Source organism: Actinosynnema sp. NPDC049800, assembly GCF_040656635.1.
Classification (GTDB): Bacteria; Actinomycetota; Actinomycetes; order Mycobacteriales; family Pseudonocardiaceae; genus Actinosynnema.
Genome location: NZ_JBFAMT010000028.1, coordinates 1 through 105305 on the forward strand (window position 1 = coordinate 1; position 105305 = coordinate 105305).

General features: G+C 73.5%; 94 protein-coding genes, 1 tRNA gene and 3 pseudogenes. 46 read left to right on the plus strand and 52 right to left on the minus strand.

Annotated elements, in window-relative coordinates; translation table 11 throughout:
• Positions 1 to 164: 164 nt before the first annotated feature.
• Complete coding sequence (locus AB0I91_RS27035; RefSeq protein WP_498775456.1) at positions 165 to 578, minus strand: hypothetical protein; 414 nt, start codon at positions 576 to 578, stop codon at positions 165 to 167.
• Positions 579 to 809: 231 nt separating this feature from the next.
• On the opposite strand from AB0I91_RS27035, the gene AB0I91_RS27040 reads away from it, so the two are divergent.
• Complete coding sequence (locus AB0I91_RS27040; RefSeq protein WP_499639404.1) at positions 810 to 1307, plus strand: hypothetical protein; 498 nt, start codon at positions 810 to 812, stop codon at positions 1305 to 1307.
• Between the two features lie 10 nt (positions 1308 to 1317).
• Here AB0I91_RS27040 and AB0I91_RS27045 read toward each other — a convergent pair whose 3' ends face one another.
• The 4 genes and pseudogenes from AB0I91_RS27045 to AB0I91_RS27060 all read right to left on the minus strand — a co-directional run.
• Positions 1318 to 2901 carry a lipase family protein gene (locus AB0I91_RS27045; RefSeq protein WP_499639406.1) on the minus strand — a complete coding sequence of 528 codons (1584 nt, stop codon included), beginning with the start codon at positions 2899 to 2901 and terminating at the stop codon, positions 1318 to 1320.
• Between the two features lie 207 nt (positions 2902 to 3108).
• Positions 3109 to 3513 carry an STAS domain-containing protein gene (locus AB0I91_RS27050; RefSeq protein WP_499639408.1) on the minus strand — a complete coding sequence of 135 codons (405 nt, stop codon included), beginning with the start codon at positions 3511 to 3513 and terminating at the stop codon, positions 3109 to 3111.
• A gap of 224 nt (positions 3514 to 3737) precedes the next feature.
• Entirely contained in the window at positions 3738 to 3956 is a 219-nt protein-coding gene (locus AB0I91_RS27055; protein WP_498775448.1) for a hypothetical protein, read from the minus strand.
• Positions 3957 to 4052: 96 nt separating this feature from the next.
• A pseudogene (locus tag AB0I91_RS27060) lies at positions 4053 to 4220 on the minus strand (winged helix-turn-helix domain-containing protein); the annotation flags it as partial.
• Positions 4221 to 4312: 92 nt separating this feature from the next.
• On the opposite strand from AB0I91_RS27060, the gene AB0I91_RS27065 reads away from it, so the two are divergent.
• From AB0I91_RS27065 to AB0I91_RS27085, 5 genes are all read left to right on the plus strand, one after another.
• Positions 4313 to 5500, plus strand: a complete 1188-nt coding sequence (locus AB0I91_RS27065) for a PucR family transcriptional regulator (protein WP_498775446.1) — start codon at positions 4313 to 4315, stop codon at positions 5498 to 5500.
• Positions 5501 to 5736: 236 nt separating this feature from the next.
• Positions 5737 to 6858 carry a sensor histidine kinase gene (locus tag AB0I91_RS27070; RefSeq protein ID WP_498775444.1) on the plus strand — a complete coding sequence of 374 codons (1122 nt, stop codon included), beginning with the start codon at positions 5737 to 5739 and terminating at the stop codon, positions 6856 to 6858.
• Positions 6851 to 7960: a hypothetical protein gene (locus tag AB0I91_RS27075; protein ID WP_499639410.1), complete on the plus strand. Its 1110-nt coding sequence runs from the start codon at positions 6851 to 6853 to the stop codon at positions 7958 to 7960. Before AB0I91_RS27070 ends, AB0I91_RS27075 begins: the two co-directional genes overlap by 8 nt.
• The gene (locus tag AB0I91_RS27080) at positions 7942 to 8619 is read left to right on the plus strand and encodes a response regulator (RefSeq protein ID WP_499639412.1); all 678 of its coding nucleotides are present in this window, start codon (positions 7942 to 7944) and stop codon (positions 8617 to 8619) included. Before AB0I91_RS27075 ends, AB0I91_RS27080 begins: the two co-directional genes overlap by 19 nt.
• 432 nt (positions 8620 to 9051) lie before the next feature.
• On the plus strand, positions 9052 to 9729 hold the full coding sequence (locus AB0I91_RS27085) for a hypothetical protein (RefSeq protein WP_499639414.1): 678 nt from the start codon (positions 9052 to 9054) through the stop codon (positions 9727 to 9729).
• Between the two features lie 7 nt (positions 9730 to 9736).
• Here AB0I91_RS27085 and AB0I91_RS27090 read toward each other — a convergent pair whose 3' ends face one another.
• Entirely contained in the window at positions 9737 to 11758 is a 2022-nt protein-coding gene (locus AB0I91_RS27090) for an NACHT domain-containing protein (RefSeq protein ID WP_499612441.1), read from the minus strand.
• A gap of 114 nt (positions 11759 to 11872) precedes the next feature.
• Entirely contained in the window at positions 11873 to 12883 is a 1011-nt protein-coding gene (locus AB0I91_RS27095; protein ID WP_499612443.1) for a methyltransferase, read from the minus strand.
• 188 nt (positions 12884 to 13071) lie between these two features.
• Between AB0I91_RS27095 and AB0I91_RS27100 the strand changes: the two genes are divergently transcribed.
• Entirely contained in the window at positions 13072 to 14082 is a 1011-nt protein-coding gene (locus AB0I91_RS27100; protein ID WP_499639416.1) for an alpha/beta fold hydrolase, read from the plus strand.
• Positions 14083 to 14197: 115 nt separating this feature from the next.
• Positions 14198 to 15721: an MFS transporter gene (locus AB0I91_RS27105; RefSeq protein ID WP_498775430.1), complete on the plus strand. Its 1524-nt coding sequence runs from the start codon at positions 14198 to 14200 to the stop codon at positions 15719 to 15721.
• Positions 15722 to 15725: 4 nt separating this feature from the next.
• Here AB0I91_RS27105 and AB0I91_RS27110 read toward each other — a convergent pair whose 3' ends face one another.
• From AB0I91_RS27110 to AB0I91_RS27125, 4 genes are all read right to left on the minus strand, one after another.
• Positions 15726 to 16193, minus strand: coding sequence for a redoxin domain-containing protein (locus tag AB0I91_RS27110; protein ID WP_498775428.1), 468 nt, complete (start codon positions 16191 to 16193; stop codon positions 15726 to 15728).
• A 37-nt stretch (positions 16194 to 16230) separates the two neighbouring features.
• The gene (locus AB0I91_RS27115; RefSeq protein ID WP_498775426.1) at positions 16231 to 16830 is read right to left on the minus strand and encodes an RNA polymerase sigma factor; all 600 of its coding nucleotides are present in this window, start codon (positions 16828 to 16830) and stop codon (positions 16231 to 16233) included.
• A 45-nt stretch (positions 16831 to 16875) separates the two neighbouring features.
• The gene (locus AB0I91_RS27120; protein ID WP_499639418.1) at positions 16876 to 18522 is read right to left on the minus strand and encodes a vanadium-dependent haloperoxidase; all 1647 of its coding nucleotides are present in this window, start codon (positions 18520 to 18522) and stop codon (positions 16876 to 16878) included.
• Positions 18523 to 18824: 302 nt separating this feature from the next.
• Entirely contained in the window at positions 18825 to 19148 is a 324-nt protein-coding gene (locus AB0I91_RS27125; protein WP_499639420.1) for a TauD/TfdA dioxygenase family protein, read from the minus strand.
• Between the two features lie 1058 nt (positions 19149 to 20206).
• Between AB0I91_RS27125 and argJ the strand changes: the two genes are divergently transcribed.
• A complete protein-coding gene (argJ, locus tag AB0I91_RS27130; RefSeq protein ID WP_498775418.1) occupies positions 20207 to 21364 on the plus strand; it encodes a bifunctional glutamate N-acetyltransferase/amino-acid acetyltransferase ArgJ in 1158 nt (385 codons plus the stop codon).
• A gap of 11 nt (positions 21365 to 21375) precedes the next feature.
• On the opposite strand, the gene AB0I91_RS27135 is transcribed toward argJ, so the two are convergent.
• Entirely contained in the window at positions 21376 to 22377 is a 1002-nt protein-coding gene (locus tag AB0I91_RS27135; RefSeq protein ID WP_499639505.1) for a thioesterase domain-containing protein, read from the minus strand.
• A 25-nt stretch (positions 22378 to 22402) separates the two neighbouring features.
• Here AB0I91_RS27135 and AB0I91_RS27140 point away from each other — a divergent pair.
• From AB0I91_RS27140 to AB0I91_RS27155, 4 genes and pseudogenes are all read left to right on the plus strand, one after another.
• Positions 22403 to 22528: pseudogene (locus AB0I91_RS27140) on the plus strand (LysE family translocator); the annotation flags it as partial.
• Between the two features lie 56 nt (positions 22529 to 22584).
• Positions 22585 to 22935 carry a LysE family transporter gene (locus tag AB0I91_RS27145; RefSeq protein WP_499639422.1) on the plus strand — a complete coding sequence of 117 codons (351 nt, stop codon included), beginning with the start codon at positions 22585 to 22587 and terminating at the stop codon, positions 22933 to 22935.
• Positions 22936 to 23010: 75 nt separating this feature from the next.
• Positions 23011 to 23961 carry an S-methyl-5-thioribose-1-phosphate isomerase gene (gene mtnA, locus AB0I91_RS27150; protein ID WP_498775414.1) on the plus strand — a complete coding sequence of 317 codons (951 nt, stop codon included), beginning with the start codon at positions 23011 to 23013 and terminating at the stop codon, positions 23959 to 23961.
• Complete coding sequence (locus tag AB0I91_RS27155; protein WP_499612458.1) at positions 23942 to 25870, plus strand: bifunctional aldolase/short-chain dehydrogenase; 1929 nt, start codon at positions 23942 to 23944, stop codon at positions 25868 to 25870. The genes mtnA and AB0I91_RS27155 overlap by 20 nt, the downstream gene beginning before the upstream one ends.
• A 111-nt stretch (positions 25871 to 25981) precedes the next feature.
• Here AB0I91_RS27155 and AB0I91_RS27160 read toward each other — a convergent pair whose 3' ends face one another.
• Positions 25982 to 26449: a nuclear transport factor 2 family protein gene (locus tag AB0I91_RS27160; protein ID WP_498775410.1), complete on the minus strand. Its 468-nt coding sequence runs from the start codon at positions 26447 to 26449 to the stop codon at positions 25982 to 25984.
• The gene (locus tag AB0I91_RS27165) at positions 26446 to 27399 is read right to left on the minus strand and encodes a pyridoxamine 5'-phosphate oxidase family protein (protein ID WP_499639424.1); all 954 of its coding nucleotides are present in this window, start codon (positions 27397 to 27399) and stop codon (positions 26446 to 26448) included. The genes AB0I91_RS27160 and AB0I91_RS27165 overlap by 4 nt, the downstream gene beginning before the upstream one ends.
• 138 nt (positions 27400 to 27537) lie before the next feature.
• Between AB0I91_RS27165 and AB0I91_RS27170 the strand changes: the two genes are divergently transcribed.
• Positions 27538 to 28158 carry a CGNR zinc finger domain-containing protein gene (locus AB0I91_RS27170; protein ID WP_499639426.1) on the plus strand — a complete coding sequence of 207 codons (621 nt, stop codon included), beginning with the start codon at positions 27538 to 27540 and terminating at the stop codon, positions 28156 to 28158.
• Between the two features lie 29 nt (positions 28159 to 28187).
• Here the strand turns inward: AB0I91_RS27170 and AB0I91_RS27175 are convergent, their stop codons facing one another.
• On the minus strand, positions 28188 to 28484 hold the full coding sequence (locus tag AB0I91_RS27175) for an HPF/RaiA family ribosome-associated protein (protein ID WP_498775404.1): 297 nt from the start codon (positions 28482 to 28484) through the stop codon (positions 28188 to 28190).
• Between the two features lie 155 nt (positions 28485 to 28639).
• On the opposite strand from AB0I91_RS27175, the gene AB0I91_RS27180 reads away from it, so the two are divergent.
• Positions 28640 to 29218, plus strand: a complete 579-nt coding sequence (locus tag AB0I91_RS27180; protein ID WP_499612465.1) for an SMI1/KNR4 family protein — start codon at positions 28640 to 28642, stop codon at positions 29216 to 29218.
• Positions 29219 to 29278: 60 nt separating this feature from the next.
• On the opposite strand, the gene AB0I91_RS27185 is transcribed toward AB0I91_RS27180, so the two are convergent.
• Positions 29279 to 29836: a TetR/AcrR family transcriptional regulator gene (locus tag AB0I91_RS27185; protein WP_498775400.1), complete on the minus strand. Its 558-nt coding sequence runs from the start codon at positions 29834 to 29836 to the stop codon at positions 29279 to 29281.
• 151 nt (positions 29837 to 29987) lie between these two features.
• Between AB0I91_RS27185 and AB0I91_RS27190 the strand changes: the two genes are divergently transcribed.
• Positions 29988 to 30551, plus strand: coding sequence for a hypothetical protein (locus AB0I91_RS27190; RefSeq protein ID WP_499639428.1), 564 nt, complete (start codon positions 29988 to 29990; stop codon positions 30549 to 30551).
• Between the two features lie 24 nt (positions 30552 to 30575).
• Here the strand turns inward: AB0I91_RS27190 and AB0I91_RS27195 are convergent, their stop codons facing one another.
• Complete coding sequence (locus AB0I91_RS27195) at positions 30576 to 31481, minus strand: oxidoreductase (RefSeq protein WP_499612469.1); 906 nt, start codon at positions 31479 to 31481, stop codon at positions 30576 to 30578.
• Between the two features lie 95 nt (positions 31482 to 31576).
• Between AB0I91_RS27195 and AB0I91_RS27200 the strand changes: the two genes are divergently transcribed.
• Positions 31577 to 32215, plus strand: coding sequence for a DNA-binding response regulator (locus AB0I91_RS27200; protein ID WP_499612471.1), 639 nt, complete (start codon positions 31577 to 31579; stop codon positions 32213 to 32215).
• Between the two features lie 58 nt (positions 32216 to 32273).
• Here AB0I91_RS27200 and AB0I91_RS27205 read toward each other — a convergent pair whose 3' ends face one another.
• Positions 32274 to 34583 carry a hypothetical protein gene (locus AB0I91_RS27205; RefSeq protein WP_499639430.1) on the minus strand — a complete coding sequence of 770 codons (2310 nt, stop codon included), beginning with the start codon at positions 34581 to 34583 and terminating at the stop codon, positions 32274 to 32276.
• Positions 34584 to 34601: 18 nt separating this feature from the next.
• Positions 34602 to 34676: transfer RNA gene (locus AB0I91_RS27210), tRNA-Pro, on the minus strand.
• A gap of 363 nt (positions 34677 to 35039) precedes the next feature.
• On the opposite strand from AB0I91_RS27210, the gene AB0I91_RS27215 reads away from it, so the two are divergent.
• Together AB0I91_RS27215 and AB0I91_RS27220 are read left to right on the plus strand one after the other, a co-directional pair.
• The gene (locus AB0I91_RS27215; RefSeq protein ID WP_499639432.1) at positions 35040 to 35321 is read left to right on the plus strand and encodes a VOC family protein; all 282 of its coding nucleotides are present in this window, start codon (positions 35040 to 35042) and stop codon (positions 35319 to 35321) included.
• A 2561-nt stretch (positions 35322 to 37882) separates the two neighbouring features.
• Positions 37883 to 38224, plus strand: a complete 342-nt coding sequence (locus tag AB0I91_RS27220) for an NUDIX hydrolase (protein WP_499639434.1) — start codon at positions 37883 to 37885, stop codon at positions 38222 to 38224.
• Between the two features lie 55 nt (positions 38225 to 38279).
• Here the strand turns inward: AB0I91_RS27220 and AB0I91_RS27225 are convergent, their stop codons facing one another.
• On the minus strand, positions 38280 to 38636 hold the full coding sequence (locus AB0I91_RS27225) for a VOC family protein (protein ID WP_498775386.1): 357 nt from the start codon (positions 38634 to 38636) through the stop codon (positions 38280 to 38282).
• A 224-nt stretch (positions 38637 to 38860) separates the two neighbouring features.
• On the opposite strand from AB0I91_RS27225, the gene AB0I91_RS27230 reads away from it, so the two are divergent.
• Together AB0I91_RS27230 and AB0I91_RS27235 are read left to right on the plus strand one after the other, a co-directional pair.
• Entirely contained in the window at positions 38861 to 39727 is an 867-nt protein-coding gene (locus AB0I91_RS27230; RefSeq protein ID WP_498775384.1) for a hypothetical protein, read from the plus strand.
• A gap of 11 nt (positions 39728 to 39738) precedes the next feature.
• Positions 39739 to 40338: a DUF3558 family protein gene (locus AB0I91_RS27235; protein WP_499639436.1), complete on the plus strand. Its 600-nt coding sequence runs from the start codon at positions 39739 to 39741 to the stop codon at positions 40336 to 40338.
• Between the two features lie 39 nt (positions 40339 to 40377).
• Here the strand turns inward: AB0I91_RS27235 and AB0I91_RS27240 are convergent, their stop codons facing one another.
• A complete protein-coding gene (locus tag AB0I91_RS27240; RefSeq protein ID WP_499639438.1) occupies positions 40378 to 44880 on the minus strand; it encodes a trypsin-like peptidase domain-containing protein in 4503 nt (1500 codons plus the stop codon).
• Positions 44880 to 45191, minus strand: coding sequence for a trypco2 family protein (locus tag AB0I91_RS27245; protein ID WP_498775378.1), 312 nt, complete (start codon positions 45189 to 45191; stop codon positions 44880 to 44882). Before AB0I91_RS27245 ends, AB0I91_RS27240 begins: the two co-directional genes overlap by 1 nt.
• Positions 45192 to 45441: 250 nt before the next feature.
• On the opposite strand from AB0I91_RS27245, the gene sigJ reads away from it, so the two are divergent.
• The gene (gene sigJ, locus AB0I91_RS27250) at positions 45442 to 46338 is read left to right on the plus strand and encodes an RNA polymerase sigma factor SigJ (protein WP_499639440.1); all 897 of its coding nucleotides are present in this window, start codon (positions 45442 to 45444) and stop codon (positions 46336 to 46338) included.
• Positions 46339 to 46382: 44 nt separating this feature from the next.
• The gene (locus AB0I91_RS27255; RefSeq protein ID WP_498775374.1) at positions 46383 to 46946 is read left to right on the plus strand and encodes a DoxX family protein; all 564 of its coding nucleotides are present in this window, start codon (positions 46383 to 46385) and stop codon (positions 46944 to 46946) included.
• Between the two features lie 70 nt (positions 46947 to 47016).
• Here the strand turns inward: AB0I91_RS27255 and AB0I91_RS27260 are convergent, their stop codons facing one another.
• From AB0I91_RS27260 to AB0I91_RS27275, 4 genes are all read right to left on the minus strand, one after another.
• On the minus strand, positions 47017 to 47982 hold the full coding sequence (locus AB0I91_RS27260; protein ID WP_499612490.1) for a hypothetical protein: 966 nt from the start codon (positions 47980 to 47982) through the stop codon (positions 47017 to 47019).
• A gap of 115 nt (positions 47983 to 48097) precedes the next feature.
• Positions 48098 to 49144 (minus strand): polysaccharide pyruvyl transferase family protein, encoded by a 1047-nt coding sequence (locus AB0I91_RS27265; RefSeq protein WP_499639442.1) that lies wholly within the window; start codon positions 49142 to 49144, stop codon positions 48098 to 48100.
• A complete protein-coding gene (locus tag AB0I91_RS27270) occupies positions 49141 to 50241 on the minus strand; it encodes a hypothetical protein (RefSeq protein WP_498775368.1) in 1101 nt (366 codons plus the stop codon). Before AB0I91_RS27270 ends, AB0I91_RS27265 begins: the two co-directional genes overlap by 4 nt.
• 21 nt (positions 50242 to 50262) lie before the next feature.
• Entirely contained in the window at positions 50263 to 51366 is a 1104-nt protein-coding gene (locus AB0I91_RS27275) for an S-adenosylmethionine:tRNA ribosyltransferase-isomerase (protein ID WP_499639444.1), read from the minus strand.
• 329 nt (positions 51367 to 51695) lie between these two features.
• Between AB0I91_RS27275 and AB0I91_RS27280 the strand changes: the two genes are divergently transcribed.
• Both AB0I91_RS27280 and AB0I91_RS27285 read left to right on the plus strand, forming a co-directional pair.
• The gene (locus AB0I91_RS27280) at positions 51696 to 52577 is read left to right on the plus strand and encodes a glycosyltransferase family 2 protein (protein WP_499639446.1); all 882 of its coding nucleotides are present in this window, start codon (positions 51696 to 51698) and stop codon (positions 52575 to 52577) included.
• A 41-nt stretch (positions 52578 to 52618) separates the two neighbouring features.
• Positions 52619 to 53560, plus strand: coding sequence for a GHMP family kinase ATP-binding protein (locus tag AB0I91_RS27285; protein WP_499612497.1), 942 nt, complete (start codon positions 52619 to 52621; stop codon positions 53558 to 53560).
• Here the strand turns inward: AB0I91_RS27285 and AB0I91_RS27290 are convergent.
• Genes AB0I91_RS27290 through AB0I91_RS27305 form a run of 4 tightly spaced genes read right to left on the minus strand, consistent with a single transcriptional unit; the run spans position 53509 to position 57562 of the window.
• Positions 53509 to 55182, minus strand: coding sequence for a hypothetical protein (locus tag AB0I91_RS27290; RefSeq protein WP_499639448.1), 1674 nt, complete (start codon positions 55180 to 55182; stop codon positions 53509 to 53511). The two genes, AB0I91_RS27285 and AB0I91_RS27290, sit on opposite strands and share 52 nt — an antisense overlap.
• Positions 55179 to 55934, minus strand: a complete 756-nt coding sequence (locus AB0I91_RS27295; protein ID WP_499639450.1) for a GNAT family N-acetyltransferase — start codon at positions 55932 to 55934, stop codon at positions 55179 to 55181. The genes AB0I91_RS27290 and AB0I91_RS27295 overlap by 4 nt, the downstream gene beginning before the upstream one ends.
• A gap of 15 nt (positions 55935 to 55949) precedes the next feature.
• Positions 55950 to 56726, minus strand: a complete 777-nt coding sequence (locus AB0I91_RS27300; protein WP_499639452.1) for a glycosyltransferase family 2 protein — start codon at positions 56724 to 56726, stop codon at positions 55950 to 55952.
• Entirely contained in the window at positions 56723 to 57562 is an 840-nt protein-coding gene (locus tag AB0I91_RS27305; protein WP_499639454.1) for a class I SAM-dependent methyltransferase, read from the minus strand. Before AB0I91_RS27305 ends, AB0I91_RS27300 begins: the two co-directional genes overlap by 4 nt.
• Before the next feature lie 27 nt (positions 57563 to 57589).
• Here AB0I91_RS27305 and AB0I91_RS27310 point away from each other — a divergent pair, with 27 nt between their 5' ends.
• Positions 57590 to 59059: a N,N-dimethylformamidase beta subunit family domain-containing protein gene (locus AB0I91_RS27310; RefSeq protein WP_499639456.1), complete on the plus strand. Its 1470-nt coding sequence runs from the start codon at positions 57590 to 57592 to the stop codon at positions 59057 to 59059.
• On the opposite strand, the gene AB0I91_RS27315 is transcribed toward AB0I91_RS27310, so the two are convergent.
• Genes AB0I91_RS27315 through AB0I91_RS27325 form a run of 3 tightly spaced genes read right to left on the minus strand, consistent with a single transcriptional unit; the run spans position 59049 to position 62021 of the window.
• The gene (locus tag AB0I91_RS27315) at positions 59049 to 59765 is read right to left on the minus strand and encodes an HAD family hydrolase (protein WP_498775349.1); all 717 of its coding nucleotides are present in this window, start codon (positions 59763 to 59765) and stop codon (positions 59049 to 59051) included. The genes AB0I91_RS27310 and AB0I91_RS27315 overlap by 11 nt on opposite strands.
• An 11-nt stretch (positions 59766 to 59776) precedes the next feature.
• Positions 59777 to 60955: a glycine amidinotransferase gene (locus AB0I91_RS27320; RefSeq protein WP_498775347.1), complete on the minus strand. Its 1179-nt coding sequence runs from the start codon at positions 60953 to 60955 to the stop codon at positions 59777 to 59779.
• Positions 60956 to 60992: 37 nt separating this feature from the next.
• Complete coding sequence (locus AB0I91_RS27325; protein ID WP_498775344.1) at positions 60993 to 62021, minus strand: radical SAM protein; 1029 nt, start codon at positions 62019 to 62021, stop codon at positions 60993 to 60995.
• 650 nt (positions 62022 to 62671) lie between these two features.
• Between AB0I91_RS27325 and AB0I91_RS27330 the strand changes: the two genes are divergently transcribed.
• The 3 genes from AB0I91_RS27330 to AB0I91_RS27340 are packed head-to-tail and all read left to right on the plus strand — an operon-like array spanning position 62672 to position 65646.
• A complete protein-coding gene (locus tag AB0I91_RS27330) occupies positions 62672 to 64141 on the plus strand; it encodes a carbamoyltransferase family protein (protein WP_499639458.1) in 1470 nt (489 codons plus the stop codon).
• 5 nt (positions 64142 to 64146) lie between these two features.
• On the plus strand, positions 64147 to 64893 hold the full coding sequence (locus tag AB0I91_RS27335; RefSeq protein ID WP_499639460.1) for a DUF6071 family protein: 747 nt from the start codon (positions 64147 to 64149) through the stop codon (positions 64891 to 64893).
• Positions 64894 to 64911: 18 nt separating this feature from the next.
• Positions 64912 to 65646 (plus strand): DUF6071 family protein, encoded by a 735-nt coding sequence (locus AB0I91_RS27340; protein WP_499639462.1) that lies wholly within the window; start codon positions 64912 to 64914, stop codon positions 65644 to 65646.
• 43 nt (positions 65647 to 65689) lie between these two features.
• On the opposite strand, the gene AB0I91_RS27345 is transcribed toward AB0I91_RS27340, so the two are convergent.
• The 7 genes from AB0I91_RS27345 to AB0I91_RS27375 all read right to left on the minus strand — a co-directional run bounded on the left by AB0I91_RS27345 (position 65690) and on the right by AB0I91_RS27375 (position 77852).
• Positions 65690 to 67513 carry a LamG-like jellyroll fold domain-containing protein gene (locus AB0I91_RS27345; RefSeq protein ID WP_499639464.1) on the minus strand — a complete coding sequence of 608 codons (1824 nt, stop codon included), beginning with the start codon at positions 67511 to 67513 and terminating at the stop codon, positions 65690 to 65692.
• A gap of 216 nt (positions 67514 to 67729) precedes the next feature.
• On the minus strand, positions 67730 to 68170 hold the full coding sequence (locus AB0I91_RS27350; RefSeq protein WP_498775334.1) for a hypothetical protein: 441 nt from the start codon (positions 68168 to 68170) through the stop codon (positions 67730 to 67732).
• 59 nt (positions 68171 to 68229) lie between these two features.
• Entirely contained in the window at positions 68230 to 70035 is a 1806-nt protein-coding gene (locus AB0I91_RS27355) for a YehQ family protein (RefSeq protein ID WP_499639466.1), read from the minus strand.
• Positions 70032 to 71135, minus strand: coding sequence for a VWA domain-containing protein (locus AB0I91_RS27360; protein ID WP_499612516.1), 1104 nt, complete (start codon positions 71133 to 71135; stop codon positions 70032 to 70034). The genes AB0I91_RS27355 and AB0I91_RS27360 overlap by 4 nt, the downstream gene beginning before the upstream one ends.
• Positions 71132 to 73333 carry a DUF5682 family protein gene (locus AB0I91_RS27365; protein ID WP_499639468.1) on the minus strand — a complete coding sequence of 734 codons (2202 nt, stop codon included), beginning with the start codon at positions 73331 to 73333 and terminating at the stop codon, positions 71132 to 71134. Before AB0I91_RS27365 ends, AB0I91_RS27360 begins: the two co-directional genes overlap by 4 nt.
• Positions 73333 to 74403 (minus strand): ATP-binding protein, encoded by a 1071-nt coding sequence (locus AB0I91_RS27370; RefSeq protein WP_498775326.1) that lies wholly within the window; start codon positions 74401 to 74403, stop codon positions 73333 to 73335. The genes AB0I91_RS27365 and AB0I91_RS27370 overlap by 1 nt, the downstream gene beginning before the upstream one ends.
• On the minus strand, positions 74400 to 77852 hold the full coding sequence (locus tag AB0I91_RS27375) for a DUF4132 domain-containing protein (protein ID WP_499639470.1): 3453 nt from the start codon (positions 77850 to 77852) through the stop codon (positions 74400 to 74402). Before AB0I91_RS27375 ends, AB0I91_RS27370 begins: the two co-directional genes overlap by 4 nt.
• Before the next feature lie 308 nt (positions 77853 to 78160).
• On the opposite strand from AB0I91_RS27375, the gene AB0I91_RS27380 reads away from it, so the two are divergent.
• On the plus strand, positions 78161 to 79117 hold the full coding sequence (locus AB0I91_RS27380) for a zinc-binding dehydrogenase (RefSeq protein ID WP_499639472.1): 957 nt from the start codon (positions 78161 to 78163) through the stop codon (positions 79115 to 79117).
• A gap of 66 nt (positions 79118 to 79183) precedes the next feature.
• Here the strand turns inward: AB0I91_RS27380 and AB0I91_RS27385 are convergent, their stop codons facing one another.
• From AB0I91_RS27385 to AB0I91_RS27410, 6 genes are all read right to left on the minus strand, one after another.
• Entirely contained in the window at positions 79184 to 80002 is an 819-nt protein-coding gene (locus tag AB0I91_RS27385; RefSeq protein WP_499639474.1) for a lipase family protein, read from the minus strand.
• 208 nt (positions 80003 to 80210) lie between these two features.
• On the minus strand, positions 80211 to 81260 hold the full coding sequence (locus AB0I91_RS27390) for an ABC transporter permease (RefSeq protein ID WP_498775318.1): 1050 nt from the start codon (positions 81258 to 81260) through the stop codon (positions 80211 to 80213).
• Complete coding sequence (locus AB0I91_RS27395) at positions 81253 to 82758, minus strand: sugar ABC transporter ATP-binding protein (RefSeq protein ID WP_499639476.1); 1506 nt, start codon at positions 82756 to 82758, stop codon at positions 81253 to 81255. Before AB0I91_RS27395 ends, AB0I91_RS27390 begins: the two co-directional genes overlap by 8 nt.
• A 19-nt stretch (positions 82759 to 82777) precedes the next feature.
• The gene (locus AB0I91_RS27400) at positions 82778 to 83833 is read right to left on the minus strand and encodes a sugar ABC transporter substrate-binding protein (protein WP_499639478.1); all 1056 of its coding nucleotides are present in this window, start codon (positions 83831 to 83833) and stop codon (positions 82778 to 82780) included.
• Positions 83834 to 83876: 43 nt separating this feature from the next.
• The gene (locus tag AB0I91_RS27405) at positions 83877 to 84635 is read right to left on the minus strand and encodes an SDR family NAD(P)-dependent oxidoreductase (RefSeq protein ID WP_498775310.1); all 759 of its coding nucleotides are present in this window, start codon (positions 84633 to 84635) and stop codon (positions 83877 to 83879) included.
• Positions 84632 to 85939, minus strand: a complete 1308-nt coding sequence (locus tag AB0I91_RS27410) for an enolase C-terminal domain-like protein (protein WP_498775308.1) — start codon at positions 85937 to 85939, stop codon at positions 84632 to 84634. Before AB0I91_RS27410 ends, AB0I91_RS27405 begins: the two co-directional genes overlap by 4 nt.
• Before the next feature lie 306 nt (positions 85940 to 86245).
• Between AB0I91_RS27410 and AB0I91_RS27415 the strand changes: the two genes are divergently transcribed.
• Genes AB0I91_RS27415 through larE form a run of 9 tightly spaced genes read left to right on the plus strand, consistent with a single transcriptional unit; the run spans position 86246 to position 94146 of the window.
• Positions 86246 to 86950 (plus strand): FadR/GntR family transcriptional regulator, encoded by a 705-nt coding sequence (locus AB0I91_RS27415; protein WP_498775306.1) that lies wholly within the window; start codon positions 86246 to 86248, stop codon positions 86948 to 86950.
• Between the two features lie 57 nt (positions 86951 to 87007).
• Entirely contained in the window at positions 87008 to 87859 is an 852-nt protein-coding gene (locus tag AB0I91_RS27420) for a fumarylacetoacetate hydrolase family protein (protein WP_498775304.1), read from the plus strand.
• On the plus strand, positions 87859 to 88845 hold the full coding sequence (locus tag AB0I91_RS27425; protein ID WP_499639481.1) for an aldo/keto reductase: 987 nt from the start codon (positions 87859 to 87861) through the stop codon (positions 88843 to 88845). The genes AB0I91_RS27420 and AB0I91_RS27425 overlap by 1 nt, the downstream gene beginning before the upstream one ends.
• Positions 88842 to 89075, plus strand: a complete 234-nt coding sequence (locus AB0I91_RS27430) for a hypothetical protein (protein ID WP_498775300.1) — start codon at positions 88842 to 88844, stop codon at positions 89073 to 89075. Before AB0I91_RS27425 ends, AB0I91_RS27430 begins: the two co-directional genes overlap by 4 nt.
• Positions 89075 to 90358, plus strand: coding sequence for a nickel-dependent lactate racemase (gene larA / locus AB0I91_RS27435; RefSeq protein ID WP_499639483.1), 1284 nt, complete (start codon positions 89075 to 89077; stop codon positions 90356 to 90358). The genes AB0I91_RS27430 and larA overlap by 1 nt, the downstream gene beginning before the upstream one ends.
• Entirely contained in the window at positions 90355 to 91497 is a 1143-nt protein-coding gene (locus AB0I91_RS27440; protein WP_498775296.1) for a glycerate kinase, read from the plus strand. The genes larA and AB0I91_RS27440 overlap by 4 nt, the downstream gene beginning before the upstream one ends.
• Positions 91494 to 92177: a nickel pincer cofactor biosynthesis protein LarB gene (gene larB, locus AB0I91_RS27445; RefSeq protein ID WP_498775294.1), complete on the plus strand. Its 684-nt coding sequence runs from the start codon at positions 91494 to 91496 to the stop codon at positions 92175 to 92177. Before AB0I91_RS27440 ends, larB begins: the two co-directional genes overlap by 4 nt.
• The gene (gene larC, locus AB0I91_RS27450; protein WP_499639485.1) at positions 92174 to 93337 is read left to right on the plus strand and encodes a nickel pincer cofactor biosynthesis protein LarC; all 1164 of its coding nucleotides are present in this window, start codon (positions 92174 to 92176) and stop codon (positions 93335 to 93337) included. The genes larB and larC overlap by 4 nt, the downstream gene beginning before the upstream one ends.
• Complete coding sequence (larE, locus tag AB0I91_RS27455) at positions 93337 to 94146, plus strand: ATP-dependent sacrificial sulfur transferase LarE (protein ID WP_499639487.1); 810 nt, start codon at positions 93337 to 93339, stop codon at positions 94144 to 94146. Before larC ends, larE begins: the two co-directional genes overlap by 1 nt.
• Here larE and AB0I91_RS27460 read toward each other — a convergent pair.
• The 5 genes from AB0I91_RS27460 to AB0I91_RS27480 form a co-directional block, all read right to left on the minus strand.
• Complete coding sequence (locus tag AB0I91_RS27460) at positions 94133 to 95293, minus strand: acyl-CoA dehydrogenase family protein (protein WP_499639489.1); 1161 nt, start codon at positions 95291 to 95293, stop codon at positions 94133 to 94135. The two genes, larE and AB0I91_RS27460, sit on opposite strands and share 14 nt — an antisense overlap.
• Positions 95294 to 95477: 184 nt before the next feature.
• Positions 95478 to 95609, minus strand: a complete 132-nt coding sequence (locus tag AB0I91_RS27465; protein WP_498775284.1) for a hypothetical protein — start codon at positions 95607 to 95609, stop codon at positions 95478 to 95480.
• Positions 95610 to 95611: 2 nt separating this feature from the next.
• Positions 95612 to 96634 carry a TerC/Alx family metal homeostasis membrane protein gene (locus tag AB0I91_RS27470; RefSeq protein WP_499639491.1) on the minus strand — a complete coding sequence of 341 codons (1023 nt, stop codon included), beginning with the start codon at positions 96632 to 96634 and terminating at the stop codon, positions 95612 to 95614.
• Between the two features lie 416 nt (positions 96635 to 97050).
• A complete protein-coding gene (locus tag AB0I91_RS27475; RefSeq protein WP_499639493.1) occupies positions 97051 to 98373 on the minus strand; it encodes an extracellular catalytic domain type 1 short-chain-length polyhydroxyalkanoate depolymerase in 1323 nt (440 codons plus the stop codon).
• 226 nt (positions 98374 to 98599) lie between these two features.
• Positions 98600 to 98794, minus strand: coding sequence for a DUF1918 domain-containing protein (locus AB0I91_RS27480; RefSeq protein ID WP_498775278.1), 195 nt, complete (start codon positions 98792 to 98794; stop codon positions 98600 to 98602).
• A 194-nt stretch (positions 98795 to 98988) separates the two neighbouring features.
• Here AB0I91_RS27480 and AB0I91_RS27485 point away from each other — a divergent pair, with 194 nt between their 5' ends.
• The 7 genes from AB0I91_RS27485 (at position 98989) to AB0I91_RS27515 (ending at position 104557) form a co-directional block, all read left to right on the plus strand.
• Positions 98989 to 99993, plus strand: a complete 1005-nt coding sequence (locus AB0I91_RS27485) for a zinc-binding alcohol dehydrogenase family protein (protein WP_499612557.1) — start codon at positions 98989 to 98991, stop codon at positions 99991 to 99993.
• Between the two features lie 191 nt (positions 99994 to 100184).
• Positions 100185 to 100565: an STAS domain-containing protein gene (locus AB0I91_RS27490; protein ID WP_498775276.1), complete on the plus strand. Its 381-nt coding sequence runs from the start codon at positions 100185 to 100187 to the stop codon at positions 100563 to 100565.
• 152 nt (positions 100566 to 100717) lie between these two features.
• Entirely contained in the window at positions 100718 to 101821 is a 1104-nt protein-coding gene (locus tag AB0I91_RS27495) for a CapA family protein (RefSeq protein ID WP_499639495.1), read from the plus strand.
• A 152-nt stretch (positions 101822 to 101973) separates the two neighbouring features.
• Complete coding sequence (locus tag AB0I91_RS27500) at positions 101974 to 102393, plus strand: hypothetical protein (RefSeq protein ID WP_499639497.1); 420 nt, start codon at positions 101974 to 101976, stop codon at positions 102391 to 102393.
• The gene (locus AB0I91_RS27505) at positions 102390 to 102512 is read left to right on the plus strand and encodes a hypothetical protein (protein WP_499639499.1); all 123 of its coding nucleotides are present in this window, start codon (positions 102390 to 102392) and stop codon (positions 102510 to 102512) included. Before AB0I91_RS27500 ends, AB0I91_RS27505 begins: the two co-directional genes overlap by 4 nt.
• Positions 102513 to 102707: 195 nt before the next feature.
• Positions 102708 to 103361 carry an arsenate reductase ArsC gene (locus AB0I91_RS27510; protein WP_499639501.1) on the plus strand — a complete coding sequence of 218 codons (654 nt, stop codon included), beginning with the start codon at positions 102708 to 102710 and terminating at the stop codon, positions 103359 to 103361.
• Between the two features lie 251 nt (positions 103362 to 103612).
• Positions 103613 to 104557 (plus strand): NAD(P)-binding domain-containing protein, encoded by a 945-nt coding sequence (locus tag AB0I91_RS27515; protein WP_499639503.1) that lies wholly within the window; start codon positions 103613 to 103615, stop codon positions 104555 to 104557.
• Between the two features lie 70 nt (positions 104558 to 104627).
• Here the strand turns inward: AB0I91_RS27515 and AB0I91_RS27520 are convergent.
• A pseudogene (locus AB0I91_RS27520) lies at positions 104628 to 105305 on the minus strand (flavoprotein); the annotation flags it as partial.

The window sequence follows — 105305 nt, forward strand, 5'->3', positions numbered from 1 at the left end:
CATACCGCTGTTGTATGTGGCCCATTCGGCCGTGCCCCCGGGAGCCGCCTCAGGCCCGACTATCGCGAACACGGACTTGTGAAACAGGCGCTAGCAGCGGTGTTGCGATCACCCCTGGAATTCGCCCGGGAGAGGACGGGGCCGTCGACCCGGCGTGCTGCGGGCTAGGGCTGGTCGGGGCGGTAGCAGTCCTCGAAGCCGTCGGGCTTGGGCTGGTTGCCCGCGAACGCGGTCACGACGTCCTGCTGCTTGAGGTTCTCGGGGTAGCCGGGCCAGTCCGGCTCCTGCCCGTTGACGTGCAGCTCGTCCAGCCAGTAGCCGGACTGCCCGGACACCTTCGCGAACTCCAGGTCGCAGCCCTTGACGCGCACCGTGACCTCGATGGTCTTCTGCGACGACTTGACCGTCCGCTTGCCGATCTTCTTGGACTTCTTCTCGGACTCGCTGCGCGGCTCGCCGACCGAGGTGAAGCCGGCGGCCTTCAGCTCGTCGACGAACTTGTCCTCGTTGCTGGAGCAGCCGACCAGGGAGGCGCTCAAACCCAGCGCCAGCAGCAGGGACGCGACCTTCGTGTTCATGGCGCACAGCAAACCCGGCGCACCGAAACCTCCGCGTCCGCCCCACCCAACCGTTACCGCGCTGTGACGTGGAGGTGGATCACACCAGGAACCGGCCCGAGCGTCCGGTGGACTGCGCGAAACGCACCGTGGTCGCGTCGGGTCGACCGCAACCGCCGGCCTCCTCGGCACGTCCCAGTGACCGTGACAACGCTGCCGCCTGCCGGCCGATCGAACGCCAGAACCCACGACGTGCCGGGCGCGAACCGGGCCACGCGGTCGGGGGTGGTCCTCGTCGCGCTCCTCGCGCTGGTCACGGGGTGCTCGACCAGCGTGACCGGCGCCGGCGCCGGGGCGGTGACCACGACGGTCGGGGCGGGCTCGACCACCGCGTCGACACCGGAGCCGGCCGCCGAACCGACCGCCGAACCGACCGCCGAGCCCAGTCCCGCGTCGCTGCCGACGATCGACGAGGGCGCGCCCGCCGAGTACTGCGACGACCCGTTCCCCGGCGCGCTGGGCAAGCCCATGCTGGCCGTCGTCGTGGAGACACCGTCGGGCCGGCTGACGTGCGACCAGGCCGCCGCGGTGCTGTTCGACTACTACGCCCAGCGCCGCGACCCGACGCCGGGACTCGCGCCGCTGGTGATCGGCTCGATGACGTGCAACCAGGTCCCGGAGCCTGCGCTGCCGCAGGTCGTGTGCGCGGGCGAGGACGACCTCGTCTACTCGATGTGGCCGCAGACGTGACGCCGGGGCCTCAGAACCGCCCGAACAGCCACTGACCGGGCTTGTCCGGCGCCGGGTCCAGGCAGAACTCCCGGGTGGCGCGGATGATCTCGGCCGTCTCGACGGTGCCGCGGTGGTCGGCGTCGAGGCGGTCGAACAGGGACCCGGCGGCGGGGTCGGGCAGGCCGCACCGGGTCATCAGGGTCAGGAACTCGTCGCGCTCCACCACGCCCGAGCCGTTCGCGTCGACCAGCGCCAGCACGGCCGCCGCGAGCGGGCGGAGGGTCCGGTCGAACGCGGTGTGCGCGGCGCGGCCCGCCCAGGCGAGGAACTCGGCCTTGCTCACCCGGCCGTCGTCGTCGGTGTCGGACTCGGCGGCCAGCGCGCGCCACAGGCCCCGGTAGCCGAACCGGACGGCCATCGCGGCGGCCGAGCGGGGCGGGTGGCCGAACGACTGGACCAGGCGCAGCGCGAAGACCTCGTAGTCGTCGCGGCGCAGGTAGCCGTCGCCGGTCGCGTCCAGCAGGTCGAAGCGGACGGGCGGCGCGACCGGGGCCCTGCTGTGGCCGGTGACCGCGGCCGCCCAGTCCGTCGCGTCGGGGTGGGCGGCGGTGAGGATCGCGCCGTGGTCGGCCTCCGCGTACGTGGCCAGGTGGACAGTGCTGCCGGCGGTGGTGATGTCCTCGGCGAAGTCGTGGACCACGGCGGGCGGCACGATCTCGTCGAGCCCGGCCGCGGCGAGGAAGACCGGGCGGTCCAGCCGGGTCACCGGGACGCGGCACTCGTCGAGCACCCTGGCCACGTCGACGTGGCGGGTCAGGTCGGTCATGCCGGTCTCGTGGTTGGTGATCGCCCTGGTGGCGCGGAGCATCTCGACCAGGGACACGCGTTCGGCCAGGTCGACCAGCGTGATGCCGCGGTCGGTGAGGAAGTCGTCGGCGAAGCCGGGGTGGCGGGCGCGCAGGCCGGCCAGCACGATCGGCACGAACGCGCACACGGGCCCGGCCGCGTCGCTGGTGCGGGTGGCGATGACGCGGACCAGGTGCACGGGTGGCGCGAGCGCGACCGTGCCGAGGAAGTCCAGCTCCGGCGCGTACCGCGTCGCGACCAGGGCGGTGAACAGCGCGGCGTGCCCGCCCTGCGAGAATCCCGCGACGAGCCAGCGGCGGGCGAGCGGGTGGTCGAGCCGCCGGGCGGCGCGGACGATGTCGATCACGTCGTCGGCCACCGCCTCGCCGTTGAGGTACGGGTGCGGGCCGGGTGTGGCGAGGCCTTCGTAGTCGGTCGCGGTGACCGCGTAGCCGGCCGCGAGCCAGGCGGCGATGTGCGCGCGTTCCAGCCGGAGCAGGCCGGTGCGCGACGGCGCGGTGCGGTCGGACAGGCCGGTGGTGCCGTGCGCGTAGCTGACCACGGGCCAGCCGCCGGGGGGAGGCGCGCCCTCGGGGACGAACACCGACCCGGTGAGGAGGCGGCCCCGGCCGTCGTGCCCGACGCCTTGGTAGAACACGCGGTACGCGGCCTCGGCGTGCTCCGGGCGGAACCGGCGCGGGAGCGGGTCGGCGCGGATCAGCGCGCCGGGTCGTCTGCCGGGCGCGGTGCCGGTGGGTGCGTTCATGTCATCCGGACGGTAGCGCCTGCCGGCGCACCGATCGGGTGAACTCCTGCTCTGTCGAGCTGTGGGCTGCCCAGTGGTCGGCCGTGGGCCGGCGTCAGGTGGACGTGGTCGCGATTCCCGGCCGGGCGCCGGTGGGCAGTCGGGTGTCGGCCGGTGACCTGATCCGGTGGCCGGCACGGGCCGCGCCCGCACCAGCCAGAACGGGGACTACCGGTGCGCCGCCGGTCTCGACGTCGGCACGTCGGCCCGCAGCGCCGCGAGCGCGTCGGCCAGGGTGGGGTGGATGTCGACCGTCTGGCTCACGAGGGTGATCTCCAACGGGCGCAGTACGGTGCGCCGGTCGGTCGCCAGCACGAGCGGCACGCGCAGGCGTTGGGCGCGCACGACCGCGTCCACGACCAGTTGGATGCCCGCGGAGCCGAAGAAGTCGACCTCGGCGAGGTCGAGGACGAGGCCGGTGGGCCGGCTGTTCAGCTCGTCGGTGATGGCCGCGCGAACCGGCTGTTCGCAGGCCATGTCGATCTCACCGACGATCGCGACCACGGCGATGCCGTCGTGATCGGCTCTGCGGGTGGTCGTCACCGGGATGCTCTCGGCGCGGGTATCGGTCACGGGGCACTCCTCGGTTGGTACCAGAACCAACAACCGAGCTTCTGCTCAACCCGAATCGTCGCTCCGCGTTACGCGTGGTGGCGGCTGGACTCCACCCACGATACGACCCCACCCGGACAACCACAACCGCTCACCTGCGCCGACGTGCGCCGCGGTCGGCGCAGGCCCAGGTCACGCGGACCGCCCGGCACGCGAAGGTCATCGCTCGAACCGCGCGGCCGGGGTCAGGTGCGGGTCGAGATCATGGCGTCGATCCGGTACTGGGCCAGGCGGTGCAGCATCTCGGCGAGCGCCTCCGGCTGGATCCGGCCCTCCAGGTCGAGCCGCGCGTCGGTGACGGTCCGGGCCACGACCTCGCGGGACACCCGGCCGCCGAAGTGCGCGGCCAGCGTGACGGTGGTGACGCGGCAGAGCTGGTCCGGCTGGTGGGGGTCGTCGACCACGGGCTGCTCCTGTTCCGTCTCGGGGTTCGTCGCCCATCCTGCGGGAACCGGCTGGTGGATGACCTGACGAGTAGCTGACGAATGGTCACCTCGGGTGTCGGGGCCGAGGCGGTAGCCGGCGCCGCGGACGGTGAGGACGAGGGCGGGGTCGGTCTCCACCCTGCGGCGCGGTCGGCGGACGTGGACGTCGAGCAGCCGGGTGTCGCCGAAGTAGTAGTGGCCCCGGACGCGGTGCAGGAGCTGCTCGCTGGTGACGATCCTGCCGCACGTCGTGGGCGCGTGCGCCGGATCGCAAGTCGAACGCGAGGTCCACCCGTGCCGTCCCCAGGTCGACCGCGGTTGTCAGACTCCTCCGCATGGCACGAACCAGGCGGGCGGCACCCACGCCCGAGCACGGGGGCGACCCGTTGGCCGGGGTGGCGGAGAGGGCCAGCCGTGACGCGCACGGCGTGCCCGCCGACCTCCTCAAGGGGTACCTGGAGGAACTGGACGAGGTCAGCGCGACCAGGCGGCAGCTGCGGCCCGACCAGCTCCAGGTCCGCCGCGACGTCGGCGCCCGGGCGGCGGAGCGCGGCGTGACCCTGCACGGGGTGATCGACCTGCACCTGAGCGCCACCTGGCTGGCGTGGCGGTCGTTGTCCGGTGTGCGGCGGGCGACCGACGCCGACGCCGTCCGCGCGGCGGGCGAGGCGGTGTTCAAGGCCGCGGACGCGGCCGCCACGGCGATCGCGGAGGGCTACGAGGAAGCGCAGCGCTGGTCGGTGCGCCAGGAGGAGTCGTTCCGCCGGGAGTTCGTCGACGACCTGCTCGACGGGCGCAACCTCGGGCAGCTCGCGGAACGGGCGGAGCGGTTCGGGCTCCGGCTGGCCGGCAGCAACGTCGTGGCGGCGGTCCGCTCGGCGCGCCCGGTGGTCGACGGCGGCGAGGTGGCCCGCGCCGTGGAGACGTCGCTCGGACTGCGGCTGGATTCCCGCGGCGTGCTGGTCACCACCAAGGAGGGCCTGCTGGTCTGCGTCGCGCCCGGCACGATGCCCGACGTGCCGGGAGAGTTCGTGCGCCAGGTGGGCGAGGTCCTGGGACCGGACGCCGCCTGGCGGGTCGGCCTCGGCCGCGCCCACTCCGGTCCCGGCGGCGTGCTCCGCTCGTTCGAGCAGGCGACCCACGCCCTGGACATCGCCGAACGGCTGGACCTGCCCGGACACGTGCACAAGGCCGCCGACCTGCTGGTCTACCAGGTGCTGCTGCGCGACAGCGCCGCGTTGGCCGACCTCGTGTCGGTCGTCCTGCAACCCCTGCGCGGCGCGCGGGGCGGGGCCGGGCCGCTGCTGGACACGCTGTCGTCCTACTTCGCCAACGGCCAGGTGACGGCTGCCTGCGCGCGCGAGCTGCACCTCGGCGTCCGCACGGTGACGTACCGCCTCCAGCGCGTCGCGGAGCTCACCGGGTACACCGTGGACGACCCGACCCAGGCGCTGTCGCTCCAGGTCGCGGTGCTCGGCGCGAAGCTGCTCGACTGGCCGACTTCCGACGACCGGGCCCGGTGACGGCCGGGGAGCGGTAGGTCGGCGCGGACGCCGCCGATCGGCGGCGGACGACGCGGCCGGGTGGCGGAAGGTCGGGCCGCCGTCTGCCACATGGGGTGCACGGGGTCCGGAGTGGGACGCCCGGTCGCCGTTCAGCGGGCCGAAAGCCCTTACCTGGGTGTCCGATTCGGACCCGGGTGCCGGTAACGTCGCCCCGGCACGAGTACCGGGGGCGAGTGCGAGGCGAGGTGCGGGGCATGGCAGGGCAGGCCGAACTCCTGCTGCGCCGGTTCGGTCGTCGGCACGCGGCGGTGGTGCGGCTGGCGACGGTGCTGCCCATCGGCGCGATCGCGATGCTCCGGGTGACCCCGGAACACCTGCCGGCCACCGCGTCGGCCGTAGGCGTCGCCGTGGTGTGGACCTGCGGGTACGCCTGGTGGCTACAAAGGACCGACGGTGGCCTGCCGGTCGCGGTGGACGTGGTGGTGCTGCTCGGCGTGTGCCTGAGCATCTTCGCGACCGACGCCGTCGAGCGCACCAACGTCGGGTGGATCAGGCTCCTCGTCGCGTTCGCCTGCGTGACCTACCAGTGGCACACGTCGCCGCGCGCGGGAGCCGTCGCGGCGCTGGCGACCGGCGGAGGGCTGGCGGTCGCGGTCACCGCGGCCGGGTCGGCGGACAACGACCTGCTGATCTCGCAGGTGTGGACGCTGGTGGCGGCCGGGCTGTCCCGGGCCGCGTGGCAACTGGTCCGCCGCGCCGCCGAACAAGCCGACCGGGTGGCCGCCGACGCCGCCCGCGCGCGGCGCGACTCGTCGGTGGCGGCGGCCGTGCGGGCGGAAGAACGGGAGTTCGCGGCGGCGCTGCACGACACCGCCGCCGCGACGCTGCTGATGGTCGGCAGCGGGCAGGTGCGCCGGGACAGCGCCTGGCTGGCGCCGCAGGCCCGCCGCGACCTGGACCGGCTGCGCTCCGGCCGCGCCGACACCTCCCGGCACACCGACCTGGTGCGGTTGCTGGCCGTCGAGGTCGAGGCCGTGCACCTGGACGTCGACTTCGACGCGCCCGCCCGGCTGCCGCTGCCCGCCGACGTGGCGACGGTGTTCGCCGACGCGACCCGTGAGGCGCTCAACAACGTCCGCCGGCACTCGGGCACCTCGCAGGCCTCCATCCGGCTCGGCGGCGACCGACGGCGGTTGCGCCTCGACATCGCCGACGGCGGCAGGGGTTTCGCGCCCGACGCCGTCCCGGTGACCCGGCGCGGGCTGCGGGAGTCCGTGCACGGCAGGCTGAACCGCATCGGCGGCACGGCCACCGTCCTGTCCACCGTCGGCGCGGGCACCGTCGTCCGGTTGGAGTGGCGTGATAGTGGTGAGTGACCCCGTCGGCGGGCGCACGCGGGCCCGGCTCCTGTTCGGCTTGCGGGTCGCGACCCTGCTCGTGACCGCCGTCGTGGTCGGCGTGCTCGGCCTGGCGAACCTGGTGCGCCGCTGGGAATCCCACGACCTGCCGCTCGTGCAGCTGGCCGCGTTCGCCGCACTGGCCGCCGTGCTCGCGGGCGAAGCGGTGCTGCTCGCCCGGCGACGGCCGTGGGGCAGGCTGCGCCCGCTCGCCGTCGCCGTGGTGCTGGCCGCGTCCGCGCTGGCCGCCGTGACGCTGCCCGAGGAGCGCACCGCGAGCGCCGTCGACTGGGCGTTCGGCGCGGCCAACTGGGTCGGCCTGGTCGTGCTGCTGGACCGTCCGCTCCGGACGGTCGTGGCGTTCCTGGCGGCCCACGAGCTGATCGCCCTGTCGAACATGCTCCTGTTCTCCGACGTGGACAAGGGCGACCTGGCGCGGCTCGCCACGGGCTCGGTCACCGTGATCGGTTTCCCGCTGTGCCTGGCGGTGGTGGCCGCCGTGCTGCACCGGATCGCCGCGGACGCCGAGACCGCCGCCGCCGAGGTCGAACGGGTGCGCACCGCGGAGGCCGTCGCGGCGGAGTCCCACCGGCGCAGGCAGCAGCGGTTCGCCGAGCTGTCCGCCGGCGCGATCCCGCTGCTGGAGGGCCTCGCCGACGGCTCGCTGGACCCCGAGGACCCCGCGGTCCAGCGGCGCGGCGCGATCGAGGCCGCCCGGATGCGGCGGCTCGGCGCGGAGTCGGACGTGGTGACGAACCCGTTGCTGCACGAGCTGCGGCACTGCGCGGACGTGGCCGACCGCAAGGGCGTCGTGGTGGAGCTGGAAGCGCGCGGCCACTGGCCGACACCGCCCGTCGCGGTCCGGCGCGACCTGACCGACGCCGCGCTCACCGCGCTCGCCACGGCCGGCTCGTGGGCCCGCGTCACGGTGGTCGGCGACCAGGGGTTGGTGTCGGTCAACGTGGTCGCGGACAGCGGCGAGGTCGCGCCGGCGAGCCCGGCGACGTCCGACGTGCGGGTCGAGGTGCTCGGCAACGGTGCGACGGTGTGGGTGGAGGCGACGTGGCAGCCGACGGCGTGATCACGGCGGTGATCGTGGACGACCACGCGGCCATCACCGCGGGCGTGCGGTACTGGTGCGAGCAGGCCGCCCCGCCGATCCGCCTGGTCGACGCGGGCACCCGGCTCGCCGAGGTGTGGACCGGTCCGGGCGCCGACGCCGACGTGGTGATCTTCGACCTGGAGCTGGTGCCGGGCCGGCCGGACTTCGCCGAGCTGCGCAGGCTGGTGGACAACGGCCGCCGGGTCGTCGTCTACTCGCAGCACGCGGACACCGCCACCGCGCTCAAGTGCGTCGACCTCGGCGCGTTGGCGTACTTGACCAAGCGGGAAGGGCTGGACCACCTGATCCCGGCGATCAGGGCCACCGCGAACGGCCTCCCGTACACCGCGCCGTCGTTGTCGGGCGCGCTCGTCGCCGACGACGCCCCGGACCGGCCACGCCTGTCACCGCGCGAGGTCGAGGTGCTGCGGGCGTGGTTCACCTCGTCGTCCAAGGACCTCGTCGCCGCCAAGCTCAACATCACCGTGAAGACGGTCGACACGCACATCGCGCGCGTGCGGGTGAAGTACGCGAACGTCGGGCGGGCGGCCCGCACCAAGAGCGAACTGGTGAGCCGGGCGCTCGACGACGGGCTGGTGACGCTCGCGGAGCTCAACCGAACCGTTACCCCGTTGTAGGGCGTTCACCCGACACCGCGGGGTCCGGCGCCCGCGTACGGTCGTGACCCGGAGGTCGCCGGCGGATCTTCGCCTGCGCACCGCGCCTTCTGTGGGGTAGGCGCGGTCCGCGGTCGGGCCGCTGCGCTACCGGGAACATTTCGCCGGGAAAACGCGGGTGGTATTGCAGATGGGATACACGACGGCCTCGGTCGGGGAGGTCGGATGACGAACTCCGGTGCGCCACGGCAATTCCCTCCGGCCGGCCACCACCCGCAGGCGCCGCAGCAGGGGCAGTTCCCGCAACCCGGACCGCCTCCGCCGCAGTGGGGACCGGGGATGCCGGGGGGACCTGGGATGCCGGGCGGGCAGTGGGGGCCCGGGGGACCTGGCGGGCCGGGGCAGGGGATGCCTGGCGGGCCGGGAATGCCGGGGGGACCGGGCGGACCGGGGATGCCTGGTTGGCCGGGGGGACCGGGCGGGCCGGGGATGCCGGGCGGACCGCCGGCGCGGCGCGGCGGGAAGGGGCCGCTGATCGCGGTGCTGGTCATCCTCCTCGTGCTGGGCCTGGGCGTCGGCGGGTACTTCGTGTACGTCCGGCTCGACGGCGACACCGAGGCGAAGCCGGTCGTGGACACGTCCGAGGACCTGGAGAAGGCCCCGATCGGCTGCGCGATGCTCGACGAGGCGGAGGTGGCCCCGCACATCCCCGGCCGCATGGACTACAGCGCGGGCGGCGTCAACCCGGGCGCGGGGCCGGAGCACGACCAGGGTCAGTGCGGCTGGAACAACCAGGGCAGGCTCGCCAAGGACAACGTCCGCGGCGCCTTCGTGATCGTGACCAGCTACGTCTACCACGCCAACCACCAGCTGTCCGGCGTGGACAAGGCGAAGGAGCACATGGAGGACCGGGTCCGCAACGGCGTCGCGGTGCACGTGGAAGGCGCCGACGAGGCCGAGCTCGTGGCCCAGGAGAAGGTCAAGTGGTCGGCGGAGATCGTCGTCCGCTACCGCAACGTCGTCTACTCCGTCGCGTACTCCAACCAGACCGAAGGGGCGAACGTGAAGGCCGGCGCGACCACCCTGGCCGCCACCGCGATCGGCAAGGTGGTGAAGGCCGAGGAGGACTGACCGGGCCTCAGCCGGACGCGGCCAGGTGGTGCCGCAGGCGGGCGTGCCGGAACTGGTAGACGGCGCCGGTCTGCCGCAGCACGCCACGTCGGTGCGCGTCGTCGAGGAACCGCATCAACCGCCACGGCAACCGCCCGCGCAACGCCCACCAGGCCAGCGAGGCCGCGTACAGCACCGAGGCGTTGTTGACCACGCAGCCGAGGCCGGTGCCGAGGCCGAAGCTCAACGCCACGGCGACCACCGGGGCGCCGACGGACTTGCCCAGCACGACGACGGCGAACACCAGGGGCAGCTGGAACGCCACGGCCCAGGCGAGCAGCCACACGGCGGTCGACGCGACGTCACCCCGCAGGGACCTGCCCGGTCGGGGCACGCTGAACCGGTCCGGCGGGGCGGTCAGCCAGGCGCCGAGGCCCAGGGCCACGGCCGTCATCACGCCGAGCGCGAGGGGCCCCGTCCACAGGTCGCGGACGTCGCGGACCCCGTACACGGCCGCCGCCGGGAGCATGGCGGCGGTCGTGACCACCAGGCCGAGCGCCATCCTGGACGCGACGGCCTTGCCACGCCCGTGCAGGCGCAGGCCCGTCCGGTGCGGTGGGCGGTCCACCGACAGGGCGACGGCGACCAGGAGCGCGAGCCCCACCCCGGCCGTCGCGGTCGTGCCGGGGGAGCTGGGGTGCTTGTAGTTGATGAAGAAGACCGCCGCGCCGAGCACCACGGGTGCGAGGAGCAGGTGACGCCACGGCGCCCGCCGCCGCACCGTGCCGATCAGCCAGGTGAACGAGACGCCCAGCGCGAAGCCGACCGCGACGGGGGAGGTCTCGCCGGTCGTCGCCCAGAACAGCGCGCCGGTGACGACGGCCGCCAGCACGAGGCGCGGCCGGGGCAGGCGCCACCAGGCGATGTCGCCGGCCGCGTTCGCGGCGGCGTGGCGGGCCAGGAAGCCGAGCCAGCGGCGTGCCCGGTCGGCGGGGTAGTGCGCGGTGGGCGACGGCAGGGGCGCGAGCTTCGGCGGCGGTGTCGGCGGGTCGCCGTAGAGGGCGGTCACCAGCGAGTCGAGCAGGTGCCGTTCCAGGGCGGTGTGGTCGGCGAACCGCCGCCGGTCGACCAGTTCCGCGGGGTCGCGGTCGGGGCGGCCGTAGACGGCGCGCGCGAGGTTGATCGTCAACGGCGTGGACAGCGACCGCGCGAGCACCGGGTCCCGGTTCGCGCGCAGGTGGTCGAGCACCGGGGTCCAGCGGCGGACGACCTGCGGCAACGAGGCCGAGAGGAACTCGATCGCGTCGTCGGTGGCGACCGGTTCGAGCTCGACCACCGTCGCGGCGGGCAGCCCCACGCCGCCGGTGCGCACCGCGGCCTCGTACTCGTCACCGCGGCAGGTCAGGACCAGCGGCCGGCCGGGGCCGAACGCGTGGCGCACGCCCTCCAGCGCCGGCGCGAGCAGGTCCGGCGGCAGCTCGTCCAGCCCGTCGAGCAGGGGCAGCAGGCGCTGCTCGACCACCAGGCGGCGGGCCGCGTGACGCCCGTAGGCGCCGCGGTCGCGCAACGCCGGGTAGTCGGTCTCCAGCCGCCGGATGATCCAGTCCTCGAGGTGCTCGTTGTGCGGGTTCCACGAGGAGGGGGACAGCAGCACCGGCACGGGCTCGCCGGGCGCGCGGCGTTCGAGCAGGTCCAGGGCGAGCAGCAGCGTGGTCGCGGACTTGCCCGCGCCCGGCGCGCCGAGGACCACCAGCTGCCGGTCGGGGAGCGCGGTGAACAGCCGGGCCAGGTCGTCCAGGTCGCCGCCGGCGGTCGCCGGCGCGTCCGGGTAGGCGACCTGCCTGCGGGTGGGCGCCCAGCGCAGGCGCAACGGCTCCGGTCGGCGCAGCGAGCGGACCGCTGCTTCGGCTTCCCACTGCCGGCGCACCACGGCCGCCAGGAGGTCTGCGGCGTCGTCCAGGACGGGCCGCGCCCGGTGGGTGATCAGGTCGCCGTTGATCACACCGGCTTGGACGACGGTGTCCGCCTGCCCGCCGAATCCGTTGTGCACGACCCGTGGCCCGAATCGATCACGCCGAGGAACACCCATGTCGCCCCCTTGCCGCCCACCCCCTGTTCGGACGGTACCGGGACGATCACTAACTGTTAACAGCACGGCGTGAATTCACACTGACGGGGCTTCGAGCCGGAATTCGAGCAGGCACCGGTGATCGGTCAGGTCGGTCACGGTGTCGAGGACCAGGCCGTGCGCCGAGCCGAGCGCGCGGAACTCGTCGAGCCGCCGCTCGCGCCCGCCGAAGATCACCAGCATGTCCAGGTCGCTCGCGCTGCTCGCCCGCAGCCCGCCGACCCCTTCGACGACCAGCACGCGTCCGCCGGGGCGGGCGGCCTCGACGCACCGGCCCAGGATCCGGTCGGCGTGCTCGTCGTCCCAGTTGTGCAGGACGTCGAAGAGCACGTAGGCGTCCGCGCCTGCCGGGAGCGGGTCGAAGAAGCTGCCGGCCGTCACCTCGGCCCGCGCGTCGAGACCGTGGGCGTCGAACGTGCGGCGGGCCCGCGCGGCGGTCGGCGCGAGGTCGACCAGGTGGCCGCGCATCCCGGCGTGGGCGAGGAGGATCGCGGCGAGCAGGCCGCCCTCGCCGCCGCCGACGTCCACCACGGTGGCGAACCGGGACCAGTCGACACCGGCGACGATGCGGGGGATCTGGGCGCGGAACCGGTGCGTCATCTGGCGGTCGAACGTCGCGCGCAGGTGCGGGTGCTCGTCCAGGTCGCGGTAGAAGTCCTGCCCGTACCGGCGCGGGTAGGCCGCCCGGCCGGTGCGGACGCTGTGCGCGAGCTCGACGAACGCCAGTTCGGCCCGCCCTCCCGCGCTGTCCAGGTTCAGGAGGTCGGCGAGGCCGTTGCCGGCGTCGGCGCGCAGGTTCGCGCCGTACGCCGTCGTCCGGTAGCCGGTGGGGGTGCGTTCGACCACCCCGAGGGTCGCGAGGTGGGCGAGCAGGAGTTCGAGGGCGACCGGGTCGACGTCGAGCTCGACCGCGAGTCCGCCGGCCGGGGAACCGTCGCCGAGCAACCGGTCCGGCAACCCGAGGGTCACCGCGACCCGCAGCGCCATCGGGGTGGCCAGCCCGGCCAGGTCGCGGATCGCATTCACGTCGTTGTCGTGTTGTCCCACGAAAATCCACCCTCTCAGGACTGTCAAAGGAAAACCTTCTCCCCGACTTGCCGGAACGGCAAGATTTCGTGCCCGTCCGGGATCTCGCTGACGACACTGGCCGCACCACCGGCACGATCACGCGCCGCTCGTCCGCGACAGCGCGGGGGACCGGGCCGGTGAACGCCGTCGTCCGAGGACAGGAACACATGAACCCCACACCACGACCATCCCGCCGCCTGCCCAAACCGGTGACCGTCGCGCTGGCCCTCCTGGTCGCCGCCGCCACCGCCTGTTCCGCACCGCCCGCCCCCGAGGTTCCCGCGCACGCGCGGGCCACCCACGCCGACGCGCGGTTCACCGACACCTTCCGGCACGAGTTCGCCGACGTCGACGGCGTACGGATGCACTACGTGACCGGCGGCCGCGGCACGCCCGTGGTGCTGCTGCACGGCTGGCCGCAGACCTGGTTCGGCTGGTGGCCGATCATGCCCGCGCTCGCCGAGCACCACACCGTCTACGCGATCGACCTGCCCGGCCTCGGCGACAGCACCGGCGCACCGACCGGCTACGACAAGGCCACCCTCGCGCGGTACGCGCACGCCCTGGTCGCCGACCGGCTCGGGGTGCGGGACGCGAGCGTCGTCGGGCACGACCTCGGCGCGGCGGTGGCGTTCCAGTACGCCGCGCAGTTCCCCGCCGACACCGCGCGGCTCGGCTACCTCGACCTGCCGCTGCCCGGCCCCGCGATCGACGCGGCCGCGTACCGCTCGCTGAGCTGGCACATCGCCCTGCACGCCCAGCCGCGGGTGCCCGAGGCCGTGGTCGGCGACGACGTCCGCGAGTACCTGGCGCTGTTCTACCCCCAGGTCGCCTTCGGCGGAACGGCGTTCGGCGGCACGTCGGACCGGTCGCCGTTCACCGACGCCGAGGTCGCCGAGTACGCGCGGACCTACAGCCGGCCGCAGGCCCTCTCCGGTGGCTTCGACCTCTACCGCGCCCTCGACCAGGACGTCCGCGACGCGGTGGCCGCCGCGCCGGTGCGGGCGCCGACCCTGCTCATGACCGCTCAGGGGCAGCTCGACGCGATCAGGGCCACGGTGGCCCCGCGCGTGACCGACATCGTGCGGGCGGTCGACGTGCCGAACGCCGGGCACTGGCTGGTCGAGGAGAACCCGCGGTTCGTCACCGACGAACTGCTGCGCTTCCTCGCGGGGTGAGCCCGCCGCCGGTCCGCGGAGTTTTCTCCGACGACTTTCCGCCGCGATGTCGATCCGGGCCGCCGCCGTTCGACTCAAGGGTGACAGGACACGATCGACAGCCGGGGAGACGACGATGAGGGCAGGACGACGCGAGTGGTCGGGGCTGGCGGTGCTGGCGCTGCCGACGCTGCTGCTGTCGGTGGACATGAGCGTGCTGCACCTGGCGGTCCCGCACCTGGCCGCCGACCTGCGCCCGAGCAGCACCCAGCTGCTGTGGATCATCGACGTCTACGGCTTCATGATCGCCGGTTTCCTGGTCACGATGGGCACCCTGGGTGACCGGATCGGTCGGCGGAAGCTGCTGATGGCGGGCGGCGCCGCGTTCGGCGTGGCCTCGATCGTGGCGGCGTTCACCACCAGCCCGGAGCTGCTGATCGGCGCGCGGGCCGTGCTCGGGATCGCCGGCGCGACGCTGATGCCGTCCACGTTGGCGCTGATCAGCAACATGTTCCAGGACCCGGGTCAGCGGGGCACCGCGATCGCGGTGTGGATGAGCTGCTTCATGGGCGGCATGGTGATCGGGCCGGTCGTCGGCGGCGTGCTGCTGGAGCACTTCTGGTGGGGCTCGGTGTTCCTGATGGCCGTGCCGGTGATGGTCCTGCTGCTGGCCGCCGCGCCGAAGCTGCTGCCGGAGTACCGCGACACCGCCGCCGGGCGGCTCGACCTGCCGAGCGTGGTGCTGTCGCTCGGCGCGATCCTGCCGGTCGTCTACGCCCTCAAGGAGACGGCCAAGGCCGGCGTGTCGCCGGTCAACGCGGTCGTGCTCGCCGTCGGCGTGGCGGTCGGCGCGGTGTTCGTCCGCCGGCAGCGCGGCCTGGCCGACCCGGTGCTGGACCTGAGGCTCTTCCGGGTGCGGGCGTTCGCCGCGGCGGTGAGCATCATGCTGGTCGGCGCGCTCACCATGGGCGGGGTCTTCCTGCTGGTCAGCCAGTACCTGCAGATGGTCGCCGGGCTGACCGCGGTGCAGGCCGGGCTCTGGCTGGTGCCGCAGGCGGGCGCGGTGGTGGTCGGGTCGCTGATCGCGCCGCGGCTGGCGCGGCGGTTCCGGCCGGAGTTCGTGCTCGGTTTCGGGATGCTGGTCGCGGCGGGCGGGATCGTGCTGTTCACGCAGGCCACCGGCGCGGGCGGGGTGGCGTTCGTGGTGGCGGGCATGTCGATCGCGAGCTTCGGGATGGGGCCGCAGGGCGTGCTGTGCACCGAGATGGTGGTCGGCTCGGTGCCACCCCGGAAGGCCGGGGCCGCGTCGGCGATGTCGGAGACCAGCGGCGAGTTCGGCATCGCCATGGGGATCGCGGTGTTCGGCAGCGTCGGCACGGCCGTCTACCGCGACCAGGTCGCCGTGCCCGAGCAGGTGCCCGCCGAGGCCGCCGCCCTGGCGACCGACAGCATGGCCGGCGCGCTGCGGGCGGCGGGCGCCCTGCCCGAGCCGGCGGCCGACGCCGTGCTCGCCACCGCGCGGGACGCCTTCACGTCCGGGCTGCACACCGTCGCCGTCGTCGGCGCGTCGGTCGTCGTGGTGTTCGCGGTGGTCGGCATGATCGCGCTGCGCGGGACCGGCCGCGTCGAGGAGCCGGTCCCCGCCCTGGAGAGCAGCTGACCGCTCAGGCCGGGGCGCGCAGCGACGCGACGGCCGCCGCGATCCCCTTCTTGTCGTAGCTGTTCGTGGGCAGCGTGGCGCCGTGGGCGTGGCGGACGACGCCCTGGCGGTCGACGAGGACGCTGCCGGACTGCTGCAGCGACCCGAAGACCTTCCGGCCCAGGCCGACGACCTCGTGCGGGCTCTCGCGGCGGCCGGTGAGGACGGGGAACGGGATCCGGCGCTTCGCCTTCCACGCGGCCGCCGCCTCGCGGTCCTCCGGCACCGCGATGAGGACGCGGACGTCGTCGGCGGCCAGCTCGTCGGCGCGGTCGACGAGGTCGCGGACGTGCAGGTTGCAGACCGGGCACGACGTCGATCGCACGAAGAAGAGCAGCACCGCGTGCCGTCCCCGGTAGTCGGACAGGCTGACGGCCTGCCCCGCGGTGTCTTCCAGGGCCAGGTGCGGTGCGGGTGATCCGGCTTCGAGCACGGTGGGGTTCCTTTTCGGAGCGGGGTGGTCGGGAAGGTCAGATCCGGTCGGAGGACGAGGGCGGGACGGCCCCGCCACCCAGGCCGAGCCGGAGCGCGGTCCTGGCCCGGTGCAGGTGGGACTTCATCGCCGGGGTGCTCAGCCCGAGCGCCTCGGCGACCTCCCGCCCCGGCCGGCCCAGCACGTCGCGCATGACCAGCACGCGGCGCTGGACGTCGGGCAACGCCCGGATCGCCGCCGCCACGCGTTCGGCTTCCAGCCGCCTGAGCACTTCGTCCTCGGCGGAGGCCACCGGGACGTCGTCGGCCTCGTCGTAGCCGTCGAACAGCCGCCGGGCGCGGCGCAGGCACTCGTGCCGGACGACCCGGAACATCCAGGACGCGAGCGCCGCCGTGGCCCGCAGGGAGCCGATCTTGCGGTAGAGGACGATCAACGCCTCCTGCGCCGCGTCCTCGGCGTCCTGCGGCGACGCGCACAGGTGCCCGGCGAAGCGCAGCACGTGCGGATGGGCGCCGTGCACCACCGCGGCGAGCGACTCCAGGTCACCGCCCTGCGCGGCCTCGATGAGCTGCTCGCTCGCCCAACCGCGGTCGACCACGTCCACCCCCGCCGCACGTGTCCCTCTTGTCGTAACCATCGCCCATAAGAGACCCCGACACCGAGAAAGGATTCACCCCGTCGTTCAGACGATCGCGGTCGTGCCGTCGAAGCGGGTGTAGGTGAAGCCGTCGAACTCCTCGGTGAGGGTGCGGCGCAGGTCGGTGAGCACGTGGTCGGCGACCGCCTCGCCCAGGAGCAGCCCGGCGGTGGTGTCGGAGCGCCAGTGCACGCCGGCGAAGTTGCGGCCGTAGGCGGCGTTGAAGGCGAGTTTGTCCAGTTCTCCGCCGACCGTGAGCGCGGGCCCCCGGTAGCGGCGCAGCGACGTGCCGTCCGCGCTGGGCACGACCGGGTCGCGCAGGACGAAGGACTCGTCGTAGAACGCCTTGAGCACGGTCGCGCAGGCGCCCGCGACGGTGGCGTGCGCGGCGGTGTAGGCGGGGTGGGTGGGACATCCCCGCGGGTAGGCCATGGGCAGCAGCAGGGTGCCGTGCTCGGCCCGGACGCGGTCCGGCGCCTCGGCGTCGAGCAGTTGCGGGTGCAAGGGGTGCTCGATCCGGCCGAGGGCGTGGTTGTGGGCGTGGCCGGCGAACTCCTCGGGCCGGAGCCTGCGGTGCACGCACCACTTCTGGAACCACGCGGCCAGCTGCGCGGCCTGCACGACGCGCGCGACCAGGTCGAGGGGGTGGGACCAGTCGAAGGTGACGCCGGGCCGGGTCTCGGCGCGCAGGTAGGGGTTGTTGCGGTCCCAGGCGTCGGGGCCCTGGTCGATCAGCAGGAGGCTCGCCATCAGGTAGGGCTGCTGGGTGAAGTTCAGGCGGGAGTACTCGGCGAGGTCGCGGCCGTTGCGCGGGTAGCGGGCGGTGCCGTCGTAGGTGCTCTCGCGGGCCGGGTGGTGACCCCGGATGTTCCGCAGCCACTCGTCGTAGTCGGTGAGGTGGTCGTCGCGCGGCGCGGGCACGCGGTAGGTCTGCCTGATCGTCGCGGCGCCGAAGGGGACGTCGCGCAGGAGGAACTGCGAGACGTACGGCCCGTTCAGGGCGCCGGGCATCGGGCCGCGGAACACGGTCGCCGGTGTGACGCGCCCGTGGTCGGTCGGGCCCTCGTAGCCGGTGAGGCGGGACAGGTCGCGGCAGGCGGCGGCGATGAGCGGATCGGTGTCGTAGGCGGTGAACGGCACGTCGCGGCACAGCGCCTGCCAGTACAGCTCGACCAGCTCCGCGGCCGTCGTCGCCCCGGCGAACGGTGGTGGCGGCGGCACGGTCAGCTGGTGGGAGTCGGCGCCGACCAGGCCGTAGGTGAACGCGGCGTGCGGGTTGGTCAGCCCGACCGGCCCGTCCACGACGATCCCGTCCAGGTCGCCGGGTTCGTGGCCGGAGACCGCGCGCACCAGGCTCGCGTAGGCGGCCGGGTCCACACGTCCCAGCTCGTCGTGGGGCAGCCCTTTGCCGTAGTTGCCGATCAGATCGGGGTGGGCCGCTTCGTCACCATTGTCGTGGTGCTGGGCGGCGGGCAACGCACGTTGGCGCGCGGCCGCCTGCTCGCGGATCCGGTACGCCCGGTCCCGGCGCGCGTCCGGCGGCACGGGCTCGCCGCGGACCTCCGCGCGGGCGACGGCGCCGGGCAGGCCGGCGGTGAGCCCGGCCGCGCCCAGCCCGCCGAGGACGGCGCGACGGCTGACCGGGCGGTGCTCCGACGCGGTGTGGACCGGTTCGCCCGACGGCACTGCCACGACTGCCCGTCCTGTCCTCGGCTGCGGCTCTCGTCGGCCCGGGGTGTCGGTCGACCTCCCGGGCCCGGGAGCCAGCATCGCGCGAAGCGCCGGCGTCGCGGAACGGCGGAACCGACCGTCCACCCGAAGGTGCGACACCACCCGCCTGCCGCCCGGCATCCTGCGCCGTCACCCGGACGGTGGCCGGACAACCGTTCACCGACGACCGCTCACCGACGACCGCTCACCGGTGAAGCCGGGGCGTGAACGGCCGCCGACCGCCGGGCCGAGGGCGGCGGCTTCTGGATCTCCTCGACGGCCGGTCAGGACGCGTTCGGCAGGGTCACCTGGCCGCGGAACAGGAGGCGGACGCCGTCCGAGCTGATCGCGGTGCGCCCGTGCAGGGTGCGCTGGTTGTCGATCACCAGCAGGTCGCCCGGCTGCCAGCGGTGCTGGTAGAGGTAGCGCGGGGAGTGCAGGTGGTCCGACAGCTCCTTGAAGAACTTGTCCGACGCGGCCTCGTCCACGCCCGCCAGGCGCACCAGCCAGCCGCGCGGCACGTCCGGCGCGAACCGCAGCGCCAGGTTCAGCGACCGGACCCGGCCGTAGTCGCGGGTGGTGGCGATGCCGTACCAGTCGGCGGCCACCTGGGTCGGAGAAGTCCTTGGCGAACAACACGATCAGGTCGACCTGCTCGCCGACCAGCAGCCCGTCGGTGTGCAGCGGCAGCGGGCCGCGGCCGGTCACGACCTTGTCCTCGTCCCGCGACGCGTTGAGCTTGAGCAGGTCGGCCCGGTCCTCGCCGAACTTGTGGTCGACGGGGTAGGTCACCGTCCCCGAGTCGATGCCACCGGACAGCAACGTCGCGTAACCCGCGCCCGGCTGCCCGTCGGCGATCGCGCCGATCACACCGTCCAATTCGGACAGTTGAGCCTTGCCCGCCGTCAGCGGGTCGTCGCGGTGCGGTTCGCGGAACCGCTCCAGCAGGTCGTCCGACTGCTCGGTGGTGCGGCGCCAACCGGAGGCGGCGAGCGTCCGGCGCTCGCGCGTGGAGTGGCGCAGCCGTCGCACGCCGAGGACCAGCGTCGCCTCGGGGTCCGCGCCCACCGGCACGGGCGAGGTCCGGACGTCCAGGCCCAGCGCCGGCAGCACGAGCGCGGCCAGCAGCAGGTCGGTGAAGTAGGCGAACCCGCCCGGGCCCTCCGGGGCGTAGACCGCCTCCTCGTTGAACACCGACGTGGACGCCGGCACGGAGCCCTCGGCGACGCGGATCACGGTCCGCTGCCCGGGTTCCGCGGGCAACTCGCCGTCCGGCGCGGCGCCGTGCGGTCGTCCGGGTTGGCTCGCCTGGAAAAGCACCGGGACGCGGACGGCGGACCTGCCGCGATCCGCGGTGAACCCCTTGTCGCGCAAGCCGAAGCGCCGACGCCCCCCAGTGCCCCGCCGCGCGTCCCCCGACGTCCGCGCGCGGACGCCAGGGTCGCCCAGGGCCCGTCGCGGGGGCAATGCGCGGCCGGAAACCCTCCCGGATCATGGGAGTCGCGGCTGGCTCACCCGATCGAAGGACGTGCGCGCGATGGATAGTTATGCAACGCTGCGTCGGCCGTCTCGGTGCTCTGTCGCCAGAGCGCATGTTGACTATGCAGTGTAAGGTATGTCCATCCATTGGGCGGGGTGGCCGCACACGAGCAGATCTGAGGTGTCCATGACGGAGACGGCGGTGCCGCGGGGCTTTCGCGGGATCACGAAGAACATGGGGCTGAAGGACGTCGGCGACGACTTCGCCGCCGTGGTCTCGGAGGTGCCGGCGCGGTCGGCCGCGGTGTTCACCAAGTCGCGGTTCGCCGGCCCCAGCGTGGTCCTGAGCCGCGAGTCCGCGGCGACGGGCCACTGCCGCGGCATGGTGGTGCTGTCGCGCAACGCCAACGTCGCCACCGGGCGGGCGGGCGTCGCGCACGCCGTCGAGGTGCGCCGGCGCGTGGCCGAGATCGCCGGTGTGGCGCCGGAAGAGGTCGTCATCGGCTCGACCGGCGTGATCGGCCGGCCGTACCCGATGGAGAGCATCCGGGCCAACCTCGACGCGCTCGCGTGGCCGTTCCCGGAAGCCGACTACGAGCGGGCCGCGACGGCGATCATGACCACCGACACCCGCCCGAAGTCCTGCCACGTCCGCGTCGGCGACGCCGTGCTCGTCGGCATCGCCAAGGGCGTCGGCATGATCGAGCCGAACATGGCCACCATGCTGGCGTTCTTCTTCACCGACGCCGACGTCGACGGCGACGAGCTGGACGCCGCGTTCCGCCGCGTCGTCGACCGCACGTTCAACGCGCTGAGCATCGACACCGACACCTCGACCAGCGACACCGCGGCGATCTTCGCCAACGGCCTGGCCGGCCCCGTCGACCGGAACGAGTTCGAGCAGGCCCTCTACGACTGCGCGCTGCACCTCGTGCGGGAGATCGCCTCCGACGGCGAGGGCGCGAGCAAGCTGATCGAGGTGCGCGTCACCGGCGCCCGCGACGACGCGCAGGCCAAGCTGGTCGGCAAGAGCGTCGTCAACTCCCCGCTGGTCAAGACCGCCGTGCACGGCTGCGACCCGAACTGGGGCCGCATCGCCATGGCGATCGGCAAGCTCGAGGACGAGACCGACATCGTCCCCGAGAACGTCCGCATCCTGTTCGACGACCTGCCCATGCACCCCGAGGAGCCGAGCGACGCGCTGCTGGAGCGCGCGGCCAAGTACCTCGGCGCCGACGAGGTCGTCATCAACATCGACCTGGGCATCGCGGACGGCGCGTTCACCGTCTACGGCTGCGACCTCACCGAGGGCTACGTCCGGATCAACGCCGACTACACGACCTGACGACGGCCGGTTCACGGCGACGCCAAGGCGCGCGTGATCTCCGCCTCCAGGCGGGTCACGGTCACGCGCGCCGAGAACAGCCGCTCGGTGTCGAGGTCGACGTCGAAGACCTCCTCCAACGCGGACAGGGCCTGGATCAGCGTCGCCGAGTTCACCCCGCTGGTCTCCCGGACGTCCGCGGCGAACCCGGCGAGCGACGGCTCGTCGACGCCGCGCGAGCCCGCCGACACCGGCGTGTCGACCACCACCACGCGTGTCACCGACGCACCGCACACACGTGCCACCTCGAACGCCAGCGCGCCGCCGAACGACCAGCCGCCCAGCACGAGCGGCACGTCACCGGACCGGACGTCGGCGGGCAGCCGCTCCACGCAGCGGCGGGCGAGGTCGGGCAACGTCAGCGCGTCGTCCGGTTGCGGTCCGTCGAAGCCGACGACGTGCGCCTCGACGTCCACCGGCAGGTCGCGGACCACGGGGGAGTAGCAGGACACCCCGCCACCGACCGGCGGGAAGAGGACCAGCCGCAGGCGTGGCGTCGCCGCCGCACGTGGTTGGTAGGTCCAGATGATCTGGTCCGGTTGACGTGCGTGCCGGCACCGTGCGGCGAGTCCGGCAACGGTCGGGTCGACCATGAAGTCGCCGAACGACACGGCGTACCCGAACCTGGCGCGCAGCAGGGACAGCAGCCGGATCACGTCGTACGAACCGCCGCCCGCGTCGAAGAAGCCGCCCTCGCCGGGCGGCTCGCCCAGCCCTTCCTGCCAGCAGGCCGCGACCTCGTGCCCGACGAGGTCGCGCGGCGGTGGCGCGGCACCGACCTGATCGACCGCGAAGCGGCGATGGCCGACTACGTCGAGTCGGTGATGCCCGGCCTGACCCTCGACGACCTCGCCGCGGCCCGCGCCGAGGTGCGCGAGCACGGCAAGGGCCTCGGCGTCACGATCGGCGGGTGAGCAGGCGTGACCGCCGCGGCGGTGCTCGGGTTCGCCGGGCCTGTGCCTGCTGCCGGCCATCACCCCCGGACCGGACACCTTCCTGGTGCTGCGGTACGGCCTGGGCGGCGCGCGGTTCGGCGTGGCCGCGTCCGCGGGGTCGGGGATCGGCTCGCTGTTCTGGGCGGCGGCCGTGGCGCTTGGGTTGGCGGACCTGCTCAGCTCCTCGCCCACCGCGTTCCTGGTGGTGAAGGTCGTCGGCGGCCTGTACCTGCTGTCCTGGGGGTGGTGGGGTTCCTGCAACGCGACCAGGTGGTCGACCCGGGCGATGGCGGCCCGGTGCGGTGGCGGTGGGGGCCGTCGTTCCGGTCGGGTGTGCTCTCCTGCCTGCTCAACCCCAAGGTCGGCTTGTTCTTCCTGGCCGTGGTGCCGCAGTTCCTGCCCGCCGAGGCCATCAACGTGGGCACGATCATGCTGCTCGGCCTGATCGACGCGGTGGTGGCGCTGGCGGCGCCGGCGGTCGGCGCGGCCAGGGCGGTCCTGTGGTTGCGCCGGCCCAAGGTGTCGCGCACGATGGCGGGCCTGAGCTCCGCCGCGTTGTGCGCGCTGGGCGTCGGCACCATCGTCGCGGTCGTGTGACCCGCGATGCGCCACCGCTGTGCCGACGGAGTGATCATCCTTTTCCGACCGGCGCCCAACCTGCAGACTTCAGCCATGCGGACGATCGACTGGGTGGACGGCCGGATCATCGCGATCGAGCAGACCCTGTTGCCGGACGTCGTGACGACGCTGCGGATCGACACGGTGGACCAGCTCGTCGACGCGATCAGGAGACTGGCGATCCGGGGTGCGCCCGCGCTGGGCGTCGCCGGCGCGCTGGGGGTGGCGCTGGCCGCCGGCGGTGGCGGGGACGTGCGCGCGGAGGCGGCGCGGCTGCGGGCCGCCCGGCCGACGGCGGTGAACCTAGCCTGGGGCGTGGACCGGGTGCTGGCCCGGCTCGACGAGGGCCTCGACGCGGTGGTCGCCGAGGCCGTCCACGTCCTCGAAGACGACGTCCGCCGCAACCGCGCGCTGGGGCTCCGCGGCGCGCGGTGGCTGGTCGACCGGCTCGGCGGACCGGTCAACGTGCAGACCCACTGCAACGCGGGCGCCCTGGCCTGCGTCGAGTGGGGCACCGCCCTCGGCGTGGTGCGGGCGTTGCAGGAGGACGGCGCGCTAGGCCACGTCTACGTGGACGAGACGCGGCCGCTGCTCCAAGGCAGCCGGTTGACGGCGTGGGAACTCGCCGCGATGGGCGTCGCGCACACCGTCGTGGTCGACTCGGCGGGACCGACCGTGATTGCCAAGGGCCTGGCCGACGCGGTCGTGGTGGGTGCGGACCGCATCGCGGCCAACGGCGACGTGGTCAACAAGATCGGCACCTACCCGCTGGCGCTGGCCGCGGCGCGGGCGGGCATCCCGTTCGTCGTCGCGGCGCCCGAGTCGACCATCGACCTGGCCACCCCCGACGGCGCGCACGTGGAGATCGAGGTGCGCGACCCGGCGGAGGTCGTCGGGGACCGCGCCACCGCCGCGCTGAACTTCGCCTTCGACGTCACCCCGGCCGACCTGGTCACGGCCATCGTCACCGACGAACGGACGATCTGTGGAAAACCGCTGGGCTGAAACGGAAACGCACTCCGACGAGCTGGACGCCTGCGTGTACGGGTCGCGGCTGCTCGGCCGCGAGCCGGACCTCGTGCTGCACGGCGGCGGCAACACCTCGGTCAAGACGTCCACCGTGGACATCACCGGCCGTGCGGTGGACGTGCTGCACGTCAAGGGGAGCGGCTGGGACCTCGCGACCATCGAGCGGGCCGGGTTCGCGCCGCTGCGGCTGGACCGCCTGCGCGAGCTGCTGACCGTGCCCAGCCTGCCGGACTCCGCGATGATGAACGAGCTGCGGTGCGCGTTGCTGGACGCGAGCGCGCCCGACCCGAGCGTGGAGACGCTGCTGCACGCCGTGCTGCCGCACCCGGCCGTGCTGCACAGCCACGCCGACGCCGTGATCACGTTGACCAACCTGGACAAACCGCTGGTGGAGGAGGTCTTCGGCGACCGGGTCGTGGTGATCCCGTACGTGATGCCGGGGTTCGCCCTCGCCCGCACGTGCGCGGAGCTCTTCCCCCGGCACGTCGGTGAGCGCACCATCGGCGTGGTGCTGCTCAACCACGGCCTGTTCACGTTCGGGGAGGACACCAGGCAGGCCTACGACCGGCACGTCGAGCTGGTCGGCGACGCCGAGGCGTTCCTGTCCCGGCACCGGCCCGCGCGGAGGTCCGTGCCCGCGCCCCCGGTCGACCGCCACCGGCTCGCCGGTCTCCGCCGGCGGATCTCGGACGTGGCCGGCGCGCCGGTGATCGTGAGCCGGCACGCCGACGACGCCACGATGGCCTTCGTCACCCGGCCGGACCTCGCCGACGTGGCCACGCGGGGCCCGGCGACGCCCGACCACGTGATCCGCACCAAGCGCGTCCCGCTGGTCGGCGACGACGTCGACGGCTACGCGGCCGACTACCGCCGGTACTTCGACGAGCACGCGGGCCCTGGCCTGACCATGCTCGACCCCGCGCCGCGCGTCGTGCTCGACCCCGGGCTCGGCCTGCTCTCGGTCGGCAGGCGGGCCAAGGACGCCGACATCGCCCGCGACATCTACGCCCACACGATCGAGGTCATCGAGCGGGCGGAGGAGCTGGGCGGGTACCGGGCGTTGCCGCCGGCCGACCTGTTCGACATGGAGTACTGGGAGCTGGAGCAGGCCAAGCTGCGGCTCTCCGGCGCGCCGGCCGAGTTCACCGGCGAGGTCGCGCTGGTCACCGGCGCGGCGTCCGGCATCGGCCGGGCGTGCGCGGACGCGTTGCGGGCCAAGGGCGCGAGCGTGATCGGCCTCGACCTCACGCCGACCGAGAGCCGCGCGGACTACCTCGGCCTCCAGGTCGACGTCACCGACCCGGCGGCGGTCGAGGCCGCGATCGACCGGGGCGTGGAGCGGTTCGGCGGGCTCGACGTGCTGGTCGCGTCCGCCGGGGTGTTCCCGGGCGACACCCCGATCGCCGAGCTGGACCCGACCACGTGGCGGCGGACGATGTCGGTCAACGTGGACGCGATCGCCGCACTGTTCGCCCAAGCGCACCCGCTGCTCAAGCTCGCGCCGCGCGGCGGGCGGGTGGTGGTCGTGGCCTCCAAGAACGTGCCCGCCCCCGGACCGGGCGCGGCGGCCTACTCGGCCTCGAAGGCGGCGGTCACCCAACTGGCCAGGGTCGCCGCGCTGGAGTGGGCGGCCGACGGCATCAGGGTCAACGCGGTCCACCCGGACGCGGTCTTCGACACCGGTCTGTGGACCGCCGACGTGCTCGCCCGGCGCGCCGGGCACTACGGCCTGAGCGTCGAGGCCTACAAGCGGCGCAACCTGCTCGGCGCCGAGATCACCAGCGCGGCGGTGGGCCGGGTGATCGCGGAGCTGTGCTCGGACACGTTCGCCCACACCACCGGCGCGCAGGTGCCGGTCGACGGGGGGAACGAACGCGTGATCTGATCCCTCGCCCCGACTCCGCTCCGCCCACCGTGTCCTCTGTGGACGGAGCGGGGTCGGCGCATCGTCCCGCTGACGGGAGCGGCCCGGCCCGCGCGGGGTGCGGACCGGGGGTCAGGCGAGCGGGATGTCGTGGCCGGGGCCCCGCTCGTCCTGCGGGCGCGGGCCGAAGTAGCGGCGGTCGGCCTCGTCGATGCGCAGGTCGTTGATGCTCGCCTCGCGGCGGCGCATCAGGCCGTTGTCGGCGAACTCCCACAGCTCGTTGCCGTAGGAGCGGAACCACCGGCCCTCCGCGTCGTGCCACTCGTACTGGAAGCGGACGGCGATGCGGTTCTCGCGGAAGCCCCACAGGCTCTTGCGCAGGACGTAGTCGAGTTCGCGAGCCCACTTGGCGGTGAGGAAGTCGACGATCTCCGCGCGGCCGGTGACGAAGACGTCCCGGTTGCGCCACACCGAGTCCTCGGTGTACGCGAGGGCGACGCGGTGCGGGTCGCGGGTGTTCCAGGCGTCCTCGGCGGCTTGGACCTTGGCCAGGGCGGCGTCGACGTCGAACGGCGGGAACGGCGGACGTGCTTCGGTCATGGCTGGGCGGTCCTCCACGGTGCGGTGAGCGGCGGGTTGTCGGGGGCGGGGGCCGGGGAGTCGGCCCGCAGCGGCAGCAGTCGGCCGGCGACCACGTGCCGCGGGGTGAAGTGGACGCGGCGGCCGGTGCGGTCGTCGTCGCCGGGAACGCCCGGGCGGGTCCACTCCACCTCGGCCCGGCCGGACAGGTGCAGGGTGCGGCCGGTGGCGAAGTCGCAGAACAGCAGCGCGGCGTCGGGGTCGGACGCCAGGTTGCCGAGGGTGTTGAACATGTTGTTGCCCGAGTAGTCCGGCCACCACAGCGCCCCGTCCTCGACGCGGACGAAGCCGGGCGCCCCACCGCGGTGCGAGGCGTCGTTGCCGCGGGTGGGGTGGGTGGTGCCGAGCAGGAAGGTGTCGGACCGGCGGACCAGGTCGACGTCCTCCGGCGCGAGGTCCGTGCCGCGGCGGACCGGCGCCGCGCCCGGGGACGTGCCGTCGGTGCGGTGGAGGCGTCGGGCCTGGATGTACCGGGGGCAGTTGCCGTACGCCTGCTCCACGTCGACGCGCAGCCCGTCGTCCCCGGCGTCGGACAGCGTGCCGTTGACGCGCAACCGCCTGCGGGTGGCGAACTCGACCACGATCAGCCCGGCCGGCTGGTCCGCCGGCAGGCCGCGGAGCGGGTCGCCCTCGGCCGGCGACGTCCGCACCGCGAGGGCGGTCGGGGTGTCGACGTGGAGGAAGCCCGGCGGCCCGGTCAGCGGTGAGAGCCACAGCGAGCCTTCGGTGTCGCGCGCGGTGATCGCGGCGAAGGTGCGGTCCGCCAGGAACCGCGTCGCCCCGTCGCCGAGCCCGGCGGGCGCCACCATGCCCGCGAGCCGGGCGGCGTCCAGGGAGACGCCCGCGCGGCGCTGCACGGCCAGTTCGCCCTCGTGGAAGCCCGCGGTGTCGGCACGGGTCGGATCGGTCATGCGGGAAGCACCCCTTCGATCACCGGTTCTGACGTTTGCAGGTGCCAGTAACCGTTAGAACGACCATGGCATGCGCCGGTGCCCGTGTCAACGGATAGAGACCTCTGCAACCGTTAGAAGTGGGGTAGCCTCGACCGCATGGACACCGACGCGCCGCTGCTGGGCGAGCCGCTCCCGGTGGAGTTGATGAACACCGTCTGGGCCGACCGCGACGGCGTGCACGACGCGCTGCGCGACCCCGACGGCACCAGGGCCTGGCTGCGCGCCGTCTGCGCCAGGACGGACTTGCTGACCCCCTGCGACCTCGACGCGCTCACCGCGGCCGACCTCGACCGCCTCGGCCACCGGTTGATCGGCCTGCGCGACGCGCTGCGCCGGCTGGCGACCGAGGCCACCGGGGACCCGCGCCCGGCCGCCGCCTCCGACCTCCGCGGCCTGGACGCGGCCGTGACCGAGCTCAACCGGGCCGCCGGCGACACGCCACACTGGTCGGCGCTGTCCTGGACCCCCGGCCAGGCCCCGTCACGGCGCACCCGCACGGGCGGGCCGGCCGCTTCCGCCGCCGTCTCCGCCATCGCCGAGGACGCCATCGCGCTCTTCGGCCAGGACACGCGCCACCAGCTGCGCGCCTGCCTCGGCCCCGGCTGCGTCCTGTACTTCCTCAAGAACCACCCCCGCCGGGAGTGGTGCTCGGCGGGCTGCGGCAACCGCGCTCGTTCCGCCCGCCACTACCAGCGCCACCGCGGCGCGACGGCCTGACCGTCGCGTCGCGGCGTCTCCGACCGGGGTCAGCGACCCAGGTCGCGGAGCTGGTGCTGCAACTTGTCGTGCAGCAGGTCCACCGCCTCCTGGTAGGTCTCCGCGGTCGCGGCGGCGTTCACCGGCGTCCCGTTGACGTCCAGCGACGCGTGCGCCACCAGCAGGCGCGGCCCGTCCGTGCTCAGCCGCACCTTGGCGTAGGAGATGTCGGCGGGGGAGTACTTGGCGATGGCGGAGACCTTGGCGCGGGCGTACTCGGCGGCCTCGCCGGGCAGCCCGGGGGCCAGGTCGACCCGGATGTCGGCGATCTCGTGCACGTGGCTCATGCCTCCACCCTCCTCCCTTTTCCGCGACACCGCGCCGGAGCTTTCCTCGGGGTCGGTCCGGGAGAGTCGCGGCGTGGGCACCGGCCTGGTGCGACGCCCCCGTCGGTAACCTCGTGCCGGAGCTCGGTTCGGCCGGGCGGCGACTGGGGGAACACGTGGCAGGCGCACCGAAGCGGTCGTACGTCGACGAGATCTGCGAGCTCGTCGGGTGGCGGGCCGGTGGTTTCCGGCCGGGGCTGGACTGGGCCACCGTCGAACGCGAGCTGGGAACACCGCTCCCCGGCGACTACAAGGAGTTGCTCACGCGGTTCCCCTCCGGTGGTTTTCGCGGCGCCATCCAGTTCTTCAACCCCGGTCAGAGCGCGGAGGAGTGCGGAGGGGCCAAGGCGCACAACGACGAGCTGCTGGAGATCTTCGGCGACGAGGACCTCGACTACCTGCGAGGCGTCCCGTACCGGCTGTTCCCGGCGCCCGGTGGCCTCTACCCGTGGGGGATCGACGGCGCCGGGGGAACGTTCTGGTGGATCACCGACTCGGCGGACCCGGACGAGTGGCGGGTCGCCTACCACGACCGCGACCAGTGGCACGAGGAGCACCCCGGGCCGATGACGAGCGCCATCCACGAGCTGCTGCTGAGCACCGGCGAGGACAACCTCCTCCGGTGGGACATGGCCGGCAGGCCGGTGGACTTCAGCGGCCACTGGGGCGACCGGCACGTCTCCCACCAGGGCTGAGACGCATCCCGACGTGCCGTCAGGCGCCGGCGGTGAACCGGTCGGAGCACGCCCGTCCGGTTACCGGCCGCGGCGTTCGAGGAGGCTCTCGACCCCGAGGAGGAACGTCTCGCCGATCGGTTTCGGGTCGGTCAGGCAGCCCGCGGCCATGGCGCCGTCCCGCAGCATGGCGAAGTGGCGGCCGGCGGCGTCCGGGTCGGGTTTCCCGGTGGCGGCCAGGAGTTCGGTGACCGCGGTCAGGAACCACTGCCGGTGCCTGAGGACCGCCTGGTGGACGGGGTGGGCCGGGTCGGGGTACTCGGCGGCGGCGTTGAGGAACGCGCAGCCCCGGAAGTCGGGCCGCTGGATGTCCTCGGCGATGGACCGGGCGACGGTGCGGACGACGTCGTCGGGGGAGGTGTCCTGGGCCCGCGCGGCGTCCATGCGTGCGCGGATCGCCTCGTCGGCCAGCGTCAGGTAGGCGACGACGAGGTCGTCCTTGCCCGGGAAGTGCCGGTACAGGGTGGCTCGCGTGACCCCCGCGGCGGCGATGATGCGATCGATGCCCACCGAGTGGAGCCCTTCGGCGTAGAACAGCGCGCTGGCCGTGGTGAGCAGTCGCGTCCGAGCTTCCGACATCCGTTTCCCCCCTTCGAGGTCCGGTCCCGAGGCTAGCAGATAGAACGGTCGGTCTTGACAGTCGAGCGCGCGTGCCGCACGCTCTCAGGTGTACCGATCGTTCTATCTACCTCGGGTCGTCACCGTCTCGACCGTCGAAAGAGGGAATCCGATGTCCAGCTCCACCGAAGCCCGCACCCCGGTGGCCGAGGTCGACGGCGCCAAGGCGCTGCGCACCCTGTACTTCGTCCGATTCGGCTTCGCGATCGTCTGGGCGGGCCTGCTCGCCCTCACCGCCTCGACGCTCACCCCGTTCGCCATCGCGCTGCTGGTGATCTACCCGCTGTTCGACGTCGCCGCCGCCGTGGTCGACCTCCGCTCCTCCGGAGCCGCGCGACCTCGGGTGCCGCTGTACGCCAACATGGCGCTGAGCCTGCTCACCGCCGTCGGCTTGGCCGTCGCCGTCACCTCCGGCATCCCGAGCGTCCTGCGGGTGTGGGGCGCCTGGGCGATCGCGGCGGGCATCGTGCAGCTGATCGTCGCGGTCCTGCGCTACCGGCTCGGCGGCCAGTGGCCGATGATCCTCAGCGGTGGGCTCTCCGCGGTCGCCGGCACGACGTTCGTGGTGCAGGCCGCCGGAACGGCCGCGTCGCTCACCAACGTCGCCGGTTACGCGGCCGTGGGCGGCGTCTTCTTCCTGATCTCCGCGATCCGCCTGCACCTGCGCGGTCGCTGAGGACGTCGCCGGGGCGGCCGGGGTTCACGCGATCGCGTCCAGGCGGGCCAGGTCCTCCTCGGTCAGCCGCAACCCGGCCGCGGCCACGTTCTCCGCGAGGTGCGCCGGGTTGCCGGTGCCGGGGATGGCGAGGACGTTGGGCCCCTGGTGGAGCGTCCAGGCCAGGCGGACCTGGGCGGGGGTGGCGTCGTGCGCCCTCGCGACCTCGGCGATCACGTCCTTGCCGGTCTCGTCGGCCGCCGCGAACGGCGACGAGCCGGGGATCGCGGCCCCGATGGCGAAGAACGGCACGAACGCGACGCCGTGCTCCGCGCACAGCTCGACGAGCGCGTCGTCCTCGCGGCGCGTGACGAGTCCGTACTGGTTCTGGACGCACACCACCGGCGCGATCGCGAGGGCCTCCCGCAGGTGCTCGACGCCCACGTTCGAGATGCCGAGGTGCCGGACGAGACCTTCCTGCCGCAGCTCGGCGAGCGCCCCGAAGCGGTCCGCGATGGAGCCCTCGCCCCGTTCGAGCCCCCGGCCGATGCGGAGGTTGACGACGTCGAGGTGGTCGAGGCCGAGCTGGCGGATGTTCTCCTCGACCTGGCCGCGCAGACCCTTCTCGTCGTCCACGTGGAGCCAGTCGCCGGCCGGGTCGCGGCCGGGGCCGACCTTGGTGGTGATGACCAGGTCGTCCGGGTAGGGCGCGAGGGCGGTGTTGATCAGCTCGTTGGCCGAGCGCAGCGCGGAGAAGTAGAAGGCGGCCGTGTCGATGTGGTTGACGCCCAGCTCGACGGCTTTCCGGAGGACCTCGATGGCCCGGCCGCGGTCGCTGGGGCCGCCGTCGGCGTCGCTCATCAGCCGCATGGCCCCGAAGCCGAGGCGGTTGACCGTCCGGTCGCCGAGATCCCAGGTGCCGGCGGCGGTCGCGTCGATCGTTGTGCTCATGGCTCCAGCTTCGGTCTTCCGGGTGCGGCCCGCCGGGAATGGCAACTTCTTGCCGGGATTGGCGACGGGGTTGCGCCGCGCGGAGACTGGGTGGCATGAGCCTCGACCACGTGCCCGTCCTCCACGGCGACGAGGAGTTGTTCAGCCGCACGGCCCACCTGTTCGCGACCGCGACCGAGATCACGTGCGCCGCGCGGGACCTGAACACGTGGGCGGCGACGCGGCCACGTCCCCGTGACGCACGGCCGGCGTCGATGCCGAGGCTGCGCAAGCTGTACCGGCCCGAGGTGCTGCTGAACCCGTCGATGGCGCAGCACCTCCGCGCCACCGCGGCGCGGGGCGCGGAGGTGCGGATCACGCAGGACGACATCAACGAGACGATCATCATCGACCGCCGGCTCGCGATCCTGGCGGGTGACGTGGTGGACGGCCGCCGCGGCTACGGCATCGTGACGGAGCCGGCGGTGGTGCAGAACGTGGCGTCCCTGTTCGACGCCGCGTGGCGCTCGGGGACCGACCTGGCGGTGTACGACGCCCAGCACGCGGAGCTGCGCGCGCTCGCGCCGCGGGTGCTGGAGCTGCTGGCGTCGGGCTGCAAGGACGAGACGGCGGCCCGCACGCTCGGCCTCGGCGTGCGGACCTACCGGCGTCGGGTCGCGGAGCTGATGGCCGTCCTGGGCGCGGACTCCCGCTTCCAGGCCGGGGCGAGGGCCCGCGACCTCGGCCTGATCTGAGCGGCTGTCGCACCGCGCCGGTCGCCGACGCGATCACGGCGCGGGGGAGCGACCCCGGTCAGCGGCGGCCGGGGTCGACCAGGAACGGGTTCCTGCCCTCGGTCCAGCCGAGGAACCGCAGGCCGGTGCCGTTCCGCACCGTGCCGGCCGCCGTGAAGCGACCGCCGTGGAGCACGTGCAGCAGACCGTCGGCCGCGGGCTGGAGCACGGTGCCGCGCACCTCGCCCGCCAGCCTCTCCGCGTGGGCGAGCCGCACGGCCGGCTCGCAGAAGCCGAGCAGGAACAGGGCCTGCCGCCACGCGTACGCGGCGTTCTTCACCTGGATCAACGCCGCGTGCCGGTGGTCCGGCCGCCGGCCGAACCGGCGGACGAGCCGGTCGAACACCCGCCACACCAGCTCCGGCGCGCGTTCGCGCACCTCGTCGGCCAGGTCCAGGCCGTCGACCAGCACGGCCAGGTTGTGCGTGGTCAGGATCTGGCTCTGCTCCAGCAGCATGCCGTTCGCCGCGACCGAGCCACCGGAGGTGCCCGCCCGTTCCCGGCACAGCGCGGTGAAGTCCGGCGCGGTCCGCTTGCCCCAGCGCAGGACGGTGCGCGGCGCCTCGGGCCAGTCCGCCGGCAGGTCGTAGTAGTTCGCGTAGGGCGTGCCGGCCAGCAGCCGGCTCGCCACCACCGCCGCGTCACGCCACTTGGTGGTGAACCTGCCGGTGAAGATGTCCGCGGCCACCTCCTCGACGAGCGGCAACTCCAGCGAGGCCTGCTTCGCCAGCGCCCTGAGCTCGGTCACCAGCGGGTTCGGCAGCAGGGCGTGCGGGAACGCGGTCAGCGCCAGCATCGTGACCTGCCGCAGCGCGCGGTACGCGGCCGCCGCGCCGTCCGGTCGGGGCGACCGGTGCGGCTCCAGCGCCCGCACCCACGGCAGCTCGGTGAACCGCACCTGGTGCTCGAGGTCGAGCAGCAGCAGGCCGCGGCGACGCCGGAACGCCGGGTAGGTCTGCTCGTACAGCCCCGCCACGACCGGGTCGGCGATCGCCGTGCCGAGCAGCCGCGAGGTGAGCTGCGGCAGCACGATCGCCAGCGTCTCCCCCGACGTGATCACGCCGAGGCGCACCAGCTCGTCGGCCGGCGCTTCGAGCGCTCGCGCCGCCTTGTGCACCAGGCGGTCCGGCACCGTCGTGCCGCACGGGATCCCGGCGGTCGTCTCGGCTTCGGACACCGCGGCCGACGCGACGTCGAGCGACGGCAGGCCGCCTTCCGCCGGGTACCGGTCCAGCCTGCTCGCGAGCACACCGGCGAGCGCGGCCCTGGTCGGCGCCGCGACGGCCGCCGCCCCGGCGGTGCGCCACGCGTCCCGCCGGTCGGACTCCGGCGCGCCCCGGCGGCTGACCGTGTTCGCGATGGCGCGGCGGATCCAGCCGACCTCGCGCGCGGTGAGCGCGTCGCTGCCGTCCGGACAGGACTCCAGGGCGTGGCGCAGTCGCGCGAAGTTGCTCTTCGGGTCGGCCTGCCGGCCCGAGAGCGCGTGGGTGCGGGACGCCTCGGCGAAGTCCGCGCGCCACTCGGCCCTGGCCGCCGCCCACTCGGCCGGCCACGTGCGACACGGCCACCCGCCGTGCACGGTCCCGTTCGCGTCGAGGTGGGGCAGCTCGCCGTCGACCGTGCGACACCACAACGCGACCAGCCGGTCGTACAGCGGATCCCACACGGTCAGCGTGTCGCGCATCGCGGCGATCCGCGCCGGCACCCGCACGGCGCGCAGCGACGCGGCGGCGTCCTTCACCGACGTGAGGCGGACGGCGGAGCCCGACGGCCGGGCGACCGGTTCGAAGCGCGGCGTCAGCCGGAGCCGGTGCAGCAGCGGGCGCAGGTCGGCGATCAAGTCCAGGGCCTGCTCCGGGAAGCCCGTGTCCAGCAGCAGGGCCACGACCGGCAGCGCCGCGTCCTCCGGCAACTCGACCCGGTAGTGCCCACGGCGGATCACGTCGAGCAGCTCGGCCTGGCCCGCGTCGCCGAGGTACCAGAGGTTGAGCCGTTCCCGCGCGTTCCGGCCGGGCACGTCGTCCGGGAGGGACGCGACGCGGGCCGCCTCGTCCTCGGACAGCGGCACCTCGGCCAGGTACCGGCCGGTCGCGAAGCCGCCGTCCGCGACTTCGAGCGTCACCCACGCCGGGGTGTTCGCGACGGGGGTGCGGGAGCCGACCGCGAGCGTGCCGTCGGCCATCCCGTTGACGACGTCCTCCCAGCGCCGCACCTTGCCCAGCGCGCGCTCACCGTCGGCCCCGGCACCCGCGGAGGCCACCGCGGCCAACGCCCGCTCCAGCCGACCGGTCGCGTAACCGGAGGAAGCGGTGCGGATCTGGTCGGACACAGTGGACTCCGCGGTCGGTGGACATGGAGGCGGGAATCGAACCCGCGCCCTCCCCGTCCCGAGCGGGGCGATCTGCCACTGATCTACTCCATGAGGTGGCCGGATCGTATCGGCCGCGCACGCCCGTCGCCCCCGATTTTCCGCGCGGAGGACCTCGGCGCCCCTTCGCGGCGCGGATGCAGGCGCGGTGGCCGGACACGCACCGTTTGAGCGCGTGGTCGTCGATGCCGACCGCGACCGGGGCCGATGGCGTCGGGTCCGGCAGGTCACAGACCAGCCGCGGCAATGTGCTGCGACTGGCGCGCACACCGATGACGCCGCGCAGACGGGCGCCCGCGCGCCTGGCCAGGGCCACACCGATCTTCTCCGGAACCGGCCGCAGCCGCTCCGACCAACGACCGTGCCGACGCGTCACTCCCGCGATCTGCTCCACAAACGTCCACTTCGGACACTCCGGTGCAGGACACGCGAAACGACGCGCGCGCCACGAGTACAGAGCGATCGCACGCCTACACCGCGGAGGTGATGCGGTTCTGGCGGGCCGTGCTCGGGTACGGGCAGGTCGGTGACGAGGGCCTGCTCGATCCGCGTCGCCGGGGGCCGTCGCCGTGGTTCCAGCGGATGGACGCCACGCGTCCGCAACGCAACCGGATCCACGTCGACGTCTCCGTGCCGCACGACGAGGGTGGGCCGCGAGCGACCGGACTCGGCGAGCAGGTCCTGTCCGACGGCCTGTGACTCGATCGGGTGTAGCAGGTGCGCACGACGTAACGCGGTGCGACGGTCGGCGAGAGAGGTGGTGTGACGGGTTGGCGACGGTGGGGAATCGCGTCGGTCGCGCTGGTGGCCGTCGTGACCGCGCTCGTCCTCGCCCTCGGCTCCCCGAACGGGCTGCAGTCGGCGGCCAGCGTCGGGAGCCTGGTCGCGGCGCTGACCCCGCTCGTGCTGGGGCTGGTCCTCTGGGCGCGCCGCCCACCGCTCGTGACGCTCACGACCTCGACCGCCGAGCAGACCGACGCGGCCCAGCGCCTGCTCGCGAGCCAGGTGCTGAGCCAGTGGCGTGCCGAGATCGACGTCCGCCGGCTCGACGATCCCGGCCCGCTCGCGGTGCGGTGGCGGTTCACCGAGCTCGACGTCGCCGATCACGTCGCCCGGGAGAGCCGGTGGCGCGGCCTGCTCGGTCACGGGCGGCGCCGGTTCACGGGCCGGACCGACCGCATCGGCGACATCGCCGCGCGGTTCCGGGGCCTAAAGCGACGGCGGCTCGTGATCCTCGGGGAGCCGGGCACGGGCAAGACGACGCTGGCCTTGTTGCTGCTCCGCGAACTGCTCGACCACGCGGAGCCGGGTGAACCCGTGCCCGTGCTGGTCCCCCTGTCGGAGTGGGATCCCGGCGCCGAGACGCTCCACGAGTGGCTGACCCGCCGGTTGGTCGAGGACTACCCGGCGTTGCGCGCCACCGCGTTCGGCCCGGACGCCGCCCGCTCGCTGGTGACCGGGCGGCGGGTCCTGCCGGTCCTGGACGGTCTGGACGAACTGCCCGAGGGCATCCGACCCGCCGTGCTGCTCCGCCTGAACGAGGTCGCCGCGGACCCCCTCGTGCTCACCTGCCGCACCGCGGAGTACGAGGCCGCCGTCGCCGCGCCGGGCGGGGACGTGCTCACCGGCGGTGCGGTCATCGAGCCGAACCCGCTCACACCCGCCGACGCCGCCGACTACCTCGCCGCTTGCCTCCCGCCGGGCGCGGTGGGTGACTGGCGCGGTCTGCTGGCGACCCTCACCGACGGTCGGCGCGGCCCGCTCACCGAGGCGTTGTCCACCCCGCTGGCGCTGTGGTTGCTCCGCAAGGTCTACGTCGACACCGGCGAGCACCCGGCCGAGCTGTGCGAGGTCGGCCGGTTCCGCAGCGCCGACGCGGTGGTCGAGCACCTGCTCGACCACCTGGTGGCCGCGCTCGTCAGCGCGAACCCGCCGCGGGGCGGTGAGCATCCGTTCCGGCCCCGGCGGGCCTGGGAGCCGGCCGACGCGACGAGGTGGCTGACGTTCCTCGCCCACCACTTGACCACGATGGGCAGCCGTGACTTCGCCTGGTGGCGGCTCCACCACGCGGCGCGGCGCCGGGCCGCGGTCGTGGCGGGGCTCGTCGCCGGGGTCGGGCTGGGGTGCGCGGTGGCGGTCGGCGAAGGGCTTCTGGTCGGGCCCGTGAACGGAGCTGTCCTCGGCCCCCTGGTCGGACTCGTGTTCGGGGTGGTGGTCGGCTTCGCCCGCGGGCTCACGATCGGGCACGTGGCCGGGCTCGTGTTCGGGTTCAGCCTGCTGGGCGCCGGCGTCGACGCGGGACTCCTCGCCGGTGAACCCGTGGTGGGCCTGGTGTTCCTGGTCGCGGGCGGAATCCCGGTGGTGGTCGTCGGCGTGCTGGTGGCGCGGGGCGTCGGTTTCACCCCACCGGAGACGCCGGCGTACGCGGATCTCCGGCTGCGCGGTCGAACCCGATCGCTCGTGCGAGGGCTCACGAGGTGGGCCGGGGGTGGCCTGGTGCTCAGGTTCGTGCCCGGTTCCTCGGCCGGGCTCGTGTTCGGCGGCGTGCTCGGCGCGGCGGGCGAGACCTCGGGTGGGCTGCGTTCCGGACTGGTGTTCGCGCTGGTGTTCGGCGGCGCCACCTGGCTCGCGGTCGGGCTGGTCGAGTGGGCCGAGACCCCGCAACCGGACGACCGGCCACCGACTCCGGTCACCGCGTTCCGCCGCGACCTGCGGCTGGTGTGCCTCAAGTCGATCGTGGGCGGTTCCGTGATCGGCCTCGCGTTCTGGCTCCAGGACGTGCTCAGCGGCACCGGGGCATCGCCGACCGGACTCGTGGTCGGTCTCCTCGTCGCCCTCGCGATCGCACTCGGCGTCGGATCTCATCAACCCGGCGGACGCTACGTGTCCGCGGTGCTCGCACTGCGCGCCAACGGCAACTCCCGCTGCGACTCCTGGATTTCCTGGACGACGCCCACCGACTGGGCCTCCTCCGCCGGACCGGTCCCGTGTACCAGTTCCGGCACGCACGTCTCCAAGACCACCTCAGCCGGAAGTCGGCGCCGCCGGTGTCGTGACGGTGGCGGTCGGGTGGTCTTCGGTGCACCTGGCGTCCTCGGCGCGGTTGGATGTGTGCCATGCGACCGCTCCCGATCCGCGACCGCGCGGGTAACGCGTTGGTGGGGTTCCGCACCGTCGCCGAACGGGAACTGGAGGGTCTGGGTGATCGGGACGTCGTCCCGGCCGCCCTGGTGGTGGTCGAGCACGCGGGCGCCGTGCTCATGGTGTTCGACAGTTGGCGCCGGGCGTGGGAGCTCCCGGGCGGCGGCCGTGAGCCGGGCGAGACGACTCGCCAGACAGCGGTCCGGGAGTTGCGCGAGGAGACCGGCATCGGCGAGGTGGCGCTGGACGGTGTCGCGGTGGCCGAGTTCACCCTCGTCGCCCCGGACCGCCGTGAACTCCTCGCCATCTACCGGCTGCGCCTCACCGCCGCGCCCCGCCTCCTGGTCAACGACGAAGTGCTCGACTTCCTGTGGTGGTCACCGTCCGCCCCGGTCGCCGACGCCATGAACCCCCTCGACGCCGAGATCGCCCGACGCGTCGCCCGGCCTCCGCCCGCGTGAACCGCCAGACCTACGGCGCTGCACGCGGGTCGGAAGGTGCGGGTGAGGCTCCGGGTCAGTTCACGCAGAGGCAGAACGGATGGCCCGCCGGGTCGAGGAAGACCCGGAAGGACGTGCCCGGCTGGTGCGGGTGTTTGGTCGCGCCGAGGTCGAGGACGGCCGCCTCGGCGGTGTCGAGGTCGTCGACGGTCACGTCGAGGTGCATCTGCTGGGGCGACTCCTGGCTCGGCCACACCGGGGGCGCGTACCCGTCCACCTGCTGGAAGCAGATGCACTGACCGTGCTCCGCGCGGACCTCGGCCCAGTCGGGGGAGACGTCGACCTTCCAGTCCAGCAGCGCGCCGTAGAACCTCGCGAGCGCACCGGGGTCCGGGCAGTCGATGACGATGCTGGGGAAGCGTGCGATGGCCATGCCGGTCATGCTAAGGGTGGTTGCGGACGATCCACGTCCGGATTGTGGCGTTGACACCCGCAGGTGTGGCGTGCCGGGATCCGGACGTCGCCCGCCACTCCGACAGGCGTCAGCACCCGCGTGCCGGACGTGGCGGGGCACCACGCGACCCGGCAGGATGGGCACGTGAACCAGCTTGATGGGGCAAGTCGATTACGTCGGCGGCCGTCCGGGGCGGGTGCCTCGTGAGCCGGAAGCGGCGCGAGCGGGCACGGGTGTCGACGAGGATCCGGCAGCTTTGGGAGATCACCGTGACCACGGTGGCGCTGCTCGCCGGCACCTACCTGATCCTCGCCACGATCGAGCCGACCAGGATGGTGCTGGAGCGCTACCTCGGGCGGCTGGAACTGCCGGGGCTCGTCGCGCTGATCGGGGTGATGCTGGAGATCACCACCATCGCCGTCTACCAGCTGGGCCGCGAAGTCCGGTCGCTGCGGACCCGGATCACGGGTGCCGAGCACGACCCGGGCACGCACTCGATCAGCGGAGTGCTCTCCGCGTTGAGCGACGACACCGTCGGCCGACGGGACCGCCGACTCGCCGTGCTCGGCCTGACGCTGAACACCAGCTGGCCGGCGCTCGCCGGCTGGCTGACCTCGCCCGATCGCCCGACCGGCTGGCACATCACCTTGCTGTGCCTCGACCCGGCCTTCGTCGCAAGCTCCGGCGAACTGCCCCACGAGTGGGCGGAGGAGGCACGGCGCAGCACGGCGAAGATCCGCTCGTTCATCGAGCAGGAGGCCGACGACCTGCGCCGCCAGGGGATCACCGTGGAGCTGAAGACCTACGCCTGCGTCCCGGTCGTCCACGGCTTCCGCTTCGGTGACGGCACCATCTACGCCTCTTACCTGCAATGGACGGACACCGGCCGGATACGCCCGTTCGAGTTCTACGACCGGCTGTCCCCGGACGACAGGTCGCCGCGCACCGGCCACTACCGCCGCCTCTTCGAGAGCTGGTTCACCCGGGCCGACACGGTCCGCGCCACGCCGTACGCCGTCGAGTCGAACGCCGTCGAGCCGTCGAGCCACCCGACTCGGCGGCAGGCTTAGGATTCCGCGTCGTGCCACTCTCCGCCGGCCGGTCGGCCGCCCTGCTCCTCCTGCCGCTGCTGTGGGTGTCGGCCTGCACGACGCCACCGCCCGGGTCGTCCGCCACGCCGCCGTCCTCCCCGGACCGGCCCGCGTGGGTGTCGGTCACCGAGCAGGCGGAGACGGTCCGCCCCGACGAGCTGGCCACCGACCGGCCGAAGCGGATCGCCGCGGACGCCGACCTCTGCGCGTTGCTCACCGCGCAGGAGGTCACGGCCGCCACGGGCGCGCCCTCCGCGAAGACCGGCAGGCCCCTGCCCGGCACGTTGTGCCTGTGGCAGCTCGGCGACGCGGTGGACGACCGCGGAACCCCCACCGAGACGCTGGTGCTCACCTCCGCCTTGTCGGGCGTGTGGCTCGGCGATGAGCAAGGCCTCGTCGGCGGCTACCCGACCCGCAGGCTGGTGGGAGACGGCTCCTGCACCCTCAAGGTCGGGATCCGCCGTCCGGACGCCCCGACCGACACAGTGGTGCTCAAGGTGATGCTGCACGTCACCGACCCGACCACCGACCCGTGCGCGGCCGCGCGGCCGCTCGCGGAAACCGCCTTGAGCCGGATCCCGAGCGCTTGACCGCGAGTCCGCGCGGAGCGCACCAGGACGAACACGCCCTCAGGCAGTCCACCACGAGTCGACGTCCAGCACGCTGTGCGCGGTCCGTTCGAGCACACCGTCGCCGAGCCGTTCGAGGAACGGGATCGCCGCCGTCAGCACCGAGAAGAACACGTACCTGTTCCAGTCGAGGGACAGGCGCAGCGCCTCGCGCAGCACGGCGAGCGCCGCGTCGTCCGACCGACCCGGATAGGCGGTGACGGCCGCGAGCGCCCTGGCCTTGTTGGCGTCCGACTGGCCGATCGCGGTCAGGCGTCGGTCCGTTGTGGACGGTGCGCCGATCGCCGACGCCGTGCGGTGCGCCGTGTCCGCGAGCTCCCGGGCCCACTGCCTCCTGGCCGGCACGCGGTGCGCGTGGGTGGCCAGCGTCGTCAGCACGATCGCCAGCGTCTCGTCGCTCGGCACGCCGTCACCCATGTCGCCGTACTGCGGCTGGTAGGGCCGCGGATCGCGGATGACGGCCAGCGCGGTCTCGAAGCGGCCCGCACGCGCCAGCCGCGTGACGACCGCGTCGAGCATCGCACCCCGGCGAAGGTCTTCGTACCCCGGGATCGCATGGGGGTCCGTGCCGTCAGGGGCGTCGACGAGCGCTTCGAGAGCCGGTGAGTTCCTGTGGTCGTTCCGCTCCGCGCGGCGGCGCAGCGCGGTCGGCAGGGTCACGGCCAGTTCGGTCGAACCGTCGTAGGCGAGCAGGTCGGCCACGCGCTCGCCCACGGTTCCCGCGTCGTCGCCGAGCAGGTCGAGCGCCGCGTCCACGTCACCGCCTTCGAGCAACCCGACGATGGCGGGGACGCGGGCATCCGGGTGGGCGAGCCGCTCGCCTACGGCCAGTGCGGCGTCGAGTCGCCCGGACCTGGCCAGGGCGCGCACGGCGGCGTCGAAGAAGACGCGGCGATCGCGCGCCACGCCTTGCGCCGGCAGAACGGACAGGGAGTGCAGCGCGGCCGTGCGCGCGAGTTCCGCGCGCCCCTCGGCCAACTGGCCCCGCACCACGTGGGCCAGCGCCGCGGCCCGGCGACCCGGCAGCTTGTCGAACTCCGGCAGGACCCGCCGCAGCCCGTTCTCGTCGCGCGCGTCGATCGCGCGCCGGACGAGCGGGTACGGCGACGACGCCACGCGCCGGCGCAGCACGTCCAGCACCTCGTCGGCGTCCGCCGCGAGGGCCACGTCGGAGTCCAACGTCGGCCGGTCGAGCAGGTCCGCGGCCATCTCGGCGGTCGGCGGGCCGTCGACCAGCCCGAGGACGTCCGCGAGACGGGCGAACGTCGAACCGCGCGCGATCGAGCGCGCCGGCATCCCCTCGGCGACCTCGACCGCCTCCGCCCCGAAGCCGGCCCTGGCCAGGATCACCGCGACGTCGCCGCGCGCGTCCTCCAAGCGGCCGAGCGCGGTGAGGGCGGCCTCGCGGGCGTCCACCGGGGAGCTCGCGGCCAGCGCGCTCGCGATCGTCAGCAGCACCTGGACCTTCCCCTGGTCGGAGGTGAGGCCGGCGAGCAGGTCCCGCGCCCGGTCGACCGCGCCCTCGTGCACGTGCGCGATCGCGACCGCGGCCCGGACCACCTCGGCCGACTCGCCGGCCGCGGCCAGGTCGAGCAGCGCCACGTCGACCCCGGCGAGGACCGCCTGGTGGGCGAGGACGACGGCGGCATCACGTCGCGGCGTCGCGACGGCCCACCCGGAGAACTCGTCCCAGTCGAGGTCGAACCACCACGTGATCTCCGGCCACTCCCGGGTGCGCCAGCCGCTCTCGCTGATCCGGCTGAGCCGGGCGAGGACGCCCACGCCGTGCTCCGGTTCGCCCACCCGGACCCGCGCGGCCGCGACGCCGACCCGGTCCACGTCCGACGGGTGCCGACGGCCGGCGAGCAGCAGGCCCGCCTTGTCGACGAGCCGGCGCGCGGCGTCCACCCGCCCCCGGTCGGCGACGACGATCGCCAGTCTCGCCACGGAGTGCGGCAGGCCGTCGACGCGCCAACCGGTGATCCCGTCGTCGATCCCGTCGGCGACCGCCAACGCCTGGTCGACCCGCCCGGCCTCGGCCAGCGCCAGGGCCAGCAGCGCGTGGGCCGTCGCGACGTCCGCGCCGTCGGCGAAGCCCCGCGCGATCGTGAGGCCCAACTGCGCGGCGCCGTGGCGCACCAGGGCGGGCGCGATCCGCTTGAACGCCAGGGCGACCGGCCGTCCGCGCGCCCAGGCCCTGATCACCTCGCAACCGTCCTCGACCGCGCCCGCCGTGAACAGCGCCAGCGCCAAGTCCTCCAGGCACGACGACTGGTGCTGCTCGCCCGACGCACGTGCCGCGCCGACCGCGGCGGCGACCGCTTGGCGGCACCGCTCGTGCTCGCCCGCCTGCCACAGCGCGACCGCGATCGACTGGAACGCCCGGCAACGGTCGATCGGCCGTTCGGCCAACGCGGCATGCGCCTCGGCCCTCGCCGTCTCGCCCGCGGCGACGAGGGCCGCCAGCAGCGATCCGGGGACGTCGTCGGCGATGCCCTTGATGTTCACGGCGGTCAGGGCGGTGCGGATCTCGGCCACGACGTCCGGCGGCGACCTCCGCATCAGGATGTCCAGGACCGCGCCCACCTCCGCCCGCACGCCCCGCGGTGACAGCGTCCTGGCCACCACCAGCTCCAGCCGCCGCCTGCCGACCAGCCGCGCGGCCAGCTCGAAGTCGTTCGCCCGGTCGACGTGGCCGAGGACGGCGGTCAGCGCGTAGTCGGGCGTGTCGTCGGGCCACCCCGCGTCGGCGTACCCGCGGCACCAGTCGAGCAGGCGCCGGTCGGCCGTCCGCCGCTGCGCCGCCGTCAACCGGGTGGCCAGCACCACGGCGAACTCCTCGTGCATCAGCTCGTGCCGCGGCGAACCGATCAGGAACCGGCGCACCGGCGCGAGCGCCCGCCGGATCCGGTGGGCGGGCACGCCGAGGGCCTCGGCGAGCTCGACCTCGGTCAGGCCGCGGGCCGCCGCGAGCAGCAGGGCGAGCGCCTCCCAGGTCGTGTCGTCGTCGGCGTCGACTTCCAGCAGGTCGAGCTGCCAGCGGAAGTACCCGGCCACGTCCGCGGGCCGCTCGCGCCGGTAGGCGGCCAGGGCCGCGTCACCGTCCCGCGCCACGTCCTGGGCGGTGAACCTGGCCAGCAGCGGTTCACCCCTGGTCACCTCGTGCACGGCCGCCGCGGACGACGCGGGCTCGGCGGCGCCGAAGACGTGCAGCAGCTCGGCGATCTCGGCCACCGACAGCGGTGGCAGCGCCACGAGGTGCGCGCGGTGCAGCGGGTGGTGCGGCGGCACCAGCGAACGGGCCCGCGGACTCGGCCGGGAGGTCACGATCACGTGCGTGAAGTCGGGCACGTGCGCCGGCAGCAGCTCCGCGACACCCGGGCGGTCCGGCGCGGCCTCGTCCAGGCCGTCGACGACGAGCAGCAGCGGCCGCCCCGGCCCGGCGTTCGCCGCGGCCTCCCGCCACAACTCGTCGAACCCGCCCGCGCCGTCGTCCGACCGGTTCAGCAGCGCCGCCAGCTGACCGGTGAGCCCGGCGACGAACGCGGCCGGCGTGTGGTCACCGAGGTCGCGGCGCAGCGAGAACCCGACCAGATCGGGCGTCGGACCGTCCCACGCGTCGCCGGCGTGCCGCCGCCACAGATCCGCGACCAGCGTCGTCTTGCCGAACCCGGCCGGCGCTTCGACGAGGGCGTAACCGCCTTCCCGCGCCCCGCTGAACGCCATCAGCCGACGCACCTGGCCGTCCCGTCCCACGACGGTGGACGTGTACTCGACGATCGCCGCGCTCAGCTCGTACCGGAACGCCGCCGGCGCGGTGCGGCGTCCACCGGTGGACGGTGGCGGCGCGGAGACCGACTCGGCGACCGGGTTCGTGCCGCCGTCGGCTTCGACGAGGCGGCGGAATTCGGGATCGCGCAGCACGGTGTCCAGGCGCGCCGCGTGCAGCCGCCGGTTGCCGAAGTCGACGTCGTCCAGCACGACCACGCCCACCAGCAGACCGGCGCAGAAGACGGCGGCGCCGGACACACCGGCCCAGGCCCGCCGCCCGGGCTGCGGCGCCGCGTCCTGGTCGAGGACGTAGGCGCCGTGCGGCCCCGTCGACAGCGGGTTGACCACGCCGGCCAGCTGCTCGACCCCGGCGCCCGCCTCGCCGTAGTCGGCGAACCCGGGGAACCCGATGCCCGAGTAGCGGACCTGCTCGATGCCGTCGACGACGCCCCACCGCACGGCGTCGCCGAGCTCCCCGTCGGCCGGCGGGTCCAGCTCCAGCAGCGCCACGTCCAGCGCGGGGTGGCTCCACACCAGCCGGGCGTCGTGCCGCCGTCGTTCCCGGTTCGGGTGACCGAGCCGGACCACGACGCGCGGCCAGGCGCCGTCACGCGTGCCGACGACGTGCCCGGCGGTCAGCACCAGCCGCCTGCCGATCAGGTAACCCGAGCCGGCGCCGCGTGCCGCCGCCTCCGTCCCCGCGCGGACGTCGGCGAGCCTGCGCTGGTCCATCAGCTAGTCCACGGACGCTCGACATCCCGGGAGACCTCGAGGTTGCGACCGGTGGCCGCGTCGGTGGCGGTGAGCCGGAGCTTGACCCGGTGGGTGTGGGCGCTGGCCGCCTTGCCCTCCGCGTTCGCCGAGACCACGCCGAACTGCACCTTCGCGCCGGCCTTGCCCTCCTTGCGCACCTCGACGAGGAGCTCGACCTCGACCTCGGTCACCTCGAAGCGGAACTGGTGGCCGGCTCCGGCGTCCTGGGCCAGGCCCAGCTCCTCCCGCAACCCGTCGATGGCCTCCGCGATCCCCACCCGGTCCGTCACGTCCAAACCCCCTGCTCACGCCCGCCGGAAACCGGTCGATTGTGACACGATCACCCCACCGCCCCGGCTCCACACCGTCGACGCGTGCGCTGTTCCGCGATGGGCGTCGACGCTCGACGCGCCCGAGAACGGTGGTGCGGGTGGATGTGCGGCGCGTCACGTCCCGTGGTGTCACGTTCGGACGGGTCCGCGGTGTCTTGGGAGGCATGCCCGAGCACAGCACGTCGAACGACGCGGGAGTCACGTCGCCATGACCACCGACGAGCACGCCGAGCGGTTCACCCTGTTGCGGCCACTGCTGTTCACCATCGCCTACGAGGTGCTCGGCTCGGCGACCGAGTCCGACGACGTGCTGCAGGACAGCTACCTGCGGTGGGCCGAGGTGGACCTGGCGGCGGTGCGGGACACCAAGTCGTACCTGGCGCGGCTGGTGACCCGGCAGGCGCTCAACGCGTTGCGGGCGAGCGCACGGCGGCGTGAGGACTACGTCGGCCCGTGGCTGCCCGAGCCCGTGCTGCTCGACGAGCACGACGCGTCGGCCGACGTCGTGCTCGCCGAGTCCGTGTCCATGGCGATGCTCGTGGTGCTCGAAACCCTCGCGCCCGACGAACGCGTGGTGTTCGTGCTGCGCGAGGTGTTCGGCTTCTCCCACAACGACATCGCCGCCGCGGTGGGCAAGCCCGCGGCGACCGTGCGCCAGGCGGCGCACCGCGCCCGCAAGCACGTGCAGGCGCGGCGCAGGCGCTTCGAACCCGCCGACACCGCGACCACCGCCCGGATCACGGAGCAGTTCATGGCCGCGGCCGGCACGGGTGACGTGCGCGGGCTGCTCGCCGTGCTCGCGGAGGACGCCACCTTCACCGCCGACGGCGGCGGCAAGACGCGCGCGGCACGCCGGCCGGTGGTCGGCGCGGAGGCGGTGGCCGCGCACCTGGTGAGCCTCTTCCACAAGGGCCGGGCGACACCGGGCCTGCGGATCGAGAGGGCCACCTGCAACAACGCGCCCGCGCTGGTCGTCCACCGGGGCGACCGGCTGGAGGGCGTGTTCCTGATCGAGATCACCGACGAGGTGATCACCAACGTCTACGTCGTCCGCAACCCCGACAAGCTCCTCACGCTGACGGTGCCCCGCCGGATCAGCCGGTAGCGGCAGCCGACCCGAACCGACAGGAAACCCTGATGCGAACCCACATGACCGAAAGCCGACCGCACGCGACCACCACCGCCGCCGCCGCACCGACCGGCCGGAACCGGCTGCGTCCCATCGCCTTCCGGCTCGCCACCTTCGTCATCGTCTTCGAGCTGATCGCCGGGTCGGCGTGGAACCTGCTGACGATCGACTGGATCGACGCGCAGTTGGCCCACCTCGGGTACCCGGACTACTTCGCCCAGGTCCTCGGCGTCTGCCAGTTCGGTGCGGCGGTGGCGATCGCGGCGCCCGGGTTCCGGCTGCTCAAGGAATGGGCGTACGCCGGAGTCTGCTTCCTGTGGGGCGGCGGCGTGGTGTCGCACCTGGCACTGGGCGACGGCCCGGAGTCGTGGGCGCCGCCGTTGATGTTCCTGGTGCTCGCCGTGGCGTCGTGGGCGTTGAGGGCGGAGGACCGCCGGCCGGGAACCCGTCCTCGCGCGTGGGCCGTTTCGGCCGGGTTCGTCGTCGTCCTGTCCGCCGTCTCGCTCCTCACGCTGCCCGCCGCCGAGGACCTCACGGGCGAGTGGGCGGTCGAGCGCGGCTGGGTCGACGACCAGCGGCCGTGAGGCGATCGACCCGCCGGAGCCCGGGTGGCGGCGGAGCACGTCGGACCGCGCACCGCTGACGGAGGTCGCGCTACCGGTCCCGGGTTTCGGCGAGTCGGTCGACACCGAGCCCGCTGATGATCAGGCGTTCCTTGCGGTTGCCGGTGAGGAGTCGGCTCCAGTCGACGAAGCCCCCGTCGGCGACCTCCAGCCGTCGGCCGGCGATGGTCGTGCCGACCTTGAAGCACACGCCGGTGTAGTAGCCGCGCCCGGTCGTCCGGTCGGGATCGTCGAGCACGTCGACGCCCGGCAGGTCGGCCAGGTCCTCGCGCACCCGGTCGACCACCGGGCCGGTCGCGTCGTCCAGGCGGGTGAGCCGGATCTCGGTGTGCCGCCCGCCCGCCTCGGCCGTCGCCCGGGCGGCGAACCGCAGGTGCTCGGTCAGGTGCCGGTGTTCGAACGCGTGGTTGCCGGTGTCGCGGCCGGCGGTCACCAGGCCGAAGAGCTGGAAGTGCGCCAGCATCCCGGGTCCGTCGAAGTGCTGGGCGCGGGTCACCCGCTGGGTGGCCGCCAGCCTGACGGGCACGGACGACCGGGGATCGGCGGCCAGCGCCCGGGAGCGGCGCGCGGACGCCTCCAGCGCCAACGCGTTCGTGGGGTCGGCGGCGACCTCGCTGCCCCGGACGGTGGCGATCACCTTGCGCGGGTCGACGGTCGCGACCGCCGAGTGCGCCGCCAGCGGCACGACGGGGGCGAGCACCAGGACCTCGAAGTCGTCGGGCAGCGCGGACAGCAAGGCGTCCTCGGCCCGGCGCAGCGCGGCGAAGTCGGTCGCCGCGGGCGCCACGAACCGATCGCCGCGGTACCGCCGCATCACCTCGGCCGGCGTGAGCCGGTCCGCTCGCCGCCGGAACACCTCCAGCAGCAGCGTGGTCAGGTCCGCGCCGGAGAGCTCCTCCGCCAGCAGGTCCACGAGTTCCGGCCCGCCGACCCGGTCCAGGACCCGCCGCAACGCGTGGTTGACCGGTGCTCGTCCGGCGAGGTCGTCGCTCGTCATGGTCGACGAGTATCACCCTGGCGACAGCGGTCGACCAGGGAATTCCGGCGGGCGTGGGATTCCCGGCGCGGCTCGGGCACGGCGCGCCCGGATGGCGACCGGTCGTCCGGCCGGATCACGGAGGTCGTTCCCGGTCGGTCGGGGCGAGGGCGCGTGCCTGCTCGACGGCTTCGGCCGGGCTGCCGGCCCAGCGCACGCCGGGCCAGCCGCTGGTCCAGGTGCGCCAGCTGTTCTCCAGCTTGCCGTGGCGATCGGCCAGCAGCACGTGGGGCCGGTCGAGCACCAGGCTCAGCAGGTGCCCGTGCAGGCGGTCGGTGATCACGACGTCGCCGCTGGCCAGCAGGGCGAACCCCCGGGCCAGCTGGAGCGCCGCGAGCTCGTCGTGGGCGGCGGTCACGGCCGCCGCCGCACCCGGGTGGAAACGCCTGTGCACGGCGGCTCGCAGTCGTCGTCCGGCGGCCTCCCGCCGCAGCCGCCAGTCCGGGACCGCGCCGAGCTCGTCCGTCCAGTCGGTGTGCAGCGCCCTGCCGCGTGGCGCGGGCAAGGGGAGTCCGGTGGCCTCGTGATCGGTCCGGGCCAGCCACACCACGTCGTGCGCCCGGTGGCCCGTCGTGGCGGGCGCGGCCAGCGCGAAGGCCGGGTCGGGGCACAGCAGGCTGGGCGCGGCGAAGTGGGTGCGGGCCGACCGGAGGCTGTGCCGGTCGCGCACCAGCAGGGTGAGGTCGGGGTGGGCGTCGAGGACTTCCCGCGCCCGGCGGAGGTTCCCGTCGTCGCGGAAGCAGATCGACTGGGGCAGTTGCACGATCCGGTGCCGGGGGAAGGACCGGACGACGTGCTCCCGGAAGCGCTGGCGCTCGGGCCACAGGTCGCCGAGGTTGCCGCCGCCGTGCAGCAGGATCACGCCCTCGGGCACGGCGGTCAGCAGGTCCTCCGGCCGGAACGACCGCTCGTGGCAGGTGTAGGCCACCGACACGCCCAGCTCGCGCAACAGCGTGCGCTCGCCCGTCCAGATGGCGCTGTCGCCGACGTTGGCGTGCAAGGGGAAGTCCACCAGCGCGCACCGCGTGCCGGGCGCGAGCAGCGTCGAGAGGACCCGCGTGATCTCGCTCCGCAGCTCCGCTCGACGCCGTTCGGGAACCGGCCGGACGGTCTGCGCGGTCAACTGCCCACCTGCGGGGGATCACCCGCGCGACGCAACCCGTCCCGCAGCGCGTCGGCGATGTCCTGCCGTCCCCGGTTCTCGGCGTCCCGCACCAGCGAGCGCATCGTGACGCGGCCGGGCTCGTCGGGCATCGGCACCGCGCCGACCAGCTCCAGGTCCAACGCCGTCGGCAGGGTCGCGCACCGCCCGGACGCGCCCGCGAGTTCGAGCGCGACCATCGTGCCCACGCACTTCTGGCAGTGCCCGCAGTTGTGGCCGGGCTCGCTCTTCCAGCAGACGCAGAGGTTGTCCAGGGCCAGGTCGCCCTCGCCCGCCAACCGGATGACCTTCTCGGCGCGGGTCGCCTCGGCGCCGTCGTGGACGATCTCCAGTCCCTCGGTGGAGAACAGGTGGTCCAGCAGGGGGTGCGAGCCCAGGGGCGGCAGGTGCCGGTACTGGTCGCTGGAGGCGATCAGGCAGCGTCCCAGCAGGCCCTGCAGGCTCAACGCGACCGAGGCCAGCGCCGCGCCGTGGTACTCCGGCCAGAACGCGGTGGGCTCGCACAGCGACCGGACGTTGGTGTCGATCACGAGCAGCTGCTTGCCCGTGCGCGCCGCCACGTGCCGCAGCCTCGCCAGCAGGCGTTCGTGCCAGGCGCCCGTCTTCCGCTCGAAGTTGGCGAACAGCAGGTGGGTCACCGGCTCCCAGTCCGGTGCCGCGGACCGGGCGACGTCCTTGAGCAGGCTGTAGAACGAGTCCACCCCGGCGGTGAAGAACAGCCCGACCGCGTCGCCGGCCCCATGCGTGGCGACGGGCGCACGCAGGTCGACCGGGTGCAGGTGCGGCCACCACGCGGTGTAGATGTCGGTGATGGTGGACGCCGACCGGAACAGGCGGCGTGAGACCGGGGCGTGGACGCGCACGTCCTCCTTCAGCGCCATCGCGGGCATCATCAGCGCGGCGAGGAAGGCGTCGCCCACCGGCGGCAGCCACTCCGGCTCGGCGCCGTGCACCGTGAAGTGCAGGCGTTCGCCGTCCGGCGTCAGGGCCGAGTCCACCGCCGCCGACAGCCGCCAGCCGTCCGGTGTCCGATCGCGGGCGACGTCGTCGACGATCACGGTCGCGTTCCCCCTCGGCGGTCAGACGATCAGCATGGAGTCGCCGAACTCGTGGAACAGGTAGCCGTTGGCGATGATGTCGTCCCGGTAGGCCGTCAGCAGGGTCTCCCGACCGGCGAACGCCGCGGTGAGCAGCAGTTCGGAGCTCCTCGGCCGGTGCAGGTTGGTCATGAACGCGTCACAGGCCCGGAACACGTGCCCCGGCATGATCGTGAGCTGGGTGAACCCGGTCTGGGGCCACAGCCGCCCCCGGCTGTCGGCGACCGTCTCCAGGGTGCGCATCGCCGACGTGCCGCAGACGACGACCCGCCCGCCGTCACGTCGGCACCGGTTGACCAGGTCGGCGGTGTCGACCGACACCTCGTAGCGCTCCGCCCGGGGCAGGTCGAACCCGGTGGGCGGGTCGTCGAGGTCCTCGCGCACCGGCAGGCCGTCGCGCACCGCCTTGCGGCGCACCATCATCCGCACGAAGTACCGGCTCCGGGCCGCCAGGTAGAGGGTCACCTCCGCCACCGCCACGCCGGCGGCGCGCAGGCCGTCGAGCATGTCCGCGGTGAAGTGGCGGCCCGCCGAGGGGAGCAGCACCGCGCCGGGCCGGGAGGCGTAGACCGTCTGGTACTGCTCCGGGTCCAGCGGCGCGCGGTCGAGGTAGCCGGGGCAGATCATCTCGGCCGCCCGCTGCAACGACTCGGCATCGGGCGGGTCGACCGCCGCCCGCCACACGCCGGCGTCGGCCTCGTGCAGGAGCCGGACCGTGATGTCGCCGTCGCCGCCCAGGCGGAACTCGGCTCCCGGCGCGCACGCCGCGGTGGGCGCGACGAGGCAGTGCCACGTGCCGTCCTCGACGGGGGAGTGCAGGCTCACCGCCACCGGCTCGCCGTCCGCGTCGACCCCTTCGAGCAACGACGGGACCACGCGCGCGTTGTTGAGCACCAGGACGTCCCCGGCCCGCAGGTACTCGCGGTCCGAGAAGTGGCGGTGCTCCACCTGCCCGCTCTCGCGGTGCAGCACGGCCAGGCGGGCGTCGGTGCGGTCGCCGCCCCGGGCCTCGGGCGGTTCCTGCGCGACCAGCGCCGGCGGCAGCTCGAACTCGTAGTCCGCCGTCCGCTGCACGACCTCGGTCATTTCCTCGCCCTCCACCTGGGTCCCGCGGTCGCGCCGGAATGGAATGGGCGACATTTCTCTCGTGTGGTGGTGCCAGTATGGGTTCTGCCATCGACGCCGCTCAATTCCCCGTCAGGAGGTAAAAGAAAGCCACCATCGTGTCGGTCGCGCGGTGACGTGCCGTGCACCGCTCGGCCGCGATTACCTACCGTCGCGGCCGTCGATCCCGTTCGAGGGCACTTCCGGGCCATTCCCGGGGCATCGCCTTGCCGCGTCGACCGGCGCCGCAGTACTTTTCCGGTGCCGTCGGCAATTCCGGTCCACCCACTCTCCGAGAGCGGTGGTGCTCCATGGCGTCGAGATCCGCTCTCGCACCTCCCGTCAGCGTGATCGTGCCCGCGCGCAACGCGGCGGCCGTCGTGGCGGGCCAGCTGGCCGCCCTGTCCGAACAGGACCACGAGGGGCCGTGGGAAGTGGTGGTCGTGGACAACGGGTCCACGGACGGGACGGCCGACGTCGTGGCCCGGTGGGCGCACCGGCTGCCGGACCTGCGGGTGGTGCGCCACGAGCCGCCCGGGATCAACGGCGCGCGCAACGCGGGCGCTCGGGCCGCGCACGGCGAGCTGCTGGCGTACTGCGACGCGGACGACGCGGCGACCACCGGGTGGCTCGCCGCCCTGGCGCGGGCCGCGTCGAGGGCGGACGTGGTCGGCGGGTACCTCGACACCACCGCGCTGAACAGCGAGCGCGTCCGCACGTCCCGCTCGCCCCACCCCACCGACCGGCTGCCGGTCGTCATGAGCTTCCTGCCCTACGCGGTGGGCGCGAACCTGGGTGTGCGGACCGAGGTGTTCCGGGCCTTGGGCGGGTTCGACGAGAGCTACACCGGTGGCGGCGGGGACGACGTGGAGTTCAGCGTGCGGGCCCAGCTGATGGGCTGCTCCGTGGCCTTCGCGCCGGACGCGGTGATGCGCTACCGGATGCGCGACCGGCTGTGGTCGCTCGCCAGGCAGCAGGTGGCCTACGGGCGAGCCGACGCGAAGCTGCTCAAGGACTTCCGCGCGCACGGGATGCGCGCGGGCGGGACGGCCAGGGCGCTGGCGGACTGGTTCCGGCTCGTCCGGCGCGCCCCGGCCCTCGCCACGCCCGAGCGCGGGCGCTGGGTGTGCCGGTTCGCGTGGCGGCTCGGCAGGCTGGTCGGCAGCGCGGAGCAGCGGGTGTGGTGCCCGTAGCGGTCCGGGCGGTGGTCGTCCCGACGGAGGAGGAGAACCGGGTGGCAGACCTGCGAACGATCACCGCGTCGTGCCCCGTGCGCGCGTGCCTGTCCGGCGAGGACCTCGACTGGGTGGGTGGCCGGTCCGTGTGCGTCGCGCTCGACCTGCGCACCACCGTCGAGGTGGACCCGGCCGCGTCGACGGGCGGGCGGGCCCCGGAGGAGTGGACCACCGGCGTCTGGTCCTTCCTCGGTCGGCACGTCGGCGGGCTCCCGCGCCGGCCGCCGCCGGTGGCCGTGTCGAGCGAGGCCCCTTCCGCCAGCGGCCTGTCCTCGTCCAGCGCGCTGATCCTCGCCCTGTTCCAGGCCTTCGCCACGGCCGTGCCCTCGGCGCGGTCGATCCCGCGCGGCACCCTGGTCCGGTGGGCGTACGAGTACGAGTTCGCCTTCTGCCACGGCGGTGGCATGGACCAGGTGGCCATCGCCCTGGGCGGCGCGACGCTGTCCGCGGGCCGGGCCGCCGGGCTGCCCGAAGTCCTCGACCACGCGGACTTCCCGCCGCGGTGGGCCGTCGTCGTGGTCGATTCGCGGACGCCGAAGTCGACGCCCGACCACATCAGGTCGGTCCGGGCCCAGCACCACGCCGGCGACCCCGCGCTCGCGGAGTACGCGCACCGGGCGGACGCGGCGTCCGCCTTGGCGTGGGAGGCGATCCGCGGACGTGACCTGGCGGCGTTGGGCACGGCCATGACCGCCGCCCACCGCGCGATGCGGGACGTGCAGGGCATGTCGACCCCGCTGCTGGAACGCCTGCGCGCCACCGCCCGGCGGACCACCGGCCTGCCCCTGAAGGTCAGCGGCGCGGGTGGCGGTGGCGCGTTGGTCGGGGTGTGCCCGACCGGGGACGCCGAGTCCCTCGCGGGCGCGCTGCGCGAGGCCTACCGCGACGATCACCCGGACGTGCGGGTGATCGTCACCGGCTCGGCGCCGTCGAACTCGTAGGCGAGCCACTGCGCGAAGTGGTGCAGGCGCCACCGGAGGCCCACGTCCGGGTCCCGTTCGACGGACGCGGGCGGACGCGTGGTCCTGGTGTCGTGGACGGGCACCGGTCGCACGGCCCGCGCGACGATCCCGGCCAGCACCTCGATCGGGTACCCGGGCGGCGCGGGGAACCCCTCGGCGGTCCCGCACGCGATGGCGTGCACCTGTTCGACCAGTTCCCGCACGTGCAGCGGTCGCACGACGGCGGGTGAGCCGGCGGCGATCCGGATCGGCTCGGACCGCAGCGCCGCCCACACGAGCGCCCCGACGGTCGAGTCCGGTCCACAGCCGGGACCGTAGAGGTCGACCGGGCCGATGCGCAGTGGCGCGCGTGAGCCGTGCCGCAGCAGCGGGCAGCCGTCGGTCGTCAGGTCGAGCACGACGTCGCCGCGACGCGGAGCGCGCCCTCCCACCGCGGTCACCACGTGCCCCAGGTCGGTCAGCGTGCGCTCGACGTGCTCGGCCAACGCACCCCCGGACGCCACCAAGGTGATCCCGCCGGAGCTCCGGCGTGGACGCGGCGCGGTCTCGCGACCGGTGCGCAGGGCGAGTTCCGCGAGCAGGGCCAACCGGTCGCACGCCTCCACGGACAGCTCACCACCGGGCTCCTGGCTCGTCCCTCCCGGGGCGATGGTGCGCAACGCCTCCCGCGCCACGTCCGGATCGGCGTCACCGCACCTGCCGGCGGTCAGCATCCCGAGTGCGAACGCGGTGAGCCACGTGCCGCGCACCACCGCGGGGTCGACGTCGTCCAGTTCCACGTCCGCGGCCGGCCGGAGGTGGTGTTCCGGGACACCGAGGCCGACCAGGTGGTCCGCGGTCTCCAGGTGCAGCCACCGACCCGACTCGGTGTGGACGACGCACTGGGCGACGCCGTTCTTGAAGAACGGCACCGCGCCCGGCACGTCGACGTCGACGCGCCGCGGTCCGGGGCGGACGACGGGCAGGTAGCACGGTGAGCGCCGGAGCCCGCGGAACGCGTTGCCCGCGATGCTCGGCACGTCCTCGTGCTGCGCCAGGGTCGGCACGGCGATGAGGCACCGCACGCCCTCGCGGCGCAGGTACCTGCTCATCAGGATGTCGTCCGGCCAGGTCGAGGGCCGCCGGCGCAGGTCGTCGGCGAAACCCGCGGCCACCGCTCGGGGCAGGACGAGGGCCCCGGTGGGGGTGTACTCGTTGACCGCGCTCACCCACCCCGCCCCGGTCAACGCGCCCAGCCGCACCGCGGCCCCGTTGCGGGAGTCCCACATCGAGTACAGGGCCAGGGCGGCCTCCGGCGCGACGCCGATGGCGTGCACCAGCCGCTCGATCGCACCTCCGGCCAGGAGCATGTCGTCCTGCACGACGAGGTGGTGCGTCGAGGAGGCAGGGACGGACTCCCACGCGGCGAGCGTGGTGCGCAGGGCCGTCGGGGGGCCGGTCGGGTCCGGGTCGGTGACGACGGTGAGCAACCCCGGCGGGGCCTGGGCGGCGACCCGAGCCGCCGCGTCACCGCGAGCGGGATGGGTGATCACCGATCCGGTCAGCACGACCTCGCGCGGCGGCCGGCCGCGTGCGGCGACGAGACGCGGCCCGGCGCTCATCGGCCGGCCGCCACGTCGTGCACGACCCAGACGTTCGGCTCCCAGTAGACGCCCTGGTCCTGCCGCCGGTCGACGTGCAGCAGCGCGAGCCCGTGGGGGAACACGTAGTCGCCGCTGTCGGGGAAGGCGATCCCGGTCCAGGCCTCCCACTCGGCCACCGTGCCCGTGATCAGCGACGAGCGGGGCGCGGGCGCGGACAGCACGCCGCCGCGGCGGACGTGCGTGCGGATCCACGGGTCGAACGGCGTGCCGTCCGAGGCCGTCCACGAGGCGTAGCGCTCGATCGGCACGAGCGGGTAGAGCTCCTTGAGGGTCGGCCTGAGCGGGACGACCACGTGGGCGAGCCCGGCTCGTCGCGCGGCGCTGCACAGCGCCCGCAGCGCCACCGTCGACAGGCCCTTCCCCCGGTGGCGGGGCGCGACCTCGATCCCGAGCGCGCAGAGGGCGTTCGTGGCGACCCCGGCGTCGTGGGCGGCGAAACCGGCCTGGACCGCCGCGTCGATCCCCGGGCCGAGGCCCGCCGCGGTGCCGTCCCACACCAGCGGGATGCCGCGCGCGGTGGCCGACACGTCGTCGGTGTCCGGGTCGACGAGGGCGAGCTGGAACCGGCCGAAGACCGAGTGCAGCCGCTCCCAGTACCCGGCCATCACCTCACCGTGGACGTTGTACTCCGGCCAGACCCCGTCGAACAGCGCCGGGATGCGGTGCCACAGGTCGGGCCTGCCGTCGTGGTCGACCACCGTCGGCGGCATCGGCTCCTCCTCCGCTCAGATCGAGAACACCGGGCCGTCGCTGCCGTGCACCAGCACGGGGGACGGGACGGCGTAGTAGGCGATGGCCGCGCGGATGTCGGACTCCCGCGACGCGACCTCCACGTTGGACCGCGACCGGATGCGCAGCTTGGCGTAGTGCGCGACGGGGTAGCAGTTCCGGCCGTGGTAGGTGTACAGGTAGAGGTGTCCCCGGCCGCCGAGGTGCTGCACGCGCACCTTCTCGTGCAGCTCGGTCATCAACGCCCAGTCCTCGCCGAGGTGCGCGTTGCGACCCGACTCCGGGTAGCGGAACCGCGCGTCGCGGGTCATCAGCATCGTGGTGGGCAGCAACGGGTACGCGGCGGGCGGCGTGGGCCGGGTCCAGTCGATCCAGTGCAGGTCCCCGTCCTGCTGGAACAGCTGGAGGTGATCGCTGAGGAACGACGTGTGGGCGCCGTCCCTGATCAGCTCGTCCACCTGGACCGCCAGCCGGTCGGGGTGGCTGCAATCGTCGTCGTCCCACACGCACACCAGTTCGCCCGAGGCCGCGTCCAGGGAGAGGTTGCGCAGCGCGCCCAGGCGCGCGTCGGGATCGGCCTCGACGACCACGACTCGTTCCACCCCGTGCGCGCGAACCGACGCCAGCAACCGGTCCCGATACGCCGCCGTGCCCTGGGTGACGACGACCAGCTCGCGCGCGGTGTACCGCTGGTCGGCGAAGCACCTGATCGCGCGGTCGGCCAGCGCCGGCCGGTCCTTGGTCACCATCAGGCAGCTCACCAGCGGGGTCACGCCGCTCCCACCTCCCACACGATCGCGACCGGCACGCCGTGCCAGGCGGCGTTGGCGGCGTCGGCGATCCGCTCCTCGTAACCACCGGGCGGCAACGGCCCGCCGAACAGCGGCTCCTGGCAGGACCGGAGGGTGAGGCCGTGGGTCGCGAACGCCGTGAGGTAGTCGCTGACCAGGCGCGGGTGGTTGCGCATGAAGACCAGGTCGCCCGAGCGGTGCCCGCACACGTACTGCCCGTGCAGCAGCACCATGACCGGGTGCAGGTCGCTGACGACCAGGCGACCACCCGGGCGCAGCACCCGGCGGAACTCGCCGATCGCGCCGGTGATGTCCGGCAGGTGGCTCAGCGCCAGGCCGCAGACCACGAGGTCGACCGAGGCGTCGGGCAGCGGCAGGTGCTCCAGGTCGCCGAGCTCGAACCGGGCCCGCGCCACCTTGGCCGCGGCCAGGTCCAGCATCTGCGGTGACTGGTCGATCCCGATGACGTCGTGCCCGAGGCGGACCAGGGTCGCGGTGTGCCTGCCGGTGCCGCAGGCGGCGTCCAGGGCGCGTCCGGGTGGCACGTCGGCCAGCAGTCGCCGCACGGCGGGCTCTTCCGCCGAGAGGAGGAAGTGGGGATCGGCGTCGTAGGTGTGCGCCGTGAACGCGTACCCGTTCGCCACGTCCAGTTCGGTGAGCCGTTTGCCGGCGGATTCGTCGTCGGGGATGGAGTCGACGAGCTTCTTCAGTTCCGCCACCCTCGCCGCGACGAAGTCGTCGTCGTGGTCCACGGCGGTGCGCAGCAGGGCCAGTCCTTCGATGCCGATCATCAGTTCGGGGGTACGATCCCGCTGCATCGGGCACTCCTTCCGAACGGGGGCGACGTGATCGAGGGCTATTTCGAGCGGGAGAGCGTCGTCGTCGGGGATGAGCTCGGCGTGCACGTTTCAACCGATGCGGCCTTCTTCCGGGTGGACTTCTACCGGATCGGCGCGGAAAACGAGTACGCCGGCAGCACGGAATGGCTGCGCGGGGTGTTCGCGGCCCCGCCACCGCACCCCGATGGGGTGCCCGAGCACGCTTGTCCCTCGGTCGACTGGGGTTGGCCCGGCCACCGGGTCCCGGTGCCGCCGGGGTGGCGGCCGGGCGTGTACGTCGCCTTCTTCGTGGAGTCGGCCACCGACACCGCGCCGATCACCGACGACGACGGTCGCCCGACCGGGGAACAGCACCACGACGACGCGCACCACGGCGGCTTCGGCCGGGAGTACTTCGTGCTCCGCCCGCGCGTGCCGGGATCCGCGCCGATCCTCTACAAGAAGGCCGGCTTCACCCGCCACGCCTACAACCGCTCGGACGGGCCGGGGATCGACCGGGCGAGCAGCCTGTACGACAACCCGGTGTACGTCCCCGCGAACGGCGACGTGCCCGGTGGGCACAAGGTCAGCGCGCACCGGCCCGGTGGCGTCGACGACCTGGCGTACTGGGACGCCCCGTTCATCGCGTGGCTCGAACGCGCGGGCTACCGGGTGGAGTTCTGCACGGACCTCGACCTGCACGAGGACCCCGGCCTGCTCTCGCCGTACCGGCTGCTGCTCAGCGTCGGGCACGACGAGTACTGGAGCGCCCGGATGCGCGAGCACGTCGAGGCGTTCGTCGACGCGGGCGGCAACGTGGCGTACTTCAGCGCGAACACCTGCTGGTGGCGCGTGCACGTGGCGGACGGCGGCACGGCGCTCGTCTGCGACACCGACCACGAGGTCGACGGCGTCCACCCGCACCTGCCGGCGACCGACCAGTGGTGGACGCCCGCGCCCGACGGCGTCGGCGCGCCGGAGAACGCCCTGACCGGCGTCAGCTTCCGCAACGGCGGCATGTGGCCGGGTGACTGGCCCGGCGACCGGCCGCGCACCGGCTTCCTGGTGCAGCACGCCGACCACTGGGTGTACGAGGGCACGGGGCTGCGCGACGGCTCCGACGGCGGCGTCGCCGACCGGCTCGGCGCGGGCCTGCCGCTGATCGGCTACGAGTGCGACGGGGCCGCGTACACCCTCGACGAGCACGGCGTGGCGCGGCCGACCGGCGCGGACGGCACGCCGGAGTCCTTCCTCATCCTGGGCATCGCCGTGCTCGAACCCGTGCACGACGACTTCCACCACCCGAAGCCCGGTCACTGGAACTGCGTCCCGAGGGAGGCCACGACCGGTCCCCGTGCGGCGACCATGGGTGTCCACACGCGCAACGGCACCGTCTTCACCGCCGCCACCACGGACTGGCCGGTGATCGTGGGACGTGGCCTCGACGCCGGTGTCGACCGGGTGACCCGCAACGTCCTGGACCGCCTCAGCACGTGAACCCCTCGACCAGCTCGACCACTTCGGACAGACCGGAGACCCGCCACACGCCCGGTGGCAGCGGCGGCGGCACCTCCCGCCGCGCGGCGCGCTCCGGCCGCCACAGGTGCACCGCGCGCATCCCCACCGCGCGCGGTCCCAGGACGTCCGGTCCCCACATGTCGCCGACGAACAACGCCTCGGCCGGCCGGAGACCGCACTCGCGCAACGTCCGCCGGTAGATGCGGGGATCGGGCTTGCGCCACCCGGCGCGCGCCGAGCTCACCGCCGCGGCGAACACCCCGGCCAGCCCCGCCTGCTCGATCGCCTCGTCGAGCTCCCAGTACCAGTTGGAGCAGACCGCGCAGACCACGCCCAGCCGGCTCAGCCGCGCCAGCGCTTCGAGGACGTCGTCGTAGCGCCGCACCCTGAGCGCCCGGGTCTCCCGGTCCAGGTCCGCGACCACCGCCTCCACCCGCTCCGCCGGGACGCCGCAGGCACGGGCACGTCGCCGCAGCCGGTCCACCTCCCAGGCCCGGTAGGAGTCGCGGTCGCGCGAGTGCGCCTCGTGCGCCTCGCCGTCGGCCGGCCACACCGACCAGCCGTCGTCCCACCGGAGCCCGGCCTCGGGCAACCCGTGGCGTTCGAGCACTTCGCGGTGCGGCACGCCCCACGCGACCGACCGCGCCAGCGTGCCGTGGAAGTCGAAGAGGACACCGCGAACCACGTGCCACCTCGTCAGAACCGTCCGGCGCGGCGGGGGAAGTAGTCCTCCAGCACACCGTCGCGCTCCACGTCGACCGTGGCGCAGTGCAACCCGCCGCCGAACGGCGCGACCGCCCGGAACGGCACCGGCACGACCTCGAAGCCGAGCCCCACGAGCTGATCGGCCAGCCGGACCTCCTCGGCCTCGACGCACAAGGTGCCCGGGTCGAGGTTCAGGATGTTCACCGCGAGCCAGGGGGTGCAGAACGACAGCCTCATCCGGTGCCGCCAGCTCACCGGCGCGACGGCCTCCACCACCTCCCAGTCGTTGACCTCGAAGTACTTGACCAGCTCCGGCTCGGCGGGGCGCTCACCGTTGTGCAGCACCAGGCCGGGGCGCAGCGGCACCCACGTGGCGTCGATGTGCAGCGGGTGGGTGTTGGTGAACGTGATGGCGTGCACCCGGTGCTCGGGGAAGTGGCGCCTGAGCCACTCGTGGCCCTGCCGGTTGGTGACCAGCGACAGCTGCACGAACAGGTCCTTGCCGAAGCGGGCGACGTCGGCGGCGTCGAACAGCGGCTCCTTCTCGGTCAGCACCAGGTCGTGCGCGGCGACCCTCTCCAGCTGCTCGGCGACGCCCAGGGTGTTGTAGGTGTCCCAGAACCCGGGCACGTACGACTCGTCGGTCAGCCGCGGCTTCGGCGCCGCCTCCCACCGCATGTCCGGGTCGCTCTCGAACAGCGACTGGAGCACGGGGCGGTAGCACAGGTACTCGAACCACCTGCTCCGGTAGCACATCGTGGCTTCGAGGACCTCGTGGCCGACGGTGAGCAGCACGTCGCGCGGCGGCATGCAGCCGAACATGGACTCCTGCTCCCAGTCCGGCGTGCTCACCGGCCGGGTGAAGTCCAGCGGGGTGGGCCGGTCCACCCGGATGCCCCGCGACGTCAGCAGGTCCGCGAACGAGTCGAGCTGCTCGTTCGCCGCCGCCGTCATCTCCTCGGGCATCGGGCCCCACGTGCCCAGCGGGAAGCCGTCCTCGGGGAAGTCGCGGCGCACCGCGGGCTCGGGCGCCTGCACCACCGTCCCGGTGGCCCGGCCGAGGATGACGTGGCGCAGCGGGTCCCACCCGTTCCACGAGTTGACCCGCGTCGCCCTCGGCGCCTCGGCGCGCACCCGCCCGTCCGCGGCGGAACGCTCCAGTGTGGACATTCGCGCTGATCCTTCCGGCCGGACGGGCGGGCCGCCGTCAGATGAACAGGTCGTAGTCGGTGTCGCGCACGGCCCGACCCCGGCCGGCCGCCAGCTCGGCGAGTTCGAGGTTGGAGCGGTGCCGGGCGCAGTGGAAACCGCAGTCCCGGCTGGGGTCGACGATGCCCCGGTCGGAGTCGCGCCAGATGTCGACGAGGCTGTCGGTCACCGCGTCCCCGAGCCTGGCGGCCTCGTTCCCCCGGTGGTAGGGGCACGTGTACACGCCCGACGGCGTGACGAGGGTCCGCAGCTCGGCCACGCCGCAGCGCCGGTAGTCCTTCGGCTGGACGGGCCCCTCGTGCTTCCTCAACGAGTCCAAGGTGGAGGAGTTGACGACCTGGAACCGGTCGCTCTCCAGGCGCCTCGCCCGGTCGATCTGGGCCTCCACGGAGGCCAGCACCTCCTCCGGGACGCCGACCACGTGGTGCCGCTCGTCGAACATGGCCTTGACCTCGAAGTAGTCGCAGCCGATGTCGTGCGCCAACTCCGCGCCGGCCAGCACCTCCCCGTGGTTGGAGACCGCGGTGCCGTCGGCCTCCCGGCGCACCACCACGAGGAACGAGTAGCCCAGCGCGCCGGTCTTGACCTCGGCGAGGCGGCGCATGTTGCCGATCACCCGGTCGAACGCGCTCCCGCCGCGCCGGTCGGGTCGGAAGGACCGGTAGGTCCCGCTGGTCGCGGCGTCCACCGAGACCCGCACCCAGGAGGCGTGCTCGGCCAGCACGTCCAGGTTCTGGTCGATCATCGTGCCGTTGGTGACCACGCCGACCGCCACGCCCGCCCCGCCCAGCGCGCGGATGACCGCCCGGGTGCCCCGGTGGGCCAGCGGCTCGCCGCCGCCGATCAGGATCACCGCCGCGACGCCCAACTCGACCAGTTCGCCGGCGAGGGCCACCAACCTCTCCGCGGTGAAGCGGCCTTGGTTGAGCAGTTTCCCGCTGATGCATTCCGGGCACGCCAAATCGCAGAACGTGGTCGGATCGAGGTCCACCACGACCGGGTTGTGCGAGCGCCTGCCGCGGGCCACTGCCAAAGCCGTGGGAAAGATTCTCGGTTGGTAGAGTTTGGCGGCCAGGTCCATTCGGTCGATGGTCACGGTGGCGTCGTCCCTTCACTGATGAATGCCGGTCGGGTGTCCGGCCGTGATGGACCGAGTCGACCAGGGAGGGCCTGATTCCGGAGGTTACCAGCGGCTCTGCTTCGTCGGATTGCACGATGGAGTGGACCTCTTGGTCGCGACGGGACGTTCGTCGCCGAAGGTGCCGGATCGCGCCGACTGGGCTGGTCAGGAGCCCGCAACGGCCGCGTCCCTCACACGTGTGCCCTTGGTCGGGTGCGCGGTTCTCCTGGTGGAACGCCTGAACCGGTTCCGGTCACCTTGCGTTCCGCGTAACGCACACTTTTGGTTGAAGTGCGTGTCGAGAGGTGGGCTCGAGTGGCTTTCGCAGGATGGGCGGTGAATCGTGAACGGGGTCGAATATCACGCCGCGTGTGATCGGGTGGCATTGCCCTGATCGGCCACGTCGGCGCCTGGTCGCGGTCGCGAGGAGTGGATCAGTGCGGGCAATCGGGTGGTTGGCGGGGCGCGTGTCGCGGGCAATCGGAGCGGTCGCCTGGCGGATGCGCATGAGACGCGCGAGGAAGAACGACCCGCACCTCTACAAGTGAGGGGCCGCCGTGCTGGTCTGGGGCATCTCCGCGCTGTCGCACGACGCGTCGCTGGCCGTGGTGGACGACGGCGAAGTCCTGTTCGCCGGGCACTCGGAACGCTATTCGCGCGTCAAGAACGACCCACTCCTGCACGCCGACCTCGTCGCCGAGGCGCTGTCGCACGGCAGGCCGCAGGCCATCTCCTGGTACGAGCGGCCGTACCTCAAGAAGTTGCGGCACGCGGCGGCCGGCCAGTGGAAGGACGCCCTGACCAAGGAGGACGCGCCGCGCCGCTACCTGAGGTCGCTGGGCCTGCCGTTCCCGCTCCCGGAGATCTCGTTCGCCCACCACCACGAGTCCCACGCGATGGCCGGCGTCGCCACCAGCGGGTTCGGTGACGCGGCGGTCATCGTCGCCGACGCGATCGGCGAGTTCGACACGTTCACCATCTCGAAGTACACCGCGCGCGACGGGTTGGACGTGCTGTTCCGCCGTCGCTACCCGCACAGCCTCGGGCTGCTCTACAGCGCCTTCACCCGGCGCTGCGGCTTCCGCCCGAACGAGGACGAGTACATCACCATGGGCATGGCCGCCTTCGGCTCGCCCCGGCACGCCGACCGGCTGCGGGCCGAGTGGATCGCGGTCGACGAACCGGGTTTCCGGTTGCGCGCCAACGTGCACCGCGGCATCGGCGACTGGCTGCCCGGCGCGCGGCCCGAGGACCTCGCGGCCAGCGTCCAGGCCGTCACCGAGGAGGTGCTGCTGGGCGCGGCGCGGTGGGCGCGCCGCGAGACCGGCAGCCGCAACCTGGTGCTGATGGGCGGCGTGGCGCTGAACTGCGTCGCCAACTCCAGGATCTGCGCGACCGGCGACTTCGACCGCGTGTGGATCTTCCCCAACCCCGGCGACGCCGGGTCCAGCCTGGGCGCCGTCGCGGCCACCACCCGGCAACCGGTGACGTGGCCCGGGCCCTACCTGGGCACCGAGATCCGGCGGACGCTCGACCCCCACGAGGTCGTCGAGGAGCTCAAGGCGGACGGGGTCCTCGCGGTGGCGAACGGGCGCGCCGAGTTCGGCCCCCGCGCGCTGGGCAACCGGTCGATCCTGGCCGACCCCCGGACCCAGCGGATGAAGGACCGTGTCAACGAGGTGAAGGGGCGGGAGAAGTTCCGCCCGTTCGCGCCGGTGATCCGGGAGGAACGAGCGGCGGAGTTCTTCGAGATGCCGATCCCGGCGACGCCCTACATGCAGTTCACGGCCCGGTGCCGGGAACCGGGGAGGTTCCCGGCGATCGTGCACGCCGACGGCACCAGCCGCGTGCAGACGGTGACCCGCGACCAGCACCCGCTGCTGTACCGCGTGCTGCACGAGTGGGAGCTGGAGACCGGCTGCCCGATGTTGCTCAACACGAGCCTGAACTCGCGGGGCGAACCGCTGGTGAACTCCTGGGAGCACGCGTCGGCGTTCGGCCGGCGCGAGGGGATCAAGGTGCTGTGACCGTCATGATCGGACTCCTCGTGGCCAACGGCTGCAGCTGCACGCGCGGCCAGGAACTGCGTGATCCCGGCACGAGCGCGTGGCCCGCCGTGCTCGCCGCCCGCCTGGGCATCCCGGTCGCGAACCTGGCCGGTGACGGGAGCTCGAACCGCCGGATCGTCCGGACCACGGTCGGCAACCTCGACCGGGTGTGCCGCGAGTTCGGCGTGCCGGTCGAGGAGACGCTGGTGATGTGCATGTGGACGTGCGTCTACCGGAGCGAGTACCACGCCCGGCGCCGGCGTGACCGGGTGGGCCACCCGGACCTGCCGTACGAGACGGACTGGAAGCGCCTGGGTCCGTGGAACTTCGAGGAGGACGACGGCGCGTCCAACGCCCACTTCCGGTCCATGTTGAGCGAGGAGGGCGGCACCATCAACCTGCTGACCGACTGGGTCCTGCTGGACTCGTACCTCCGCTTGCGCGGCGCGGTGCCCCGGTACACCTTCGCGTGGAACGTCCTGCCGTCGAAGCTGCCGGGCGAGGCCGTCGAGCTGTCCCGTCAGCTGGAGCCGACGTCGGTCTACGGCAACGAGATCGGCAGCAAGGGCAACTCGATCAACGGCGTGACGCGGAAGAAGTTCGAGTTCGGCCCCGGCAGGCACCCCTTGGAGGCCGGCCACGCGTACTACGCGACCCTGCTCGAAACGTGGCTCAGGGACCAGGGGCTGACCTTCCCCGAGCACGTCCTCGCCCACCGCGCCCACGACTGATCCGGGTGGGGTGACACCGTGATCAGGTTGCTGGTGGCGAACGGGTGCAGCTTCACCGCCGGTCAGGAGCTGCGCGATCGTGGGACGGGCGCGTGGCCGGCGGTGCTCGCCGCCCGCCTGGGCGTCCCGGTCGCGAACCTGGCCTGCGGCGGTGGTTCGAACCGCCGGACGGTCCGGACCACGGTCGGCAACCTCGACCGGGTGTGCCGCGAGTTCGGCGTGCCGGTCGGGGAGACCCTGGTGGTGTGCATGTGGACCGGCGTCAACCGGGGCGAGTACCACCGGCGCGATCGGGTGGATCGCCCGGACCTGCCGCACGAGACCGACTGGTACCGCCTGGGGCCGTGGAACCTGGCGGACGACGACGGCGCCGCCGACGAGCACTTCCGGTCCATGTGGACCCGGGAGGGCGGCACGATCACCCTGCTGACCGACTGGGTCCTGCTGGACTCCTACCTCCGCTCGCGCGGGGCGGTGGCCAGGTACACCTTCGCGTGGGACCTCCTGCCGTCGAAGCTGCCGGGCGAAGCCGTCGAGCTGTCCCGTCAGCTCGATCCCACGTCGGTCTACGGGGACGCGCTCGGCAGGGGCGGCACGTCGTTCGGCGGGTCGACGTCGGGTGGGTTCGAGTTCGGCCCCGGTGGTCATCCTCTCGAAGACGGGCACGCGTACTTCGCGCAACGGCTGGAGACGTGGCTCCGGGACCAAGGCCTGGTGTTCCCGGTGGGCGCCGGCCTCGGAGCCATGGCCTGACGTGCGTGCCGGGCCGCCGCGGGCGCGCGCTGCTCGGTGAGGATCACCGTTCGGCGGTCAGGAACCGGTCGGGCCGCAGGCCTTTCGCGGTGATCCGCGTGTCGCCGATCCAGCCGTGGAAGCCCTGGCCGTAGCGCAGCGCGAACTGGGTGCCCCCGAGCGCGAACGGCCTGCCGAGCGTCGAGATGCCGCGTGACTCCTCGGCGGCGTTGCGGGCGATCTTCGCGCCGTCGACGTACATCGTGGTGCGGCGGCCGTCGTTGACCACGGCGACGTGCGTCCACCGGCCGACCGGCACGGCGTGGCTCCAGGACGTGGGGTCGGCGTCGACGGGCACCGGGTAGACCACGAACTGCAGGAACCGCTCGCCGGACAGGTTGAGGCTGCACGTCGGCTCGTCGTCGGACCAGCCGCTGGTCTTGCCGGCGTCCCCGGCGCGGCCTTCCCAGCTGAGCAGGCCCATCCACGCGTGGTCGCCGACGAGCGGGTCGGGGAGCTTGAAGAACGTCTCGATGGTGTAGCCCGCCTCGAACCGCATGGCGTTGAGCGGTGCGGTGTCGGACGTGCGCAGCACCGCGCCGCGGTCGGGGTCCTTGCCGCCGTCGAAGCGCAGGCTCGCGTGCGCGGGCTGGCCGTCGTGGTGCTCGGCCGACCAGGTCAGCACGTCCGGGCCGCTCCCGCGCAGCCGCGTGACGGTGAGGTCGTTGCCCCGGCCGGTGAGGTCCCGGGCCACCGCGCCCGCCGGCACGGGACCGTCCCCCGCCGGGAACCCGGCCGCGTCGAACCGCCAGTACGCCACCGTGTCCCGCGTGACGACGGCGCTCGCCGGACGCGCCGGCGGCACGACGGGCGGCGCGAAGCCCGCGAACCGCTCCCGGAAGTCGATCTCCACGGTGAACCGGTCGGCGTCGCCGGTCAGCCGCGCGGTCTCGGCCTCCGGCAGGCTGTCGCCGTCGCGGGCGAGCAGCCACGGCGAGAACGTCTCCACGTCGATGACGCCGCGGGTGAGGTCGAACGTGTAGAACCGGACCATGCCCGCGCCGCCGTAGTAGCGGTCCTGGTAGTTGGTCAGGTGCAGGTGCACGTCGTGGCCGTGGTCGTTGACCAGGGTGGTGCGGCCGGACGGCCAGTAGTGCCCGTTGAGGGTGAGGAAGACCTGGTCGTTGCGGCGGATCAGGTTGTCCCACAAGTGGCTGCCGTGCGCGGAGAGCCGCGCGTCCGGGCTGCCGGCGACGAGGTCGTGCGTGGTGAGGATGGTGGGCAGCGACCGGTGCCGGTCCAGCACGGTCTGCGCCCACTCGATCCCCTGGTCCGACACCCGCCAGTCCAGCGCGAGCACCAGCCACTGCCGCCCGCCGGCGCGCAGGACGTGGTAGCTGTTGTAGCCGTCCGGCGCGAACCCGCCGAAGGTCGGCATGCGGCGGAACCGCTCCGGCCCGAACACCCTGGAGAACGGCGTCGGCCCGCGCCGGTCGTCGGTGTTGCCCGGCACGTCGTGGTTGCCCGCCAGCACGCTGTAGGGGACGCCGTCGGTGAACACCGAGTCGGCCAGCCGCACCTCGGTCTCCGTGCCGTGCTCGGTCACGTCTCCCAGGTGGGTCAGGAAGACGACGTTCGCGTCACGCCGGCGCGCCACCTCGCGCAACGCCACGCGCACCGGCTCGGGGTCGGAGCCGCCCTCGTCGAGCAGGTACTGGGTGTCCGGCAGCACCGCGATGGTGAAGCGGGGGTCGGCGGTGTCCGGTCGGGCCGTCCCGCGCTCGTCGCCGTGCGCGACCGGCGCGAGCACCGCGGGTGCCATCGCGGCAGCGGGCGCCACGACCGCGGCCTGGAGCAGTGCGCGCCGTCCGACTCGGTTCTCCGCCATGAAGGTGCCTCTCTGCCGGTGGGGTGGCGAGAAGCCTCGTCGGGCCGCGTTCCAGGGCGCCGACGTGCGCGGGAACAGCCCGCGCACACTGGTTGAACCATGGGGGAACGACCCGGTTCCGATGGGGCGGTGGTCCGGCTCGACGCGAGGGCGCGCCCGGTCGGGCGGGTGGGGCTTCGGTGGGCGGTGCTCGGATCGGTGGTGCGCGGTGCCCGCTCAGCGGCGGGCGGTGGCCAGGATGACGAGGAACTGACCGCCGCCCGCGTCGACGGCGGCGGTCACCGGCAGGCCCGGGGTCAGTCGGGAGAAGCGGTCCACCAGCCATTCCGCGGCGTCCCGGGCGTCGCGCTCGGTCGGGCAGCGGGCCACCACCTCGCGTCCGCCCTTGCGCTCCAGCCTCCCGGCGACGGTGATCAGCGGCGCGGGGTCGGCGACGTGCAGGTGGTCCGGCCAGGGGATCACCGCGGTGACCGCGCCCTTGCGGGTGTTGCAGCCGCGGTGCGCGAGCCGTTCGGCGACCTTGGCCTTCCGGTCGGCGGTCCGGCTGTCCACGCTCGGCCCCCGCGAGTCGTTCACCGACATCCCGGGGTCGACCGGTTCGTCGCACACCCAGCACCGCCAGCCGTCGCGCTCGGCCACGTCATCGAGGAGGCTCATCCCGGCAACCTAGCCTGCGCGCACCGGGCGAGCGCCACCCGAGTCGCGCTCGCCACGCGTCAACGGGCATCGGCGGTGACGAGCAGCCGGAGGTGGGCGCCGAGCCACGTGGCCGGGGACGGGGCCTCGGCGAACGCCGTGACCAGCGCCGCCGCCGTGCGCAGGCCGGTGCCGTGCAGGTGGACGCCGACCTCCCGCACGCGGGCGAGCAGGCCGCCGGTCAGGTGGTCCAGGCCTCGGTGCGAGGCCTCGGCCAACACGGCCAGTGCGCCGTCCACGCTCGCGCTCAACGGATCCGCCGCCGTGACGCCCGGCGGCAGCGGCTGCGGTGGCGTGTCCGTCGCCAGGTCCGGGACGACCACGCCGGCTCGGGTGCGCACGGCCAGCGGATCGACGACCAGCGCGCCGCGGTGGCGGCGGACGGAGCCGGTGACCGTCGTCGGGTCGGCGCGCAACGCCGCCGCGAGCGCGTCGAGCGACCGCGGCGCGACGGCGCGGTACGTCGCGTCCAGGACGCACGAGGCGCCGGTGGAGTCGTGCAGCGAGGCGGTGAGGCGTTGCGCGGCCGGGTCGTAGGCCAGGCCGGACACCTCGGCGACGCGGACCGCGCGGACCAGTTCCGCCTCGACCCGCGCGCGGACCTGCCGCGGTGGCAGCTCGGCCAGGCGTGCGGCGGTCGCGGCGTAGTCGTCGACCACCAAGGCCGGCGGCAGGTCGTGCCACGCGGTGCCGACCGGCGTGAGCGAGGTCTTGGCGACCCTGTTGGCCTTCACCGCCACCGCACGGCTCGCGCTGCGGGTCGCCGACTCGGAGACCACGTTCGACGTGGCGAGGCGCTGCCCGGTGCGCAGGGGAGTGGCGCGCTGCACCAGGACCACGTCGCCCGAGGCGAAGTAGACGTCCACCGTGGACTCGGCGCGCAGCCGCGCGCCCAGCGCGGTCAGCCGGACCCGGCGCAACGGCGTCTCGGCGGGCTCGTCGGGACCGAGGACCTCGGCGCGCGGACCGTTCGCGGTCGTCCGGGCGTGCAGCTCGGTGAGCAGTGCGGCGAACCGCTCCGCCTGGTAGTCGGCGCTGCGCCGGCGATAGGCGTCGAGCTGGGCGAGCAGCTCGGCGATCACCGCGGCCGGCCAGTGCAGGCGCTGCGCCGTCAGGTCGCGGTGCAGGCGTTGCCAGGCCACGTCGAGCACCTCGCTCGCGTTCGCCGCGCCGTCGAGCAGCAGTTGGTCGAGCAGGTCCGCCACCGAGGTGAGATCCGCCGCGGTGGCGGGTGATCCGCCCACGTCGACGGTGTCGGCGCCCTGCGCGTCGGCCTCGCGGAACGCCCACACCACCAGCGCCAGCGCCACGTCGCGGTCGACCGCGTCCGTGTGGACGTAGGACAGGTCGCCGGGCACGAGGAACGTCACCGTGCAGGTGGGCAGTTCCGCTTGCGCCGTCCGGTCTGCCGCGGTGGGGCGTCGCAGCTTCGCGCGGTAGCCGGCGCGGAGGACCCGGCGGGCGCGGCGCAGCGCGCGTTCGCCCGTCAACGCCGCCAGGTCGGCGTCGGTCACCGCGCCCGGCGACCACAGCTCGGCGGGCACGGTGCTCTCCCGGGTGCGCCGGTACGCCAGGACGACCGCGATGCGGTGCCGGCACACGCCCGTCGCGCCGCAGCTGCACCGGGTCGCGTCGAGCGGGGCGCCGGGCGGCAGCGTGGTCGTGGTGCCGTCCGGGAACTCGCCCCGCACGGCGCCCGCCGCGTCGGTGTCGAGCACCGGGACGACTCCCGCGTCCAGGTCCTTGGTGGCGCGCTTCACCAGACCCCGGTTGGCCAGCGCCGCGAGCGCGTCCGGGGTCAGCGCCATCAGGTCGGGTCTGGTCATCCGATCTTCTCCGCGACGAACTCCGCCAGCCGGCCCGGGGTCATCGCGCCGACGTGGGCGCCGACGTTCGCGAGGCGCTGGGCCAGCTCGCGGTCGTAGGACGGGTTCGCCTCGTCGTCCAACGCGGCCAGGCACAGCACGTGGGTGCCCTGCTCGCACAGGTCCTTCACCGCGCGGACGAGGTGCGACTCGCTGCCGCCCTCGTAGAAGTCGCTGACGACCACCACGATCGACCGGCGCGGGCTCTCCACCAGCTCCGCCCCGTACGCCACGGCCTTGCCGATGTGCGTGCCGCCGCCCAGCTGCACCTTCATCAGCAGCTCGACCGGGTCCGTCACGTCCGAGGTCAGGTCGACCACGGTGGTGTCGAAGGCCACCAGGTGCGTCCTGATCCCCGGCAGCCCCCACAGGCACGACGCGGTGACCGCCGAGTGGATCACCGAACCGGTCATCGACGCCGACTGGTCGACGAGCAGGATCAGCTGCCACTGCTCCAGGTGCCGCCGGGTGCGCGAGACGAACTTCGGGTGCTCGATCGCGAGCTTGCGCTCCTCGGGCCGGTAGTGCCGCAGGTTCGCCCTGATCGTGGCGCGGAAGTCGAAGTTGCGGGAGTTGCGGTGGATGCTCGGCCGGCGCGACCTCGCGCCGCTGAACGCCGTGCGCACCTCGGTCCTCAGCTTCGCCGTCAACTGCCCCACCACCGCCTCGACGATCCTGCGCGCCATCGCGAGCACGGCGGGGTTCATCAGGTGCTTGGTCCGCAGCACCGCGCGCAGCAGCGCCGGGTTCGGCTCGATCCGGCGCAGCACCTCGGGATCCGTCACCACGTCGGTGATCTCGTACCGCTCGACCGCGTCGCGCTCCAGGCGTTCGACCGTCTCCCTCGGGAACAGGCTGTGCACCTCGTCCAGCCAGTCGACGGTGCGCAGCACCGAGTCACCGTCGCCGCCCTGGCGCACGCCGCGCTCGGCGAGGTCGGGATCACGCCCGTAGAGCCACTCCAGCGCCTTGTCCCTGCGCACGCCCTCGCCGCTCAGCCCGCCGGTGTGGCGCGACGCGGGCTCGCCGAGGATCAGCCGCCAGCGTTCCAGGTCCGTCATGCCAGGCCGCCCTTCGCCAGCAACGCGTCCACGCGTTCCTCCACCGCCCTCGCCTCGGCGATCACCACCGGATCGGCTCGCAGGCGCGTGACGCCCCTGGCGCTGCCCTCGACCCCGCGATGGGCGAGCACGGCGGCCGCGACCCGCTCCCGCTCCCGGGGCGGGAAGTAGCCGAAGGCGAGCCGCAACGCAGGCAGCGCCACCAGGAACTCCTCGTCCGTCATCGCGCTGACCAGCTCGTCGAGGACGCCGACCAGGTCCGGGCTCGCCAGCACCTCTTCCCGGGCGACCGCGAACAACCCGGCCAGCCAGTCGCCGAGCGCCTCGATGCCGCGCACCTTCCGCACGTCCGGCTTCGCGCCGAGCGCCCAGGCGAGACCGAGCGCCGCGCCGCGCAGGTCGGGCGGCGCCTGCGGGTCGTCGCCGACCCGGGTCGCCACGCCCGTGACGTCCACCGCGTCCAGGGACAACGCCGCCTTGGCGTGCCGCACCGCGTCCCTGGTCGCCGTCATCGCCCTGAGCCGGTGCGGATCGGCCGGCGCCGGTCCGCCGTGCAGGCCCTCGATCAGCCACAGCACCCTCGTCGTGCCCGTGTCGATCACCGCGCCCAGCAGCGGGTCGTTCTTCGCGCCGAACATCCGGTCGTGCCGCCACAGCCCGAGCACCGCGCTCAGCACGTGACCCAGCGCCGCGAGGTCGCCCGTCTCCCGGACGCCCTCGTCGAGCGCCTCCTTGACGCGATCCGAGAACGTCGAGATCCCGCACAGCACCGCGTCGAAGAGGATCTCGGCCAGGTGCTCCAGCCGCGCGTGCCGCGACCGGCGTTGCAGCGCCACCCCGGCCGCTTCCTCCAGCGTGGCCCCGTTCTCGGCGGCCTCGATCAACGCCGCCAGTCGGTCGTCGACCGGTCTGAGCGCCCACCGCTCGTCCAGCTGCGGCTCGGCGCCCGCCGACGGGCCGCTCGTGCGCTCGAAGCCGGGAATGCGCAGCACGCGCAGGCGGTGCAGGATCCGGCTCCGCGCGAGCGCCTCCGCGTCGGTGAGGTCGAGCACCACCTCACCTTCGTGGTCGAGACCGTGGGTCCGCAGCAGCTCCCGCACCGCGTCGACCAGGGGCGGTGCGGGCGTGTCCGGGTGCAGCCGCCCGACCTTGTCGCCCCGCAGCGCCCCGACCATCTCGACCAGCGCCGGGTGGGCGCCGGGCCGCAGCGCGCCGCGCCGCGTCCACGGAGGCGGCTGCGTCAGGTCTTCGGAGATCAACGCGCTGGTCAGCCCGTCCAGCACGTCGGTGCGCGCCGGGGTCTCGTGCCCGCGCAACCGGGCCAGCGCCGCGGCCTGGGTGCGCGCCGCGATGAGGTCCGCCGTCGACACCGGCTGCTGCCTGCGGCGCAACCGCGTCGCCACCGACTCGACGAGCCAGTCCGCCGCACGCCGTGCCCCGTTCTCCCACACCTGTTGGTAGTAGCCGGGCGACGGCATGCCCGACTGGTAGCCGGTGAACGCGTCCAGGCGGGCGTGGGAGTACGGGACGAGGTAGGTCGCGCCCCGGTCCCGCTCCGGCACCTCCGGCCACTCGGCGGCGCCGTCGAGCTTGGCCTTGAGGGCGGCCGTGTGGAAGCCGCCGGTGACCACGACGACGGGCTCGTCCCCCGCGTCCGCCACCGCCGCCCGGACCCAGCGCGCCATGTACTCCTCGCGCGCCGAGTCACCCCCGTCCACGTCGGCCGCGCCGCGGAGCAGGTCGAAGTACTCGGCCAGGCCCGTCGGCTCGGCCCCGCACTCGAACAGGTGGTCCCACAGCACGTCCACGTTGTCGACCGCGAACTCGGCGCACAACCGCTCGACGGCCTCGGCGTACCGCGGCTCCGCGTCGGCGTACCGGTTGCCGACGTCGCGGAACGCCTCGTGCCACGCGGGCAGGTCGATGAACCTGACCCGCGCACCGCAGCGGCGCGCTTCGGTGATCGCCACCCACTCCGGCGAGTAGTCGCAGAACGGCGTCCACGACGCGTGCTCGTCGGAGTAGCTGAACAGCGCGACGGGCAGCTCGTGGCCCAGCAGCAGCTCATCGATGCGGTCGTTGACGTCGGCGGGGCCCTCGACCAGCACGTAGGCGGGCCGCCGCGCCCGGATGGTGGCGGCGACCAGGCGGGCACAGGCGGGGCTGTGGTGCCGGACGCCGACGAACACGGCCCCCATCAGCCGGGCAGCAGGTGACGGGCCCGGTGCAGCTCCTGCCACTGCTCGCCCTGGTGCCGCGGAGCGTGCTGCTCCAGGTACCGCCGCAGCCGGGCCAGGTCCTCCGCGTTGTCCTTCGCCGCCGTGCCCGCCAGGCACTCGACGACGTCCGCGGCCGAACCCGCCTCACCCCGCAGGAACCAGCCCCGCACCCCCACCGCGTGCGCCACCGAGACCGCCTCGGCCGTGCTCATCACGGTCGTGAGCCGGTCGCCGCCGTCGCGCAGGTCTCGGAACGTGCGCACGAGGACCTCCAGCACGTCCCGCTTCGGCGCGAGCTCCACCCCCGACCTCTCCAACAGCCTCGCCGCCTCCCGCTCGACCAGCGCGAGCTCCGTGTCGAAGTCGGGGATCGGGAACACCGTCTCGAAGTTGAACCGCCGCTTCAGCGCCGCGCTCATCTCGTTGACGCCCCGGTCGCGGGTGTTCGCGGTGGCGATCACGCTGAACCCGTCCTGCGCGAACACCATGCCGTCCGGGCCGTCCAGCTCCCCGATCGCCAGCACGCGGTCGGACAGCGGCGACAGCAGGCAGTCCTGCACCTCCAGCGGGCAGCGGGTGATCTCCTCGAACCGCACGACCTTGCCCTCGGCCATGCCCCGCAGCATCGGCGCCGGCACGAGCGAGCGCGGCGACGGCCCTTCGGCCACCAGCAGCGCGTAGTTCCAGGAGTACTTGATCTGGTCCTCGGTGGTGGCCGCGCCGCCCTGGATCGTCAACGTCGACTCGCCGCAGACCGCCGCCGCGATCAGCTCGGACAGCAGCGACTTCGCCGTGCCCGGTTCGCCGACGAGCATCAGGCCGCGACCGGTGGCCAGCGTGACCAGCGCCCTGTCCACCAGGGACGGGTCGCCCACGAACTTCTTGGTGATGCCCTGCTCGTCGTCGCCCACCACGAACCGGCGCGCGGCGGCGAGGCTCAGCACCCAGCCCGGCGGCTTGGGCGCGGTGTCGGCGTCGCGCAGGCGCGCGAGCTCGTCGGCGAAGCGGATCTCGGCCGGAGGGCGCTGCGTCGTCCTGGTGCTGGTCATGACCGCAGCGACTCCAGTTCGGAGAGGAGTTCGGACAGGGTGATCGGGTCGATCTCGTAGGTGGCGGGAGCGTTCCTCGGGGCGGACCAGCCGCCGTGGCCGCTCGGCGAGAACCACACGTCGCTGAAACCGACCTCCGGGAAGACGTCCACCGCGCCGACCGCGATACCGGGGTCGAGCGAGGCGACGAGGGCCCCGCCGTCCGGGAACGGCCGGGTGATCCAGCACTCGACGCCCGCGTCCTGCGGCGTGCCGCGGACCCAGCCCTTCTTGGTCAGGCCGAGGATCCTGCCGATCGGGTACGGGGTGGCGCAGTACTCCTTGAGCTGGGGGAGGAGCCCGCCGGTCGACTCCGGCAGGTGGATCGGGCGGCCCAGCTGCGGGAACGGTTGGAGGATCTCGTAGTCGGCGAAGACCTCGCCCCACGCCGCCGCCGTGTCCCGGAGGTCGACCGCGTGCGCGACGCGGACCAGGGCGTCGTCGGGCAGCGTGAACCCGTCGTCGGACGGGTCGGCGAGCGTGCGGTCCTCGGCCAGGCGGAACGACGCGCCCGCGTCGGTGATCCACACCAGGCGGCGGACCAGGTGCCACAGCAGCGGGTGCGCGGCGAGGACCGTCCGGAACTCCTCGGCGGTCCAGGTGCGCTGGTCGACCATCGCCCGCTCCAGGCGGTGGATCTGGTCCGACGCGATCGCGCGGACGTCCTTCTTCAACGCCGCGAACCGCTTGTGCTCCAGCGGTGCGAGCGCCTGGTCGTCCTTCGCGCCGGGCTTGGGCAGGTCCTTGCGGCGCTTGCCGTCCTCGTCGAGGACGTAGGGCTTGAGCTGCTCGTCGAAGCCGACGGTGAACCGGCGCGGGCCGTAGTCGATCACCGACGTCGCCTCGTCGTCGAGGCCGAGGCGGGGCACGAGGCGGTCGGACAGCTGGTCGCGGCTCAGGCCGAGCGCGGCGGCGATGTCGGAGACCTTCTCCTGTGCCCGGGTCTTGAGGCCCTTGAACTTGACCCGCTCCGCGATGCTGTTGAGGTGGGTGAGGGCCACCTCGCTGCCGATCCGGGCCAGCACGTCGAGGCCCGTCACGGCGCGGGCGTGCTGGCTCTCGCCGGGCCAGGCGCGGATCAGCGGCGCCAGCCGGCGCACGGTCTCGTCGTCGCCGAACCAGCCGAGGGCGGTGAAGGCCCAGGCGCCCTTCGCCGGCGCCCCGGCGTCCTGCCAGCGGCCGAAGAGGGACCAGGCGAACTCCGCCAACGACGCCCGGTCGCACGCTTCGACGGCGAGCGGCAGACCGGGGTACACGGCGTCCGGCTTGGACAGCGCCGCGGTCATCAGGAGGTTCGCCGCGGCGTCGGCGGACAACGCGCCGGCGCCGTCGGCCAGCAGCACCTGGGGGAGCAGCCGGGGGTCGGCCCAGTCGCCGATCACCGGGAGCTTGGCGGGCAGCACGTCGAGCGGGTCGACCTCGATCAGCGCGTCGACCGCCGCGCCCACCTCGGCGGACACGGAGGCGGCGACGGCGATGACGTCGACACCGGTCTCCAGGTAGAGGTGGCGGAGCGCGGCCTCGGCGTTGCGGCGCGCACGGCCCGCCACGCCCAGCGCCGCGGGCAGCAGGAGGCGGGCGGCGGCCTCGCGGTGCCGGGACAACCAGGAGGCGGCGAGCGCGCGGGCGGTCTTGAGGCGCGCCAACCAGTCCGCCATCAGCTCGGCGACCTCGGTGGTGGCGTACGGGAGCAGCAGGTCACCGGCCTGCTGCGGGTTGCCCACCGCCAGCCGCGTCATCGCCGGCAGGGCGTCCAGCCCGAACCGGGCCGTGATGCGCCTGCCCCAGAGCTCGCTCTCCCAGGTGCCGTTGGGCGTCCAGTCGGCCAGCAGCGGGCGCGCGAGCTCCTCCGGGCCGACCTCGAAGAGGCCGTGGCCGAAGTAGTTCCCGGCGCGGGCGGCGGCCGCGACGTCGTTCCAGTCGTCGCGGTCGTCGGTCCACCGGCTCTTCAGCCCGAGCCACGCCTCGCGCTCGCCCGGCAGCCACGTGAGGTGGGCGGCGGGCACCGGGACGTCCTTCAGCACCACGGGTTCGGGCCGCGGGCGACGGTGCTCCCACGGCGGCTCGGCCAGCACCCGCGGCAGCGCGTCGGCGGGCGCGTCCGGCACCGTCACGGGCCGCGCCACCCCGTCCGGCAGGTCCAGGTCCGGATGGGTCAGCAGGTGCCGGCGCAGCAGGTCGCGCACGTCCGCGTCGCCGGCGGCACGGTGCGCCAGCAGCCGGGCCGCCCGCCTCGGGAACGCTGCCATCGCGGACAGCAGCGCCGGCCGCGCGTACCGCTCCCGCAGCCGGTTGAGCAGCAACAGGAACGCCTCGTCGGACGGCAGCGCCGCCAGCGCGTCCAGCGCCCGCTTGCGGCAGTCCGCGTCCAACTCGACCTTGGCGCGCAGGTTCGCGTCCAGCAGCGGGGCGAGCGCCGGCCCGTGCACGTGCAGGGCCGTGTAGAGGCCGACCGGAGACCAGATGAAGGGCCCGACCCGCAGGCCGGCCAGCTGCTCCAGCGTGCTCGCCGCGCACACCACCATCCAGAACGGCGCGTACTCGGCGGCGTTCGCCTCGTCGAACCAGTCGTGCCGCGTCGGCGCGAGGAACGCCCGCGCCGCCTGGCCGAACGGGGAGCCGCCGACCTTCTCCAGCTCCGCCACCGCCGCGTCGTACGTCGCCTGGTCCGCGGCCGCCAACGCGGTCCGGACCTCGATCAGCGCCCGGCCCTTGGTGGTGTCGTCGCCGTAGTGGCGCTCGGGGTACCAGAACAGGGAGTCGCCGCTGCCGTCCTTCTGGTGGTGGACGTGCGCCATCGAGTGGTGCACGGCCGCCGCCGCGGCGAACGGCAGACCGAACTCCTCGATCCACCAGTGCACCGGGGAGTCGTCCGCGCCGGCCACCTTGGCGAGCACGGCGGCCCCCAACGGATCAGGCGTGCCGTCGAGGTGGTCGCGCAGTGCCCGCACCAGGTCCGGGTTCGACTTCGGGTGCGCCAGCGCCTGCGCGGTCGTCGCGGCGCGCTCGGTGATCCGGTCGTGCACCTTCTGCGCCAGCGCGGCGTCCACCGCGAACTCCGGCCGCGGACCGGCGTCCCTGCGGCGAATCGCCTTCCGCAGCCACTCCCGGGGCATCACCCAGGCGTCCTCGTCGGGCGGGGGAGCCTCGACCGCGGGAGCGGCGACCGGGGCGGGTGTGGCCGCAGGGGGCGGGGGAGCGGTGGCGGCGACGCTCAGGTAGCCCTTCTTCTCCTTCTCGGCCACCAGCTTCGCGACGTGGGCCAGCGCCGCCGCCTCCGAGGCCAGCTCCTTGGTCTGGGTCTGCCCCGCCGCGCCCAGCCGTCCGAATCGGACGGTCACCCGCACGCCGTCCTGGTCGACCTCCCAGAACTTCGCCGAGCCACCGTCGACGAGTTCCCACCTGCGCACCACGACTTCCCCCCGAAGAACAGACCCGGAAACGACGTCCACGAACTGTACGGACGGGGTCCGACAATTCGTCGCGCAAGCCCGCCGGTCAGGCCGCGGCCGACACCTCAGCTTGACCAGTGCCACGCCTTCCCCCAACCAGGCCTCGCGCGCGGTGACCGAGTACCGCGTCGGATCGGTCCCGGCGGCCTGGCGCCGTTCCTGCTCCTCGATGACGGCGGCCCACCGCTCGAACCACGGCTCCTTGACACCTTAACGACGTTCAGGGACGCTGGAGGCACGGTTTAACTTAGTTAAGGAGAGTTCGGATGCGTGCTGCAGTCGTCACCGGACCCGATGCGCCACCCGTCTGCGGAGACGTCGCCGAGCCGGCGGTCCCGCCCGGTCAGGAGCCGTTGCACCTGGTCGGAGCGGGTCTGCACAACGTCGTGCGCGGGCCGGCCTCCGGGCGGCACTACGGCGGCCGGACGACGTACCCGCTGGTGCCGGGGATCGACGCGGTCGCCCGCACCGGTGACGGGCGCCTGGTCTACACCGGCTACGCGCGTCCGCCGTTCGGGACGATGGCGGAGCGGCTGACCGCCCCGTTCCAGGCGGAGGTGCCGGCGGGGGCGGATCCGCTCGCCGTCGCCGCGGGCATGAACCCCGGCCTGTCGGGCTGGGTTGTCCTCACATCGCGGCGCGAGGAAGTGGGCGCGCTGGGCACCGTGCTGGTGCTGGGCGCGACCGGGATGTCGGGCAGCCTGGCCGTGCAGGGCGCGCTGGCGCTCGGGGCGGAACGCGTCGTCGCCGCCGGGCGTGACCCGGAGGCGCTGGAGCGGTTGCGCGGCCTGGGAGCGACGACGGTGTCGCTGGCCCAGGACGGGCCCGACGCCCTGGAGCGGGCCCTGGCCGGTGCGGTCGCCGAGGCGCGGCCCGGTCTCGTGCTGGACTACCTGTGGGGGCCGATCGCCGAGGCCGCGTTCGCGGTGCTGGGTCGGGGCGGCGAGGACGGCGGAGCGGGCACGGCGTACGTGCAGCTCGGCTCGCTCGCGGGCCTGGAGGCGTCCTTGCCCGCGGAACTGCTGCGCAGTCGGCGGATCCGGATCAGCGGGAGCGGTGCGGGCTCGGTGTCCGTCGAGGAGATGTCGGCCAGGGCGCCCGAGGTCATGGCCCGGTTCGCCGACGGTTCCCTGCACGTGCCCTACACCGCGTACCCGCTGAGCCGGGTCGGCGACGCGTGGGCGCACACCGGGCGCAGCCGGGCCGTCGTCGTGCCGGGTTGAGCCGCGGAGCGAGTGGTCGGCAGGGGGACCACTCGGAAGAGGGCACCGGTGCCGAGGGATCGCCGGTCAGGGCAGGTTCTTCTCCAGGGCGGCCACGTAGGCCTTCATGAGGTGGTCCCGCATCCCGTCACCGGCCGGGGCGAACGGGTCGGCGGCGAGGCCCTTGCCCCGGTCGAGCAGGTTGGACACGGTGGGCATGGACTCGCGGACCCGGCCGGAGGAGTCGATGTAGCGCAGGGCCGCGACGTGGTGGAACACCGGCTCCGGCGGGACCTGGGCGACGACGTCGTTGTTGTTGACCACCCGGAACGTGCGTCCGGCCAGGGCCTTGTCGTAGGCGTCGGCCAGGGTCCGGTCGCACGTGCGGGGCTGGCCGAAGGTGTACACGCCCTGGGCCGAGAGCCGCGGGTCCTCGAAGTGCAGCCAGGCCGCGGCCAGCATCGCCAGGCCGCCGCCGAGGCTGTGCCCGGTGAACCACACCGTCTGCTCGGCGTCGCGCAACTCCTCCACGGCCGCCAGCACGGACGGCATCACCGCCCGCAACGCCTCGGCGAACCCGTAGTGGACCAGGCCGGTGCGCGCCGGACCGGGCCACGGCGGCGTGGTCGTGTCCGACAGCCAGTCGCGCAGCTGCACGGGCTCGGTGCCGCGGAACGCGGTCACGATCATCGTCGGACTGGCCATCGTGTACGCCTGGGTGTCGCTGATCGCGAACGGCGGGGAGAACGTCGAGTGGTGGTGGCGCACCCGGTCGAACCCCCACTCCGCGGCCGTGGCCTCGATCCGCTCGCGGTCCTTGTAGGCCAGCTCGGCGGCCTTGGCCATGCAGTACGCCTGGCGGGCGTCGTACCCGGTGGCCCGGTGGTTCAGCGTCGGCGCAGACATCGTCCATCCTCACGAAGGCGACACGTCGCAGGGCGGCCATGACCCCGCCCGTGCTTCATGCCTACCTCCGCCGCCGCCCCTCCCACCACCGCACACCCGGCCCTTCACCCCACCGAGGTCGCCCTCTCACCCGTCCTGGCCGCACCCCTCGGACGTCGTCAACCGTTCGTGCCCACCCGTGCCGCACGGGTGGTCGAGGCGCGGGCGCCTAATCCTGCGCCTTGCCCCCGGTCACGCGGGAGAGCGCCAGGGCGATGAGGATGATGGCCCCGTTGAGGGCGCCGATCCACTGCGCGGGGACGCCGCCGAGGGTGAGCACGTTCTGGATCATGAACAGCAGCAGGATGCCGGTGAAGGCGCCGAACACGGTGCCCTTGCCGCCGTTGAGGCTGATGCCGCCGATGACCGCGGCGGCGAAGACGGTGAAGATGTAGCCGTTGCCCTGGCCGGAGGCGACCGAGGCCAGTCGGCCGGAGAGCAGCAGGCCGCCGAGGGCGGCGAGCAGGCTCGCGGTGACGATGACGATCCAGAGCACGCGGTCGGTGCGGATGCCGGCGGCCTTGGCCGCGTCGACGTTGCCGCCGATCGCGTAGAGGGACCGGCCGAAGCTGGTGAAGCCGAGGACCACGATGCCGACGGCGAACAGGGCCAGGCACAGCCACACCGACACGGGCACGCCGAACCACTGCGTGGTGCCGAGGTACAGCATCGACTCGGGGAGGCGGAAGAAGGTCTGGCCGCCGGAGATGCCGGTGAGGATGCCGCGCAGCACGATCAGCATGCCGAGCGTCACGATGAAGCCGTTGAGCCCGAACCGGATGATGAACAGCGCGTTGACCACGCCGACCAGGACGCCGACGGCCAGCGTGATGGGCACCGACCAGCCACCCGGCACCAGGCCCAGCCCGTGACCGGCGCCGACCGGCACGGTGAGCCACGCGGCGACTCCGGGCGCGAGGCCGACGGTGGACTCCAGGGAGAGGTCCATCTTCTTGACGACCAGCACCAGGGTCTGGGCCAGGACCAGGACGGCGATCTCCGACATGGTCTGCAGGATGTTGACGAGGTTGTCGGCTTGCAGGAACACCGGGCTGACCAGTTGGCCGACGACGGCGATCGCGATGATGGCGGGGATCAGGGCCAAGTCGCGCAGGCGGGCGAAGGCGAGCCGCCGCCTGCCCTGGAGCCGGGCGGACTTCCCCGCGGGGCCTGCCGCCGGGTCGTTCCCGGTGACCGCGGCGGTCTTGGTCTCAGGCATCGAGGTCCACTCCTTCCATCGCGGCCACGAGCTGGTGGTCGTGCCAACCGCCGGGCGTCTCGGCGACCACGCGGCCCTGGAACACCACCAGGACCCGGTCGCACAGGCGCAGGTCGTCGAGTTCGTCGGAGGCGATGAGCACGCCGGCGCCGGACCCGGCGATCTCCTCGACCTTGCCGAGGAGGAACTCCTTGGACCGCACGTCGACGCCGGCGGTCGGGTTGATCAGCACCAGCAGCTCCGGGTCGCCTGCCAGGGCGCGTGCCATGACGACCTTCTGCTGGTTGCCGCCGGACAGGCCGGAGACCGGCAGCTCCGGTCCGGGCGTCTTGATCGCCAGGTTCTCGATCATGGTCGAGGCGATGCGGTCACGGCGGCGGCCGTCGATGAACCCGTTGCGCCCGAGCCGTTCGGGGATGGTCAGGGTCCCGTTGTCCGCCAAGGACATCTGCGGCACGAGACCTTGGTGGTGCCGGTCCTGCGGGACGAACCCCGCACCGGCCTTCAGCGCCGAGGCCACGCTGCCCGGCCGCGGCCGGGACCCCGCGATCTCCACGGTGCCGCGGGCCGCCGCGCGCAAGCCGACGACGGTCTCGGCGATCTCGATGCGGCCGCTGCTCGCCGCGCCCGCGAGACCGACGATCTCGCCGGCGCGGACGCGGAACGACACGTCCTCGTACGCGCCGGGCAGTGACGCGCCGTCCACCACGAGCACGTCGGCGGCGTCCGGCGCCGGCCCGCGCCGACCGCCGCCCGCCTCCGCCGCGGCCTCGCCGGTCATGGCGGCGACCAGTTCGGCGCGGGGCAGTTCGTCGACCGCGGCGGTGAGGATGTGCCTGGCGTCGCGGAACACCGTCACCACGTCGCAGATCTCGTAGATCTCCTGGAGGTGGTGGCTGATGAACAGGAAGGTGACGCCCTGCCGCTGGAGGTCGTCGATCCGGGTGAACAGCCGGTTGATGGCCGCCGCGTCGAGTTGGGCGGTGGGCTCGTCGAGGATGATGAAGCGGGCGCCGAACGACAGCGCCCTCGCGATCTCCACGAACTGCCGCTGCTCGACGTCGAGCTCCCGGGCGGGGGTGCGCGCGTCGACGTCGACCGACCAGGTGTCCAGCAGCTCGCGCGCCCGGCCGTGCACCGTCTTCCAGCTGATCAGCCCGACGCGGCCGCGGTCGTGCCGGTTGAGGAAGAGGTTCTCGGCGACGGTCAGCTCGGGGATGATCGTGGACTTCTGGTAGACGCACGCCACCCGCTGCCGCCACGCGTCGCGGTCGGCGAGCCGAGGGGCGGGCTCGCCGCCGAACGCGACCTCGCCCTCGTCCGGGGCCTGGAGTCCGGTGAGGATGGACACCAGCGTCGACTTGCCCGCCCCGTTGCGCCCGACCAGGGCGTGGGTCTGCCCGGCCTCCACCCTGATGGCGGCCTCGTGCAGGGCCACCGTCGAGCCGAATCGCTTCGTGATCCCCGTCGCCTCGACGACGGGCGCGGTCACGGTCATCTCGCGTCTCGCCTTCCGCTCAACCGAGCTTGTTGCCCCACAACGACTGGTCGTCGCTCTTGAGGCTGGGAACGCCGTCGTAGGTGCCGCCGTCCGCGGTCACCAGGGGAGCGGAGAGCTGGTCCTCCAGCAGGCCGTCGCGGACCTGGACGATCGTGCTGTCGTGGTCGGTCTTGCCGGGCGCGAACGTCTTGCCGTCGATCGCGGCCTTGAGGTAGTGCAGGGCGTACTTGGCGTAGAGGTCGGCCGGTTGGGAGACGGTGGCGTCGATGCGGCCTTCGGCGATGCCGGCCAGCTCCTCGGGGATGCCGTCGTTGGAGACCACGAACACGTGCTTGGGGTCCTCCGGCCCCACCAGCAGGTCCTTCTGCTTGAGCACCTGCAGCGTGCCGGCGAGGGCGAAGCTGGACTGCATGTAGACGCCCTTGATGTCGGGGTGGGCGGTGAGGTCGGTCTGGAGCTTCTGCGCGGCGACCGCGCCGTCCCAGTTCGTGGCCTCGCCGAAGACGGTGATGCCGGGGTAGTTCGCCTTCATGCAGTCGTTGAACGCCTCGGTGCGGTCGCGGCCGTTGATCGAGGCGAGATCGCCTTGCAGCATCACGACCTTGCCCTGGCCGCCGAGCTTGGCGCCCAGGAACCGGCACGCCTTCTCGCCGTACGCGCGGTTGTCGGCCCGGACCACCATGTACACGTTGCCGGTGTCGGGGCGGGTGTCCACGGTGACCACCGGGATCTTCTTCGCCTCCAGCTGCTCCAGCGTGGGCGCGATGGCCGCGGTGTCCTGCGGCGCCATCGCGACGCCCTTGACGCCCTGGCTGATGAAGGTCTGGGCGTTGGCGGTGAGCTTGGCGACGTCGTTCTGGGAGTTGGTGGTCTTCAGCTCGAGCCCGAGCTCCTTCGCGAACCCGGGGCTGTACTCGATGTAGGAGTTCCAGAAGTCGGTGTCGGACCGGGGGTAGTCGACGCCGACCACGGGCCCGCCGGACCCGGCGTTCGAGTCGCCGCAGGCGGCGAGGGCGGCGGTGAGGGCGGCGACCGCGCCGAGGGAGGCGATCGTGCGGTGGGTGCTCTTCACGGGTTCTCCTAGCGGCGATGCTGTGGGAAACCTTGAGGGACGGTCAGGTGCGCGGACGGACGCGCAGGCCGCTCATCCCGCCGTCGACGGCGAGGTCGGCGCCGGTGGTGGAGCCGGCGAGCGGGCTCGCCAGGTAGGCGATGGCGGCGGCCACCTCGTCCGCGGTGACCAGGCGTCCCATGGGCTGGCGGGCGTGCAGCGCGGCCCGTTCCGCCTCGGGGTCCTCGGCGCGGTCGAGCAGGCGGGCGATCCAGGGTGTGTCGGCGGTGCCGGGGTTGACGCAGTTGACGCGGATCCCGTCGGCCACGAGGTCGGCGGCGCTGGCACGGGTCAGGGCCAGCACCGCGCCTTTGGTCGACGAGTACAGGACGCGGTCGGGCAGACCGGCGGTCGCCGCGATGGAACAGGTGTTGACGATCGCCGCGTGGTCGGACCGGCGCAGGTGCGGCAGGGCCGCGCGGGTGGTGCGGACGATGCCGAGGACGTTGACCTCGAACACCCGCCGCCACTCGTCGTCCGGGTTGTCCTCGATGGCGCCCTGCGCGCCGATGCCGGCGTTGTTGACCAGGATGTCGATGCCGCCCAGCCGCTGGGCCGCCCGCTCCACGGCGGCCCGCACGCTGACGTCGTCGGACACGTCGGCCCGGATCCCGACGAGCGGGTCCGGCACGCCGTCCGGTGCGAGGTCCAGGCACGCGACGCGCGCGCCGCGGGAGGCCAGCAGGAGCGCCGTGGCCAGTCCGATGCCGGAGGCGCCGCCGGTGACCACGGCGGCGAGGCCGGCGAACTCGGGCGCGCTCACGCGGTGGCCTGCCGGTTCCAGACGGGCCCCTCGGGGAAGCGGTGGGCGGCGATGGAGGCGGGGTGCAGCTCGGCGCTGATGCCGGGCGCGGTCGGGGCGAGGTAGTGGCCGCGGCGGATCCGCACCGGGTCGGTGAAGTGCTCGTGCAGGTGGTCGACGTACTCGATGACGCGGTCCTCGGTCGTGCCGCTGACCGCGACGTAGTCGAACATCGCCAGGTGCTGGACCATCTCGCACAGCCCGACACCGCCGGCGTGCGGGCACACGGGCACGCCGAACTTGGCCGCCAGCAGCAGGATCGCGACGTTCTCGGTGACGCCCGCGGTGCGGCTGGCGTCGAGTTGCAGGATGTCGAGGGCGCCTGCCTGGAGCAGCTGCTTGAACATCACCTGGTTGTGGGTGTGCTCGCCGGTGGCGACCTTCACCGGCGCCAGCGCCCGCCGGATCGCGGCGTGGCCGAGGATGTCGTCGGGCGAGGTGGGCTCCTCGATCCAGTAAGGGTCGTAGGGCAGCAGCCCGGTCATCCACTCGACGGCCTGCCGCACGCCCCAGGCCTGGTTGGCGTCCACGGCGATCCTGATGTCGGGCCCGACCGCCTCGCGGGCCAGCCGCAGGCGGCGCCGGTCGGCGGCGGCGTCCGCGCCGACCTTCAGCTTGATCTGGGTGAACCCGTCGGCGACGGCCTCCTTCGACAGGCGCACGAGCTTCTCGTCGTCGTAGCCGAGCCAGCCGGGTGTGGTGGTGTACGCGGGGTAGCCGTGCCGCAGGAGGTGGGCGGCGCGGTCGGCGCGGCCGGGCTCGGCGCGGCGGAGGATGTCGAGCGCCTCGTCGCGGGTGAGGACGTCCTCGAGGTAGCGGAAGTCGACGAGGTCGACGAGCTGCTCGGGGGTCAGTTCGGAGAGCAGCTGCCACACCGGCTTGCCCGTGCGGCGCCCGTAGAGGTCCCAGACGGCGTTGACGACGGCCGCGGCGGCCATGTGGATGGCGCCCTTCTCGGGGCCGAGCCAGCGCAGCTGGCTGTCACCGGTCAGCCGCCGCGAGAACGCGCCCGGATCGCCCAGGACCTCGTCCACCGGCAGCCCGACGACCAACGGGGCCAGGGCGCGCACGGCGGCGACCTCGACGTCGTTGCCGCGCCCCACGGTGAACGCGAGGCCGTGGCCCTCGGCGCCCTCGCTGGTCCGGATGGTCACGTAGGCGGCCGAGTAGTCGGGTTCGGGGTTCATGGCGTCGGAGCCGTCGAGCTCGCGCGAGGTCGGGAACCGCACGTCGACCGCGTCGACGGCGGTGATCAGTTCAGTCATCGTGCCTGGCGCTTCCGGCGCGGGCGCCTCGGCGTCGGGTCGAAGGCATGGCCACCACCCCTTGTCGTGTGTCTGCGGCATGTCCGCGGCCCAGGAGCCGACAGGACATGGGATGGATTTATAGGTCGTCCGGCCTGTCGGTGTCTAGAGTCGGCGCTCGACTCAGGCGGAAAACCGGTAAGTAGCCTGGTAAATGGCCAACGCCGAAGGTGGGCCTGGTTTCCGAGACATCCAATGTCTTCCGTAGAGATGGGATGTATTGCTAGCCTGCCCAGCGCGCACGCCACGTCCTGGGAGAAGCCACCGATGTCACTGACCGACAAGGCGATCGACCGCATCAGGGACCTGATCCAGTCGGGTGACCTGTCGCCGGGGTCGAAGCTTCCCCCCGAGCAGCAGTTGGCCGCCGAGTTGGGCCTGTCCCGGAACCTGATGCGGGAGGCGGTCAAGGCGCTCGTGGTCGCACGCGTGCTGGAGATCCGGCGGGGCGACGGCACCTACGTGACCAGCCTGGAGCCGGAGGTGCTGCTCGGGAGCATCGCGTCCGCGGTGGAGCTGCTCCACGGCGACACGCTGTTGGAGCTCACCGAGGTGCGCCGGCTGTTCGAGCCGGTCGCCACCGGACTCGCGGCCACCCGGATCAGCGCCGCGGAGCTCGCCGTGGTCGAGGAGCACCTCCACGCGATGCGCGCCGCCCGCGACGACGTGGAGCTGCTCAACGAGCACGACGCCGCCTTCCACCGGGCCGTCGTCGCCGCCACGGGCAACGCGACGTTGGCGACCCTGCTGGACGGCATCTCCGGCCGCACGGTGCGCGCCAGGGTGTGGCGCGGACTGGTCGACGACAACGCGGCGAGCCGCACCCTCGCCGAGCACGAGGCCATCTACCACGCGCTGGTCGATCGCGACGCCGCCCTCGCCCAGGCCGCCGCCCTCCTGCACATCACCACCACCGAGCGGTGGCTGCGCGAGCACGTGGACCGCGACGGCGACGTCCCGCCCGCCGGCTGACGACGGCGTCGCACACCAACACGTCGCACCAAGACGTCGCACACCAAGGAGAACCCGATGAAGTTCCTGCGCGTGGGCCCGGCGGGCCACGAGCGGCCCGTCGTCCTCGACGCCCGCGGCGCCGCCTACGACCTGACCGGGTTGACCGCCGACATCGACGGCGCCTTCCTGGCGGGCGGCGGCGTGGACCGGGTCCGGGCGGCCCTCGCCGACGGCGCGGTGGACCCGATCGACATCACGGGCCTGCGGATCGGCGCCCCGGTCGCCCGGCCGGGGAAGGTCGTCTGCGTCGGGCTGAACTACGCCGACCACGCCGCCGAGACCGCGACGCCCCCGCCCGCCGAGCCGGTCATCTTCCTGAAGGCCTCGAACACGGTCGTCGGTCCCGACGACGCGGTCCTCGTCCCGCGCGACAGCGTCAAGACCGACTACGAGGTCGAGCTGGCGGTGGTCATCGGCCGCACGGCGCGCTACCTGGACTCGCCGGCCGACGCCGACGACGTCATCGCGGGGTACGCCATCGCCGACGACGTCACCGAACGGGCGTTCCAGCACGAGCGGGGCGGGACGTGGGACAAGGGCAAGTCGTGCGAGACGTTCAACCCGCTCGGCCCCTGGCTGGTCACGCCCGACGAGGTGGGCGACCCGCAGGGACTGGGGATGCGGTTGCGGGTCAACGGCGAGCTGCGCCAGGACGGCCACACCAAGGACATGATCTTCGGTGTCCGCCACGTCGTCTGGTACCTCAGCCGGTTCATGGTGCTGGAGCCGGGTGATGTGATCAACACCGGTACCCCGGCCGGCGTCGCCTTCGGCGCCAACGACTTCCCCTACCTGCGTGCCGGTGACGTCGTCGAGGCCGAGATCGACGGGCTGGGCCGGCAGCGCCACGTCCTGGGACAGGCGTGATGACCTCCGCGACCCCGCAGTGGTTCACCGAACGGGTGCCGCTCGGCCGCTCGGACGTCACGGTGAGCCGGCTCGGCTTGGGCACCGCGCCGCTGGCCGGGTTGTTCTCGGCGGTCGCGGAGGAGCAGGCCGCCGCCGCGCTGGAGACGGCGTGGGCCACCGGCGTCCGCTACTTCGACACCGCGCCCCACTACGGCGCGGGCCTGGCCGAACGGCGCCTCGGGGCGTTCCTGGCCACCCGGCCCCGGGCGGAGTTCACGGTGTCGACCAAGGTCGGCCGGCTGCTGGTGCCCGGCGAGACCGCGCCCGGCGACGAGGGCTTCCACGACGGGCAAGGTCTGGTCCGCGTCCGCGACTACAGCGCGGCGGGCGTCTACCGGTCGTTGTCGGAGAGCCTGGAGCGGTCCGGCCTCGACTCCTTCGACGTCGTGCTGATCCACGACCCCGACGAGCACTGGGAGGACGCCGTTACCGGGGCGTACCCGGCGCTGGAGCGGCTTCGGGCCGAGGGCGCGGTGCGGGCGATCGGGGCGGGCATGAACCAGACGGCGATGCTCACCCGGTTCGTCGCGGAGACCGACGTGGACTGCGTGCTCGTGGCCGGCCGGTACTCCCTGCTCGACCGGAGCGCGGCCGACGACCTGCTGCCGCTGTGCGAGCAGCGGCGGGTGGGCGTCCTCGTGGGCGGGGTCTTCAACAGCGGCATCCTCGCCGACCCGGCCCCCGGCGCCTCCTACGACTACGCCCCCGCCCCGGACGAGGTGCGCCGGCGGGCCCTCCTCCTGGCCGAGCGCTGCGCCGCGCACGGCGTCCCCCTGGCCGCCGCCGCACTGCGCTTCCCGCTGCGGCACCCGGCGGTGACCGGCGTCGTCGTCGGCGCCCGGAACCCACGGGAAGTCGCCGAGAACGCCGGGCACGCCGCCACCGTGATCCCCGAGGCGCTGTGGTCGGAACTCGACGCGTTGGAGCAGGAGCGAGCGCAGTGATCCGGATCGACGCCCACCACCGCTCACGGCACCTCCCCGCCCGGCCGCAGGGCGGCGGCGGGCGTGACTTCGGGCCGGCGTACCCGCGGCCCCGCGTCGACGTCGTGCCGGAGGCGTTCGGCCCCGACCGGCTTATGATCGGCTCCGACCGGCCGGTCCGCGTGCCGGCGGGGCGGGACCGGCGCGTCGGTGGCACCGCCGCCCGCGGCAACCGGTTGGGGGACAGCTGATGCGCACGGTGCGACTGGCCTACGGCGAGACCGGGTTGGACCTGCGGGTCGACCCGGCGGTGACCACCGTGGTGACACCCGGGCACCGCCAGGCGACCGAAGCGCCGAAGGAGATCCTCCGCCGTGCCCTGCGCACCCCGGTCGCCGGGCCGCCGCTGCGGGACCGCGTGCGCCCAGGGCAGACCGTGGCGATCTCCGCCTGCGACGGGACGCGCCCGCAGCCCCGGGAGCTGATGATCCCGGCCATCCTGGAGGAGCTGGACGGCCTGGTCGACCTCGACGACGTCGTGGTGCTGGTCGCCACGGGGACGCACCGGGGCAACACGGAGGCCGAGCTGCGCCGGATGTTCGGCGACGAGGTGGTCGACTCGGTGCGGATCGTCAACCACGACGCCCGCGACCGGAGCGCTCTGACGTGGATGGGCGAGTTCGGCGCGGGCGTGCCCGTGTGGCTGAACCGGGACTGGGTCGACGCGGACGTGCGCATCACCACCGGTTTCGTCGAGCCGCACTTCTTCGCCGGTTTCTCGGGCGGCCCGAAGCTCGTCGCGCCGGGCCTGGCGGCGCTGGAGACGGTGCTGGTGCTGCACGACGCGCGCCGGATCGGCGACCCGCGGGCGACGTGGGGGATCATCGAGGGCAACCCCGTGCACGACGACGTGCGCGCCATCGCGGACGCCACCGGCGTGACGTTCGGCTTCGACGTGGTCCTCAACCAGGACAAGGAGGTCGTCGCCGCGTTCGGCGGTGACCTGCTCGCCATGCACGCCGAGGCGGTGCGCACCGCGCGCGAGGTCGCCATGCGGCCGGTGCCCCGCCCGTTCGACGTCGTGGTGACCACCAACTCCGGCTATCCGCTGGACCAGAACCTCTACCAGTCGGTGAAGGGCATGTCGGCCGCCTACCAGGTGGTCAAGTCGGGCGGGGTGATCGTGTGCGCGGCCGAGTGCCGCGACGGCTTCCCCGACCACGGCTCCTACCGCGAGGTGCTGGCCTCGGCCGCCTCGCCCGAGGCGCTGCTCGCGGAGATCTCCGCGCGGCAGGTCACCGTGCCCGACCAGTGGCAGGTCCAGATCCAGGCGCGCATCCAGGCCGACTGCCGGGTCGTCATGCACACCTCCTACCTCAGCGACGCCGACCTGGCCACCGCCCACCTGCGGCAGACCGCGGACATCTCCGCGACCGTCGCCGAAGCCCTCGCCGCGGCCGGGCCCGATGCCCGACTGTGCGTGCTGCCGGAAGGCCCGCAGACGATCCCCTACGTCGAAGGGCCGGGCCGGTGAACGGGACGGTCCTGGTCTGCCTGGACAAGTTCCGGGGCTCGGTGTCCGCCGCCGATGCCTGTGCGGCGGTGGTCGACGGCGTGGCGGACGCGGACGGCCAGGCGGTGGCGATGCCCGTCGCCGACGGCGGCGAGGGGACCGTGGCGGCGTTGGTGCGCGCCGGCTACGACGAGGTGCGCGTCGAGGTCACCGGTCCCACGGGCGAACCGGTGCGGGCCGCGTTCGCCGTGCGCGGTGACCGGGCGGTGGTCGAGCTGGCCCAGGCCAGCGGGTTGGACGTGCTGCCCGACGGCTGGCTCGCGCCGCTCACCGCCGACACCTGCGGCACCGGTGAGCTGATCCGCGCCGCGCTGGACCGCGGCTGCGCCGACATCGTGCTCGCCGTGGGCGGCAGCGCCACCACGGACGGGGGAGCGGGCCTGCTGCGCGCCCTGGGCGCGCGCGTCACCGGCGCCTCGGGCGAGCCGATCGGCCCCGGCGGCGCGGCGTTGACCGGCACGGCGCGCGTCGACCTGTCCGGGCTGGACCCGAGGCTGGCGCACGCGCGCGTGACCCTGGCCTCGGACGTCGACAACCCGCTGACCGGCCCGAACGGCGCCGCCGCGGTGTTCGCGCCGCAGAAGGGCGCGACGCCCAGGGACGTGCAGGTGCTGGAGCGAGGGCTCCGCCGGTTCGCCGCCGTCGTGGCGGAGGAGACCGGGCGGGACCTGAGCGGGGAACCGGGCGCGGGCGCGGCCGGTGGCGCGGGGTTCGCCGCGTTGGCCGCCCTCGACGCCCGGCGGACGTCCGGTGCCGACTTCGTCCTGCGGGCGATCGGCGTCGAGGACGCGTTGCGCGGGGCTTCGCTCGTCGTGGTCGGCGAAGGCCGGTTCGACGAGCAGAGCCTGCGCGGCAAGGCGCCGATCGGCGTGGCCGAGGCGGCACGGCGGCACGGCGTGCCGGTCGTGGTCGTCGCCGGCGACGTCCGGCTCACCCCCGAACGGCTGCGCGAGGTCGGCGTGGTCGCCGCGTGGTCGCTGCTGGAGCGCGCGGGCGACCTCGACACGGCGATGCGGCAGGCGCCCGAGCTGCTCAGGGCCATCGGGAGCGAGCTCCTCGCGCACGCGCCCTTCACCGCCACCCGGGGAGCGCGACCATGACCGGACCGGAGGCGGTCGACCTCGGGTTCGCCAGGGTCGACGTGGACCGCGAAGCGCGCCAAGGCCTGCCCGAGGTCATCTACGGCAGCGGGAAGACGCCCGAGCAGATCAGCGGGATCGTGCGGACGTTGTTGCGGCACAACGACGGCCCGGTGCTGGCCACCCGCGTGGAGCCCGACGCGGCGGCGGCCGTGCTGGCCGCCGTGCCCGACGGCGCGTACGACAGCGGAGCGCGGCTGGTGGTGTGGCGCCCGGCCGCGCCGACCGGGTTCGACGTGGTGGTGGCCGCGGCGGGCACGGCCGACCTGCCGGTGGCGCGGGAGGCCGCCGCCGTCGCGACCGCCGTGGGACTCGGCGTCACCACGGTCACCGACGTCGGCGTGGCCGGCCTGCACCGGTTGCTGGCCGAGCAGGACCGGCTGCGGGCCGCGGACACCGTGATCGTTGTCGCGGGCATGGAAGGCGCGTTGGCGAGCGCGATCGGGGGCCTGGTCGCGTGCCCGGTGGTGGCCGTGCCCACCTCGACCGGCTACGGCGCCGGCCTGGAGGGCATCACCGCGTTGCTGGCGATGCACGCCTCCTGCGCGGCGGGCATCACCGTGGTGAACATCGACTCCGGGTTCGGCGCCGCGATGGCCGCGTTCCGGCTCGCCCGCGTGGCGGGGCGGAGGACGACGTGAGCCGGGTGTGCGTGATCTCGCCGTTCACCGGGCTGGCCGGTGACATGCTGCTGGCCGCGCTGGTGGACGCGGGTGCACCGCAGGACGCGATCCGCGCGGCCGTCACCGACACCGGCCTGACCGGCTGGGACCTCACCGTCACCCCGGTGCTCACGCACGGGCTCACCGGCCGCCGCGCCGTCGTGTCGGTGTCCGACGACGCGACGAGCCGCAAGGCGGGCGAGCTGATCGCCATGGCGTCCAGGGTCCGCGAACCGGCCGTGGCTCAGACCGCCGTCGCCGCGCTGCGGGCCATCGCCGAGGTCGAGGGACGCCTGCACGGCGAGGACCCCGACCAGGTCCACCTGCACGAGCTCGGCGGTCACGACACCCTCGTGGACATCGTCGGCGTGGCCGCCGCGCTGCACGCCCTGGACGTGCGGGCCGTGCACTGCGAGGCGTTGCCGATCGGCAGCGGGTCGGTCCGCACCGCGCACGGGGTGCTGCCCTGCCCGGCCCCGGCCACCTCGGCGCTGCTGGAAGGCGCACACGTCGTCGGCACCACCCTGCGCGGCGAGACCGTGACGCCGACCGCCGCGGCGCTGCTGCTCGCGATCGGCGCGGACTACGGTCCCGTGCCGGAGATGCGCATGGCGGCCACCGGTTACGGCGTGGGCACCAGGACGCTGCCCGACCGGCCCAACGTCGCCGTGGTGCGACTCGGCGACCTGGACGCCCGCCACGACGAAGCAGGGGAAGTACGCGACCTCGTGGTGCTGGAGACCAACCTCGACGACGTCACCGGCGAGGTCCTCGGCTACGTCGTCGCCCTGCTGCTGGACGCGGGCGCGCTGGACAGCTGGATCACCCCGGCCACGATGAAGAAGGGCAGACCGGGCCACGTCCTGCACGCGCTGGCCGCACCGGAGACCGCCGACGGGATCGAACGACGGATGCTGGTGGAGACGGGCTCCCTCGGCGTGCGGCGGACCGGCGTGCGGCGCACGGCCCTGCCCCGCAGCACCGACACCGTGCACGTCCGCGGCATGCCGGTGCGCCGCAAGCACGGACCGCACCACGGCAAGCCGGAGTACGACGACGCCGTCGCCGTCGCCCGGCGGACGGGCCTGCCCCTGCGCACCGTGCTCGCCATGGCCGCCGAGAGCCCCGAGGAGCCCTGATGGACACCGCCACCACCGCCGACCGACTCGTGGCGCGGTTGGCCGACGTCGGCCCGGTCGCCGTCGCCTTCTCCGGCGGCGTGGACTCCGCGCTCGTGCTCGCCGCCGCGGCGCGCGCCTTGGGGCCCGACGCGGTGCTCGCCGTCACCGCCGACTCGGCGAGCCTGGCCGCCGCCGAGCTCGCGGTCGCGGTCGCGTTCGCCGACGGCCTCGGTGTCCGGCACGTCACGCCGGGTACCGCCGAGCTGGACAACCCCGCGTACGCGGCGAACGGCCGGGACCGCTGCTACTTCTGCAAGTCCACCGTGCTGGACACCATCACGTCCATCGCCCGCGACCACGGCCTGACCGCGGTGGCGACCGGGGTGAACGCCGACGACGCGCGCGACCCGTTCCGACCGGGCATCCGCGCCGGCGACGAGATCGGCGTGCGGACCCCGTTGCGCGACCTCGGGATGACCAAGGCCGACGTCCGCGCGGTGAGCCGGCACTGGGGGCTGTCCACCTGGGACAAGCCGGCGATGCCCTGCCTGGCGAGCCGGGTGCGCTACGGCGTGGCGATCACACCCTCACGCCTGGCGCGGGTCGAACGCGCCGAGGCGGCGGTCCGGGCGTGGCTGGTGAGCGCGGGGACGCCGAGCTGGGACCTGCGCGTGCGCGACCTCGGTGACGTGGGCCGGGTCGAACTCGACCCCGACCTGGTCGACCGGCCGGGGATCGGCCCCGCGCTCACCGAGGTCGTGCGCGCGGCGGGGTTCGACGGCGTCGAGCTGGCGGTGTTCCGGTCGGGTGCGCTCAACCACGAGTGACCTGGTCGGGCTCGTCGCGGGGCGCGAGCATGGCGTCGGCGCCGATGAGGTTGAGGCAGAACTCCACGGAGTGGGCCATCAGCCACCCGGCCTGCGCGTCGCGGAAGATCCGTTGGATCGGCGAGGTGGCGACGAAGCCGGACCCGCCGCCGACCTGGAGGCACAGCTGCGCGACGTCGCGGGCGACCTGGTTCGCCGTGGGCTTCGCGCGCGTCGCGGCGGGCAGGAAGAGGGGCGAGTCGCGGTCGGCGAGCCAGGCGGTGTTGTGGGCGACCAGCGCGGCGGCTTCGAGCCGGAGCACGGCGTCGGCGACCTCGAACTGGAGGCGCTGCTCGGCCGCCAGGGGCTGTCCGGTCGAGGGCAGGGTTCGTCCGCGTGCGTAGCGGACGAGCGTGTCCAGGGCGGCGTCGGCGATGCCGAGGGAGAGCCAGGCCAGGCCGGCGGCGATGTGGTTGGGCTTGGGCTGCGGGGACGGCGGGCACCGCCGGTCGGAGCGCAGCACCGTGCCGTTGAGCCCGATCAGGTGGCTGCGGGTGGCGCGCAGGCCCAAGGTGTCCTGCGGCTCGAAGGTCACGGTGTGGTCGGGTTCGAGCCCGAACAGGGTGGGTTGCCCGTCCACGAGCGCGTTGACGAGGAAGTGGTCGGCGATCTCGCAGCCGGACACGAACCGCTTCGCGCCGGTGAGCCGGTACCCGCCGTCGACGGGTTCGGCGACCTGCTGCGGTGAGAGGAACTGGTTGCCGCCCGACGGTTCGGACAGGGCGTTGGCGAAGCGGCGGCCCGCGATGAGCTCGTCGGCGTAGTACCGGGCCGCGTCGGGGGCGGAGTGGCGCACGAGGCCTTCGGCGGCGCCGATGTGCATGAGCCACACGCAGGCGGTGGACGGGTCGGCGGCGCTGAGGACCCGCAGGACCGCGCCGACCGTGCGGTAGCTCAGCGACTGCCCGCCCCACTCGCGCGGCAGCGTGGCCTGGTCGAGACCGCTGGCGTGCAGGGCCCGCAGGTTCGCGACCGGCAGTTGCGCGGTTCGGTCGAACTCGTCGGCGGTGGCGGCGAAACCGGTGGCCAGGTCCGCGGCGACCCGGACCCACGACTGCTCGTCCGGGGGCGGCCCGAGGGGGTGGTCGTCGGGCATCGGCATGGTCATGGGTTCCGGATCCTCCAGCGTCGGCCTGGCCCTCGTCGGCCACCGCGGCGCGCGACTTCTCGACGGTGGTGCGACCTTGAACCGGATCACTATCGGCTCTCCGCGGCCGCGCCGGTAGCCCCGGTCGGGTGCCGGTCCGGCACGCCCGACCCGGGCACCTCGTCGGCGCGATCACCCCGTGGGGTCACCGGCTGCGGGGCGGGGGGTGCGGTCCGCGCGGTGGGTTCAGGGCGGCGCAGGTGATCACCAGTGAGGCGAGGACCAGCACGGTGATCAAGGTGGTGATGAGCACGTCGAAGAGCCACTCGAAGAGCATGGTCAGTCCTGTGGTGTGGTGGCCTTCTCGCTCGGCCGGCGGGCGGAGGGCCCGGCGCGGCGTCGGGAGCGCAGGCTGGTCAGGATGACGGTCGCGAGCACGGCGATGATCACCGCCAGCGAGACCGGGGTGGGGATCTCGGGCACGTCCGGCCAGATGCCGTGGGCCCAGTGCAGCACGAGCTTCGCCCCGATGAAGGCGAGGATGACGGCCAGCCCGTGGTTGAGGTGGACGAGCTTGGCCAGGGCGGTGTGCAGGACGAAGTACAGGGCGCGCAGGCCGAGCAGGGCGAACGCGTTGGTGGCGAACACGAGGTAGGGGTCGTCGGTGATGCCGTAGACGGCCGGCACCGAGTCGACGGCGAACACCATGTCCGTGGCGAAGACGGCGACCACGACGACCGCCAGCGGGGTGAGCGCGCGTCGGCCGTGTTCGCGCACGGTCAGGCGGGTGCCGCGGTAGTCGTCGGTGACGGGCATCAGGCGCCGCAACAGCCGGACGGAGCGCATCCGGGAGACCTCACGCAGGGCGACGTTCCCGGTGAGCGCCTCGTGCAGGATCTTCAGCGCCGAGACGAACAGGATGAGCCCGAACACGAGGAACGCCCACGTGCCCGCCGACAGCATGGCCGCGCCGGCGGCGATGAACACGCCGCGCAGCGCCAACGCGCCGACGATGCCGAAGAGCAGCACGCGTTGCTGCACGTCAGAGGGGACGGCGAAGACGGCGAGCAGCAGCATGAAGACGAACAGGTTGTCCACCGACAGGGACTTCTCGACGACGAACCCGGTCATGAACTCCAGCGCCCGGCCGCTGCCGGCGGTGTTCCACAACCAGGCCCCGAACACCACCGGCAAGGTCAGGTAGAACGCCGACCACCCGACCGCTTCCCGCATCGACACCTCGTGCGGCCGGTGGGTGACCGCGAAGTCGGCGACCAGCAGCGCGACGAGGACGGCGATGCTGACCAACCACAGACCGGGCGTGCCGACGACCTCCGCCGAAACCGCCGCTGACAGGGGCACCGAACCTCCCCGAACAGTCGATGTTCGAGGTCTCCTTCACCCCGACCGGGGCGGCCTCCCGAGGACATCGACCGAGGTGTCCGTACTGACCGGGCAGGCGCTTGGGAAGTACTCCCCTCGACGCCAGTATCCGGCCGCGCGGTCAGCGAGTAAAGCCCCGGTAAAGGTAGACGGTATCGCTCGATCGGGTATCGCAGTGCGCCACCGCCGGAGCACCGGTGAGGAGGTACGGCTCCCTGCTCACCGGGTCGGCGGGCGTGCCGAGACCGCTGCCCGCGGCTCGTCCTGGTCGACAGCGCGATGGAGTCGCACCCACGGTCCGGGAGGTGCTCGGCGGCGGAGCACCCGAAGCGATGGTGCACCGAGGTTCAGGGGGCCACTACGGGTTCCCGGCGGCGGGCCGGGAACCCGCAGGTTCAGGCGACGGCGCAGGCCGACCCGTTGAGCGTGAACGAGGACGGTTCGCCGGTGTTGCCGGTGTGGTTGGCCTGGAAGCCGATGCCCACCGACGTGCCGGGCGCGATGGCGCCGTTGTACGAGACGTTCCGGGCGGTCACCGCGCCGGTGGTCGGCGCGTAGGTGGCGCTCCAGCCGCTGGTGATGGTCTGCCCGCCAGGGAGGGCGAACGCGAGGCTCCAGCCGTTGATCGCCGCGCTGCCGGTGTTGGTGATGGTGATCGACGAGGTGAAGCCGGTGTTCCAGGCGCTCACGGTGTACTCGACCCGGCAGCCGTCACCGGGCTGCGGCGTCGTGGTCGTGGTGGTCGTAGTGCTGGTCGTCGTGGTCGTGGTCGTAGTGGTGGTGCTGGTGGGTGGGGTGCCGTCGAGCCCGAAGAAGCGGATGACCTGGGCGGCGTCGACGGGGATGTTGTGGCTGACGCCCTGCATGCTGATCGCCTCGACCGGCGCCATCCCGCCGCTGCTGCCGTAGCGGGTGCGCGTGTAGCCGGACTGCGGCGTGTCGGTGAACGTCGGCGTCTGGCCCAGTCCGTGGACGTTCGTCCACTGCTTGACCTGCTCGCCGAAGTTGGGGTAGCGCAGCGTGTCGTCGTTGGTGCCGTGCCAGATCTGCATCCTGGGCCTGGGGCCGGTGTAGCCGGGGTAGGCCGCGCGGACGAGGTCGCCCCACTGCTGCGGAGTCTTGATCGACTGGCCGCTGGAGCACTGGCTGTTCCACTCCGAGCCGTTGGTGGTGGCGAAGCACGCGAACGGGACGCCGGCGAACGAAGCGCCGGCCTGGAAGACGTCCGGGTAGACGCCGAGCAGGACGTTGGTCATCATCGCGCCGGAGGAGGTGCCGGTGGCGAAGATCCGGCCGGGGTCGCCGTTGTGGCGCTGCTTGACGTAGTCGACCATCGCCATCAGCCCGACGGGGTCGCTGCCGCCACCGCGGCGCAGTGCCGCCGGTGACGAGACGTCCCAGCACTTGCTGCTGCGCGTGACGGTCGGGTAGATCACGATGAAGCCGTGGCGGTCGGCCAGGGACGCGTACTGGGTCTGGGAGTGAAATCCCGGCCCGGACCCGCCGCAGTAGTGGATGGCCAGCAGGATCCCGGGCTTGGCGGCCACGCGGTCCGGGACGTACAGGTGCATCTGCAGGTTGGTGGGGTTGGTGCCGAAGTTCGTCACCTGGGTCAGGCTCGCCGCCGACGCTTGCGGCGCGGCGAACGCCAACAACGCCGCGACCATCGCCCCCGCGACCGCCAGGACGGCGCCGGGTAACAAGTTCTTCAGGTTCATCGGACCGTTCCTCGGCAGGTAAGCGAGAGACGGTTCCGCCGGAGGGGCCACCCGTCTCCCGACGCCAGTGTCGGGACTGAAACGTTACGAAGTATCGAGCGAAACAGTTCCAACCGGCAAGCCCCGGAACGATCTGTGCGTCTCATTAGCGCCGGGTGCGATCGGGTTCAGCCCGACGGACGCGACTGTCTGTTGTGGACAGTGCGCTTCGGGGCTGCCCGAGCGCTTACGCCTCGCCCTTCGCGTGGCGCACGATCGCATCCGGGCTGGGCAGGATGACGGTCTCGTGCCCGTCCTCGAACCGCACCCGGTAAGGCGGCTCGCCGTCCTTCCCCAGCACTTCGAGGATCTCGGCGGTGCGGTCGTGCTGCCCGACGACCTTGCCGTGCACCAACAGCTCGTCACCGACGGTTGCCCGCATGGCACATCCCTCCTCTGGACGACTCCAGCATGGGATACCCCTGACCGGGCCGTGTCGAGCCTCCGGGGGAATGTGCGACCCGAACGGGGATCACCCGCGGTGACGGCGGTCGATGTGCCGACCGTCATCGGCGGGGCGCCCCGGGCTCCGGGTGCGCGGGGGAGGATCGGTGCGACGATCGACCGGTGAGCACCATGCGGGCGTGGCACGTGGACCGGCCCGGCCCGATGGCGGGCGGGCCGCTGGTGCAGCACCGGGATCCGGTGCCCGAGCCGGGACCGGGGGAGCTGCTGCTCAGGGTGCTGGTCTGCGGGGTCTGCCGCACCGACCTGCACGTCACCGAAGGCGACTTGCCCGTGCACCGTCCCGGGGTCGTGCCCGGGCACGAGGTCGTCGGCGAGGTCGTCCGGTCCGACGACGACCGGTTCGCGATCGGCGACCGGGTGGGCGTGGCGTGGCTGCGCGGCACGTGCGGTCGGTGCCGGTACTGCCTGCGTGGCGACGAGAACCTGTGCCCGGAGTCGGTCTACACCGGGTGGGACGCCGACGGCGGCTACGCCGACTTCACCGTGGTCCCCGCCGACTACGCCCACCACCTGCCCGCCGGGTACTCCGACGCCGAGTCGGCCCCGTTGCTGTGCGCCGGGATCATCGGGTACCGGGCGTTGCAGCGCGCGGAACTGCCCGAGGGCGGACGGCTGGGCATCTACGGCTTCGGGGCGAGCGCGCACCTGGCGGCACAGGTCGCGCTGGCCCGTGGGGCCGTCGTGCACGTCATGACCCGCAGCGCTCGGGCCCGTGAGCTGGCGATGGCCCTCGGCGCGACGTCGGCGGGCGACGCCGCGGACCCGCCACCGGAGCCGCTGGACTCGGCGATCCTGTTCGCCCCGGTCGGCACGCTCGTCCGGCCCGCGCTCGAAGCGCTGGACCGCGGGGGCACGCTGTCGATCGCGGGCATCCACCTCACCGACATCCCGCCGCTGGTCTACCGGTCGCACCTGTTCCAGGAACGGCAGCTGCGCAGCGTCACGGCCAACACCCGGCAGGACGCCGCGGAGTTCCTGCGCTTCGCGGGCGCGCACCGGCTGGAGGTCACCACCACGCCCTACCCGCTCGACGCGGCCGACCAGGCGTTGACCGACCTCGCCGCGGACCGCGTCGACGGCGCCGCCGTGCTCGTGGCGTCCCTCCCCGGGTGATCGCACCACGACCACCCGATCGTGTGACATCGGTGCGTACCTCCGCTGCCGTACCCCGACGGCGGACCACCGCACATCCACGTTCGGCGGTGACACCGCGCCCGGCCGTGGGCAACTATGGGGTGGCCGACCGGCGCGTTGCCGCGGCGGGGCACGGTGTTGTCCGACGACTTCCCAGGAGGCGCAGTCCGATGAGCGAGCAGGTCGAGGTTGCTCCACACATCCTCGTGGAGACCGTCCGGCGCGACGGCGCCACGGTGATCCGCGTCGACGGCGTGGTGGACATGCTGACCTGCGACGACGTGCGCACCGAGGTCATCGCCCGCCTGGCCGAGCCGTCCGAGGTGCTGGTGCTCGACCTCACCGCGGTGACGTTCTTCGGCACGATCGGCCTGTCGATGCTCATCGAGGCGCGGCACCGGGCCGAACGGCGGGGCGTCCGGTTCGCCGTGGCCGCCGACCAGCGCGCCGTGCTCAGGCCGTTGACCGAGACGGGGATCGTGGACCTCGTCGTCCTGCGGTCGGGTGTGCGTGAGGCGACCGAGGCGGCGCTGGCACAGCCCGTGGTCTGACGGCGGGCGAACACCGGTCGCCGAGCACCGGACACCCGGCCTCCACACCGGTCCGGACGACGCCGTCACCGTGACGTCGTCCGGACTCGGACTCGGGCTCGGGGTCGGTGCGGTGGTCGGCGATCTCTCGGCTCCAGGTGGACCATCGACCGGTGGTCACGGTGTTCCTGTGCGGTGACGTGATGACCGGGCGCGGGGTCGACCAGATCCTGCCGCACCCGGGCGACCCGCGGCTGCACGAGCCGTGGGTCGAGGACGCGCGGACCTACGTGGCGTTGGCGGAGCAGGAGAACGGCCCGATCCCGTGCCCGGTCGACTTCGCGTGGCCGTGGGGAGATGCCCTGCACGTGCTGGCCGAGGAGGCGCCGGATGTGCGGTTGATCAACCTGGAGACCAGCGTCACCCGCGACGGGAGGATCGACCCCGCCAAGCGGCTGCACTACCGGATGAGTCCGGGGAACGTCCCGTGCCTGACCGCGGCCCGACCCGACGCCTGCGCGCTCGCCAACAACCACGTGCTCGACTTCGGCCGCCGCGGACTGGCCGACACCCTCGACGTGCTGACCAGGGCAGGGATCGCGGTGGCGGGCGCGGGACGCACCGCGAGCGAGGCGGAGCACCCCGCCGTCCTCCCCGCGGGCGACGGGAGCCGGGTCGTCTTCGTCTCGCTCGGCGCGCGATCCAGCGGAATCCCCGGCAGTTGGGCGGCCACCCCGGACCGGCCGGGGGTCGCCCTGCTGCCGGACGTGTCCGGGGCCGCCGCCCACCACGTCACCGCCCGCGTGCGGCGGATCAAGCGTCCCGGTGACGTCGTCGTGGTGTCGCTGCACTGGGGGTCGAACTGGGGCTACGACGTTCCCGACTCGCACGTCGACTTCGCGCACGCGCTCGTCGACGGCGGGGTGGACATCGTGCACGGCCACTCCTCGCACCACCCACGCCCGATCGAGCTCCACCACGGCAAGCTGATCCTCTACGGCTGCGGCGACCTCATCAACGACTACGAAGGCATCACCGGTCACGAGGAGTACCGCGACGACCTGCGCCTGCTGTACTTCGCCACGGTCCACCCGGACACGGGCCACCTCGCCCGCCTGCGGATGGCCCCGGTGAAAGCCAACCGCCTGCGCCTCCACCACACCGCCGACACCGACACCGCCCACCTGCGTTCCGTCCTGGATCAGCTCAGCCACCCGTTCGGCACCCGTGTCGACCTCCGTGACGGCATGCTCGAACTGCGCACCGAACCCCGGTGACCGGGCGGGCAGTACACGTCCGGCGACGTGGGGTCAGTACCGTCGAGCGTCCGCACCAAGCGGGGAGGAAATGCCATGCCGAAGTTCGTGACCCCCGGTCACGGCGACCGTGAGGGCTACGACCGCACCGACCCGACCGTGCGTGACACGGCATGACCGTCGGGAGCGGAAAGGTCACCTCTGACTGGGGCCGGACTTTCGACCAGTTCGCGGTGTGGCGTCCGCTGCGGTTGTTGAGGCGGCTGGGTCCGGTGGTGCAAGGGATAACCCTCGATCGCAACACCGCGGGCGACGCGTACTTCCCGACGGTGCACATCCATGTGCTCGCAGTGCCTTTCCCGGTCATCTCCCTGACCATGGGGCAGAGGCTCCTGGATGATTCGGGTGCGCAGAAACAGGTCATGTTCTCGCGGCACGCGGAAGAGTTCCAGGTTGCGGTCGAGGGTGTTCGTCGACAGTCCAGCCTGTCGGTGGACGAACCGCGGAACAAGACCTGGTCGATGAAGGAATCGCGGTGGCCCGTTCCCTTCTCGAGGTCTGGCCGCGGACTCGGCTTCCGCTCGACTGGGTGAACGGACGGGTGTGGTTGGACGAGGTCTTGGGTCGGGCCCGAGATGCCAAGGACTTGGCGAGGGTGGTCGACCAGCAGATCGGCTACCACAAGCTCGCGGACATCCCGAACCTCATCTGACGGCCGATGGCCGCGAGTGGGCGGCTGGAGGTGGGGCCGGTGGCTCCAGGGAGACGTCCGGACGGGGTGGCGGGTGGCGGAGGGCGCGGCGGGGTCGAGGGTTCGGTCGGTGGTTGGGTGCGGGTTGACTCGGAGGGTAAAGGTCAACCGTCATTGACTCAATAACTCCTGACTGATCGACTTGGAGGGCCTGGCATGGCCGGGACACGCGAGCACCACGATCTGAGCATCGATCAGCAACTCGCCCTGCGCACGGCGGCGGCACGGTTGCGCGAGTCGTTCGACAGGGTGTTCGGCGTGGAGACGATCGAGCGGTTCCTGCACTCCAGCTACGACCAGTTCGCCGCGCACAGCACGATCCCGAACTACCTGCCGCTGCTGGCCGAACGGTTCGCCCGCCAACGTCTCCAGGCCCTCGCCCGGGTCGAGGGCCACCACCAGGACGGCAAGCCGACCGTGCTGTTCCTCTGCGTCCACAACGCCGGGCGCAGCCAGATGGCGCTCGGGTTCTTCCGGCGCCTGGCCGGTGACGCGGCGGTGGCGTGGTCGGGCGGCTCGGAGCCGGGCTACGAGATCAACCCCTCCGCCGTCGAGGCCATGGCCGAACGCGACATCGACATCACCGGCGAGTTCCCCAAGCCGTGGACGGAGGAGATCGTCCGCGCCGCCGACGTCGTGGTCACCATGGGCTGCGGCGACGCGTGCCCCGTCCACCCCGGCAAGCGCTACCTGGACTGGGAGCTGGACGACCCGGCGGGCAAGGCGGTGGCGGACGTCCGGCCGGTGCGCGACGAGATCGAACGCCGGGTGCGCGCCCTGCTCGCCGAACTGGACGTGCCGGTTGCGTGAGGACCCCGGCCTGCCGTCACCCCGGTCGTCGGGGATGCGACCATTGCGCCGACGGATTCCGGACCAATGGGGGAGGCTGCGCAGCTCATGGCGGACAAAGCGCTCAGCCACCACCTGAAGACCCCCGTCAACGCCTGGGCACCGAGCCGCCCGTGGAGCCGGAACCGGGTCGAGCACTCACCGGGCACCGCGGGCCCCCACCGTCCGCCCCACGAGGAGTCGGCAGAGGCGGAGCGGCGCTGAACGTCATCGTGATCGGCGGCGGCCAGGCAGGGCTCGCCGCGGGCTACTACCTGCGCCGGGCCGGGCTGGACTTCACCATCCTCGACGCCCAGCCCGAGCCGGGTGGCGCGTGGCTGCACGGCTGGGACTCGCTGCGCCTGTTCTCCCCGGCCCGGCACAGCTCCCTGCCCGGCCGGCCGATGCCGCCCTTCCCGCACGAGGGCTACCCGACCGCCGGGCACGTCGTCGACTACCTGCGTGCCTACGAGAAGCGCTACGAGCTGCCGGTCGAACGTCCGGTCCGCGTGCGCGCGGTCCGCCGGGTCGACGGCGGCTACGACGTGGACGGCCGGTTCGCCGACGCCGTCATCAGCACCACCGGCACGTGGTGGCGACCGTTCGTCCCCGCCGGCGCCCGCGGCCTGCCCGGCCGCCAACTGCACACCGTTCGGTACCGCAACCCGCGGGAACTCGCCGGGCAACGCGTGGTCGTGGTCGGCGGCGGCAACTCCGGCGCCCAGATCGCCGCCGACCTCGCCGACCACGTCGACCTGGCCTGGATCACCCGCCGACCGCCCCGCTACCTGCCCGACGAGATCGACGGCAAGGCCCTGTTCGACATCGCCACCCACCAGCCCGGCGGCGTCGGGGCCCTCGGCGACATCGTGGCCGTCCCACCCGTGCGCGACGCCCGCGACCGAGGCGTCCTCGTGGCCCAACCGATGAACCGCCAAGCGCTCGCCGACGCCGACACCGTCATCTGGTGCACCGGCTTCCGCCCCGCGCTCGACCACCTGGCGCCGCTGGGCCTGCGCGACCGCGACGGCCACGTCCACGGGGAACCCCGCCTGCACCTGCTCGGCTACGGCAACTGGACCGGCCCCGCCTCGGCCACCCTGATCGGCGTCGGCCCGACCGCGCGCGCCGCCGTGCACACCATCGCGAAGGAACTGGGCAGGGTCACCCGCGGGTGATCACTTCGGTCCTCACCGCGAGCGGGGCCGGAGCCCGGCGCGCCCCTCGGTTCCGCCGGGCTGCCGGACGTCAGACGCGCGAACTCGGAGCCGTCAACGTCAGTTCCGCCACCTGCGGCGCGGCGCAGCACCCACTGGAGGACGTCGGTTCGACGTCGAAGACGCCGGATCCGCCGCAGACGCCGGTTTCGGGGAGGGTGAGTTCGACCTTGGTGGCGGCTTCGTGGTCGCCGGCGATCTCGGCGGCCACGCTGCGGACCTGTTCGTAGCCGGTCATCGCGAGGAACGTCGGGGCGCGGCCGTAGCTCTTCATCCCGACCAGGTAGACGCCGGGCTCGGGGTGGCGCAGTTCGTTGGCGCCGTGTGGGTAGACGGTGCCGCAGGAGTGGACGTTGGGGTCGATGAGCGGGGCGAGCGTGGTCGGCGCTTGGAGCACGGGGTCGAGGTCGAGCCGGACCTCGGACAGCCAGGAGTGGTCCGGTCGGAACCCGGTCAGTGCCACGACCTCGTCCACGGGGTCCAGCCGGTGCCCGTCTTCCGACACCAGCACCACGCGGTCGCCGTCTCGTTCGACGGCTGCGGTGCGGAAGCCGGTGACGACCTCGACGTGCCCGGCCTTCACCGCGGCCCGCGCCCGCAGGCCCAGCGCGCCACGCGCCGGCAGTTGGTCGGCTTCGCCGCCGCCGAAGACGTTGCCGACCGCGCCGCGGCGCAGCAGCCAGGTGACGTGCGTGCCGGGGTGCCGTTC

Bases quoted from the DNA above. Each gene is read 5' to 3' on its own strand.
- AB0I91_RS27035 (WP_498775456.1), bottom strand. From the start codon at position 578: ATGAACACGAAGGTCGCGTCCCTGCTGCTGGCGCTGGGTTTGAGCGCC.
- AB0I91_RS27045 (WP_499639406.1), bottom strand. From the start codon at position 2,901: ATGAACGCACCCACCGGCACCGCGCCCGGCAGACGACCCGGCGCGCTG.
- AB0I91_RS27065 (WP_498775446.1), top strand. From the start codon at position 4,313: ATGGCACGAACCAGGCGGGCGGCACCCACGCCCGAGCACGGGGGCGAC.
- AB0I91_RS27070 (WP_498775444.1), top strand. From the start codon at position 5,737: ATGGCAGGGCAGGCCGAACTCCTGCTGCGCCGGTTCGGTCGTCGGCAC.
- AB0I91_RS27085 (WP_499639414.1), top strand. From the start codon at position 9,052: ATGCCTGGTTGGCCGGGGGGACCGGGCGGGCCGGGGATGCCGGGCGGA.
- AB0I91_RS27100 (WP_499639416.1), top strand. From the start codon at position 13,072: ATGAACCCCACACCACGACCATCCCGCCGCCTGCCCAAACCGGTGACC.
- AB0I91_RS27105 (WP_498775430.1), top strand. From the start codon at position 14,198: ATGAGGGCAGGACGACGCGAGTGGTCGGGGCTGGCGGTGCTGGCGCTG.
- AB0I91_RS27115 (WP_498775426.1), bottom strand. From the start codon at position 16,830: ATGGTTACGACAAGAGGGACACGTGCGGCGGGGGTGGACGTGGTCGAC.
- argJ (WP_498775418.1), top strand. From the start codon at position 20,207: ATGACGGAGACGGCGGTGCCGCGGGGCTTTCGCGGGATCACGAAGAAC.
- AB0I91_RS27135 (WP_499639505.1), bottom strand. From the start codon at position 22,377: ATGGCCGGCAGCAGGCACAGGCCCGGCGAACCCGAGCACCGCCGCGGC.
- mtnA (WP_498775414.1), top strand. From the start codon at position 23,011: ATGCGGACGATCGACTGGGTGGACGGCCGGATCATCGCGATCGAGCAG.
- AB0I91_RS27160 (WP_498775410.1), bottom strand. From the start codon at position 26,449: ATGACCGAAGCACGTCCGCCGTTCCCGCCGTTCGACGTCGACGCCGCC.
- AB0I91_RS27165 (WP_499639424.1), bottom strand. From the start codon at position 27,399: ATGACCGATCCGACCCGTGCCGACACCGCGGGCTTCCACGAGGGCGAA.
- AB0I91_RS27170 (WP_499639426.1), top strand. From the start codon at position 27,538: ATGGACACCGACGCGCCGCTGCTGGGCGAGCCGCTCCCGGTGGAGTTG.
- AB0I91_RS27175 (WP_498775404.1), bottom strand. From the start codon at position 28,484: ATGAGCCACGTGCACGAGATCGCCGACATCCGGGTCGACCTGGCCCCC.
- AB0I91_RS27185 (WP_498775400.1), bottom strand. From the start codon at position 29,836: ATGTCGGAAGCTCGGACGCGACTGCTCACCACGGCCAGCGCGCTGTTC.
- AB0I91_RS27190 (WP_499639428.1), top strand. From the start codon at position 29,988: ATGTCCAGCTCCACCGAAGCCCGCACCCCGGTGGCCGAGGTCGACGGC.
- AB0I91_RS27195 (WP_499612469.1), bottom strand. From the start codon at position 31,481: ATGAGCACAACGATCGACGCGACCGCCGCCGGCACCTGGGATCTCGGC.
- AB0I91_RS27200 (WP_499612471.1), top strand. From the start codon at position 31,577: ATGAGCCTCGACCACGTGCCCGTCCTCCACGGCGACGAGGAGTTGTTC.
- AB0I91_RS27220 (WP_499639434.1), top strand. From the start codon at position 37,883: ATGGTGTTCGACAGTTGGCGCCGGGCGTGGGAGCTCCCGGGCGGCGGC.
- AB0I91_RS27225 (WP_498775386.1), bottom strand. From the start codon at position 38,636: ATGGCCATCGCACGCTTCCCCAGCATCGTCATCGACTGCCCGGACCCC.
- AB0I91_RS27240 (WP_499639438.1), bottom strand. From the start codon at position 44,880: ATGGACCAGCGCAGGCTCGCCGACGTCCGCGCGGGGACGGAGGCGGCG.
- sigJ (WP_499639440.1), top strand. From the start codon at position 45,442: ATGACCACCGACGAGCACGCCGAGCGGTTCACCCTGTTGCGGCCACTG.
- AB0I91_RS27255 (WP_498775374.1), top strand. From the start codon at position 46,383: ATGACCGAAAGCCGACCGCACGCGACCACCACCGCCGCCGCCGCACCG.
- AB0I91_RS27260 (WP_499612490.1), bottom strand. From the start codon at position 47,982: ATGACGAGCGACGACCTCGCCGGACGAGCACCGGTCAACCACGCGTTG.
- AB0I91_RS27275 (WP_499639444.1), bottom strand. From the start codon at position 51,366: ATGACCGAGGTCGTGCAGCGGACGGCGGACTACGAGTTCGAGCTGCCG.
- AB0I91_RS27280 (WP_499639446.1), top strand. From the start codon at position 51,696: ATGGCGTCGAGATCCGCTCTCGCACCTCCCGTCAGCGTGATCGTGCCC.
- AB0I91_RS27290 (WP_499639448.1), bottom strand. From the start codon at position 55,182: ATGAGCGCCGGGCCGCGTCTCGTCGCCGCACGCGGCCGGCCGCCGCGC.
- AB0I91_RS27295 (WP_499639450.1), bottom strand. From the start codon at position 55,934: ATGCCGCCGACGGTGGTCGACCACGACGGCAGGCCCGACCTGTGGCAC.
- AB0I91_RS27305 (WP_499639454.1), bottom strand. From the start codon at position 57,562: ATGCAGCGGGATCGTACCCCCGAACTGATGATCGGCATCGAAGGACTG.
- AB0I91_RS27320 (WP_498775347.1), bottom strand. From the start codon at position 60,955: ATGTCCACACTGGAGCGTTCCGCCGCGGACGGGCGGGTGCGCGCCGAG.
- AB0I91_RS27335 (WP_499639460.1), top strand. From the start codon at position 64,147: ATGATCGGACTCCTCGTGGCCAACGGCTGCAGCTGCACGCGCGGCCAG.
- AB0I91_RS27345 (WP_499639464.1), bottom strand. From the start codon at position 67,513: ATGGCGGAGAACCGAGTCGGACGGCGCGCACTGCTCCAGGCCGCGGTC.
- AB0I91_RS27350 (WP_498775334.1), bottom strand. From the start codon at position 68,170: ATGAGCCTCCTCGATGACGTGGCCGAGCGCGACGGCTGGCGGTGCTGG.
- AB0I91_RS27355 (WP_499639466.1), bottom strand. From the start codon at position 70,035: ATGACCAGACCCGACCTGATGGCGCTGACCCCGGACGCGCTCGCGGCG.
- AB0I91_RS27360 (WP_499612516.1), bottom strand. From the start codon at position 71,135: ATGACGGACCTGGAACGCTGGCGGCTGATCCTCGGCGAGCCCGCGTCG.
- AB0I91_RS27365 (WP_499639468.1), bottom strand. From the start codon at position 73,333: ATGGGGGCCGTGTTCGTCGGCGTCCGGCACCACAGCCCCGCCTGTGCC.
- AB0I91_RS27370 (WP_498775326.1), bottom strand. From the start codon at position 74,403: ATGACCAGCACCAGGACGACGCAGCGCCCTCCGGCCGAGATCCGCTTC.
- AB0I91_RS27380 (WP_499639472.1), top strand. From the start codon at position 78,161: ATGCGTGCTGCAGTCGTCACCGGACCCGATGCGCCACCCGTCTGCGGA.
- AB0I91_RS27385 (WP_499639474.1), bottom strand. From the start codon at position 80,002: ATGTCTGCGCCGACGCTGAACCACCGGGCCACCGGGTACGACGCCCGC.
- AB0I91_RS27390 (WP_498775318.1), bottom strand. From the start codon at position 81,260: ATGCCTGAGACCAAGACCGCCGCGGTCACCGGGAACGACCCGGCGGCA.
- AB0I91_RS27395 (WP_499639476.1), bottom strand. From the start codon at position 82,758: ATGACCGTGACCGCGCCCGTCGTCGAGGCGACGGGGATCACGAAGCGA.
- AB0I91_RS27410 (WP_498775308.1), bottom strand. From the start codon at position 85,939: ATGACTGAACTGATCACCGCCGTCGACGCGGTCGACGTGCGGTTCCCG.
- AB0I91_RS27415 (WP_498775306.1), top strand. From the start codon at position 86,246: ATGTCACTGACCGACAAGGCGATCGACCGCATCAGGGACCTGATCCAG.
- AB0I91_RS27420 (WP_498775304.1), top strand. From the start codon at position 87,008: ATGAAGTTCCTGCGCGTGGGCCCGGCGGGCCACGAGCGGCCCGTCGTC.
- AB0I91_RS27425 (WP_499639481.1), top strand. From the start codon at position 87,859: ATGACCTCCGCGACCCCGCAGTGGTTCACCGAACGGGTGCCGCTCGGC.
- larA (WP_499639483.1), top strand. From the start codon at position 89,075: ATGCGCACGGTGCGACTGGCCTACGGCGAGACCGGGTTGGACCTGCGG.
- larB (WP_498775294.1), top strand. From the start codon at position 91,494: ATGACCGGACCGGAGGCGGTCGACCTCGGGTTCGCCAGGGTCGACGTG.
- larE (WP_499639487.1), top strand. From the start codon at position 93,337: ATGGACACCGCCACCACCGCCGACCGACTCGTGGCGCGGTTGGCCGAC.
- AB0I91_RS27460 (WP_499639489.1), bottom strand. From the start codon at position 95,293: ATGACCATGCCGATGCCCGACGACCACCCCCTCGGGCCGCCCCCGGAC.
- AB0I91_RS27465 (WP_498775284.1), bottom strand. From the start codon at position 95,609: ATGCTCTTCGAGTGGCTCTTCGACGTGCTCATCACCACCTTGATCACC.
- AB0I91_RS27475 (WP_499639493.1), bottom strand. From the start codon at position 98,373: ATGAACCTGAAGAACTTGTTACCCGGCGCCGTCCTGGCGGTCGCGGGG.
- AB0I91_RS27480 (WP_498775278.1), bottom strand. From the start codon at position 98,794: ATGCGGGCAACCGTCGGTGACGAGCTGTTGGTGCACGGCAAGGTCGTC.
- AB0I91_RS27485 (WP_499612557.1), top strand. From the start codon at position 98,989: ATGCGGGCGTGGCACGTGGACCGGCCCGGCCCGATGGCGGGCGGGCCG.
- AB0I91_RS27490 (WP_498775276.1), top strand. From the start codon at position 100,185: ATGAGCGAGCAGGTCGAGGTTGCTCCACACATCCTCGTGGAGACCGTC.
- AB0I91_RS27500 (WP_499639497.1), top strand. From the start codon at position 101,974: ATGACCGTCGGGAGCGGAAAGGTCACCTCTGACTGGGGCCGGACTTTC.
- AB0I91_RS27510 (WP_499639501.1), top strand. From the start codon at position 102,708: ATGGCCGGGACACGCGAGCACCACGATCTGAGCATCGATCAGCAACTC.